This window comes from Mucilaginibacter sp. 22184 (assembly GCF_052045695.1).
Classification (GTDB): Bacteria; Bacteroidota; Bacteroidia; order Sphingobacteriales; family Sphingobacteriaceae; genus Mucilaginibacter.
The window spans coordinates 980,068-1,095,410 of record NZ_JBQEPI010000001.1; the positions used below are offsets into that span (position 1 = coordinate 980,068).

Genomic DNA, 115,343 nt, shown 5'->3' on the forward strand with positions numbered 1-115,343 from the left:
ATTGCCCCATTTTAGATATCGTGGGTTTTAAATCAAACCGGATAGAAACAGTGTCGGCTAAGGCGCTTAATCCTAACATTCGTTGGTTGATACTTACCAATAACAGGGTAACAACGCTACCCGCTCAAATAGGAAATTGCACCCGTATGCAAAAGCTGATGCTTGCCGGTAACAGGTTAAAGGAGCTGCCTGCCGAGCTCCAAAATTGTCGCAATTTATCGCTTTTGCGCATTTCTGCCAACCAGTTAAGCGAGCTTCCGCGGTGGTTGTTGAGTATGCCCAAGCTTTCCTGGCTGGCATTTTCTGGTAATTTATTTAACATAAAGCCCCAAATAGCCACGATGAACTCTATTGATCACCTGGAACTGGAGTGGGGACACCAACTTGGCGAAGGCGCGTCGGGCATTATATCCAAAGCCCGGTGGCGAAGCAATGATGACGACAAGGAAGTAGCCGTCAAAATATTTAAAGGGGCCGTTACCAGCGACGGGCTTCCGGAAGACGAGATGCTCTGCTACATAGCCTCGGGTAGCCATTACGGACTTGTAAAATTGCTCGGGAAGATATCGGCACATCCGGAGGGAAAACAAGGTTTGGTGATGGAATTAATACCAGAGCGATTTTTTAACCTGGGTAACCCGCCCAGCTTTGCCAGCTGTACCCGCGATGTTTTTAAAGAGGGCATGATTCTTTCTGCACAACAGGTTATAAAAATCGCGTCAACCATAGCGTCTTTAGCAGCACAATTGCATAGCCATGGTGTTATGCATGGTGACTTGTATGCGCATAACACCTTGATAGACGAAGAAGGAAACACGCTGTTTGGTGATTTTGGCGCGTCTGGCTTTTACGACAGATCGGACATCGAATTGGCTGATGCCCTGGAACGGATAGAGGTAAGTGCTTATGGTCACTTACTGGACGACTTGCTAAGTTTGTGTAAAGAAGCCGACACTGACCCGGCTTTATTAAAATTAGCCGCCTTAAGAGATCATTGTGTAGCCCAGAATGTATCAAACCGCCCAAGGTTTCAGGATTTGGTAGTGGCACAGGTTTAAGTATTTTTAGAAGGTAATAACCTGTATCCGGTGGATGAATAATTATTATATTAGTTCATCAAATATTCCACGCTATTTTACAAATAAAACTAAACCAATCAATATGAAAAAAGTAACAGGCATTGGCGGCGTATTTTTTAAATGCAATAATCCCAAAGGTATGAACGACTGGTATGCCAAAAATCTGGGATTGCCTCAAACCGAATACGGAACAACGTTTGAGTGGCGCCAAGCTGATAATCCGGAAAAAGAGGGATCAACCTCGTGGTGCACTTTTCCGCAGGATACCAAATATTTCAATCCTTCCGAAAAACCTTTCATGATCAATTACCGCGTAGAAAATCTGGCTGCACTGATTGACGAACTAAAAAAGGAAAACGTAACCATTGTGGATGAAATTGCCGAGTACGATTATGGAAAATTTGTTCATATACTCGATCCGGAAGACAACATCATTGAGCTTTGGGAACCGGCAGATGAGTAGGCGCTGATTTCCAAATCCGAAACAGTATTTGAAAAGCCTTTAGATTTAATCTGAAGGTTTTTTGTTGGTTAGTTTTTTTGCAGTGGTATTAAAAGATTTATCTGTTTAAAAAACTCAGCCATCTTTTTTAATTGTGGGTCATTAAATGGTGCATTCACAAAGCTGTGGGTCCTTTTGTCAGTAGTAATTACATAACTCAAATCGTGGCCATCAAGGTATGAACGGAAACCAGTGGTTTGTACTTTGTCAAAATCAAATAAGCTAAAAGATTCTTTTAATCTACTCCAGGTAGATAATGAATTGATGATATCAATCTTCCCTCTATCCCCCCAATATTTAATGGAATCTTTAGTAATTGTTAAGGTATAAGAACCGCCCTGTTCTGCTCCGTTATATGAACATTGTATTTGCAAAATCTGTTCCTCATATATCTTGGTCGCACTATATATTATTGAATCATTTTGAAAATAAACATTTTTAATACTTGAATAGTTATCATGTACCGATGATATTTCATTCATATAAACTATGTGGTCATTTTTGAAGTAGGAGGTATTTACGCTTTGATTGATCTTTATTATTTTGAGTACTTTCCGGGACATTTGATTCCTAATGGCATATTCTTTTTTACTATAGATACTGTATTTCTGAAACTCAGTATTATCAAATAAACTAGTGGAAGAAAGCGTTGGGTTTTTGTCCACCTGATTAATATAGAGGTCAATACCGGCTACCATGTTGGCCGTATTAGATAACGATAAATTGGCTTGCCTTTGACAAAAGCCATAGGAGTAAGATAGTATTAAAAATAAAACTATTGTAAGTGCTTTCAATTTTTGATAATTCACTGCATTTTTCTCTAATGATGCAACTGGAGTTATTTTTCCATAAATATATCTCGAGTATGGCGAATAAATTTAGTCTTCGTCAATGTTGGTGTTGTCACCAACATTTTACTGCTTAGTCGATGATCATAAGTTGTTGGTGACAACACCAACAACGGCGAGGATGATGTAATCCGCTCCTGAACTTATGCTTTGGCTTTCCCATCCTCCTTCACTTGGGGGATAAAACCAGGAACACCTGTGTGCACCACCGGGTTTAAACGCTGCCTGGTTTGGATGCGGTTGATTTCATCAAAAGCATCTTCGGGCAGGGGCGAGATGTCAAAATTTTCGCGTGCCCGATCGGCGGTTTTGGGAGTGGTCAATATGGCTGTGCCACGTTGTACGGCCCAGGCCAATAATACCTGGGCTGGTGTTTTTTCAACCCGTGCGGCAATGGACAAAATAACCGGATCTTCAAGCAGTCCCGGCCTCATACCGTGGCCCAGTGGTGCAAAAGCTAAAAACACAATGCCCTTTTCCTTACAATATTCCAGGAGCTCTGTTTCGGGCAGATACGGATGCGATTCAATCTGCACCGCGGCGGGTTTAATCCTCGCCGCCTCATAAAGGGGGATCAGATCTTTTAGAGTAATGTCAGACAATCCAATGGCCCGGCATTTGCCGCCATCTACCAAACGTTCCATCGCCCGCCAGGTATCGAGTAAAGTCACCCCGCGGTCGTAAATAACATTGCCGTTTTCATCCCGCGGGTCCTGATTGTCGCCCGGTTGAAACGCGTACGGGGTATGGATAAGATAGAGATCGATGTAGTCGAGCCGGAGTCTTTTCAGGCTCGCTTCAAAAGCCGGTTCTACGCGCTCGGGCCGGTGGTTGGTGTTCCACAATTTGGTGGTAACAAAAATATCTTCGCGGGCAATGTTCCCGGCGGCAAGTCCTGCCTGCAATGCCTCGCCCACTTCGTTTTCGTTGCGGTATCTTTCCGCGGCATCAAAATGCCTGAACCCGGCTGCCAGTGCCTCTTTGGTTGCGCTTATGGTTAAAGCCGGATCGGGGATCAGCGTACCAAACCCGAGGGACGGCATATGGATGGGGTTATTGGGTGTTTTCATGATATAGTTTGTTATGGTTTTCTTTTTTGGCGATTACGTTTCGTTGTTGTATAACAAAGTACGACAGGAATTTCCGGATACCTGCGTGACCTATATCACATTCGAATGGAAGCTGGATTGATGTGCAAATGGGCTGATTCAGCAGGTCTACTTTTTTAATACATACGTCATTGCGAGGAGGAACGACGTGGCAATCCCCCACTTACAGAGCTGCCCTGCTAATCGGGGATTGCCACGCTATCGCTCGCCATGACGTGCGGAGAAAGACATTCCCCTCTATGCGCGAAGCGGAGAGAGGGGTGACGAGCGCAGCGATGTCGGGGTGAGTTGATACCGCGAATTTCGCCCATGCCCCAACGAAGTTCATCAGCAACAGACCAATTTGTTGATATTTATTTTCTAACTTGCCAACGTTCTTTTATATACCATCAACCGGAAAAAACATTACCTAATTTTGAATTGACCAGGGAATTGTTCTGTCTCCAGGACAGGGCTCTGAACATTTTTCCCGGGAGCGATGTATTATGAACTAAAGAACGTTTAAAGAAGAAGCATTTTTCGAAAAGTTTACCATGCAGACTAATAACTTTAAATCTCCGGGTCAAAAGTTCCGGGAGGCCCAGCAAAATGAAAAGCCATTACAAATTATTGGCGCTATCAATGCCAATCATGCTTTATTAGCCCAACAGGCAGGTTTTAACGCTATTTACCTATCAGGCGGCGGTGTGGCAGCCGGGTCATTGGGCATTCCCGATCTGGGGATTACCACCCTGGAGGATGTATTGATCGATATTCAGCGCATCACCAATGTGTGCGATCTGCCGCTGTTGGTAGATGTGGACACCGGCTTTGGCCCTTCTGCTTTTAATATTGCCCGTACCGTAAAATCACTGATCAAAGCCGGTGCCGCCGCTTTGCATATCGAAGACCAGGTAGGTGCTAAACGTTGCGGACATCGCCCGGGTAAGGAGATCGTGAGTAAAGAGGAAATGGTTGATCGCTTAAAAGCCGCGGCGGATGCCCGTACAGATGAACATTTTGTGATTGGTGCCCGGACCGATGCTTTTGCCGGCGAAGGATTAGAAAAAACTCTGGAACGCGCTGTGGCTTACAAAGAAGCAGGCGCCGACTTCATTTTTGCCGAAGCCGTGCCCGATCTGAGCTATTACCGCAAATTTGTGGAAGCCACAGGCATCCCGGTATTGGCTAATATTACAGAGTTTGGCATGATCCCCATGTATACCGTTGAGGAGCTTGGCCAGGCCGGTGTGGAGTTAATCCTTTACCCGTTGTCGGCATTTCGTGCAGCCAATAAAGCGGCTCAAAATGTGTATGAACATATCCGGAAGGATGGTACGCAAAAAAATGTACTGAATACGATGCAAACCCGCGAAGAGTTGTACAAAAGCATCGGTTACCATGATTATGAACAAAAATTAGATAACCTTTTTAAGAAGAACCAGGATGGAAAGTAATACCGAAAGTACGTTCAAACCTAAAAAGAGTGTGGCGCTGTCCGGCGTTGTTGCGGGCAACACAGCCCTATGCAGTGTGGGCAAAAGCGGTAACGATTTGCATTACCGGGGCTACAATATCCTTGACCTGGCCGAAAAGGCGGAGTTTGAAGAAGTGGCCTATCTGCTTATTTACGGCGCGCTGCCCAATCAATCGCAACTGGTCAATTATAAAGCAAAACTAAAGTCGCTAAGGGGTTTACCCATCGCGGTAAAAAATATTTTGCAGCAGATACCCGCCGCCGCGCATCCTATGGATGTACTGCGTTCGGCCGTTTCTGCTTTGGGGACTGTTCTGCCCGAAAAAGACGACCATAATCTTCCGGGAGCCCGGGATATTGCCGATAAGCTGTTGGCCTGTTTAAGTTCGGCATTGCTGTACTGGTATCACTACGCCCATAACGGCAAAACCATCGAGGTTGAAACTGATGACGATTCCATTGGCGCGCATTTTCTGCACCTGTTGCACGGCGAAAAACCATCCGGGGCATGGGAAAGGGCCATGCAGGTTTCTTTGAACCTGTATGCCGAGCATGAATTCAACGCCTCTACCTTCACCAGCAGGGTGATAGCGGGAACCGGATCCGATATCTACTCGGCTGTTACCGGGGCTATCGGCGCGCTGCGGGGACCGAAACATGGCGGAGCCAACGAGGTAGCTTATGATATTCAAAGCCGCTATAGCACGCCCGATGAGGCCGAGGAGGATATCCGTAAACGTTTAGCCAATAAAGAGGTGATCATCGGTTTTGGTCACCCGGTATATACCATCTCTGATCCGCGAAATGTGGTGATCAAAAAGGTAGCCAAAGAGCTTTCGGAAGAGTCGGGAGATATGCAGTTATACAACATTGCCGAGCGCCTGGAAACACTGATGTGGAACGAGAAAAAGATGTTCCCCAATCTCGATTGGTTCTCCGCGGTATCGTACCATTTAATGGGCGTACCTACGCTGATGTTTACGCCGCTTTTTGTGGTATCGAGGGTTACCGGATGGAGCGCGCATATCATCGAACAACGGCAGGACGGCAAGATCATCCGCCCGAGCGCCAATTATACCGGACCCGATAATAAAGAATTCGTTCCCCTGAACAAAAGAAAATAGTCCCGGGAAGAACAGGAAATATGAACAATATTTGCACAAAAGTGGGTTTACACTTTTTTATCATATTTTTTATTAATACATTGATTATCAATAAATTAAGCCTGTGTTAACCCAAAAAAGTGTAAACCATGTAAACCCACTTTTCTGCTGAAAAAGGGGTTTAATCCCCGGAGGGAAGTTTAAATAATATCATCAAAAAAATCTGAAATAATAATGTCAGCCCATATCTCCAACGAAAGACCACAGCCGGATAAAGTACTAACCGACATTGTGGACTATGCCTTAAACTACGAAATTAAAAATGACCTGGCCTGGAAAACGGCCCACTACTGCCTGCTGGATACCTTAGGCTGCGGTCTGGAAGCTTTAACTTACCCGGCCTGTACCAAATTACTGGGCCCAATTATACCCGGAACCATAGTACCCAACGGCGCGAAAGTCCCCGGAACCCAGTTTCAGCTCGACCCTGTGCAGGCGGCCTTTAATATAGGCGCTATTATTCGCTGGTTGGATTTTAACGATACCTGGCTGGCAGCCGAGTGGGGGCACCCTTCGGACAATCTGGGTGGTATTTTGGCCACTGCCGACTGGCTTTCCAGAACAGCCGTTGCTAATGGAAAATCCCCGTTGCTGATGAAAGATGTGCTGGATGCCATGATCAAAGCGCACGAGATACAGGGGGTACTGGCCCTGGAAAACTCCTTTAATAAAGTAGGGCTCGACCACGTATTTTTAGTGAAAGTAGCTTCTGTTGCCGTTGTCGGAAAACTGATCGGGCTTACCCGCGATGAGCTGATCAACGCGGTATCATTGGCCTTTGTCGATGGGCAGTCATTGCGTACCTATCGTCATTCGCCTAATACCGGTAGTCGTAAATCATGGGCCGCTGGTGATGCTACTTCAAGAGCGGTAAGGCTGGCGCTCATCGCCAAAACCGGCGAAATGGGTTACCCGTCGGTACTTACCGCTAAAACCTGGGGTTTTTATGATGTTTCCTTTAAAGGGAATGAGTTTAAATTCCAGCGCGACTATGGCTCTTATGTGATGGAGAACGTGTTGTTTAAGATTTCGTTCCCGGCCGAGTTCCATTCCCAAACTGCGGTAGAAGCGGCCATGACCCTGCATGAGCACCTGAAGGCGGCGGGCAAAACAACAGACGATATCAAGAAGATTACTATACGCACCCACGAAGCGGCTATCCGCATTATTGATAAAAAAGGCGCACTGAATAACCCTGCCGACAGGGATCATTGCATCCAATATATGATTGCCGTACCATTAATTTATGGAAGGCTGACAGCCTCCGATTATGAAGACAATATCGCTGCCGACAGCCGGATTGATATACTGCGTGATAAAATGACCTGTGTGGAAGATCCGCAGTTTACCAAAGATTACCACGACCCGGAAAAACGCTCCATAGCTAATGCTTTAACCGTAGAATTTAATGACGGCCAAATACTCGATGAAGTAGTGGTGGAATATCCTATCGGCCACAAACGCAGGCGCGAAGAGGGCATCCCGAAACTGATAGAAAAATTCAAGATTAACCTGGCCCGGATATTTACCGGAAAACAGCAACAGAGCATTTTAAATGCATCATTAGATTTCCAAAAGCTGGCGGATACCCCGGTAAATGAATTTGTAGATTTGATGGTAGTATAACGTAATATCAATCGCAATAAAACATTATTCAAAAGCCTTTAGATATCAATCTGAAGGCTTTTTTGTTGAATTTCTTTTCTAATGAAGGGAGGCGGGCACAAACGTTCGGAAGAAATAAAGAGAGCTGTCATTTCGAACGAGGAACGAGGAGAAATCTTATACGATTTGCAAATGGGCCTTTTATACTGTAGAAGATTTCTCTTTCGCACAACGCTCGTTCCTTCCCTTGCTCTATCGAAATGACAATTTTTATATAAGTATTCATTTCTTCCGAATACTTATACTGATAACAGCAGCTATAAGAATTTAAAGATGCGGATCAAAGCTAAGTTTTACACCGTAGGGCGAAACCGCGGGATGATCAAGATAGTTGAACCTTTTGATCACATCTATTCTTAAAAATTTGAAAATATTCCCTATGCCAACACCCCCTTCAGTGTACGGTGTATTGCCCAATGAAAAAGTGCCGTTTGCTCCGTTTGCAGCTGCCGGGAATTGATACAGATCTTTTGAAAACAGCGGATTGTTTTCGTTACGTAAACCTCCATACAATACTTTAAAGGAAAGATATTCCCTCCATTTTAAATGCTGTATCAGCGGTATTTTGTTCAGGATAAAGCCGCTAAAACTGTGCGTAAAGTTAAGGCCTACGTAATGGTCGCTCACAAATTCAAGGTAGTTCATTTTGTTATACGCATCGGGGTCGTAGGCTATGGATTGATTGGCCCGCAGAATGCTCAATAACGGGAATGGCACTTTTCCGGTGGTAACACTCCCCAATAAGGTAATATCGGAGTAGCCTAACTGGGAAAGGAAAAAGCGCTTGTAAATATTGGCGGTAATATTGTTATAGGTATATGAGCTGTTAAGTACATCTTTAAACGCGTGCCTTATCTGCAGGTTCAGGATCGGGTACCGGCTACGGATCGTATGCCGTACTTCCGTACCCTGTATTATTTGTTCATGCGGCGCGTACCGCAGGTTCAGCTCCACCTCGCTGGTAGTTAAATTATATATGCTATGATTATCGGCGTTATTCGATCTGAACTCCAATGTACCTGCCGGTTGCTGGTTCCAGTTTCTGAGCGCGATGTTAAAAGAGAAATGATTTTCAAAATCCCTTACATAAGCAACTGTATACGTTTTGTTATATAACCAATAGTCCGTTTTGCCTGTAGTGAAGGATGTAAGCGCGGCCTGTTCAGGAATAACGGTGAGGCTTTGCCCGGGGAGGTCGGCATCGTAGCGATAACTTACTTTAAAATAATCGCGGGGGTATCGAAATGGGGATACCTGGTTGAGCGAAAAATAAGTGTTAAGGTTATATTTAACCTGTTTATCCTTAAAGCCATAAGCGATGTGATCTTCCAGATAAATGGTCTTATTAAATTGGGGTGTTGTTCTTCCGCCTGCCTGGAGCCGGGCACCCTCCTGTGAGTCATACGCGAAAGTAGAGCCCAGGGGCCCAAGCTGTACCGGTCCGATATTGGCATAGCCGCCGGTAAGTGTCGAAGCGATCCAGGTGGTTCTTTTAAAGGAGGGCATCTTCTCCAGCCGGGTAATATGCGCGTATACTGTAGCCTGCTGTTGGGTCAATGTATCTGGCCGGTGGCGGGCCCAGTAATTGGTGTCGGCCTGGTTGGAATTTGCAGCAATCTGCAGACTTTTTCCATTATAAAAGGCATCGGGTTGCGGGGCGTTTAATTTATAATTGGAAAATACGGCGGTGCGTTCACCAAGTATCCCGAACCCTTTATTCTTTAAAAGACCAAAATCGGCCCTGACTGTGCTTTTTACCAGAAAATAGCGACCCGAATCCTGCTTAAAATCCTGCTGGATCCTGAGGCTGCGCATAAAGTTGATGTTGATCTCTTTATTTACATTCAATTCGCATGATTTAACGGCATAACTACCATCCATCGTAACATATAATTTGCCTTCAAACAAAAGATCGCCTTTGTTGCGTGGGGTAAAGCTGATCTCTATCAATTTTTCAGCGGTTGTTTTAATGGTATCGGTGATAAAAAATTTATAAAAGTCTGGGGAATGGTTGGCGATAGGGCTCAGGAACTGACGGTTGATAACAAAGATGTTATTGGAATATATATCGATACTATTGCCATAAAGCCGGTTGACATAAATATCGAGCCCGGCGGTATCTATAAATTTGATAATGTTGGTTTGTTTTTGAGCATTAAGGATCTGGATAGATTTTGAAGGATCTTTGCGGTAATAGTTTTGAAACATTTTTTCGCTGAAAAATACGGGCAGGGTAGTCTGCGTTCGGCCATTTACTTTTGAGGTGGTATCCAGCATAAATTTGTATTTGCTAAAAAAACGGCCGTTCAGGAATTTATTTGACAGGTTAAAAACAGAAAGACCGATACGCTCATACAAATCATATTGCAGGTAGTTTGAGCTTTGCATACGGTTCCGTTCCTTGTGGTCAATAACCTGCTGAATGAGTTCAACGGCGGGATTTCCTTTATTACGGTACCGGTTTTTTTTTCCCGATATAACTTTGACCTCTTTTAGCTGGTTTTCGGCATACCTGAGTTTAACAGATATGCTATTGATCTGCCCGGGATTAATTTTTCTGTTTTCCGGCATGTACCCCATAGATGAAAAAGATACCTGATTAAAAGAGCCGGGCGCGCTTAATAAATAATTGCCATGATTATCGGAGCTTGTACTGTGATTGCTGCCGGTAAAATTGATGCGGACAAAAGGAAGTGGGGCTCCTGACAAGGCATCAGTAATGCGCCCGCTTACCTGTGTAACCCCGCTATTGTTTTGCTGCGCAGATACACTTAACGAAATAAAAATCAAATATAAAAAGCTTAGTTTCTTATATTTATAAACGCTTTGCAACGAGGTAATAGCCCGTATTTTAGGGGGCAATCGAATAAGCGGATCCCAAAAAGAAAATGCCAACTGAATAAATAATTTATTGATAAAAAATAAAGTTGGTATTTATGCCGTCATTCAGGTGCGTTTAAAATTTAGCCCTAATTTAATACTTAAATCCGTATTAGCCTTATGCTTTAACATATTTAACAAATGGCGCCGCTTCAATTGATTTTGGCCGCGTGGGTTTACTTGTTTAGCGGCAACCTAAAAAACGATATAGAAATAATACTAATTTCCCCACTACCTTAAGTATTACATTTATCTTTATCTTCATATAATAATATAAAATAATAAAATCCAGATTAATGGCCTTCCCTTTTTATAAGCAACCCGATCAAATGGATTGTGGTCCTACCTGTATGCGGATGATCGCGAAACATTATGGCCGTAATTTCACCGTACAAACGTTAAGGCGGCTTTGTGAGATCAACAAAGAAGGCGTTTCCTTATTGGGTATTAGCGATGCTGCCGAGAAAATTGGTTTTAGGTCAATGGGGGTTAAGATCAATGCCGCACAGCTAAAAGAGGCGGAGCTGCCCTGTATCCTGCACTGGCGGCAAAATCATTTTGTGGTATTATATAAGATTAAAAATCATAAATACTACCTGGCCGACCCAGCCGATGGATTGATAACCCTAAGCGAAGAAGATTTTAAACGCAATTGGGAAAGTGACACAGAAACCATGGAGGGCATCGCCCTGTTGCTTTCGCCTACTCCGCAGTTTTATGAACAGGAGGATGAAAAGGGGAGTGAAGTGAGGTGGTCGTTCCTGTTACGATATCTCATTACTTACCGCAGGTTGGTTGTTCAGCTGCTATTTGGCCTGGGTATCGGCAGTTTATTGCAGCTCATCGCGCCTTTTTTAACACAGTCTATTGTTGATATTGGCATTAATACCCGCAATCTTAATTTTATTTATATCATCCTGTTTGCGCAAACGGCGCTCATTATAGGCCGGGTTAGTGTTGATTTTATCCGGTCGTGGATCCTGCTGCATATCAGTACCCGGGTTAACGTTTCTATCCTTACCGATTTTTTGATCAAGCTGATGAAACTGCCCATGAGCTTTTTTGATACCAAAATGACCGGCGATATCCTGCAGCGCATGAGTGATCAAAAAAGGATTGAAAGCTTTTTAACAGGCTCTACACTAAGCACACTGTTCTCGATGTTTAACCTGCTTATTTTTTCGATAGTGCTGGCTTATTACAATGCCACTATATTTTTTGTTTTCGCGGTCAGCAGTGCTTTGTATACCGCATGGATCGTGATTTTTTTAAAACGGCGCAGAGCGCTGAATTACAAAAGTTTTGAAATTTCGGCCAAAAACCAGAGCAGCATTGTGCAGCTGATAAGCGGTATGCAGGAAATTAAACTGAACAATTGCGAGCAGCAAAAACGCTGGGAGTGGGAACATATCCAGGCCCGGTTATTTAAGTTCAGTGTTAAAACATTGGCGCTTAATCAATATCAGCAGGGCGGCGCTACCTTTATTAACGAAGGCAAAAACATACTGATCACTTTTTTAAGCGCCCAGGCGGTAATCACCGGTAACCTCACTTTAGGGGCCATGGTTGCGGTGCAATACATTGTTGGGCAGTTAAGCAGTCCTATTGAACAATTATTAGGCTTTATCCAGGGCTTCCAGGATGCCAAGATCAGCCTGGAACGTTTGAACGAAATTCACCAGATGGAGGATGAGGAGCCCGTTGATAAGGAATGGAGCCATGCCCTGCCCGAAAATAAAAGTTTATCCCTCAGTAATCTTACTTTCCGTTATCCCGGTGCCGGAAATGAGCCGGTGTTGGAAAATATAGATATAGTTATTCCCCAGGGCAAAACCACGGCTATAGTGGGCATGAGCGGTAGCGGAAAAACAACCATATTAAAACTGCTTTTGCGTTTTTACGAACCTCAAAAAGGAGAAATTAAAGTAGGTGGCCAGCAAATAAGTAATATAGGTTTTAAAACCTGGCGCAGCGGCTGCGGTGTGGTTATGCAGGATGGCTTTATTTTTTCAGATACCATAGAACGTAACATTGCCGTGGGTGATGACTATCCGGATAAAACCAAATTGAGGAATGCCATAAAGATCGCCAATATCCAGGATTTTATTGATGGCCTGCCATTGGGGCTCAATACCAAAATAGGGGCCGAAGGAAACGGTATTAGCCAGGGGCAACGCCAGCGGATGCTGATAGCCCGCGCTGTTTATAAAGACCCACATTATATATTTTTTGATGAGGCTACCAACGCATTAGATGCCAATAATGAAAGGGTGATCATGGATAACCTGGATGAGTTTTTTGAAGGACGTACCGTGGTTATTGTTGCGCACCGGTTAAGTACGGTGAGCAATGCCGATAATATTATTGTATTGGATAGAGGGCGTATCATTGAGCAGGGAACGCATCAGGAGTTAACCGCGCTTAAAGGCGACTACTATAAATTAGTTAAAAATCAACTGGAGCTGGGCGCATGAGATTAGATGTGTCTGAATCAGAATTTATAGAATTTAAAGAATTTTCATGATACTTTCCGTAAATTCTGATTTAGCCAATTGTTTTAAATCCATTTTATTAATTCTAAAATTCTGTAAATTCTGATTCAGACAATTATGCCGGTAACATATATTAATAATAACGGACAGGAGAGGCATACAGATGATATGCAGGATATTATTACCACGGTGCCTTCATGGATATTGCGCTGGGGCATTACCTTGTTTTTTGGCATCCTGGTACTGATCGTATCCCTGTCGGCATTGGTAAAATATCCGGATATTGTTAAAACACAACTTAAAGTAGAATCACCAAATTCGCCAAAACCCGTAGTTGCCAAAGTACCTGGTAAACTGATCAGGCTTTTGGTAAAAGAAAATACTACGGTTGTTGCAGGCCAGGCATTGGCCTATCTGGAAAGCACGGGCGATCATGACAAGATCTGGCGACTGGCTGCAAATTTAAAGAGTCTGCAAACCCAGGTGCTGCAAAATAAACCCATTAGCGCGGTGCTTTTTTCACAATCAGATAATATCCAGTTAGGCGAGCTGCAATCGGCCTATCAAACTTTTTACCAGGAGTATTTGAATTATAAATCGGCTGTTAATGATGGGTTTTATTTAAAGAAGAGAGCGTTTTTGCAAAATGATCTTCTGGCACTTACTCAGCAAACACAGCAGCTCAATCAGCAAAAACAGATACAGCAGCGCAATTTTGCTATAGCCGACGATGATTATCAGATGCATAAAAAGCTGGAGAAAGAAAAGGTAGAAACCCCGGCCGAACTCAGGCAGCAGGAAAGTAAATACCTGGCCCAAAAAGAACCCCTTGTACAAACAGAATCGGCCCTGATCACCGCGAATAATAACTATGCCGCTAAACAAAAAGATATACTGGAGTTGGATAACCAGATCAGGGAAGAAAAAGCCAAATTCCTGCAGGCGCTCAACAGCCTGATCAGCCAGGCCGAAGATTGGAAAAGCAAGTATATTTTAACCGCCCCCCAGGCAGGTAAATTATCCTATGCCGGTATTGTTCAGGAAAACCAGGTACTTAGCACCGGGCAGGAAGTTTTTAACATAAACCCGGGCAACGAAGCCTTTTTTGGTCAAATGGCTATCCCCCAGGATAACATGGGTAAGGTTAAAGAAGGACAGGAGGTATTGGTAAAATTAAAAAGCTACCCGTTTGAAGAGTATGGCATGATCAGGGGCAGAATCAGCTATATTGCGGATGTCCCTTACAAAGACAGTGTCTTTATTTCTAAAGTGGATTTTAAAGTTAGAAGCGCGTCGGATATGAAGAAACCCATCCACCTGAAGCAAGGCATGATAGCGAGTGCGGAAATTATCACCCAGGATGCAACGATTTTACAACGGATAAGCCGGAGTGTATTTAAGGTGCTTCGGAGTAATTAGATTTTTTTAATCGCAATATGAACAATATTTTAGCTTATTGTTCATTCGTTTATATATGACTGTAAAAAAGCTTAAAAGGGTTTGCTTGCTGATCTGTTTTTTGTGCCTGGGGTTTGGCGCATCGGCTCAGCAAGTATTGCAGCCTGCAATTACCAATACCGATTGGTCAAAGCCGTTTCCGTCATTTCAAATAGCCGGTAACCTGTATTATGTGGGCACGTATGAGCTGGCTTGCTATCTTATTACTACACCCAAAGGCCATATACTCATTAATACAGGGTTGGCAGATTCGGCTCCCCTTATTAAAGCCAATATCGAAGCTTTGGGGTTCAAATTTGCAGATGTCAGGACACTCTTAACCACCCAGGCGCATTTTGACCACATGGGCGCAATGGCCGCCATAAAAAAACAAACCGGCGCCAAAATGATGGTGGACTATGGCGACGCGCCGATAGTAGCCGATGGCGGCCGTTCAGATTACTCCACCGGGGGTAGCATCAGCAATTACGCACCGGTACAGGTTGACAGGATATTGCATAACGGGGATATCATCAAATTAGGGGATATGCAATTGGTTATGCTCCATCATCCAGGGCATACTAAAGGTTCCTGTAGTTTTCTGTTTAAGGTGAAAGATCAGAAACGATCATACCGGGTGCTGATTGCTAATATGCCTACTATAGTTACCGATAAAAAATTCTCGGAGATACCCGGGTACCCCAATATTGCCAAAGATTATGCTTACACGCTGGATGCCATGAAAAAGCTGTCGTTTGATATTTGGCTGGCATCCCATGCCAGTCAGTTTGATCTTCAAGGCAAACACAAACCCGGCAGCGGTTATAATCCAGATGCATTTTTCGGTAGAAAAGACTACGATGCGGAGATGGACGATCTGCAGGGTAAATTTTTAAAGAAAGTAAAAGAATAACCGGTTGAAGCAATTAAAAATTTAGATGTCAAAATACCCAAAAGTTAAAAATCAGGAGTTAGTAGGCACATATCCTGCGTTCGTAAAATCGGGGGGTGGTTATGTTTGGGATGAGGTATTAGAATACCGGGTATGGTGCCATCCCGAGGACGGAGCTCCTGATATTGATGAAGAGGGTGACTATTATTATTTTTTTGATAACTACGAAGAGGCCCTCCAGTTTTCGGAGGACACCCAGGGAGCTGAACCTCCATTAGCGCTTATTCTGCAAGAGGAATATATAGGTGAGCCAGAGCCAGGTAAATATATACACGTGAAAGAAGAAAGGTTAACGGAGTGGCCGGTAGATTTTCTTACCCGACCAAGAAGGACCTCAAGCACTATCCCTGATTTTTTTGCTCCGGATGCCCCCGCTAATAGAATACAAATATTGCGAGGCCTTCACTGATAATTCCTACCCGACAGATAATTGACATTAATCGGATCACACCAGATGCCGCAGTGTTCTTATTCCCATTTCCAGTAGCAATTTCTATATAATGTGTTGTTTTTAAGGCTTTTCGCGATGTTGTAAATATCTAAGAAGAGCATTGAAAATCTCCCCATTTGTCATGCCTGCATAATATTATAATTAAAACGGAACGAATGTTCCGTTATGGCATATATTTGCGGAACGATTATTCCAAATAAGAAAAAATTAATCATTCCTAAAATGAAAAAATTAGAAAATAAAGTAGCAGTTATCACCGGAGCATCAAAAGGTATTGGTGCCGGTATTGCTAAAAGCCTGGCGGCAGCAGGAGCATCTGTAGTAGTTAATTATGCTTCGGCAAAGGCTGGCGCCGACAAAGTGGTTGAAGAAATTGTAAGCAATGGCGGCAAAGCCATAGCCGTGCAGGGCGACGTTTCAAAAGCAGGCGACATCAGCCGTTTGTTTGACGAAACCACCAAAGCTTTTGGCGCGGTTGATATCCTGGTGAACAATGCCGGTGTTTATAAATTTGGCGCCATCGAGGAAATCAGTGCCGAAGATTTTCACAATCAGTTTGACACCAACGTACTGGGTTTATTGCTCACAACACAAGGCGCATTAAAAAGCTTTAATGCCGACGGTGGCAGTATCATCAATATTGGTTCGGTGGTGAGCAATATCGCCCCGGTTGGCAGCTCTATTTATACAGCTACCAAAGGCGCGGTTGATGCCATAACCCATGTATTATCAAAAGAGCTGGGCCCTAAAAAAATCCGTGTTAACTCCATTAACCCGGGTATGGTTGAAACCGAGGGTACACATACCGCTGGTTTCATTGGCAGCGATTTTCAGGCCGAAACAGAACGTACAGCCCCACTGGGCCGTATTGGGCAACCAGAAGATATTGCGCTGGTAGCCGTGTTCCTGGCCTCCGAAGAGTCGCGCTGGTTAACCGGCGAAACCCTGCTGGCCGGTGGCGGTGTAAGGTAAGGCTTAAAGTCAGAAATCAGAAATCAGGAAACAAGAACCAGGAACCAGGAATTATTTTTGATGATGTGTTGAAGGTAATTGAGTTTTTTTCTTGATTCTTGACACTTGTTTCTTGATTCCTGACGTTCAATCAATAGCTTTGCCTAATTATTAGGCAAAGCTATTTGCAATTATGGCAAGGACTAAAGAGTTTGATGAAAATGAGGTGCTGAATAAGGCCATTGATCTTTTTTGGTTAAAGGGGTACAATGGTACGTCTATGCAAGACCTTGTGGATGGGCTGGGTATCAGCCGGTCGAGCTTGTATGATACCTATGGCGACAAGCATGCGCTGTTTATTAAAGCCCTGCAAACTTATCAGTGCGCGGCCTCGGATAAAATATCACAGATAGTGGCCAGCAACCTGCCTGCCAAAGAAACCATTAAACAGATACTGGAGTTTGTTACCAACGAGTTATTGAGCGATCATAGTCGCAAAGGTTGTTTCATGGTCAATGCCGAGGTAGAGAATGCTCCGCATGATTCTGAGGTAAAGCAGATGGTTTGCCGGAACGATCAGCAGATGGAGGATACTTTTTACCAGGTTATTAAAAAAGGCCAGGACAGCGGAGAGATTGATCATGCTCAAGACGGCAGAGCCATAGCCCGCTCTATCGCCAATACGGTAAAGGGTATGCAGGTAACTGCCAAATCAACCAGCGAAAAAGCCGTTTTTGATGATATTGTAAGGCTGGCGTTGCTTATGTTAGGTTAAAACACCCTTTAACGCTAAGTTAATTTGATCACGAGGCGTGTATAACCAGCCTGCAGATCAATTCATGATTTGTTTACGGAATTGAACAGGGCTGATCCCAACTTCTTTTTTAAACAAGCGCGAAAAATAGGGCAGGTTATCAAAGCCCAGGGTATAAGCGGTTTCGGCAATGTTTTGGTGTGATCCTTTGAGCAGGTTTTTAGCCTCGGATATTAAGGAGATATGGATCAGTTCCATAGCCGTTTTGCCGGTTTCCTGTTTCAGCAGATCGCTCAGGTAATTTGGCGACAGGTTAAGTTCGGCAGCCATCGATTTAACAGTGGGCAGGCCTTTATCCAACAAATGGCCTTTTTCATAGTAGGCAGAAAGCGCGCCATTAAACCTGGAAGCCATTTTGCCGGTCACCTCAATCCGGTTAATAAACTGCCGTTTATAAAAACGCTGAGAATATTTTAAGATGGATTCAATGTGCCCCAAAATAATATCGCGGCTGTACTCGTCCTGGTTGTTGTAGTATTCGGTGTTGATTTCATTGTACAGGCCCCAGATAATCTGCTCTTCTTTGGGCGAAAGGTGCAGGGCCTCATTGGTTTCGTACTCAAAATAATCGTACTTTTTAATCTCATTATACAGCGGGTGTCCGTTCAGGTAATCCTCATGCATCAGTATCAGGAAACCATCTTCCTCAAACCTCATGTTTTTAAACTCGGTGATCTGCCGTGGTTTTACAAACGACATGGAACCATTATCATGGTCATACCTGGTACGGCCATACAGGAACATGCCCGATACTATTTTTTTTAACCCGATCAGGTAAAAATCGCTGGTAAACTCCTGTTCAACAATATGGCATATATTGTTGCAACGTACCAGGTAAAGCAGCGGATTTTCGGGGGGTGGAAAACCGTTATCGTGGTTCATCTGGGCCAGGCTTTTATAATGTTTCATGATCAGAAATAATTAAAGCATAATTCACACTATTAAAAGTATGAATTATGCCGGGTTATTAAGTTGGGTTAAAGTAAAATTAACAATGGCTTATTTGCCGTGAGCTGCAGCTGCTACAGGTTGCCACTCTTCCCAGGTAGCCAGGCGTTGTTCATAAACCTGTTTTACCCATGGTAAAGCTACCTTACCCAGGAACAAACGCAGCGGCGGGTTCTCGCTATCAACCAGTTTCAATACAGCTTCTGATGTAGCTTCTGGTACACCAAAAATATCCTCAGTTAAACCAGCCTGGAAAGCGGCTTTTACACCATCATAAGCCGGTATGGCTTCTGAATGTACAGCTGATGCGCCAGCCCAATCGGTAGCAAAACCGTTTGGCTCCACAAGGGTTACTTTGATGCCAAAACCCGCAACCTCGGTGGCCAGGGTTTCGCTCAAACCTTCAACCGCGAATTTAGTAGCATTGTAAATACCCAAAACAGGCAGCGTAACCAAACCTACCACGCTTGATAGCTGGATGATGTGGCCATGGCCCTGCGCACGCATTACTGGCAATACGGCCTGGGTAATCCATAATAAACCAAATACGTTGGTTTCTATTTGTTCGCGGGCTTCCTGCTCGGTAGCTTCCTCAATGGCGCCAAACAGACCGTAGCCGGCGTTGTTGATCAGCACATCGATAGAGCCAAAATGTTGTTTAGCCTGTGCAACGGCTGCAAAGTCGGCCTCGCGGTTGTTTACATCCAATTGTATAGGTAATATGGCATCGCCATAGGTGCTTACCAGGTCGGCAAGGCTATCCAGGTTACGTGCAGTGGCTACTACTTTATCCCCACGTTTTAAAAATGCTTCGGCCCAAAGTTTTCCAAATCCACGGGAAGCTCCGGTTATAAAAATTGTCTTTGACATTGTTTTAATGATTGAATTAATTTAACAAGACAAAGGTATTTGGGCCTCGCCGGGATAATTTATACAGAACCGGGGAATGCTGATACAGATTAAGGAAGAAGGGATTTTTGGAATAAGAAACAAGGACTTTTGGAACAAGGACTTTGGGAGCAAAGACGGAAGGAACAAGGATAAAAAGAAATTTGTCATCCTGAGGACCGAAGGATCTATTTGGCAACATGCATACCGCAGAATAGATCCTTCACTGCGTTCAGGATGACACTATAAAATAGTCCCAGCTTTTTAAATCTTCTCCTTCCGTCTTTGCTCCTTGTTCCCAAAATCCTTGCTCTCCAAATCCTTGCTCCAAAAATCACTACTTTTACAGAACCTGTACATGATTCACCATATGTTTGATACCATTATAGAAAAGATCCGCGAGCATGTTACTTTATCTGATGATGACGCGGCATTACTTTCAACCTATCTGGAAGTGCGCAAACTGCGTAAAAACCAGCTGCTGGCGGAGCCGCCATACCCGGCCAATGCCGAATATTTTGTGGTGAAGGGTTGTTTGCGCCACTACTTTTTAGATGAAACAGGTGTTGAACACACCACCGCCTTTGCTATGGAAGGTTGGTGGATGACAGATCTGCAAAGCTTTTTTACCGGAGCGCCCTCCAAATACCATGTGGAAGCCCTGGAAGAGGGCGAGGTAATTAAACTGCGAAGGGAGCTTAAGGATGAAATGTTCAACAAGATACCCGCGTTGAATATCTATTTCAGGATCCTGTACCAGAATGCTATCATCTCCCAAAACGAACGTATTTTAAACGCCCTGAGCACCACGGCCGACGAGCGCTATCTGCGTTTTGTAAAAAAATACCCGGCCCTGGAAAACCGCGTGCCGCAATACCTCATCGCCTCGTACCTGGGTATTACACCCGAGTTTTTGAGTAAGGTGAAGACCCGCATAGCTGCCAAAAAATCTTAAACTAAGTTAAGATGGCACCTTAACATAGTTCATTGAAGGATATTTACCACCCGGGTAAATTTGCGTTCATAAAAATTAAAAACATGAAAGCATTACTTCAACAAACCATAGCAACAGAAATAAATATCACTTCGCTGGTTTTAAGGCTTACGTTGGCCATTGTACTTTGGCCGCATGGAGCCCAGTTATTATTAGGCTCATTTGGCGGGCACGGCTTCTCGGGATCAATGGCTTATTTTACCAGCACCGGGCTGCCCTGGATCGTCGCCTTCCTGGTTATTTTTCTTTTGTTTTTTGGCACCATATTCATCTTACTCGGATTCGGCACACGCTTTTTTGCGATAGCCTTTGTCATTCTTTTTCTGGGGATGATCGCAAACGTGCATCTGCAGAACGGTTTTTTTATGAACTGGTTTGGCAATCAGAAAGGCGAAGGCTTTGAATACCACCTGCTGTTGATTGGCGTAGCTGTTGGTTTGATCATCAGCGGCGGCGGAAAATTCAGTCTGGATCTGCTGCTGCACAAAAATCTTAAAAAAGGTAATTCATAAATACAACCTATTCAAGCGCCTGCATCCAACCGCGCGTCATTGCGAGGTACGAAGCAATCCCCGATGTGCAGAGGGGGCTGTATAAGTATTAATGAGCTTCCTCCGGTCGGTTGTCTTCGTACCTCGCAATGACGCGCGTAATAATTTTTCGTCCGGTTCAGCAGCAAGCATAAGGGCCCCATTTCATCAAAAAGTAATATTCCCCAAACCTCAACATTTGTAAACGTTTTATACGCCACCTTTAGCCGACCTTTGCGCCACAATAAAATACTATGGAAAAGATACGCGGGATATTATTGGTGGCGCTTGGCGCGGCGAGTTATGGGGTGCTGGCCACCTTTGTGAAAATAGCACACGGCCAGGGCTACCATACCGGCGAGATCACTTTTTCCCAATTTTTCATCGGCTTTGTGGTTTTGTTGGTGATGGGGCTGTTTAGCAAAAAGCAAAAAGAAGCGGCACCGGCAGGCGATAGAAATCCGCGACTAAAAATGCTGCTGGCCGGTACTTCGCTGGGGCTCACCAGCACTTTTTATTACCTTTCTGTTCAATACCTGCCGGTATCTATTTGTATTATTTTGCTGATGCAAACCGTTTGGATGGGTATCATCCTGGAGTGGTTGCTTACCCGGCAAACACCCGAAGCTAAAAAGATCATCGCTGCCCTCATCGTAATAGCCGGAACTTTATTGGCCACCAATATTTTTGATACCCGGGTAACCATTAACGGACGTGGCTTGATATTCGGCCTGCTATCGGCCATGAGCTATACGGTGGCCATGTACTCGTCAAACAAAATAGCGCTGCACCTGCCTGGTGTAAAACGGAGTATGTACCTGGTACTGGGCGGGTTGTTAGCTATCCTCATCTTCTGGAATGTGGAGCTTATACGAGATTTTCAGTTTTCGGTGATCTGGAAATGGGGGGCTTTCCTGGCCCTGTTCGGTACCATATTGCCGCCGCTGCTGTTTACCAAAGGTTTGCCCAAAACAGGGATAGGTTTGGGCAGCATTGTATCTTCGGTAGAGATACCGGTATCTATCTTATTCGCGCACTTTATCCTCAACGAAAGCGTAATGCCTATACAATGGGCCGGCGTGGCGCTCATTATCATAGCCATCGCCGCCATGAACCTGCGCTTTAAAAAACCGGCAAAGGTTTAATTATAACAGATTCCTGTTTACATGGTCCCCTTACTTCAGCAACCTTCATTTAAATGTTCATCAATTTAACTATTGGTTATTAATATTTATTCAATTTGTGCATTTTTAAATATGTGTAGTAAATACGGTTATATTTATTGCCTAATAAGCAACTATTTATTTTGTATAACTATCTATTATTTACCGACCAAAAATGAAACAAAAATCCCTACATCTCCCAAAAACAATCCTTTTCGCGATCTTATTAATCATTGTAGCCGCTATAGGCTGTAAAAAGAGTAGTGCTCCCAACGAACCGCAGGTTGCCAGTACGGCGCTCACCCAGGACGAGCAGTTAAGCATTGCCAAAGCCGGGTTTTCGCCCACCAACGCGGTGCGGGTTAAAGGAGGCTTTATTGTAGAAGGAGATATTTTACTGAAACAGGCTGATCTTGATTTTCAAAGTCAGCACGTGAGCGAGGTGATATTCAAAAAACCAGTGACCGAACAGTACCGTACCTTGTTTATAGTTACCGGCTTAACCAACGCTATTAAGGTAAAGGTGAGCGCGGGTGCATCGCAACAGGTATTTACCACGGCGGCCAGGAATGCCATTAAACGCTATAACAACCTGAACCTGACATTGACGTTTACGCTGTTGGATTCGGCCTCGACAGACAAGGAGGATATCTTGATCCAGGGGCAGCAATTTGGCGATCCCAACATCCTGGGCCAGTCGTCTGGCTTTCCCGGGCCCGATGGCAGGCCAGCCACGCCTATCGCGCTTAATAGTTCCAGGTATACCCATACTTTTGTGGATAAAGGCGAGCTTACTACCGTTATCGCGCACGAAATAGGGCATGCCATTGGTTTCAGACATACCGATTTCCAGAACAGGGCCTATAGCTGCGGTTATGATACTTCTTCGTGGATAGGGATCTTACAGGCTTTCTTTAAATTACCTGTTGACGAAGGGGGCCTTGCTTTTTATATCCCCGGCACCCCCATAGGCGGCGAACCCGGATCATGGATGCTGGCCTGCAGCGATGGTACCGACCGACCATTTACCCCAAGTGATGTGGTGGCTATTGAGTCGCTTTATCCGGTGAAGAAGTAAAACCGGAAAAAAGGGTGACACCCTAAAAAGTAAGGGTGTGTGCGATTCCCTCCCTTGGGAGGGGTAGGGAGGGGTTTATTGAATTGTGCAGAGAACCCCTCCCTGCCACAGCACATCCGGCCGCACCCCTCCCGTGGGGAGGGAATTTGATCGGCATCGCCGGCTTTGTTTAAATTACGCCTTAACCTGCCACACCCCAGTAGCTACAGCCTTGCGTACATATTCCGAAAAATCTGTGGGTTTACGGCCCAGTGCACGTTCTACGCCATCAGCGAGGCTGGCGTTGCGGCCATCCAATACTTCGGTGAAAAGGTAGCTGATGAGCCAGATATAATCATCGGGAATCTGATATTCGCGCATCATCGCCTTATAATCATCCATCGAAATTTGGTTATATTGAACGGGGGTGCCAAGAGCCGTTGCTATTTCCTGTATAGCATCGTGGAAAGTAAGCAATCGCGGACCGGTTAATTCATATAATTGCCCGGCATGGCCATCGGTGGTTAGCGCGGCTACGGCTACGTCGGCAATATCATCCGCATCAATAAAAGGCTCGGGGACATCACCAACGGCCAGATCAACCTGTCCGTACAGGATAGGATCCAGGAGATAGCCTTCGCTAAAGTTTTGATTAAACCAGCTGGCGCGCAAAATGGTCCAGTTAACGCCGGCATTCATTACTATTTTTTCGCAGGCCTGCGCTTCTTCCTCGCCACGGCCCGATAGCAGTACCAAATGGCTGACCCCATTGGCTATGGACAGTTTGGCTAGATTGCGGATGGTGTCGGTAGCGCCGGGAACGGCCAGGTCGGGTTGATAAGCGATATAAACGGAATCGATGCCCTGCAGCACCGGGCCCCAGGTGCTTTGGTCGTTCCAATCGAAAGGTATGGCGGCATTACGGCTGCCAACGCGTACAGGCCGGCCCAATTGTTGTAGTTTGCTCACTACACGGCTGCCGGTTTTTCCGGTACCACCCAGTACCAATATTTGTTTTTTGTTGTTTTCCTGATTTTTCATGGTCATTAATTTTTTATCAAAGTTATAGGACCATGAAAAGGGAAAATAGAACAAAACCGACAGGGGGGTAAAACGCGGGCGTCATTGCGAGCGCAGCGTGGCAATCCCCAATAGGCAGGTCCGCTCTGTAAATAGGGGATTGCCACGTCGTTCCTCCTCGCAATGACGCGCGGAGAGTAAAAGGTGCGTCGCTACCGCGAGATTACCACAAACTGAAAGCCCGCGGCAGAAAACCGACTGTTTGGTATGTCGTTATTTGACAGTCAATAAATACTTTTTAAACTTTTCAAAACACATCAAGACCGCGTTGCAATTTGTTAAAAGCGTTAAAACGCGTTTTTTTCTGGCGATTTTGAGCCGTTTCTATCCCAATTTTGAACAGAAATTTGTTAAAATTCAAGGTTTAAAAAGTTTACCGCATCTGTTATAACTGGGCGACAAAATCGCGCATGGCCAGGGCCGGGTCGGCTTGTTTCATAAAAGTTTCGCCGATCAGGAAGCCGTTGAAGCCGGCCAGTTTCAGGTGACGGATAGTTTCCGGATCGCTGATAGCACTCTCGGATATTTTCATGAACTCTGCCGGGATGTGTTTAGCCAGCTGGTATGATGTTTCCACAGATACGGTAAAATCGGCCAGGTTGCGGTTATTTACGCCAATGGCATCCAGTTTGGGGTGGATGCTGCGTTCCAGCTCTTCCAGGTTATGCACTTCCAGTAGCACGTTCAGGCCAATGCTTTTGGCCAGTGTGGCCATGGTATCAATTTGGGCAGGGGTAAGTATGGCGGCTATCAGCAAAATAATATCAGCACCTAATGATTTGGCTTCGATCACCTGGTACTCATCTATCATAAAATCCTTGCGTAAAACGGGGATATTGTTTACCGAACGGGCTTTTACCAGATCGGCCTTGCGGCCCATAAAAAAGTTGCGGTCGGTTAAAACGGATAGAGCCGAAGCACCCGCGCTGGCATAACCATTGGTAACAGCGCTAACCCTTACCTTATCGTTAATAATGCCTTTGGAGGGCGATTTACGCTTAAATTCGGCAATAATACCGCTGCGTTCCGGATCAAGCAAAAACTCTTTAAAAGAGTAAGTGTCGCGATGAAAATATTCTGATTCTTCCAGTTCAACATAGGAAACGCGTTTTTTTGCAGATGCTACTTCCTTTTTTTTATTGGCAACTATTTTATCAAGTATATTCATGAGGTACATATTATTATTAGCGTCATTGCGAGCGATAGCGTGGCAATCCCAAACTGTACAGAGCGGCTCTGCAGATCGGGGATTGCCACGCTATCGCTCGCAATGACGGGTTTGTTCTTTGTCATTCTGTCAGCGCAAATATATTATTTACTGCTCAACCAGTTATGCATCATTTCCTTCCCGTACTCGGTGAGTATGGATTCCGGGTGAAACTGCACGCCGCGCACGTCATATTCGCGGTGGGCCAGTGCCATGATGGAATTGTCCTCCTCGTCGATAGCGGTTATTTGCAGCGTTTGTGGCAGATCTTTATCGCTTACTACCCATGAATGGTAGCGGCCCACCTTAAAGCTCTCTGGCAGGCCTTTAAAAAGCTCCTCCTGCCTGTTGGTTACCTTAATAGGAGTGGCAATGCCATGCATCGGCTGGCTCAGGTTGTACAGGCTGCCGCCAAATACTTCGGCAATGGCCTGCTGACCCAGGCAAACGCCGAATATGCTTTTGGTTGGCGCGTATTTTTCGATCACCTCCAGCAGCAAGCCTGCTTCTGAGGGAATGCCCGGCCCCGGCGAAAGGATGATCTTATCGAAAGCGTCCACATCGCCGATGGCAAACTTATCGTTCCTCCAAACCTCGCACTGCAGGCCAAGCTCATTAACCAAATGCACCAGGTTATAGGTGAAGGAATCGTAATTGTCAATTATTAATATCTTGCTCATTTTTTAATCCTTAAAAGGAAATTCTAAATCCTAATTTCTAAATTCTAACAACGGAATGTTCCGGCAACCGGCATCCCGCACCCGATCAAAGCTCCTCCGCCAGTTCTACCGCTCTTCGGAGGGCCGAGATCTTGGTATCTACCTCTTTCAGCTCACTTTCGGGTATGGAACCGGCCACAATACCCGCGCCGGCCTGGTAATGCAGCGTATTATTTTTGCTGAGGAACGAGCGGATCATGATGGCATGGTTAAAATCGCCGTTGAAGCCCAGGAAACCGATAGCGCCGCTGTAAAAACTGCGTTTAATATTTTCGTTATCATCAATAATTTCCATGGCGCGGTATTTTGGCGCACCACTCAGCGTACCGGCAGGGTAGGTATCGCCCACAATTTTAAAGGAGGATACCCCCGGCAGCAGCTTGCCGCTTACGTGCGATACCAGGTGTATGAGGTGCGAATAGTACTGTACTTCTTTAAATGCCTTCACCTGTACCTGCTCGCAATGGCGACTCAGATCGTTACGGGCCAGGTCTACCAGCATTACGTGCTCGGCCGATTCTTTGGGGTCGTTCTCGAGGTTGCGGGCTATTTCGGCGTCTTTTTCGTCATCGCCGCTGCGTTTAAAAGTACCTGCGATAGGGAATATGCTGGCCACGTTGTTCTTAACAGTGATCTGGGCCTCGGGCGATGAGCCAAAGATGCGGAAATCGCCAAAGTCAAAATAAAACAGGTAGGGCGAAGGGTTGATGGAACGCAGGGTACGGTAAACATTAAATTCATCGCCCTGGAAAGTGCGCGAAAATGCCCTTGATGGTACTATCTGGAAAACATCACCGCGGTAAATATGCTGTTTCATCTTCTCCACTATAGCTATAAACTGCTCGTTGGTGAGGTTTGAGCGCTCTGCATCGATGCTCTTGAAGTTATATTCGGGGAAGTTTTTGTTTTTGATGAGGTATTCCAGTTTCTCGATGCCGCCGTTGGTAGGGCCTCCTTCGGCCTGGTTATGAAAGATGTAGAGTTCGTTCTTAAAATGGTCAACCGCGATAATGTAGCGGTAAACATGATACTGCATCACCGGGATTTGGCGGGTGGTATCGGTACTTTGTTTGAGTTTGATGGTTTCAAAATGCTCCACCGCCTCATGGGTAAAATAACCAAACAGGCCGTTGGATATGATCTTGGCGATAGGGTTGGCATCGGTATCAAAACCGGCTATAAACTGGTTGATCTGATCGATCAGATCAAATGTGCCCGCCTCATGCGTTTCCTGGCTATCATCCGGATAATGCTTTTTGAGGATACCGTTGTTTAAAACCAAACCGGCAATGGGCTCGCAGCAGATGTAGCTTAAGCTGTTTTCGCGACTGTGGTAATCCGAGCTTTCGAGCAGCAACGAGTTCGGGAACACATCGCGCAGGCGCAGATAAATGCTTACCGGTGTGGTAGTATCGGCAAGCAGCTTTTTATAAGTAGTGGTTATTTTAAATTTATTCATGTTATGTTTCAAAAAGCGTATTAAACAAAAAAACCCGGCGAATTGGGGTCGCCGGGTTTCCTATTTAGGTTTACAATTGATTAGTTATCTCTGACTAAAAACGCAACCGGCTGCCAAATTTAATTGGTGCCACCAGCTGTTTTTATGAGTGCTTTTAATCATCGTGGTCACAAATTTAGAAAGAAATTTGAATTGTCAAATTTTTTCTGAAATTATTTATTTGCTAAATCCTATTAGCCTCGTGGAATTAATAGGATACCGCTTGAAATGACGATCATACCCAGTATATAGAATACAAAAACAGCTTTGTGCTTTTCTTCGTCGGTAGCGGCTTTTTTCGATTTGCTATGACCGACAGTGATCAAAACAATAGCGATAACCATCATAACCCAATGCTCTACAGTGAAATAACGGGTAGCCGGGTTTTTCATGGTATCTTTTGTAAACTGTACAAACGGGCTTACAAAATACAGCACAATACCGATGAGTAATTGCGTATGTGCCGAGATCATGGCAAACAGGTTGAGCTTACGGTTGCCATCGGTATATGGTTTTTTACCTGTAAGGCCAAGAAGCGCCAATAGGGCTGCCACAATAACAAGCACCATAACAATGTACCTGAAACCGGAGTGAAGATGCTGAAGAAAGCTATAAAACGTCATAACAAAAATTTTTGTGTGAATATACAATAAAACCAAAAGCTGTAAAAGCAAGGTGTTTATTTGACAATTGGTTAACGGATTTATCCATTCATCCGTCATTGCAAGCGTAGCGTGGCAATCTCTATGATTAATTTGTCATCCTGAGGAACGAAGGATCTATCGGCGATTAGATTCTGAGCGGAGCGAAGAATGACAGAAATTATTTGCTTCGTACCTCGCAATGATGTTTGGGTATTCGATTTTACGGGCGACAATTTTTGCTGAATTGCACTCAATTCTGGGGCTGCTGAAAGCGACCCTTTGATGGGTTTACATGTAAACCCACTTTTGATGATGTTTTTTATATAACTATTTGATTATAAGTTATTTATATCAATGTAAGCCCAAAAAAGTGTAAACCATGTAAACCCACTTTTTAATGTGCTATTGTCGCAAATCACCCTTAATTTGTCTTTGTTGCCACCTACGTATCCGGACTGATCTGCCGAACTTTGACTTATCAAAGAAGATCATAAAATTATGGAACAACAAAAAAATGCTTTGGTACAACCCCTGCCGGTTTTGATCGGGTCTGTAGCAGAGGCGCAACTGAATTTATTTGAACCCGTTAAACAAAGCGAAGTTAATCGTATCCCTTTTGAAGGAAGCTGGACAGCCGCCGAACTGATAGAACACATGGTATTATCTATAGGGAGCTCTGTAGAGGTACTAAGCGGGCCTGTAAAAGCAACCGACCGGGCGCCCGATCAATACGTGCAGAGTGTAAGAGACATGTTTTTGAATTTCGATCTGAAATTTAAATCGGCGCCTTCCATCACACCCGAAACCAAGCTTTATGACCGGGATATATTGATCAAAAAGCTCAGAACGGTATACAACAGCCTGATCTACCTGGTGGAGGTAAAGGACCTAACCGATACTTGTCTGCTTTGGGAATTCCCGACCATAGGTCACCTTACCCGGTTGGAGTGGGCTTACCAGGCGGTTTATCATGCGCAAAGGCATACGCAGCAGCTCAAGAATATTATAGGGCATTTGGAGGTTTAGATAAGGAGGTGCTCGTGCGATTCACTCCCTTGTGTGGGTACAATGTCATTAAGTTAAGAATACTCCGTAGGAGTAAAAGCTTTGTAGCAAATAAATAATAAGCATTTAGTATGCCGTAGGTATGCAACCTGAGTACAGTACCTATGGTACTGATGGGAGAATTGACTTTTTACTACAAAGCTTTAACCCTGATGGGGTTTACAAAATCTCTTAACTTAATGACATTGTAGGAGGGAAGGAAAGGGTTTATTGGACAGTACGCCGTTGAAACCGCTCCCTTCCAATACATCACCTTATGCGCCCCTCACAAGAGAGGAAATTGGAAATATTTATAAAAACAAAAAAAGCGCTGGGTTAATCCAGCGCTTTTTCCTATGATAAATCCGAAACGGCGAAGCCTTCTTGAACACCATTGAATATAAACAACGGTGAAAAATCGAAATTCCGAGATCCGAAATCAAAAATTATATTAACAGTCTTACTGGTTCTTCCAGTAATGATTTCAGGGTTTGCAGGAACGCGGCACCTGTTGCGCCGTCAACCACGCGGTGGTCGCAGCTTAAGGTAACTTTCATTACGTTACCTGGTACTACAGCGCCGTTTTTAACAACGGGAACCTGTTGTATACCGCTAACAGCCAGGATACAAGCATTTGGTGTGTTAATAATAGCGGTAAACTCATCAACACCAAACATACCTAAGTTGGATATGGTGAAGGTTGAGCCTTCCATTTCTGCAGGTTGTAATTTTTTAGCTTTTGCTTTACCGGCAAATTCTTTTACCTCAACAGAGATGTGGCTTAATGATTTACCATCGGCAAATTTAACAACCGGAACCAGCAAACCTTCGTCAACAGCAACGGCAACACCAATGTGTACGTGCTCATTGGTACGGATCTTATCGCCCAGGAATGATGAGTTAATGGCAGGGTGCTGTTTTAAAGCAACGGCAACGGCTTTAACTACAAAATCATTAAATGATATTTTAACCGGAGCGATATCATTGATGCGGGTACGGGCGGCAATAGCCTGATCCATATCAATGCTCATGGTTACATAGAAATGCGGAGCGGTAAACAAGCTTTCGCTTAAGCGGCGGCTAATGGCTTTACGCATTTGAGTAACTGTACGCTCGGTAAATTTCTCTTCGCCGGTATAAGTTGGCAGAACGATAGGTGCTTTAGCCGGAGCAGCAGCGGCTTCTGTGCTGGCCGGAGCAGCAGCAGGCGCGGCTGTTTTAGCCGGAGCCACAAATCCTTCCACATCTTTCCTGATGATGCGGCCGCCTTCGGCGCTGCCTTTTACATCATTCAGGTTGATGCCTTTATCTTTGGCTATTTTACGGGCAAGCGGTGATGCTTTAACACGGCTGTCATCAGCGGTTGAAGCCGAGGCAGTTTCCTGTGCGGCTGGTGCTGATGCTTGTGCTGCTTCGGGAGCAGCACTTTCTGCGGCCGGTGCAGCAGCAGGCGCGCTTGTAGCATCCTGTAATAAAGGTGTAATATCGGTACCTTCTTTACCAACAATGGCTATAATGCCATTAACCGGTGCGGCTTCGCCTTCTTTTGGTCCTATATATAAAAGTGTACCTGCTTCATAACCCACAACTTCCATAGTAGCCTTATCGGTTGCTACATCGGCCAGGGAATCATCAGATTTTACTTTATCGCCAACTTTAAAGTTCCATTTTTCGATAACACCCTCGGTCATGGTATCACTAAGGGCTGGCATACGTATTACGGTTGCCGGAATGCTCGACAGATCAACCTTTGGTGCAGCGGCTGCAACTGGTGCAGGCTGTTTATCTTCGGCTTTTGCGGGGGCAGCAGCTTCAGCAGGTTTCTCTTCTTTCTTTTCAGAACCACCATCAGCCTGTGCAAGGGCTGCTTTGTAATCTTCGCCTTCTTTGCCTAAAACAGCAATAACAGCATCAACCGGAACGGCATTGCCTTCTTCAACACCTAAGTATAATAAGGTGCCATCCTGGTACGATTCAAAATCCATGGTGGCTTTATCGGTTTCGATCTCGGCCAACACATCGCCGGATTTTACCTTATCGCCAACTTTTTTATGCCATTTCGCCAATACCCCTTCGGTCATGGTATCGCTCATTTTAGGCATTTTAACTACTTCGGCCATATATTATTTGGATAGAATAAATTTTGATATAAATATAACAGTTAAGTGGTGAGTGTAGAGTGGTGAATAGTGAGTTTTCTTTTTTAGTATAAAATTTTACTACTCACTACTCTCCATTCACTATTCTCCATTTAGTCTCTGATGTATGGATAATCTGCCTGAACATACACATCTGTATATAGTTCAGAAGCATCCGGCCATGGTGATTCTTCAGAGAATCTAACTGATTCATCAACGATGTCTTTTATCTTGGCATCAATTTCTTCAAACCATTTCTCATCAGCGTAACCTTTCTCTACTATAATTTGTTTTGTAGTTTCGATAGGGTCTTTAGCCTTGTAGCTTTCCAGCTCTTCTTTAGTACGGTACTTTTGCGGATCGGACATGGAGTGACCTTTATAGCGGTAAGTACGCATTTCCAGGAAGGTAGGGCCTTCACCACGGCGTGCACGCTGAACGGCTTCGTCCATAGCTACGTGTACAGCAGCGGGATCCATACCGTCAACAGCTGATGATGGTATACCGTAAGGTAAGCCTAATTTATAGATATCTGTTTGGATAGTGGTACGTTCAACAGAGGTGCCCATGGCGTAACCGTTGTTTTCGCAAACAAAAATTACAGGTAATTGCCATAAAGCAGCCATGTTAAAGGTTTCTGTTAAGGCACCCTGGCGTACAGCACCATCGCCCATGTAAGCGATGTTCACAAACTCGGTACCTTTATATTTTTCGGCGAAAGCGATACCGGCACCCAGTGGTACCTGGCCGCCTACGATACCGTGGCCACCGTAAAAGTGTTTTTCCTTATCAAACATGTGCATAGAACCACCTTTGCCTTTTGAGCATCCGGTAGCTTTGCCATATAATTCGGCCATTACCGCGTTGGGGGTTACACCTTTGGCAAGCGCATGAGCGTGGTCGCGGTAAGCGGTGATCATGCTGTCTTCCTGTTTAATTACAGACATGGCTCCGGCCAGTACAGCCTCCTGCCCAATATACAGGTGGCAAAAGCCCCTGATTTTTTGTTGTCCGTATAACTGTCCTGCTTTTTCTTCGAACTTACGCATCAACAGCATTTGTTCGTACCACATCAGGTAAGTGTCTTTATTAATTTCGATTGAACTCATGTAATTAAAACAATCAATAATCTTGGAGTAAAGCGCAAATCTAAATATATCCTTGAAAATATCGAAACTGCGACGAATTTGTTGTGATGTTTTATCTTTTATTTTAAGAAAGGGCTATAAATGAGCAGCCTTAACCGCGTTTTATAAGTTTAACCAAACATTATATGGCGATATGGTGATATTACCGAAGCCTTTTTGATCTGATAATGCAGTTTAGCGATAGTTTTAAGCGTTTTTAGACTCTTTGAGACATATAATTTTTACAAAAAGCAGAAAAAACGGGCAGAAAAGATAACCTTAAAAGTATCATGTGCGTAATAATGGTAGGCTTTAATTGATAAGATTTTTAGTATAGATAATTTATTTATATTTTTTGAAAAAAAAGTGCCATTTATTTGCAATTTTAAAAAATATAGATAGTTTTGTAGCCACTGGTGGACATAAGTGTCTGATTTAATAAACAATTTGTTGCCCCTAACAGCAAACTAACGCGTTAAATGAAGAAAATTACTCTTGCTATAGTACTACTTTTCAGCGTTTTAGCCTCGCAGGCCCAAACCGCAAGTACTCCGAACACCACTGCCGACAAGGCTCCTGATGAGCAGGAAAGTTTAGCTAAAACTTATTTATCTCAGATCATGGGTGTAGCGTTATCCGCCACCTCAAACATGAAACTTTTTCACTTTGTATACGATTGGATAGGTACTCCTTATCATTTCGGCGGTGAATCAAGAAGAGGGATCGATTGCTCGGCATTCACAAAAGAATTATACAGCGAGGTTTTTAACCTGGATATAAAAAGAAGTTCACGCGATATTTTCAGCATGGTAAACCCTGTTGGTAAAGACGATCTGAAAGAAGGCGACCTGGTTTTCTTTAAGATACACAGCCGCCGCATTTCGCATGTGGGCATTTACCTGGGTAATGGCCGTTTTGCGCATGCTTCATCAAAAGGCGTAGCTATCAGCAGCCTGGATGATAATTATTACAGCCGTTATTTTTACAAAGGCGGTCGTTTACTGGCATCATTTAAAAATGAATTTACCGGTTCGGCTACCGAAACCGACGACGATAAGAGTAATTAGTTCTGATTTCGGAAGTCGAACATCCGAAGTCCGAAATAAAAAAATTAATTTAGTCCCTTCAAAAATATGAGGGGATTTTTTTTTGCCGGAAGGTTACAGTTTTTGCTTTTAACAGCTTGCTTATTAATGATTTTACAGGCATGCGAAAACCCTGTTCAAAGCAACCCGCCTGTTGCTAAACACAAAAAGCATCAGGTTGCAAAAGAAGTATCGCCTCCAATAAAACCCAGGCCCCTACAACATGACTCGCTTTGTATTGCCGCCGTTGGCGACATCATGATGGGTACCTCATACCCGGATAGTACTACGCTGCCCCCCGATAGTGGCCGCAACAGTTTTAAAGCCGCTCTTGCCGAATTGAAAAATACAGATGTGGCCTTCGGCAACCTGGAGGGAGCCCTTGTTGATACCGGTGGCCCTGCCCATTTCAAATTGCATCAAAAAAGTAAGGCTTATTTGTTCCGGATGCCTACGCGTTACGGATCTGTTTTAAAAAGTGCTGGTTTTAATTTACTGAGCCTGGCCAATAACCACATCAATGATTTTGACGCGCACGGACGTAAGAGCACTACCCAAACGTTAGACAGCCTGGGAATAAACTATGCTGGTTTGCAGATTAAACCCTCAACGGTATTTGAGGTAAATGGTGTACGCTATGGTTTTTGCTCCTTTGCGCCCAATGCCAATACCGTATCTATACATGATCTGAAAGGTGCAGCCCGAATCATCAGCGATCTGAAACAACGCTGTGATGTAGTCATCGTATCTTTCCACGGGGGGGGCGAGGGTGTTGACTACGAGCATGTGCCATTTGCGGTGGAATCCTTCATTGGCGAAAAGCGGGGCGATGTATATGCTTTTGCCCACAACGCCATTGATGCCGGTGCCGATCTGATATTTGGTAACGGTCCGCATGTGAACCGTGCTATGGAGATGTATAAGAACCGGCTTATAGCTTATAGCCTGGGTAATTTTTGTACCTATAAATGTGTAAGCGTAAGCGGCATTTGTGGTATGGCTCCTTTGCTAAAAGTTTACGTCAATAAAAAAGGCGAATTTTTAGGCGGCCGCATCATCTCATTTAAGCAGGCACATGATAAAGGATTGGTGAAGGATACGCTGAATCAGGCCATGCGCCGCATCCGGATGCTCACCCAAACCGACTTCCCGGATGCTGGTTTGAGTATTGCCGACAATGGGGAAATAACCGCTGTTTCTCGGTTTGATAATTCACTCACAAAAGTTACAGAACCCAACCAATAGACCATTAAAAAAAGCATTAATTTGCATGGTTTAAATTTTAACTATTAACACCTTATTTTCCGCACTTTCAAAAGCGTATGAATAAATATTTATTATCATTAACTGCCGCAGCATTTGTTTGGACAGCAAACGCGCAGCAATCCCCCTCCTTAACAGATAAAGATTATGCCCACGCCGAAAATTTCCTGGGCTATAATACCGAGCAATTGGTTGATCATGGCAGGGTAATGCCTAACTGGCTGCCGGGCGATAAATTCTGGTACCGGATATTAACATCACAGGGCAGCGAATTTATTTTGGTTGACCCCGCCAAAAAAACACGCGGACAAGCCTTTGATCACCAGAAACTGGCCGCAGCTATATCAACAGCTACCGGTAAAACTTATGAAGCCAGCAAGCTACCGTTCCGCACCTTCAGTTTTTCTGATGATCTGAAGTCTATTTCTTTTAGTGCCGATGGTAAATCATGGAAATGCGATTTGCAAAGCTATCAGTGCACACCAGATAATGCGATGGTTGGCCAAAGTAAAGCACATACCCGTAGAAGGGGAGGTGATGACGAGGTTGCTTCGCCGGATGGCAGTCAGGTAGCCTACATCAAAGATTACAACCTTTGGGTGCGTAATATAAAAACCGGGAAAGAAACGCAACTCACAACGGATGGGGTAAAAGATTTTGGATACGCTACCGATAATGCCGGCTGGAAATCATCAGATGGGCCCATTGTACGCTGGTCGCCCGATTCTAAGAAGATAGCCACCTTTAAACAGGATCAGCGTAATGTGGGCGATATGTACCTGGTGACTACCAATGTTGGTCACCCGACACTAAAGGCATGGAAGTACCCGCTTCCTGGCGATAAGGAAATCGCGATGATAAGCCGGGTGATCATTAATGTAGATGAGCCCAAAGTGATCAACATACAAGTTGCTCCAGATCCGCACCGCGCCACCCTGAGCGATGATATTGCCAGCAGCGGTACTTTTGATGATGTGGACTGGACGGCCGACGCCTCCAAACTGGCTTTTGTATCCACTTCGCGCGATCACAAACAGGAAAAATTCCGTATTGCCGATGCAGCTACAGGTGCCGTAAAGGAGGTTTTTGAAGAAACCGTGGCTACACAGTATGAATCGGGGCAGGGTACTATCAACTGGAAATACCTGGCCAAAACCAACGAGATCATCTGGTTTTCGGAACGCGACAACTGGGGGCATCTGTATTTATATGACGCGCTTACAGGCAAAGTTAAAAACCAGATCACCAAAGGCGATTGGGCCGTAACCGAAATACTGAAAGTGGACGAAAAGAACCGCCAGATCTATTTCCTGGCCGATGGCCGCGAACCGGGCAATCCATATTATACGCACCTGTACAAAGTTGGATTTAATGGCAAGGCACTTACGCTTTTGAGCCCGGGTGATGGCACTCACCAGATCAGTTTGTCGCCAGATGAAAACTATTTTATCGATAGCTATTCTAAATTCGATGTACCACCGGTAACCGTGCTGCGCGATCTGAATGGCAAATTGATCAGCAATTTGGAGAAAACAGACATCAGCAGACTGTTGGCTTCGGGCTGGAAAGCGCCTATCCCGGTAACGGTTAAAGCGCATGATGGGCAAACCGATATTTACGGGGTGATGTTTGTACCAACCCATATGGATCCTAACAAAAAATATCCCATCATTAACAATATTTATCCTGGCCCACAGGGTGGAAGTGTAGGCAACTGGGGATTCGCATCAGCCCATGGCGATTGCCAGGCGTTGGCCGAGCTGGGTTTTGTGGTAGTTAAAATAGAAGGTACCAGCAACCCGCTGCGTTCCAAAAGCTATCATGATATGAACTACGGCCACATGTCTGAAAATACACTGCCAGACCAGGTTACGGCTATGCAGCAGTTGGCTCAAAAATATCCTTACATCGATATCAATAAAGCAGGTATCTGGGGGCATTCAGGTGGTGGTTTCGCGACTGCCGCGGCTATGTTCCGCTTTCCGGATTTCTTTAAAGTGGGTATATCCGAGTCGGGTAACCATGAAAATCGCAACTATGAGGATGACTGGGGCGAACGCTACATCGGTTTGTTAACTACACAGGCAGATGGTACATCCAATTACGAAGCGCAAGCCAACCAGAACTATGCTAAAAATCTGAAAGGTAAACTTATGCTTGCCCATGGTTTAATGGATGATAATGTGCCGCCATACAATACCCTGCTGGTTATTGAAGCTTTAGAAAAAGCCAACAAAGACTATGACCTGGTGGTATTCCCGAACAATGCTCATGGTTATGGACAGAATTCGTACTATATGATGCGCCGCCGCTGGGATTACTTTGTAAAAAACCTGGCAGGTGCCGAAACACCTAAAGAATACGTATTAAAAACAAAAGCCGATCCGCGTAACAGCGCGCAATAAGCATCGAAGATATAAAACAAAAAGGCGGATCAATTGATCCGCCTTTTTGTTTTATAAAAAATGCAGCAAAAATTTGCGTCGTCATTTGGCGTTACATATATTTGTCGTTATTTGACGACAAGATGATATTAAGACGAGACATTTTCCAGGCCATAGCCGATCCTACCAGAAGGGCCATCCTGGCACTTTTGGCTTCACAAACCATTACCGCAGGTGCCATAGCCGATAATTTTGATGGCGCCCGATCTACCATATCCAAGCATATCCAGATACTGACAGAATGCGGCCTTGTAGAGTCAAACCAGCAGGGGCGGGAGATCTATTACCAGATCAAAATGGATAAGATGACGGAGATTGATGTTTGGCTTGATCAGATACGCGTGATATGGGAGGCTCGCTTTGATAACCTTGAAAATTATATAGCAAAAATTCAAAAAGACAGAAATTATGGCAAAGACAGAAAACCGCGAGATGCGGATAACCAGAACCTTTAAAGCCCCGGTTGAGTTGCTATGGGAAGTTTGGACCGACCCCGCGCATATTATAAACTGGTGGGGGCCAAACGGATTCACCACCACCATCCACAAAATGGATTTTAAGGAAGAGGGTGAATGGAACCTGACGCTGCATGCACCCAATGGTACCAACTATCCAAACAAGAGCATTTACAAAGAAATTGTCCTCTTGAAGAAAATCGTGTTTGAGCATTTCAATCCGCATTTTTTTACTACCGTTCTTTTTGAATCCAAAGGCGATGAAACTCAAGTTGATTGGACAATGGTATTCGATAACGCGGAAATACTTGAAACGGTTGTCAAAGTTCACAAAGTCGATGAAGGATTAAAACAAAACGTTGAGAAACTGGGAGAATATCTCTTAGGATTGCTTAGCAAATCCGAAGACTAAAACTTCTATAAAAAACTTGTCATTTCGAACGAGGTACGAGGAGAAGTCTTATATAACCTGCAATGCTCACGCTTGTATGGAGCAGAAAAATTTTCGCTACGCTCAAGAGATAGTTTCTCCTCGTACCTCGTTCGAAATGACATTGGGTTAAAAAAACAAAAGGCAAAAGACGAAGCCCTACGCTTCGTCTTTTGTATTCCGTATCAAACTGATCCCCGTAAAGAAAAATAGTACGGCTATAATTCCTACAACAACCAATGTGGTGGTTTGGCTGCTATGATTAATAACTCCCAGTCCGGTATAAATTAAGCCAATGATACCGAGTACGGTTAATACGGCTCCAAAAGTTCGTTTTAGGTTCATGTTGTCTGGTGCTGTTTTATAAAGCATTTTTATAAAAACAAATAACACACCAATAATTTGTACTACATTTATTTATCTAAATATTATCAACCATGGGACCAGGACAAATCAGTTTTTTTATTATTGCGTTCATTGTTTTAATTATCATATTTACCTCTTTTGTGTCTGTAAAACAGGGCACTATAGTGGTAATTACCGTATTTGGTAAATATCGGCGCATACTTACGCCGGGCCTGAATTTTAAATTGCCTTTCATCGAAAACGTATACTCCAAAATATCTATCCAGAATCGTTCGGTGGAGCTGGAGTTCCAGGCCGTAACGTATGATCAGGCTAATGTTTATTTCAAGGCCATGCTGCTGTATTCGGTGCTTGACCAGCAGGAAGAAACCATTAAAAACGTAGCCTTTAAGTTTGTTGATGAGCGTAACCTCATGCAGGCGCTTATCCGTACGGTTGAGGGTTCTATCCGCGCCTTTGTAGCTACCAAACGCCAGAGCGAAGTACTGATATTGCGCCGCGATATTGTAGAACACGTAAAAGAACAGCTTGATCAGATACTGGAAAGCTGGGGCTATCACCTGCAGGATCTGCAACTGAACGATATTACCTTTGATGATGTGATCATGAAATCAATGAGCCAGGTAGTGGCTTCCAACAACCTGAAAGCCGCTGCCGAAAACGAAGGCCAGGCCTTGTTGATCACCAAAACAAAAGCCGCTGAGGCCGAAGGTAACGCCATCAAGATTTCGGCACAGGCCGAGCGTGAAGCGGCTCAATTGCGTGGCCAGGGTATTGCCCTGTTCCGTGAGGAAGTGGCCCGTGGTATGACCGTTGCCGCTAAAGAAATGGCCGAGGCCAATATGGATACTTCGGTGATCATGTTTACCATGTGGACAGAGTCCATCAAGCATTTTGCCGAAAATTCACAGGGCAACGTGATCTTCCTGGATGGATCAACCGATCAGATGCAGCACACCTTAAAAGAAATGATGAGTTTAAACCTTTTGCATAATGACGCCGTCAAAGGTGTCAAAAAGTAAAAGTTTTAACCTGCATATTTCATGAATGTAAGATGGCTGAAGGGGGCGTTAATATTAGCCCTGTTTTTAATAACGATCACGGGAGCAAAGGCTCAGCAGTTTCATCAACTAACCATAAACGATTTTGGCGGCACGCCGCGCGCAAACGCGCGTGGCGTTGTTGCTTATACCAATTGTACCATTGATTTTAAGTACCAGGCCAGCCGGGTAAACGGAGGTTACATGCTCAATGCCTTTGTAAAGCTGGTGCTGAATACCGAAAGATCGTGGCTTGACCGAAGCCGCGTGACATCCAATCAGGTACTGTCCGAAGTATTGAAACACGAGCAGGGCCACTATACCATCGCCTACCTGGAACAGCAGGAATTACTGCGCGAAATTGGCAAAACCCGCTTCAGTCGCAATTACCAATACGAGGCCATGAACCTGTTCAACCGTATCGATAACAAATACAAACAAATGAATACCGATTACGATGAGGACACCGAACACATGACCAACCGCGTGCAGCAGCACAGCTGGGATGTATATTTTCAAAAGCAGTTGCAGTTTAGGCCGGTAGAGGATAGGGAAGGGCGGTAAACACAATATATAAAAGCGCAATGACGCGTTTTTACAGCAACGGTCGGACTAAGTTAACTCTTTATTTAGCTATTCATTTTAGCAAAGGCTCTCCGTATCTTTGTCCTGCATGTCAAACGAATCCACCCTGATCATCCGGAAAATTATCCATATTGATATGGATGCTTTTTACGCGTCTGTGGAGCAGCGCGATTTTCCCGAGTACCGGGGCAAGGCGCTGGTGGTGGGCGGTTCGCCGCAAGGCAGGGGTGGGGTAGTAGCTACGGCGAGTTATGAAGCGCGCAAGTTTGGTGTTCGCTCCGCCATGTCATCAAAAAGAGCCTTACAGCTTTGTCCGGATGCTATATTTGTACGCCCTCGTTTTGCCGCTTATGGCGAAGTATCACAAAAGATCAGGGAGATATTCAGCCGGTATACCGATTTGATCGAGCCACTATCGTTGGATGAGGCCTATCTGGATGTAACCAACGATAAGCTGAACATAGGTTCGGCCATTGAAATAGCCCAACAGATAAAACAAGCTATTAAAGACGAATTGCGGCTCACGGCATCGGCAGGTGTATCCATCAATAAATTTGTAGCCAAAATAGCATCGGATATCAATAAACCAGATGGACTAAAATTCATCGGCCCATCCAGTATCGAAGATTTTATGGAGCAGTTGCCCGTTGAAAAATTCTTTGGCGTGGGTAAGGTGACCGCCCAAAAAATGAAGCAAATGGGGCTGCATACAGGTGCCGACCTCAAAAGACTAACTGAAGATGAACTGGTAAGGCATTTTGGTAAAACGGGCAGGTTTTACTACCAGATAGTACGGGGTGTGGATAACCGGGAGGTACAACCCCACCGCGAAACCAAATCGCTGGGGGCCGAAGATACTTTTGCCTATGACCTAACCACGCTCGAGGAAATGGATGCCGAGCTCGACAAAATAGCACAAACCGTTTATAACCGCCTGCTCAAATATGAGCTGAAAGGCCGCACCCTCACCCTCAAAGTAAAATACAGCGATTTTAAACAGATCACCCGCAACCAATCCTTCCCGGAGGCTTTTAATGATCTGGAAACCATCTGTAAAACAGCTAAACAAATTATGGCGGCTAATTATACCGAGGATGCCAAAGTGCGGCTGCTGGGTATATCCCTCTCCAACTTCGGCGATGTGGTAACCAAGCCTAAGCAGGAAAAAGAAGCCGGCCCGGGCGATCAGCTGGCCTTGGAATTTTAGCCCCTACCACCAATGTCATTATTTAAGCATACTCCGTAGGAGTAAAAGCTTTGTAGCAAACAAAACAGAAGCATTTAGCATGCCGTAGGTATGCAACCTGAGTACAGTACCTACAGCACTGAGTTTTAAGCATATCATTTTCTACAAAGCTTTAACCCCGCTGGGGTTACAAAATCCCCTAATTGAATGAGCTTGCCCACCGCAGTGGGGAATTAAAATCAACTTTTAATTAAATAATAGACCGTGTTAACAATTATTTAACAGAAAACACTTTCAAATAAAGTAAATTCTCATTACGTTTGAATTTTTTGTTGATGTAACTTCTATTAATTTTTTATCAAAAGTTAATGTTACGCGTCGACAGTACCAAACCATGCCAGATCATTTATGCCATTGCCCGGCATGAGTATTTGTCGTACGTTATTGAGCCACACATCGTTCAGCTTAATCCCAACGGCGAATTTTCACTAACCCATCAGCGTTTATTTTCTAATACAGCCAAGGAATTTATCCATTGCCTGGACGATACCGATATCAAGCTGATTAAGATATTGGAGGAGATGGAGCAGGGCAACGTGATTAAACGGTACTATAAAAAGCCGATCCGTCCTTTTGAATTTTTCTCCAAGATATTTAACGAACAGCTTTTTGATACCATCCGCCCCAAAATGGAAAAGCGTATGGCCGAAGCATTGGCTTTGCTCTGCAGTAAACCCGTATACCAGATGAGCAAAGAGGGATACCCTGCCGAGCGTAAGCTTCAGATAGCCACCGAAGCCGCGTCGGTATTGTTCCATTTCAGGCGTAATGAGGAGGAGATCAGGTATTTCCCCACCATTAAATACCAGGGCATGCGTATTGAATTCATGTTCAAAAATGCCGAGATCATTTGTAACCACCCAGCCTGGATGTTGTTGGACGATACCCTTTATTATTTTGATAAAGAGATAGAAGGTAAAAAGCTACAGCCATTCCTGAATAAACGATATATCGCCATTCCACGGTCGTCAGAGCAATCATACTTTGAGAAATTTGTGGCTCCGCTGATTGAAAAGCATAATGTTTATGCTGAAGGATTTACCATCAACACCGAAAAATATGATGCGCAGGCCGCGCTGAAGCCTATTTATATTGAAGGAGGCACTTCGCAGCTGCAATTGTATTTTAAATACGCCGGCTATATTTTCCCTTACGGCGATGGCAGGCACGTATCGGTACGGATGGAGAAAAATGGCGACGATTATATATTCCACCGCATCAAACGTTCCATCACCTGGGAAAAGAACAAGATGCAGCAGTTGGAGCAGATGGGGCTGAAAACCGCATCGAGCCTGTTCCAAAACCTGGAGGTGGATAACCACGATGAAGATGCCGATCATTCGTTCTCGGTGTTTGAATGGCTTAACCAGCACCACGACGAGTTGATTGAGCAGGGCTTTGAGCTGGAGCAACCCGATGGCCAAAAACGTTATGTGTTTGGCAACAGCAAAATTGACCTGGAAGTAAAAGAAAATAACGACTGGTTTGATATTCATGCCATTGTATGGTTTGGGCCTTACAGCATACCATTCATCCAGCTCCGGAACCACATACTTAACCGTAAAAAGGAATTTACCCTGCCATCCGGCGAGATCGCAGTGATCCCCGAAAAATGGTTTTCGCAATATGGCAACCTGCTCCATTTTTCGGAAGGTAATAACGACTTGAAATTGCGCCGCCATCATATAGGCCTGGTGAATGATCTGGCCGAAGGTGAAATGGCTAATGTGACCATGACTCGCAAGCTGCAAAAACTAACCGACTTTGAAGAGCTGGAAGAGGAGGCTATGCCCGAGCATTTTGCAGGAAATTTAAGACCTTATCAAAAGGCCGGGTATAACTGGTTCCATTTTTTAAAGAACTATCATTTTGGCGGCTGCCTGGCCGATGATATGGGGCTTGGTAAAACCATACAAACCCTGGCCCTGCTGCAAAAACATAAAGAGGACACCGAGGCGGCGGGCAGCAAAGCTACCTCGCTGGTAATTATGCCCACCTCGCTCATCTATAACTGGCTTAACGAGGCTAAAAAATTCGCGCCACAGCTTAAACTGATGGTGCATACCGGCACCATGCGTTATCGCTCGGCCGATGTGTTTGCCAATTACGATGTAGTGATCACTACTTATGGTATCAGTCGGATTGATATTGGCATGTTCAAAGAGTACTTTTTTGATTATGTGATATTGGACGAAAGCCAGAATATCAAAAACCCGTCATCTAAATCATTTCAGGCGGTTAAGCAATTGAAATCGCGCTTTAAGCTGATATTGAGCGGAACCCCTGTGGAAAATTCTGTGAATGACCTGTGGACACAAATGTCGTTCATCAATCCGGGCTTGCTGGGTGGTCAGCAGTTTTTTCAGAATGAATTTGTAACGCCTATTGAAAAGAAAAAGGACGAAGATAAAGCCCGCAAACTACAAGCGCTCATAAAACCTTTTGTTTTACGCCGTACCAAGGAGCAGGTAGCTACCGAGCTGCCACCAAAAACCGAAAACCTTTTCTATTGCCAGATGAGCGAAGAGCAGGCATCGGTATACGAAAAAGTAAAATCAGAGTACCGTAACGAATTGTTGAAAAGCCTGGAGGATGGCACCTTCGCCAAAACCCAGATACAGGTGTTGCAGGGTCTTATTAAACTAAGGCAGATAGCCAATCACCCTATCATGATCGATAATGATTATGAGGGCGATAGCGGTAAGTTTGAGAATGTGACACATACCTTAACCAACGTATTGGATGGCGGCCATAAAGTGCTCATATTTTCGCAGTTTGTAAAACAGCTGAGCATTTACCGCGAACATTTTGAGCGCGAAGGGATTCCTTACGTATACCTGGATGGCAGCACCCAAAACCGCGGCGATGTGGTAAAACAATTCCAGGAAGACCAAAAAACACGCGTGTTCCTGATCTCGATAAAAGCGGGTGGGGTAGGTTTAAACCTTACCGAGGCCGACTATGTATTTATCCTCGACCCCTGGTGGAACCCGGCTGTAGAACAACAGGCTATTGACCGTACGCACCGCATCGGCCAAACCAAAAACGTGTTCATCTACAAGTTCATCACTAAAGATACCGTGGAAGAAAAGATCCTGGCCTTGCAGCAGCGCAAACTAAGCCTGAGTCGCGCGCTCATCACCACCGAAGAAAGTTTTATCAAATCGCTTACCGCTGATGATATCCGGGAGATATTGGGGTAGGGGATCAGATGTTCGGATTTCAAATGTGCAGATGGCCTAACCCATCACGTCATTGCCACGCTGCGCTCGCAATGACGCAATTATTATTTGATTAAAGTTGTGCTACAAATACTCCCTCAAAGCCTCTTCCAAAATCGCCACCAACTCCGGGGCATTAAACTGATAATTATCTTCAATATTCAGAACCAGTAAAGCTTTACCAGTCACGTCAAATCTCTGTTTTAACAGTTGCTGATGTTTGCGCTCCATCACAAATATCACATCTGCCCGGTCAATCATTTTCTGGTTTACCCGGATACGCGCTTTGTCGCTGGTTCCGGCTGAGTATGCCTGGTGCACGGGGTGGTTTTTAAATAAAAGCTTGGCCGTTGGGCTTCGCCATTGATTTTTACTGCAGATGAAAAGAAGGTTGGCCAAAGGTTGATCTAATATCAGTTTGCACTAAGTGCTGATGAAAATTTGAATATAATACCAATGATAAAGAAGACAATGGATAAGTAAAATATTCGTTTTCCTTGTTTTCGATCGTTTTCACTATAGCCGTATACACGTTCGCCATCGGGAAGCGTTTTTTTGAAGGATGACAAGTGCCAGCCAATAAAAATGCCTAATAGCCCACCTGCAATAGCGAATATATATCCTAAGATAATCCAGGTGGTTTGTGGTGCTTCGGGTTCCTTAAGCGCTTCTATCCTGCTTTTGTGAAGGTTAGATAGTTCCTGATCATTAATTTCAACCCCGCGTTCGGTTAGTATCTTACGGGCGAGCTGATAATCGAATGGGCTCCATTCGTCGGCTTTGGCCAAAACATCTATGAGCTCATCGTTACTGAAACCAAACAGGTAATGATCAGGATCTGCCTGATCAATATTGGAGCGTTCGTTATCATTAAGCAGCCGGTTTACCAGTTCAAAATCCACCGCACGTATTTTTACAGCGTAATCCTTGGATAATTCACTATTTACAAACGCCGGATCAAATGAAAATTTACCCTCTTCTACTTCATAAGGGATGCCATGTTGTTCCAGAACCCCGGTCAGATCTTCTGCCAACGCCGGATCATTAAAGTGTTTAAAGGTGATAAGTTCAGGTTGCATATAGATGGAGCTAAAGTATTATAGATCAAAGACCATTTTTGGGTACCCAGGCCTGGCTTTTGATGAGCCATTTATCGCCCACAATCCGCAGTACAAATGAAAAGGCGCCCTCTTCATCAAATGGGTCGCCGTTAATGGTGCCCGTATACTCAACGGGTACTACCAGGTAGGCTACTTCTTCGGTTTGTTGAAAAACCTTAATGCGCTTAACCTCAACCTTAAAATCTTTTATTTTAAACCCTTTTACCGCCTTTTGTACCGAGTTTATCCATTGTACACCTGCCAGGGGGCCAGCCCATGAAAAAGGCTGTTGCTCATCGCTTATTACTGCATTTGGCGTATAAAAATCAGATATCTTTTCGATATTAAAAGTATAGGAAGCTTTGAGTACCGTATTCACAATTTCCAGAACTTCGGGCTTTAATGTTTTTATAGTTTTTGCAGTATCTACGCTATTAATACCTGCAGCATAGCTTTTGTTCGCAATCGAAAAGGTTAAGAGCAAACCTGCACATGCTATAGTGAATATGTTTTTCATTTTCCGGGAGCTTTAATATCAACTGTACTATTTGCCATGGCTATTCATATAGTCCAAAGTTAAGTTACAAAGGGCTTTAACTCCTAATGTAAACCCGCTTTCATCAATAAAAAAATCGGGTGTGTGGTGTGATGGCGCCTTGAGTGGATCCTGGCCTTTGGGCATTCCACCTAAAAAGAAGAAAAGCCCGGGCACCTTTTCCTGGTAAAAGCTAAAATCCTCGGCCCCGGTAACAGGCGGGCGAAGTAGCACATTTTCGGCCCCGGCGGTATGCTGCAGGCTCGGCAACATTTTTTCCGTTAGCTTAGGGTCATTAAAAGTAACCGGGTAATGGTTGCTGTATGGGATCTTTACCTCGGCTGTAGCACCTTGAGCTTCGGCAGTTTTGGTGGCTATTTGTTTAACCCTTTCAATCAGCAGTTTTTCATCAGCGATGGTAAAAGAGCGTAAGGTACCTAACATCTCTACCCGCTCGGGAATAATGTTGGAGCGATTGCCAGCTTTGATGGCGCCTATGGTTACTACGGCGGGATTTTGCGTTACATCAATATTACGGCTTACGATAGTCTGCAGGTTGTTGATGATCTCGGCCGAAACAACTATCGGGTCAACGCTCGACCATGGATAGGCACCATGTGCCGATCGGCCTGTTACGATGATCTGCATATCATTAACACCGGCCATGGTGCCGCCAGGGCGATAGGTGATCTTGCCTACTTCGGTTTGGGAATTGATGTGCAAACCAAATATGGCATCAACCTTTGGGTTTTCGAGCACGCCTTCCTTCACCATTTCTTCTGCACCGCCTTTCTGGCCGGGTTCAACGCCCTCCTCCGCAGGTTGAAAAATGAATTTCACGGTACCATGCAGCTCATTTTTCATGGTTGAAAGCACCTGGGCCACCGCCATCAATATAGCCATGTGCGAATCGTGACCGCAGGCATGCATCACACCAACTTCCTGCCCGTTATAGGTTGTTTTTACTTTAGATGCAAAGGGCACAGGTGTACGTTCAATCACCGGTAAACCATCCATATCGGCCCGTAAAGCCACAACCGGCCCGGGTTTGTCTCCTTTTAAAAGTCCCACTACGCCAGTGGTAGCAATGCCGGTTTGTACCTGGATGCCTAAGGATTGGAGGTGTTTGGCAATAATACCCGATGTGCGTACCTCATGGTTCCCCAGCTCCGGGTGTTCATGAAAGTCACGTCGCCAGGCAATTATCTGGTTTTGTAAGGCATTGGCTTTGATGTTTATTGTGCCCGGTACATCTGTTTGCGCAAGCGCTTGCAGGCTGGTTAAGGATAGTAATAAGGTGTAAAGTTTTTTCATGCAGCATTATTTACTCTAAATATAAGTATAAACAACAAAAAGGCAGCATGTTAACACGCTGCCTTTTTTATGAATAATTGCCGTTGCTTATTTAAAGCTCAGGAGATCTATCGTAAAGATTAATACCGAGTTGGCCGGTATTGGGCCATTTGGATAAGGACCATAACCGTACCGGGATGGAATGAGCAGGATAATGCGGCCACCGGCTTTAATAAAGGGTACGCCGATGGTCCAGCCGGGAATAACTGTTGTCAGGCTGGTTTGAACATTATTTTCCGAATCAAAAGGATTGTCATTAAGCAGTTTGCCGGTAAAGTTAACGGTAACGGTTGATCCGCCTGAGGGGTTAGGTCCGGTTCCGGGCGTTACAATCTGATAGTATATGCCCGAGGTATCTTTAATAGCTGTAATATCGGTATGCGCAGCCAGGTACGTTTTTATGGCCGCATCATCGGTGGCTGCCTGTACCGCTGGGTCAACCACAACGGGTGGTTTCTGCTGCTCCGTTTTTAAGCAGGACGATAAGGTGATGATGGCCAGGCCTAAGAGTAAAAAATATCTTTTCATGTTTATATGTCGTTAATAGTAGTTTGAGCGCATCTAATATAAATTTAACCGTTGATTAAAGCGAAATCGTAATGAATAAAATACAATGTCAGGATATGGCTGAGGCCTAAATCCAGCTTTCAGATACAGCTTGATATAATACAAGGGCTTTTTATGGCACGCTGACAAGGTCGATATCAAATGTCAAAACCGCGTTTTCGGGGATGGGACCGGCACCGTTTACGCCGTAAGCCAGGTGCGATGGCACGTACAGCACCATGTTACCACCCGGTTTTAAATGCGGCACCGCAATTTGCCAGGCTTTCACCAGACCCGATAAGGGGCTCGAAAAATTGCTGCCTTTATCGTACAGTTGTCCGCCCATAAGAGAGCAGGTATAATTAACAGTAACGGTTGAACTCTCTGTAGGGGCAACACCCGTACCTGGTTTGATGATCTGATAGTACAAGCCCGAGGGATCTTTCACCGCCTTGATCTGCGGATTAGCCTTCAGATATACCCGGATCAGGGAATCATCAATCTTAGCCTGCTGCGCCATCTGGGCCGACATAGAACCACCGCATGAGGATGCCAGAACAATCAAAGCGAAGGCGCTTAATAGTAAAATGTATTTTTTCATAGTTTTTAATCAAAAAGCTCCCTCCAAATATCTGCTAAAATGCAGGATTTGAAGAGAGCTTTTGGTTATTATTTTATCGGTTTGCTTAAACCGTTGTTTTGATCTTAAGTTCGGTCACACCTATTTATTCGACTTAAATTTTATAATCTACTCCCAGGAATCCGAATTTATAAGTTCAATTAAAGGCATGTTGGCGATCCTTATTAAATTCCCGCTTTGGGGATTTTCATAGTTAAAATTCTTAGATAAAGTAATCTCCAATTGTTGCTTTTGCCAAAGTAGTGATTCAAAATCCCGTAACTCATAGTCTTCTTTAGTAATATTCCATGGCCAGCCTATTTGATCTATGAGGGTGTCAACTTGTTTGTAGCCAGTTAGCTGGATAAGTAAATACAAACAAACTTGATTGTCGTCTTTTAAATAAGCATAAAGTCCTGTTACAGGAATACTCATGAGGCTATATGAAGTAAACGCACTCCTAATGACTCTGTTAAAATTATAAGAACCTAAAGGGTGATTATTTTCCAGTAAGGCTCGCTTGGTGTTTTTAATGGGGATAAACTTGCTTTTAACAAATGAAGTTAATAGTCGCTCATTAAAAATAATATCTTTTAATTCAAAATATGTTGTTTTTTTCACTTGCGAGTATGATAAATTTGATATTACTAACAATAAAAATAAGTTTATGATAGTTTTCATTAATCACAACTATAAGGAAAAATATCGCTTCTTTCTTCATTTCTAAAAACGATTGCGCTACTACCACTTCCAGTAGCCCCAGCTGTTCCTCGTTCAGCAGCCATAGCAGTTGCTAAAGCTCCCTTGAAGTATTGAAGTACTTCTGCATCGGACGGGACATAGGGGCTATTTCTGAACTCAACATATGTAAGAATTTTGGCAGCTTCTGTTGCTTTTGCAGCCTTCACTGCTGCTGCACCAGGTGAAAGAGTAGTTACCGTGCCATCAGTATTTTGATATTGAGTGGGCAGCCCAAATACTACTGATGGTAAATAAACTGTACGTGTTTGGCCAATACTCTTTCCATCAAGCCACACCCATTTAAGTCTTATTTGACGTACCCCTGCTTCCTGCCAATTTGCTATAGATGTCTTTGTAAAGTTAAAGGAGCCACAATCAGTACTTACTCTATTGCCAGAGTCATTAGTATCATCACTACCCGGCGGCGGCATACTAACCACACAAGGTGATGGCTGCGGATCAGGTTCCGGAGGTGGAAAACCGCCGTCGCCTGGAGGATTAGGCGACCCATCCGGGGGATTGGGATTAACAATATTAATTTCTTTGATACTGTTAACCGCTTGGGTTGGCGAAACGGAATGCAGGCCCGCGCAGGGATCACCAGGCGGGATAACACCGCCACCACCTGTATTGCCATCACCATTCCCACCTGTATTACCGCCACCGCTACCGGGCAAAACAGGTGTGTCCTCACTGCAATCACCTGTACTGCCAAGATATTCGCCAAGCACTAAATTGCCATTTACATAATATGCCTGATACCAGTCTACACAATTCAGCATATTTGTTTTCAGACTGTTAACCGCCGCTTTTGATACGGTGCTCGAATGACCGGCACCTATCTTCGGGAAAGAAATTTTGCCAGTGATACTGCCGTTTTTGTAAAACCAGCCACTCACAAATGCCCCTTTGGGCGTGGAGTATATGACCGCTCCGCTAAAATCAGCATCGTGTTTATTGTATTTGTTATGATCAAGTTTGGTTAGGTCGCCTTTCAGGTATGATGAATCGGCAATTACCGTCATCACATAAGCTTTATAGCCCGAGCCATTGTTAAGTGTCAGAAATGAGCTGCGGCTGTATTCCTTTTTATAAACAGGATTTCCGCTTGGTGAGTTGCTTAAGGTGATAGCTGTTTTAACCGAAGAGGCATCAACCGGCAATTCCAATACAGACCGGTTAAAACGGGTATAGCTGGCATTATGCTGCCAGTCGGGCTTGATCAATTGGCTCAGATCAATATGTGAACCTGTAGCGAGTGTGCTTAGTTTGATGTTGGTTGCCGGGTAAGTGCTTTCGTACCAGTTTTTAGCCTGAGCAATGACCGGATCAGAAATTTTATCTTGCTGTGCTGTGTTGGAGTCTTTTTTACAGCTGTTAATAATAATGGCAATAAAACAAGTGGCGGCAAGTAAGAAATATAGTTTTTTGAGCATGGGTTTAGGTATCGCTAATGATACACCTAATATATTGTTGCAATTTTAGTAACACAATAGGTGAAAACACGGTATTTGTGAACCGTGGCATACCTTGACTGAGGAAGAAGGTAAGCCAGATGACTTACCAGCAAGAAGTATTGGTAATCAAAAAAGCTCCCTTCAAATATCAGCTAAAGTGCGGAATTTGAAGAGAGCTTCTATTATTATTTTATCGGTTTTGCTTAAACCGTTGTTTTGATTTTTAACTCGGTCATCTGCGTATCGGCGATGGTGGATGGCGAATCGATCATTACGTCGCGGCCTGAGTTGTTTTTCGGGAAAGCGATCACGTCGCGGATAGAATCCAAGCCGGCGAAAATAGATACCAGGCGGTCAAATCCCAGCGCTAAGCCACCATGCGGAGGTGCGCCATATTCAAAGGCATCCATCAAAAAGCCAAATTGTTTTTGTGCTTCTTCGGGCGAAAAACCAAGGTGTTTAAACATGAGCGACTGCATGGCGCGGTCGTGGATCCGGATAGAACCACCGCCAACTTCAGTACCGTTCATCACCAGGTCATACGCGTTGGCGCGCACGGCTCCTGGATCGGTATCCAGCAGGGCAATATCCTCTGGTTTTGGTGAAGTGAACGGATGGTGCATCGCATGGTAGCGGCTGGTTTCTTCGTCCCACTCCAAAAGAGGGAAGTCCAATACCCAAAGCGGCGCGAATTTGTTTTTATCGCGCAGGCCCAAACGGCTGCCCATCTCCAGGCGAAGCTCGTTCAGTTGCTTGCGTACTTTATCGGTTTGGCCTGCCAGTATCAGCATCAAATCGCCCTTTTCGGCGTTGAATGCGGCTGCCCAGTTGGTCAATTCATCCTCGCTATAAAATTTATCAACCGATGACTTCAGGGTGCCATCCTCGTTGTAACGGCAATATATCATACCGGTAACGCCAATTTGCGGGCGTTTTAACCATTCGGTCAGCTCGTCAATTTGTTTGCGGGTATAGCTGGCGCAACCTTTGGCGTTGATGCCTACTACCAGTTCGGCATTATCAAAAATGCCAAAGCCTTTACCTTTTACAATGTCGTTCAGCTCCACAAACTCCATCCCGAAACGGATGTCGGGTTTGTCTGATCCATACAAACGCATGGCATCAGCATATTGCATACGGGGGAAATCGCCCAGGTCGATACCTTTTACGGTGGTGAACAGGTGGCGGGTTAAGCCCTCAAAAATGTTTAATATATCTTCCTGGGTAATGAATGAAAGCTCGCAATCTATCTGCGTAAATTCCGGTTGACGGTCGGCACGCAGGTCCTCATCGCGGAAACATTTCACGATCTGGAAATAACGATCGAAACCGCTTACCATCAGTAATTGCTTAAAGGTTTGCGGCGATTGTGGCAGGGCGTAAAACTCGCCCGGGTTCATGCGGCTTGGCACCACAAAATCGCGTGCGCCTTCGGGTGTTGATTTGATCAGCACAGGGGTTTCTATCTCAATAAAATCCAGCTTATCCAAATACTTGCGGATCTCCTGGGCCATTTTATGGCGCAGCACCAGGTTGTTGCGGATAGGCGTGCGGCGCAGATCCAGGTAACGGTATTTGGCACGTAGCTCTTCGCCGCCATCGGTTTCATCCTCAATTAAAAACGGAGGTAGTTTGGCGGCGTTTAGTATTTCGATGCTTTCAACGGCAATTTCGATTTCGCCGGTTGGTATTTTGTTGTTTTTGCTGGTACGCTCCAGAACTTTACCGGTAACTTTGATCACAAACTCGCGGCCAAGACCGCGGCCAATTTCACGTACGGCAGCATCGGTATCGGTATTGATCACCAATTGAGTTAAACCATAACGGTCGCGCACATCAATAAATGTGGTACCGCCCAAATCGCGTGATTTTTGTACCCATCCGCACAGGGTTACTGTTTGGCCTAAGTTGCTGATAGTTAATTCGCCACAGGTATGAGTTCTAAGCATAATAGCAATAGTTTTATAAAAGTCTGCAAAAGTAAACTTTTGAGGTGAAAGGAGAAAGGCAAAAGGTGAAAGGTTTTATGCCGGAAGTAATTTAAGGCTGTTCATTTGGAGGCTTTTTCCACTTTCGGACTAAAAAACTATCTTTGCCTCATAATTTTCTCAAGGGGGTGCCTTGCTTTGAGCAATCAAACTGAAAGACAGGCTGAGATCAAACCCATTGTTTTGGAAGTCAAAATTCAAAAGTAAAAAACTCTTAAGCGATTTAAGACTCCATACTTAGAACTTAAGATTTCAGAAACATGCACCTGATCCGGATAATGCCGGCGTAGGGATAGGTAATAAGTTAAGTGTACCGCGTATTTACCCTGATAGGCAGATGGTTTAACTACATTTTGTATTCGTTATTTTGAAAAATTTGTTTGCGGCTATCGCTGCTTTGCTGCTGCCTGTTGTGGCATCGGCCCAGCTTTCCATCAGCGGAAAGATCACCAACACAGCAGGCGAGGTTTTGCCCGGCGCTACCATCACTATTAACAACCCGGCATTGAGCACCGTTGCCGATGCCACCGGGAAATTCAGCTTTACCGATCTTAAAGCCGGCACTTATGTGCTTAAGGCCAGCTACATCGGTTATCAGGCTGTTAGTAAAAACATCAGCCTAAATAAAAATGAGGTTGTCAACATCAGTCTGACCAACGGCACACTTACCGCCGAGGAGGTAACGGTAAGCGCTACCCGGGCCATTAAAAATTCACCAACGGCTTATACCAATTTGAGCAAAAAAGACCTGGCCAAAAATAACTTCGGGCAGGACTTGCCGTATATGCTCAACCAAACGCCATCGGTAGTGGTTACTTCTGATGCCGGGGCGGGGATAGGCTACACGGGTATCCGCATCCGCGGATCAGATGCCACCCGGATCAACGTCACTATTAACGGTATCCCTTATAACGATTCGGAGAGCCAGGGTTCGTACTTTGTCGATCTGCCGGATATTACGTCCTCTGTCGATAACATCCAGGTACAGCGCGGGGTGGGTACTTCAACCAATGGCGCGGGTGCTTTTGGTGGTAGCATCAACATACAAACCACCACCCGCCGCGATACCGCTTATGCCGATATCAATGCTTCGGCAGGTTCATACGGATCTATCAAAACCACGGTGAGCGCGGGTACAGGCTTATTGGGCGGGCATTTTAGTCTGGACGGTCGTGTGTCACGTATCCATTCCGACGGGTATATCGACAGGGCATCATCCAACCTCAAATCATTTTTTGTGAGCGGCGCCTGGTATGGTAAAAACAGCACTTTAAGGGCCAATGTATTTTCGGGTTATGAAACCACCTACCAGGCCTGGAACGGTATTGCCGACTATGTGATAGGTGACGATACCCGCTCAGATAACCGTACTTACAATGAATTGGGACTGATGTCGAACGGGGCATTCTATAAAAACCAGGTAGATCATTATACCCAAAACCATTACCAGTTACTGTACGATAAAAAAATATCCAGCCAGCTATCCTTTAGCGGGGCCCTGCATTACACCAAAGGCAAAGGCTATTATGAAGAATACCGCAATGCCGATTCCCTCAAAAACTATGGCATAAACCCCGTTGTGGTTGGTGGCAACACCATCAGCGCTACCGACCTGGTGCGCAGGCTTTGGCTCAATAATGATTTTTATGGTGTAACCTATGCGCTCAAATATCAGCCCCAAAGCAACCTGAACATGACCCTGGGCGGTGCTTATAATCAATACAAGGGGGCGCATTACGGCGATGTGATCTCTACCGCCACTGATATTGGTTTACCTGCCGATTATGAGTACTACCGCGACAACGCCAAAAAGAACGATTTTAACATATTTGCCCGTGCCGAGTGGCATCTGGATAAAGTATTGCTGTATGCCGATATGCAGTACCGCCATATTTATTACTCCTTTTATGGGATAGATAAAAACCTGAACAACGCGCAGCAAACCGCCGAGCTCAACTTTTTTAACCCTAAAGCGGGTATCACCTATCAGTTTAACGAGCATAGTAATGTGTATGCCTCCTTCGCGGTAGGTAACCATGAGCCCAACCGGGATGACTATGTAGATTCGCCGCCGCAGAACCGGCCAAAGTCCGAAAATCTGAAAGATTTTGAAGCGGGTTACCGTATTAGCGGCCCGGTATTTACGGGGGGCATCAACGGCTTTTATATGCTGTACAAAAATCAGCTGGTGTTAACGGGCGCTTTGAATGATGTAGGCAGCCCGATACGTACCAACGTAAAAGACAGCTACCGCGCCGGTTTGGAATTTGATGGCAAGGTGAAAATTGCCAGCCAGTTGTATTGGGCGCTAACCGCTACCTGGAGCACCAACAAGATCAAAAACTACCAGCAGTTTTTTGCCGATGAAGATGAGGGTCCTCTGGTAGGCGAAACCCTGAAAAAAACGGATATCGCTTTCTCACCATCGTTAACGGGTTCAAGTGTCATCAGTTATAGCCCGGTAAAAGGCGGCGAGATTTCTTTCATCAGCAAATATGTAAGCCGACAGTATATTGATAACACTTCCAACCAAAACCCGCAGGGCTATACCATAACCCCCGAAAATGCTGGTAACCCATATGCCGCCAACCGCTTATTAAACAGTTATTTTGTGAACGATGTGCGGATAAGGTATAACTTTAAAGTAAAGGGTATAAAAAACATTGGATTGGGCTTGCAGGTGAACAACATCTTCAGCGAAAAGTATGAAGCTAACGGTGCTACCTATGCCGATGTGAAAGGAAATAATATCCTGAACTATAACTACTTTTTCCCGCAGGCGCCACGCAATTTTATGGCCTCGGTAAGTTTGAGTTTTTAAGGAACGCTAATTGCACGGATTGTTACGAATTTCACGAATGGGAAGAAATAAAAGTGAGGATGGCCATGTGCGAATCCCCTCTTGAGAGGGGGGAAGGGTGTGTTTATGGAGGCGAACAAAACGCGTAAGAACACACCCCGGCCAACGCTAAGCCTTACGCGCCCCCTCTCAAGAGGGGATTAAAAAAATATGTTAAACGAATTGCATGCAAAGTCTTCTTCATTTATTCATAGAGCAGATCAAAGAAACCACCTGGGTGCAATGGCTGGCCGTGGCTTTGGGTGTTGCCGAGGTGCTGCTGGCGCGGGTGAACAACATCTGGCTTTACCCTGCGGGGATACTGGGCACGGCTTTATCTATCCTGTTGTTGATGGAGGCGCAGCTGTTCGCCGAATCGCTTCTCAACGTGTATTATATTGTGATGAGTATTTACGGCTGGATATACTGGATAAAAAAGCGGGATCAGCCGCCGGTAAAAATTACCTGGTCAACCCAAACAGAGTGGATCATCAGCCTCACCATCTCCTTTGGTGGCTGGGCAGTGCTGTACTTTTTGCTCAAATATTTTACACCCTCAAACGTGCCCTTATGGGATGCTTTTGTATCCTCAACTGCCTGGGCGGGCATGTGGCTGCTGGCCCGCAGGAAAGTGGAGAACTGGATATTTTTAAACATATCTAACCTGTTTGCCGTACCGTTGTTGTTTTATAAAAAACTGCCCATGTTTGCCGTGCTCACTATATTTTTATTCATCGTAGCCTGTTTTGGTTATTTTGACTGGAAGCGGAAAGTGGTGAGTGATGAGTAGTGAGTTTGAAGTAAAACTCAAAATAAAGGCCAAGCAACCAAAGTTTTTCACTACTCACTATTCAAATGCATCCCTCAACCCACCTCAAACCCGAATGGGTAAATATCATACGAGCAGCAGTACCCGCGGCCGAAAAGGCGGGGATGCTGCAGCCCGAACAGTTAGCGCTGGTGCATGAGCAGGGCTGGTTCAAATTCCTGGTGCCAGGGGCATACGGTGGTTTGCAATTGTCGTTACCCGATATGGTGCGACTGGAAGAAAGCCTGGCCTGGGCCAATGGCAGCCTGGGCTGGGTGGTTACGCTTTGTGCCGGGGCAGGCTGGTTTGGCGGCTTTTTATCGCCGGCTGTTGCTCCGCGTATTTTTGCCGATCCTCAACTATGCCTGGCTGGCAGCGGAGCCGCAACGGGTACGGCAACCATAACCGATGGTGGCTACCTCATCAGTGGGCGTTGGAAATACGCCAGCGGAGTACATCACGCCACGCATTTAACGGCTAATTGCGTCATCAAAAAAGGAGATGAACCAGTGTTGAATGATGATGGCTCGCCGATGATTTTACCCTTTATTTTCGACCGTAAAGACGTAACCCTGATATCGGCCTGGAAGTTTATGGGCATGATGGGTACGGGCAGCGATGCCTATGAGGTGCGTGATCTTTTTGTGGCAGGCAACCGATGTTTTAAAATTGATCCGGATAGTGCAGTAATTGCCGCGCCTTTATACCAATACCCTTTTATGCAACTGGCCGAGGCCACGCTGGCGGCCAATATATCGGGCATGGCGGTTCATTTTACCGATCTGTGCGCCACTATTTTTGATGAAAAACCCGAAAATAAATACCTCACCACCAACAGACGGGCGGTCATCAAACAACTCCATGAAAAACTGACCGGCAGATTAAACGCCGCACGCCTGGAGTTTTACAGCACCGTTGATGCCTCCTGGCAGGGCGCCCTCATGGGTAAAGCCACGCAATTACAGGAAATTGGCCAAAGCAGCCGCAAACTGGCCCGTACCGCCCGCGAATGCGTGGATGAACTATTTCCTTATTGCGGGCTGCAAGCCGCCAATCCCGAAACCGAACTCAACCAGGTATGGCGCGATCTGCATACGGCCAGTCAGCATTCGTTACTGGTGTTTGAGGAGTAGTGCGTATTTAAAACAAGAGTTTGTCATGCTGAACGAAGTGAAGCATCTATTCTGCTGGCAGCATAGTTCAACAATAGATCCTTCGTACCTCAGGATGACACCTCGCAAAAGCCAGGGTCCTGTGCGATTCCTTCCTCGGGGAAGGGGAGGAAGGGGTTTATGAAATAAGATCATTCAAGCCCGCATAGCCCTTCGCTGGCGCATGCATGCTGCGTGTGCTTCATAAATAGCCTTAATCATGGTTCTGCGTCCGGATGCGCACGCGACACGCGTGCGTCAACAATTGAAGAGTCCTCGCGCCGTTGTTGGTGTTGTCACCAACAATTTGTTATCATCGCGACCAAGCAGTAGAATGTTGGTGACAACACCAACATTGGCGAGAGCATAGTTCAATAATAGATCCTTCGTACCTTAGGATGACAAAAAATAACATCCCATGAAATGATTACATTTGTTAATCAGTTAATCTTAATGCCATGAATAACAATACCGTAGATCTGTATTTTCAGTCGAAAAAGGCTTCGTTAATGATATTGGCGGTAACGGCTATCATTTGTTCCAGACTGCTGTTCGTTTTTTTTCACGATCCGGAGGGCCCAAATCTGTTGATAGTTGGAGGCCTGACGCTGATTATATATTTTTTATCACAGGTGGCCTATTTATTTGGCCCATCCAAAGTGATGGGTATACAACGGCTTTCGGCGACTGTTGGGTTCCAGATACTATTGGTTATTACGCTCTATTTTTGCATGAAATAGAGCAACTTTATCAAAGCCTGGGTTTAATCAATAATTCAAAAAATCAGTAATTCAATAATTAAACTGCGTTAGCGATAGCAGTGGATACCGGCCAGTGCCTAATGCCGGTGCAGTATGAGCGGATAGCGCGGGCCAAAGGCAACGCCCCTGTCGGTTTAAGCGAAGGCATAGCGCAAAGTATCACTCCTTTGTGCTTCATCAATTTTACATAACTAAAAGTTATATTTAACAAAAAACTATACCGCATTTTAAAAGCATTGTTGATATTTGGGTTTCTCCAAATACTAAAAAAATGAAGCTTAAACATCTACTCCTTGTTCCCCTGTGTGTGGCCGCTGTTTCGGTATCGGCACAAAAAAAGAAAATCGGTACGGCACCGGCTGCTACTTCACTGCCTCAACCCAAACTGGTGGTTGGCCTGGTGGTTGATCAAATGCGCTGGGATTACCTGTACCGGTATTATGACCGTTACCAGGCCGGAGGTTTTAAGCGTTTACTGAACGAAGGATTTACTTGCGAAAACACCAATATAGACTATATACCAACCGTAACCGCTGCCGGGCATACCTGTATCTACACCGGTTCGGTACCTGCCCTGCATGGCATTGCTGGTAATGATTTTATTATACAGGCCACCGGCAAATCTATGTACTGTACAGATGATAGCACGGTAGTGGCTGTAGGCAGCACATCAAAAGCCGGCCAAATGTCGCCGCGTAATTTGCTGGTAACCACCGTTACCGACGAGTTGAGGCTGGCTACCAACTTCCGCTCTAAAGTTATCGGTATTGCACTGAAAGACAGGGGAGGTATCCTGCCCGCTGGTCACACCGCTAATGCCGCTTATTGGTTTGATGATGAAAGCGGCAGCTGGATCAGCAGTACCTATTACATGAACGATCTGCCAACATGGGTTAAAAAATTCAACGATCAGAAAATAGCCGAAAAATACCTGAAACAGGATTGGAACGCGCTGTACCCGATCAATACTTATGTACAAAGCGCCCCTGATAACAGTCCGCGTTATGAAGGTAAATTTGGTGGAACCGAAGCGCCAACCCTCCCCATTAAAACATCGGAGTTATATAAAGGTAAAGTGGGTATGATCCGATCTACCCCGTTTGGAAATACCATGACGCTCGACCTGGCCCGCGCCGCGGTGGAAGGGGAGCAATTGGGCAAAAACGTAGTGACCGACTTTTTAGCCGTGAGCTTATCATCTACAGATTATGTGGGTCACCAGTTTGGGCCAAATTCGGTTGAGGCCGAGGATACTTATTTGAGGCTGGATAAAGATCTGGCCGCGTTCTTTAGCTATCTGGATGCCACCGTGGGCAAGGGCAACTACTCGGTTTTTTTAACTGCCGATCATGGCGCGGCGCATAACCCCAGGTATTTAATTGATCATAATATACCTGCCGGTTACTGGGACGATTATAAAGCCGTTGTGGATATGGAGAAATTGATGGAAGATAAATTTAAGGTGAAAAACCTGATCCGCAGCATGGCCAATTACCAGGTAACGTTTAACAACGGCATCATCAAAAAAGAAGGCTTGAATATTGATGCCCTGAAACAGATCTGCGTAGATTACCTGCAGGCGCAACCTGCCATTGCCTTTGCGGTAGATATGCAAAAAGCGCAAACGGCCAATATCCCCGAAGATCTGCGTACGCGCATCATTAACGGCTATAACGTGGAGCATAGCGGCGTAATCCAGATTATCCTGAAACCTGGATATTTTACGGGGCACGGCAGTACGGGTACTACACATGGCTCCTGGAACCCTTATGACACCCACATACCCCTGGTATTTATGGGCTGGGGCATTAAACATGGCAGCCTTACCCGCCAAACACACATGACGGACATTGCGCCAACGGTAGCATCGTTATTACACATACAGGCGCCAAACGGCAATATCGGCAAAACCATCAGCGAAGCGCTGACACAGGAGAAATTGTAGCATTAGTTGGGAAAGTCCGGAAGTTTTAAAACAGTTATCTTTACTGAGTTTCTTCCGGGCTTTACTGACTTTCGGACAAAAGACTATGAAAAAGTACATCTCCAAATTACACTACCTTACGCAGGATCTGCCCGGGCGCAGCCATGTACAGCAGGTACAGATAGCCTGCGAAGCCGGGGCCAACTGGGTACAATACCGCTGCATGAGCAAACCCGAAGATGAACTGATTGACGAGCTGAACGAAATAGCCGTTATCTGCGATGACTGGGGCTCAACGCTCATTATTACTAATCATTATCATTTATTGGATAAGGTAGATGCCCAGGGTGTACACATCGAAGATCCCCTGGCCGATCTGGCAGCCATACGCGCGGTAATAACAGATGAAAAAACATTAGGCGCATCGGCCCCTAATCCCGATGCACTGCTAAAAATACAAAACCTGGGCGTTGCCGACTATTGCGGCTACGGCCCCTTCGCGCATACCCATACCAAACATAACGATTACCCGCTGCTGGGTTTTGAAGGCTATCGCCAGCTGGAAAAATTGCCCGTCGCTATCCCGGTGATAGCCGTAGGCGGCATACAATTAGCCGATGTGGAGCATCTGTTGCAAACAGCTATTTATGGCATCGCCGTATCAGAGGCCGTTAACCTTTCACTCAATCCCGGGGCGGCATTAAAAGAGTTTTATAGGAAAGTTTATTAAGTCTGAAGTTCTGAGTTGGAAGTCTTAAGTCTGGGTAGCATGGTTAAAGCTTCCAGCTTTAGTTCTTGTAATGAATTTCCCAATTCATTTGGTTTAATTGATCAAGGGTAAAATCTACTCGTTTTAGATATTTTTTGCTCTCGATCAGATAATTCATATCTGCTTTATGCTGATACCGGTTTAAGGTATCAATATCGAAAAAGTATAGGTATAGTCGTTTCTCCGGGGCCCCTTCAATATAATTAGTCCATTCGTTTTTGCCGGGTTTGGTTAAAGCTGCCGTATCTTTTGGGTGAATTACATTAGATTGATAATATTCAATGTTGTTTTGAGTTACACTGTTGGTGTCATTTATATCATAAACAGAGACAGTTAAGGGGGATTCATTAACCACACGAAGCCGGGAGTCAAAATACTCACAACCTGTACACATCAGCACAACAAACAGGAGAGCAAGTTTTCTCATATAATGGTTTTTGATTGATACGCTTATTCACAAAAGGTAACCCCAGCTTCTGAACACCACGGGCTGAAAGCCCGCGGCAGCGGAATAGGCAGAAAAAACGAATGACTAAAGACTTAAAACTTCGGACTTAAATTCGTACCTTTATATAAATCACGGCCCGGCTTTCTTTTCAAAGAGAGCCGGGCTGTTTGGTTAAAGGATAAAAGAGAATACAAACCAGCCGTTTGGTATGTCGCTATCTGATAGTCAATAAATTGATACTTTTTAAACCTTTTAAAATAGACCAAAATTTATTAAAAAGTGTTAAAATGGCATTAAGGGTAGATAAAATGAGCAAAAGTCGAGCGTTTTTATCCTGTTTTTGATCAAAAATTTGTTAAAATTTAAGGTTTAAAAAGTTTTAACGGCCATATTTGATCTGATCGTTATTGTTACATAGTTGTTTAAACACATTCATTAAATATTCATTTATTCTATCTACTTTTAATCGATGTCTTCTCACCATATTGTAAGGGAAAAGCAGGAGCCGGCATTATTGGTGCTGGGGCTTGCTCATTTTCCGGAAGAGTTACTTGGCCAGTTGCTGGAATGGAGCCCAACGGTGATAACCACACCCGATACCGCCGAAAAGCTAAACATGCTGGGCATCAAGGTTGACTGGGTGATCAGCAATAACCGGGATGAGGGATTGGTACAATCGGATGTTAAACTGATGGTTCCGGGCGATAATACATTGGCAACAACGGCATTAAATTACCTGATAGCCAACCATTACCCTGCTGTAAACGTAATAATGGATGAACCGGTATTGGATGAAATGCAAAACTATACCGGCAAAATTGACCTGGTGATATTTCAGGGAGATCAAAAAATTTATACTGTGAGTTCCGGTTTTAGCAAGTGGAAACCGGCAGGCGAGGAAATAAGGGTGCTAAACAGTACAAAAGCGCTAAACTATACGGGCCTGGAACAAACCGGACCGGATAGTTTCAGAACTGTAGAAGATGGTTTTTTTACCCTGAGCTTTGAACAGCCCTTTTTATGGCTTGCAGAAGGGCTGGATTAGGTCAGAAAAGTGTATAATTGAGCTGTTTTTACAGCAAACTACTATATTGGTGTACTTTTTGTTAAATATAATTAAATACGCGTTAAACCGTTTAATCATTTATTAGTCTATATACCTATACCAGCAAAGAATACCGGGTTGGTTAGTTAAAAATTTTTCATCATGAAACGCACATATAAAAAATTATTCACACTTGCTTTAGGAGCTCTGTTGAGTTCATCTTTAGCGTTTACTGCCAGTGCACAGCATAGGAGCAGCGGAGGCGGTGGTGGCGGCTCAAGATCATCTGGCGGTGGCGGCGGCGGTGGAGGTTTCTCCCGCCCATCTGGTGGTGGAGCCAGTTTTTCACGTCCATCATTTAATGGTGGTGCGCAACGGTCGGCGATAGCTGCGCCACAGCGTACCTATGGCAGCAGTGGTTTTGCTTCACGTGGCAGCGTTACAGCAGCGCCTCAGCGTACTTATGGTACTGCGCAGCGTACTAGTGGCAATGCTGCTATAGCGCCTAGTCGTACAAGTGGTGGAGTGGCTACACGCACCTATGGTTACGGAACCCGTGGATATGCCAGTGTGAGCAGAAATGCATACGCCGGTGGCCGTGGTACCTATTACAGAACTGCCGGTGGTAGTGGTTATGCCCGTGGTGGGTATTCCAGTTATCGTTACGGTGGCCGTGGTGGTTACTTTGGTAATCATTACTGGTATCCATACCGTAACTACTATAACTCATACTATTTGCCAAGATTGGGCTTTAGCATAGGATTTTTACCTTACGGATACTACCCATTTTTCTGGGGCGATTATCAGTACTACTATAGCGATGGTTTATACTACCAACAGATCAATGATCAATATACTGTAGTTGAGCCACCTGTAGGTGCCGAGATCAAACAGCTGCCAAAAGATGCGCAGTCAATAATGATCAATGGCGAACAGTATTACGAATCAAACGGTGTTTACTATCAGCCAATTACTAAAGACGACGGAACCGCCACTTATGTAATTGCCGGTAAAGACGGTGAATTAAATACTGACCAGGGTGGTAATGGTGATGTTCAGCAAGCACCTCAAATAGGTGATATGGTTGGTCAGTTACCGCAAGACAGCAGGAAAATAAAGATCAACGGCGAAAAATTGTATGTATCTCCTGATGGTTATTACTACCAGGAAACTACCGACAATAATGGTAACAAAGCCTACAAAATTGTAGGTACACCATCCGATGATCCTGCCGATCAGAACTAATTGCAAGGGATATAAAATACCTTAAATAGCATATAACGGGCTGCTTCTTAACTGGGGCAGCCCGTTTTTTTATAATTTCAGGGAACACTAGGGCGGTAAAAATGTTATAGAAACTAATATACGCTACACTATTAACCCTGATATGATAAAATATATAGCTGGTCTGTTTTTTGTCCTATTACTGCAGATGTCCTATAACGTCTATGCAGGTGCTCCCAAAGAAGCCTTAAAATTATACAAGGCCAATAATCCCAACGTACAATATGTTGGTCGCGTTGATTTTGCAAACCCCTTGAAACCCAGGATGTGGTCACCGGGTGTTTATATCAAATTTCGCTACGACGGCAAAAAATGTGAACTGCTGATTAATGATGAAGTATTGTATGGCAAAAGTCACAATTACCTGGAGATAGCTATTGATAATAATACACCTTACCGGGTGCAAACTACGGGTAAAGCCAATGTGATCATGATAGGGGAAGAGCTTGCCGACGGCGAACATACAGTTGTTATTTGCAAAGACACCGAATCGCAGATTGGTTATATTGATTTTGTAGGTATGCGATGCGCTAAGCTTCTGCCACCGCCGGCTCAGCCAGCACGTAAAATTGAATATATCGGCGATTCTATGACCAGCGGGGCTGGCATGGATCAATCCATCACTCCATGTGGTAAAGGCGAATGGTACGATCAGCATAATGCCTATATGAGCTACGGACCGCGTACCTCTCGAAATCTGAACGCGCAATGGCAGCTTACTTCGGTTGCCGGTATTGGTATGGCTCATAGTTGTTGTAATATGAATATCACCATGCCCCTGGTATTTGATAAGATTTTTCTGCGCAATGACTCCATCGCCTGGAACTTTAAGCATTACCAGCCCGATGTAGTAACTGTTTGCCTGGGGCAAAATGACGGCCTGGGCGATTCTACCCGCTATTGTGACATCTATACCAAGTTTATTAAAACAGTAAGACAGAAGTACCCGGCGGCGGATATTGTATGTTTAAGCAGCCCCATGGCCGACGAAAAGCTATCAGCAGCATTACAAAATTACCTTACCGCTATTACCGCCGAGGTTAATAACAGCGGCGATAAAAAGGTATATAAATATTTCTTTTCCAGGCGATATTATCAGGGCTGTGGTACTCACCCGGATATGAAAGAACATGAATTTATTGCCGACGAATTAACTTCCTATCTGAAGCAGCTTAAGGGCTGGTGATTTTCATCAGCGTAATTTTGTTTTTAATGGTGATGAAGCTATCCTGAGCCGGTTTACTAACACCGGTTTGCGAACCTTGGCTCATGATGGTTTAAAATAAAAAAAACCTTTCATGGTTTTTGACTATTGTTATTATATACCAATTAATAAAATAGCTATGAAGAATCATGATCACCAGCAGTTAATTCAGAAGCTGTTTAATTGCGTGCTGGCTTGCGAACATTGTGCCAATGCCTGTTTGCGTGAAGAGGATGTAAAAATGATGACCCAATGCATCAGGCTCGACAGAGATTGCGCCGATATATGCGGGCAGGCAGCCCTGCTATTACAACGGGACTCGCCTATTGCCTATCAGTACCTGGTTATATGCGAGGAAATATGCCGGCTTTGCGCCGATGAATGCGGCAAGCATAATAACGACCATTGCCGCCAATGCGCCGAAACCTGTTTGGCCTGCGCCGGGGCTTGCCACCAGCATCACGAGCCTGTAACACAGGATTAAGTAAAAAGACCCATCACAGTTGGGTGATGGGCCTTTTTATTATACAAGCGTTAATTAATCCTTTTTCACAAATACGCCGTTTTCATCAAAAATAAGGTCGCCGCCTTTGATCTCCGTTTCGTAAAATGTTTTTCCCGCAGCGTCGGTAACTTTACCGGCTTCTTTAATCTTTGCTCCTTTATAATGTATGCTCACGTAAGGCGCGATACTTTTAGGGAGATCAGTAATGGGTATGGCCTTTACAATTTCTACAAAGGCACCTGTAGGTGTAAATACGGCCGAATTATCTTCGCCCGACTTGCCGCCCCAATTGGCTTCGTAGTTGCCTTTTTCTTTTTCCCAGTTTACTTTACTTGCCGCAGGGTACTTTGATGCTAATGCTGATTTAACAGCAACAGGTACATCTTTTGGCTTCAGGTCCTGGGCCAACGCGGCAGTAGCTATAAAGCCAAAGCCCATCAGCAGTGATAATGTTTTTTTCATGATATTTTTGCTTTATACAAGTATAAAATATCAAGCTGTAGAAAAACTGGCGGCTTTTTGAGGGAAATCTCTAAAGAAATACTTATAAGCTGTTACTCGTAACTGTGCCGCTCAAAATCATAGTCAGATTGTGAGGTTATGATCTTCTTTCGCCGCTCAATATCGGTACCCACGGAGTGATCATAAATATTATCAGTAACCGTATTTTCCCGTTCTTTATCCCGTTCTGCGAAATGAATATTGGCTTCGGCAGTTTTTGCTATGGCCACGTCATAAGGTCCCTTGGGCGACATCAGTTTTACAAATACCGGTAAACACTCAAACAGGATAAACAGGTAGCCTATAAATGATATGGCCAGGTATGTATCCAGGTCGCGAGTGCCGTTCTCGTTATAGGTTAGCTGCCCCAGGGCCCAGTTACGGTCGCTAAAGCCTGCAATATTGGTTAGGCTATCCAGCTGATGTTCGGTGAAAAGGCGGGTACTGTTCAGTCCCTCGTAGTCTTTTCGGGCGGCCAGGTATTGGTCCATCTGGCCTAAATTTTGGGTTACCTCCTTCAGGCGGCTTTCTTTTTCTTCCAGCACGGCCTGTTTTTGCTTGGCATAGGTGCCGTAGCCGGTGATGCCCGACGTTTGGTTGGTTTTATCGCCAAAAACCTCCTGGTTAAGCTGATAGCGCGAGCGGTTGATATCCTTTTCCAACGAATCCTTTTCCTTTTTCAGATCGCCGTTTTTGCCCATCTCCATCGCGTATTTTTGCTGATAGGTTTTTTCGAGGGTGTCAATTTTGCGGTGCTGGCCTTTCAGGTAAGCTGTTTTCAATTTTTGGCGGATCTCTTTGTCAAATATCTTGAGCTCCAATGGGCGCGAAATAACCACACCTATCATTATCGCCAATAAAATACGCGGCGAGGCTTGCAATATCTGCTGATTGGTGCTGCCTTCTTTGTTGATGCTGGATACGATGTACCTGTCCATGTTAAAAATGGCGGTACCCCACAGCAAGCCAAATAAGATGGCAAAGCCTACGGCAAAGGCATCTCCGTTAAAAACAAAGTACATAGCATAGCCGCCAGATAGTGATGCGAATAATGCCGTGAAAAATATGGTGGCGCCAATGCCTACATATTTATTATGTTCAATAGGATATTTTTTTAGGGTATCAATATGCGCTCCTGAACAAAACCAGAAAAAGCGTGTTACTTTTTTCATCTATTATGATCCATTTTATGGACGATCGTGTTGGGTTAATGTAAACCTTTTCAGCGCTCATCTCTTTTTTTACTGCACGTAAACGTAATAAAACACAAATACTGTGCAATATTATACATAAAACGCACTTAGACATCGATTGTTACAAAAATCGGGCTTAATTATTTGATATAGAAAAAAAGCTACCTTTGGATTATAATTTTATTTAACATGAACGAGATAACCGTACAGGAACTAAAAGAAAAACTGGACAAAGGCGAAGATTTTCAACTGATTGACGTAAGGGAAGAGTTTGAATATGAAACCTCAAACCTGGGCGGACAATTAATACCGCTTGGCGGCATTTTAATTGAAGCCGACAAAGTAAGTAAAGATAAACCCGTAGTGGTAATGTGCCGCAGCGGTAAGCGCAGCGCGGCAGCCATTATGCAGCTACAGCAGTTAGGCTATAGCAACCTGACTAATTTACACGGTGGTATCCTGGCCTGGGCTGCCGAAATTGATCCTACACTTAACGTATATTAATTATGGCCCTTAAGTTAGTGCTTAATGTATTGTACACTATAGGCATTGTATTATGCCTGTTTGTTGCATACCAGGCTAATACGGCAAAAAACTTTACCCTTTTGGGTGCGGCCATATTGGTTGCCGGGGTAGTTATTGTATTAAAAATAAGACTGTTAAAAGACGTAAGGAACTCGCAAAAAAAGCAGTAACTTCATTGCATGTTTATAGCAATTTTGGGAGTTATTGTGCTCGTTGTGGGTATAGTGCTCAAACGTTCACCCGAACCTGCAGGCCGCTTTAGCGGCACAGCAAGCGTTATAGGATTAGTCATAGTAGCCGTTGGCCTGTTGCTATCCATATTTAAAGTAATTGAGCCTGGTAAAGTGGGTGTGCAAACCCTTTTTGGTAAGGTGCAGGATCATGTACTCGAGAGCGGTTTGCACATCATTAACCCCTTGGTTGATATCACCACATTTGATATACAAACCCAAACGTATACCATGAGCGCTGTAAGCAATGAGGGCCAGAAGGAAGGCGACGATGCCATCCGGGTGCTGTCGAGCGATGGGCTGGAGGTTACTATCGATCTTTCTGTATTATATAAAGTAAGCGCAGACAGGGCCCCTTTTATTCTTCAGAATATTGGAGTGGATTATCTGGATAAGATTGTTCGCCCGGTATCCCGAACGGCTATACGCGACAATGCGGTTAATTATGCCGCCGTTGATCTGTACTCCACCAAACGACAGGAATTTCAGGATAAAATAAACCGTTACATAACAGCCAATTTTGCCAAGCGCGGCCTGGAGCTACAGCAGATCCTGGTCCGCAATATTACCCTGCCCGCCTCGGTAAGGGCCAGTATCGAATCAAAGATCAATGCCGAACAGGACGCCCAGAAAATGCAGTTTGTGCTGCAAAAGGAACGCCAGGAAGCCGAACGTAAACGCGTAGAGGCCCAGGGTATAGCCGATTATCAAAAGATCCTTTCAACCGGATTATCAGACAAGCAACTTCAATACGAAGCTATTAAGGCCCAAAAAGAGATCGCTTTATCGCCCAACGCCAAAGTGATCATTATTGGCGGTAAGGGTAATCCTATTATGCTGAGCGATAAGTAATACCTGAACAATCTGGTCATTTTGTTAAAAAAGTGGGTTTACATGTAAACCCACTTTTTTAGACATAAATTCGCATAATCTGTTGATTGTTAATTATATAGCTTCATGTAAACCGTAAAAAGTGTAAACCCATGTAAACCATGCAGCACAAAGTATTCAATGTCATTTTCCTGAGTATATTGCTGTGATTTTATAATATCTTCGGGCATGAAATTATCAGTATCAGACCAGAACACCGGCGGCGATCTGTTGCTGCACCATAACGAACCGCAGCTCGACCGCTTGTTTTACACACGCGATTACGACTATAAATATTTTACCATAGCCTGGAACCGGGGCGGCAAACAAACCGTAACCATTGATGGCGTGGCCCATGATTTTATGCCAAATACCGTACTGCCGCTCATGTTTAACCAGTCGTTTTATTTTGAAAATCCCAACGATGTGGTGGCCTGGCAGTTTAACCGCGAATTTTATTGCATTGTTGACCATGATACCGAAGTAAGCTGCGTTGGCTTTTTGTTTGGGATGAATGATAATGTATTCATCGACCTGGATCCGGATACGCAGCGAAAATTGAAAGTACTGCTGGATGTATTTATTGAGGAACTGAATACCAAGGACGATATCCAGACCGATTTGCTCATCATGCTGCTGAAACGGCTTATTATCATGATCACCCGGCTGGCCCGTGCTGGTACTTTCCCAGATGTAAAATTGAACGACGACCGTTTTCACATCCTGCGCAAATTTAATTTACTGGTTGAGATGAACTTCCGCGAACAACACAGTGTGAGTTATTATGCAGGGAGGTTAAATAAATCGCCCAAGACCTTATCCAACCTTTTCGCACTGTACAATCATAAAACGCCCATCCAGATCATCCAGGAGCGGATATTGATAGAGGCTAAACGCCTGTTATTTTATACCGATAAATCGGCCAAGCAAATTACCTATGAACTGGGTTTTGATGACGCGGCCTATTTCAGTAATTTCTTTAAAAAGCATACCTCTTTATCACCGTCGGAATTCAGAAATAGCAAGAAAATGGTAGCGTAGGGAAATAATTACAAGTTGTCGGGAAGTATACTCATTCCGCAGGTGCAATAGTTGATGCACCTTTGTATCGTTGATTCAAACAACAAACATCAACACACACGACAATGAAAACTCAAACTCTGAAAAATGCATTAAAAACAAGCTTAGCTGCCTCAGCTATTATTTTATCAACTATTATTGGTTCAGCCCCTAAAGCCGAAGCCCAAACCGTAAAAAATATAGTATTGGTGCATGGCGCCTTTGCCGATGGATCTGGCTATAAAGGTGTTTATGATATCCTGACTAAAAAAGGTTATAATGTAACTGTTGTTCAAAACCCATTAACATCTCTTAAAGATGATGTGGATGCTACCAATCGTGTTATCGAAAAACAAGACGGGCCTGTAATATTGGTTGGTCACTCATGGGGTGGTACCGTAATTACCGAAGCCGGTACAAACCCTAAAGTAAAAGCACTGGTTTATATAGCCGCTTTTGCTCCTGATAATGGCGAAACTACTTTAAAACTGGTTCAATCATTACCAGCCGCCCCAGAAAACGGCATATTGCCTCCGGACGAAAAAGGCTTTGTTTATTTTAGCAAAGAAAAATTCCACGCTGGTTTTGCTGCCGACCTGAGCAAAGAAGTAGCCGACTTTATGTATGCTTCACAAGGCCCTATTGCAGCACAAGGTTTTGTAGCCCCAATTACCGAAGCCGCCTGGAAAACCAAACCAAGCTATGGTATAGTAGCCACTGAAGATAAAGCCATTAACCCCGATATTGAACGTAACATGTACAAACGTGCCGGCGCCAAAGTAACCGAAATAAAAGCCAGTCACGTGGTATTCATTTCACACCCGGATGCTGTTGCCAAAGTAATTATTGATGCGGCAAATAATGTCAAATAATTCTTAGGATCATAAACGTAAAATGCCGCATACCTTAGGGTACGCGGCATTTTACGTTAGATAAGCGCAGGAACTAAAGGCAACCGGAATGTTCAGCCAATATGCCCGATCTCCTGTTGCTGCTCCTGTAATTGTATTGTTGCGTCAGGCGCTTTTTTTACAGCGTCTTTTGTTGATGAAGGTAGCAGATACAGCATCATCGCTACTATAAAAAGACAAACAATACCAGCCACAAGGCCATAGTTTAAAGCTTTGAAGTAATTAGGATGCAAGCGGCCACCATCTATCACACTATAAAATATACCACCTAAAATGCTAATGCCTAATGCCGAGGCTGTTTGCTGAAAAGTGGAGAATACTCCGGCAGCCACGCCTGCGAATTTAGAGGGAATACTTTTTAAAGCTATAGTAAGTAAAGATGGAAGCACCAGCCCATTACCCAAACCATACAAACCAATGACCAGGTTTACACACCAGCCACTAACCGGAGCTTTAAAAAAGCAGATCATTAATATAAAAGAGATCAGTATAAGCAATAGCCCCGCTTGTAACACCCATTTCCCAAACTGCACAATTATTTTTGAGGCAACTACCGATGATATCATGAACAAGATAGCATGCAGAATAAAATACATACCGCAGTTTAAAGCAGATAGCCCAAGTCCGTTTTGCAGGTATACGGCGCTCATCAGCAAAAACGCTGTATGCATCATAAAGTGAAATAATACAGCCAGCAAACCGATATTGAACTCGCGGATCTTAAACAACGAAATATCAATAAGGAGCTGTTTGTTATGTTGCAGTTTGTTTTTTTGATCGCGGATAAAAAAAGCGAACGTGCATACTGAACCAATAATCAGCGCGATGCTCCATAAAGGCCATCCGGCTTCACGTCCCTGGGTGAGGGGATAAATGAGGCAAATGAGACCAACGGTCAGGATGGCGGCTCCCTGGTAATCGAAGGCGTTTTTTGTTTCTTTTGGGGTTTCGTGAAGAAACTTTCTGATGGCCCATAATGCTGCAATACCAACAGGCAGGTTGATGAAAAAGATAAGTCGCCAGCCAGCTATCATAAAATGGGTGCCAACCAGATATCCGCCCAGTATTTGCCCTATGATGGCGGCAATGCTCAGCGTAATACCATACCAACCAATGGCTTTAGCCCGCTCTTTTTGGTCGGTAAATAAAACCTGTATGAGCGCTATGGATTGCGGAACCATGATAGAGGAGCTTACTCCCTGAAAAAAACGGGTAATATTCAACTGTAAGGCTGTTTGTGCCAGACCGCAGAGGCAAGAGGTGAGTGTAAAACAAAACATGCCCCAGAAAAATACTTTTCGCCGGCCAAGATAATCGCCGGTGCGGCCACCTGTAATTAAAAAAGACGCGCTCCCTAATAGGTATCCGGCTATTACCAGTTGTACTTCACCGTCTGTTGCTTGTACCCCGGCTTTAATAGCAGGTATGGCCATATTGATGATAAAAATATCAATAACATATAGTAGAGGCGCGGTTAAAATAACAAGCAGCGCAAGCCATTTGGAGATGCTTTTCGTTTCCATTAGTGTAAAAAATTAATTTAAGATGTATTGGATTTTTGGCCGACTGGTTAGCGGTTTGCCTTTTCCAGATTAAGCAGCCATTGCTTTCGCCATATGCCGCCACCGTACCCGGTAAGGCTGCCATTTTCGCCAATTATACGATGGCAGGGGATAATGATGGAGATTCGGTTCATGCCATTCGCGTTGGCTACAGCACGTACAGCTTCTGGTTTGTGCAAAGTGATAGCCTGATCTTTGCAGGAGCGGGTAACTCCATAAGGTATTTTTTGCAGGATATCCCATACGGAGCGTTGAAAGTCGGTGCCGGGAGTAAACAGCGGAACGGTGAAATCTTTCCTTCGGCTCTCAAAATATTCGTCCAGCTCCAGTTTTAATTGATCAAAATGTTTGTTTTCTCCTTGTATAATATTGGCATTTAGGTTTTTTGCCAGGGCCTTTAACTCGGTTTCGAGCATTTTACGATCGGTGAATTCCAGCAGGCAAATACCTTGTTCTGTGGCGCAGGCAAACATGGTGCCCAATGGTGTTTCGAGCCGGGTAATGTTGATCACCTGTTTGTTTTTGCTTTTAGCGGGCGATACCCCGAAAACAGATTTAAATGAATCATTAAAGCCGCTTAACGATTCATAGCCAGCTTCAAAGGCGACGGCTGTTACCAGCTCGCCATTCTGTATTTTTTTAAAGGCCGAATTAATGCGGAACATGCGCTGATAGGCATGAAAGGTAATGCCATGGTTTTTCAGGAACCAACGCCGTATTTTGCTGGGTTCTATCCCGCGCCGTACCAAATCCCAGTCTTTAAATTTCAGTGAAGGATCGGCGCTTAATTCCTGTAATATTTCTTTGATATCCTCTGGCGTTTCACCCATTTTTTCAAGCGGGGAGCATACTTTACAAGGTCTGTATCCGCTTAAGATGGCTTCTTTGGTAGTTTTAAAAAACTCTACGTTCTCTTCCTTCGGTTTCCGTGCCGTGCAGGTTGGCCGGCAAAATATCCCGGTTGTTTTAACCGCTGCAATAAAGGTACCTTCGTAAGCAACATCTTTATCAACAAGGGCTTTATACATGATCTCGTCTGTCAGCATCTTTCTTTTTTTATCAAAGATAGGGCTTGCCCATCACGTACTGCAACCGAAAAATTGACAAGTATTTTTTACTTTCTAAAATCTTATGCCTAAGCCCGCATCATGATTCAATATATACTTACCATCCGCAAAATCGGGCATCTGGTATGGGTTGTTGCTTACCAGGAAAGGGCCATCCAGATCAACCCAATCGCTTTGGGGGGCAAGGGCCAGACCTGCCAGTGCGGCGCAACTGGTTTCTGTCATGCAGCCTATCATAATTTTGAGGTCGAGTTCACGGGCTCTTTTGATCATGAGGGTTGCTTCGTAAAGACCTGCCGATTTCATGAGCTTGATATTGATGCCGGTATAAACGCCATTGGCTTTATCCACATCCTCAAAACGCTGTACGGCCTCATCTCCAATAATGGGGATGGGGCTGCGTTCGGTGAGCCAGGCATTGCTGTCCGGGTCGGTTTTGAGCATGGGTTGTTCTATCAGTTGTACGCCTTGTTCCTGTAACCAGTAGGTCATGTCGAGGCTTTGTTGCAGGTTTGTCCAGCCCTGGTTGGCATCTACATAAAGAGGCACATCGGTCACCGAGCGTATGGTGCTGATGAGTTCTTTGTCGTTATCCTTACCCAGTTTTACTTTGATCACCTTGAAACCTTCAGCCTCTTTTACTTTTTTGATGATCATTTCGGGTGTATCGATACCGATGGTAAAACTGGTCACCGGCATTTTTGCAGGGTCGCTGCCCAGTAGTTGCCAGCAGGGTTGTTGTTTGATCTTCCCATCCAGGTCATGCAGGGCAATATCAATAGCGGCTTTAATGGCTGGGTTGCCCGGAGCTATGCTGTCCAGGTAATTGATCACCGCGCCAAAATCAATGGGATAACTGATCCGGCTGATATCAACCTTACTCAAAAAAGCGGTAGCGGTTTCATGGCTTTCGCCCATATAGGGCACCATAGATGCTTCACCATACCCGGTATAACCTTCGTGCTTAATTTGCACCAGCATAATAGGGGTAGAGGTACGCGAAAACTTAGCTATGGTAAAAGCGTGTTTGAGTTGCAGTTCAAAGGGTTGATATGTCAGTTCCATGTTTCTTAGATGTGCGGATGTGCAAATATGCAGATGTGCAGATGATTTTAGATGTGCGGATGTGCAAATTTTAAATGTGCAGATGAAAAATGATGTGCAAGTTATGTCAAAAAATCCGCACATCTGCATATTTGCACATCCGCACATCTGTTTCATCCTTATCTTTGCGGCCATGTCGGCACAAATTTATTCACCGTTCGAGCGTTTTAATTTCAGTAATAATAAGTGCTTCCTGAGCGGGCAGCCCTTAAATTCTGAAGAAGAAAAGATACAGGTTTTTCCGCAATGGCTCATGAGCCGCTACAACCTGGAAGATAAACCTTTTAAACTGCTCGACGAAAGCATGGCCACTTACAAAGACCTGAAACTGCCCTGCACCGCTGCCATCAACGAACAATTCCTGGAACCCCTGGAGGCTGAGATCGCTGCTGCTTTTGACGCTGGCTATGAAGCCGTAAAGCAATTGGATGAGCTGAAATTGTTTCAATGGGCAAGTAAACTGTTGTATGGTATTATATTTAATGAGATCCAGGCGGGCATTAAACAACAGCATGCGCAAGGCGAAGAGTTTAGCATGTCGCAGGCCATTATCCATAAATTCAGCCACCTGCACCTGATGCTGCAAAGTCTGAATTTGCCTATCGAGCTGGATGGTTTTAAACCTTTTAGTTTGGTATTGTTTAAAGTGGATAATGCTGAGGATATTTTTGGCTATCGCGATGAGATCAACACGCTGACATTTTCGCTTCGGATCAAAGATTTTGGTTTGATCATTTGCCTGCAGGATAACGGCGCCAATGCCAGCTATCACAGGGAGGCGTTGGAGAAAATTAAAGGTCACACCCTGCACCCTATCCAGTTTGAAGAAGTTAACGCGCGCTTTTTTTATTCGGCATACCTGTTCAATCGCCTGCCAGAGTATAATATTTTACCTGTGGAAGATATCATTTACGTAGAAGCCATGCCCCTGCGGGGCACCAGCACCAAACCGCTGTTTGACGATTGGGTACCCAAAGTTTATGGCCAGGTGCTGGAAAACTTCTGGAAAAACTGGGGATTCCTACTGTTCGAGATCATCAAAAATCCCGAAGAACCAATGAGCTTTCTGTTTGATGCCGATGGCAATATCCTTAATGCAGCATCGATTGAATTGCCCCGGTAATTTGCTGAATAAATGCTGGCAAAACCGGGGGATTAAGCAAAATGGTGATCATTAAACCACTCAGGGCTCCATATAAGTGAGCATCATGGTTAATGCTGTCATGGCTGTATTTAGAGGCGTAGGTACAATATATTAAGTACAATATACCAAATACGTAAGCCGGTATCAGGATAGGTAAAAATATCAGGCCCATTTTTGCCAATGGGAAGTATAATATCGCTCCAAATATTACAGCACTTATTGCACCAGAAGCACCAAGACTGTAGTAATTATAATTATCCCGGTTTTTAAGCACCGAAGGCATATCGCTCAATACCAGGCTTACTATATACAATAAGCCGAACTGCCAATGCCCGATGACTTGTTCCAACTGGAAGGCGAAAAAATAATAGGACATCATATTGAACAGCAGGTGCATGGTATCGCGATGGATGAGGCCACTGGTGATGAGCGTATGCAGATCTTTACCACGCGAAACCGTATAAGGGTGCAGCATCATTTTGCCTAACACGTTTTGATTGTAAAAGGCATATAACGAAGTGATGAGCGTAATAACAAAAATGACAGACGCTACAGGCGTTAGGATAAGATATTCCATTTATTTAAGATCGAGTTTGGTATCGGTTAGCAAGCGGCCCACCGGGTAGCGCATAAAAGTTTTTTCAAAATAGGGTGAATTGCGGTAAACAAAGAATAATTGCGCCTGCGCGCTGCCGGCCAGTTTAGGGTCTTTACTTTTCGCGTCATCAAGTTTCTTTTTCAGTTCAGGGTCTTTTTTCAATAAGTTGGCAGCTATATCTTCAAATACATAATCCGAAAAATATTCCTTTTCGCCCAGTACCGAATCAAAAAAGTTCCAGGTAAAAAAAGAGTCGACACCCTGCGGTTCCAATGTTTCCACAATATAACGGTTTATGGGTTGATTAGTATACACTACGTAATCGCCGGTGTAAAATTTAACACGCGTATCCACCGGGTTCAGTTTAACAGCTGAGTGCAGGTAATGCCCTTCATAAGGTTTTTGCGGGGATTTATAATCCTCAATATAATACATCTGTAAGCCCAGGGTGGTATCATGGGCCAGTTGCTGCATTTTAACCCCATTCAGTTTAAACAAATCGATTACCTTGCCCCAGGCCTGCGGAATCACATAGGCTACGGGTTTATCGGCTGTGGCGGTAACTTTATAGGTGTTCCAGAAATTGATGGTTTTGGTGTAAGGTTTATTCCGGTCGTAATACAGCCTATTTAAGCCGCTCACTTCGCTGGTTTTATAGCCGGCGGCATAGCCTTTGAAAGTAATGGTATCTATAGCTTGCCGGTCGACGGCCCAGTTGAGCGCAAACGTTTTTTGTTGAGTTACCTGTGCATCGGCTTGTTGCTTGAGTTCGCCTATCAGTTTAGCATCACGTTGATTGATATCGATGAGGTGCTGCATAAAATCATACGTAGCATATACCCGTTTGTCAAATGGCTTGAGCATATGTGTTTCTGTAATGTAACTGATGATATTGTGCTGAGCCGCGAAGCCTGTGGCAAAACGCGGCGTTTCTAAAAAGCTCACAATGCCCGAGTCGGGCAAACCTTCCTCACCTGCACCATAGGGAATCATCTCATAGCCGCTTTTTTTCATGTGGCTGTACAGGTATGGCGTAAGCGTTTTAGTGGTATAATTAGCCAGGATAGGGTTTTGTTTATCCTTTTGTGTTTCAATAAGTGTCATTACATATTGATAATCGGCGCCATCGCTGGTATGGTTATCCAGGAAGATCTCGGGTTTCCAGGCAGTTAGAATCTGTGTAAATGCCTGGGCATTGCGACTATCGGCTTTAATAAAATCGCGGTTCAGATCCAGGTTGCGGTAATTACCCCTAAAGCCATAAGCCACAGGTCCGTTCTGACTAACCCGGCTCAACCCGCGGTTCAAACTGCCATCAATATTGTAAAGAGCAATGAGGCAGATCACCACATCTTTTGGGAGCTGATTTTTTTTAAGCAGATCGCGCACCAGCATCATGCTGGCATCAATACCTTCGGGCTCACCAGGGTGTATGCCGTTGTTGATCAGGAGCACCCGTTTGTTTTGCTTTTTGATCAGCGCCGGATCAAATACCTTGTCCCGCGACAGCACAATCAAGGTAAGCGGTTTTCCTATATCCGTTGTGCCGTAATTGATCAGCTTCATCTGTTGGGGGTAAAGCCTGTTGAGGTTTTGGTAATACGCGATCACTTCGGCATAGGTAGCAGTATAGTTATGGTCCGGATGCTGCTCGAATGGAGTTAATTGTGCATATGCTGAAGCAATAGCAACTAAGAGGATCAATAAAACGGATAGAATTTTCTTCATTGAGATGTATTATTGCCCAAATATAGTATTTGAGAGCCAAGAGATGAGATACAAGAGTCAAGATGCATCAAATACTGTAATTGGCCCCGATTATTATATCTAATCTATTGCTTTTAGTTCGGCCTGTAGTTTTTTGGGTAAGCCCAGGATCACCTGCTCATAGGAATGGTCAATCATTTCACAAAGTTGTTTGCGGGTTAGCGAGCCATCCATATAAACGGTATTCCACATTTTTTTATTCATGTGGTAGCCTGGCTGCACTTCGGGATAACGTTCACGCAGATCAACGGCAAGTTCTGGTTCGCACTTTACATTAAACCGGTTGCCGCTTTCCAGCCCAATGAGTAAAAACAATTTACCGGCAACTTTAAAAACAAGGGTATCCTCGCCAAAAGGGAAACCTTCTGTTACGGCCGGCTTTTGCAGGCAATAGTCACGCAATTCTTCTATATTCAAAATCCGAAATTTCTGATCAGTTTATTATAAGATACCGTATTTCCAAAATTGTACCGGAAACCTATGGTAAAGTGGGCATACTGGTCGGGCGCATTGTTCTTAAACTGTGCAGGGGGATCATTATAGCCATCGAGCCCTTCGCCGAAGGTATAATTGTGTTCGTAACCCAGCGTAATGGTATAACCTACCTGCTCATAGGAATCATAAATTTTAAACTCGTAACCAAAGCGCAGCGGTAATACCATGTTGGTGCTTTTGTCCTTGCCCTGGAAACCATTGGTGCTGCCCACCGGGCCGTTTTGAACATATGCAGGCAGGTTGGTACGCTGTATATCCTTCATATTGTTGGATATGGCGCCTATGCCGGTGCCCACATAAAAGTTTTTGATCACGTTTAAAAAACCATTGTCGGCATAATCAATAAAACTTCCCAGTTGTACATCGGCATGGAGCAGTAAGGCTTTGTAGGAGTTTCTATAGATCCGGCCAAAGGCATCCTTATCAGGCGTGCGGCCGCCGCCAGAAAGTGTGCCGAACTGGTACTCGAGCGCTACAGGTACGTAAGGGTTAAAATTGTAGGCGATATTGATATTATAAATAGGGTGGTAATCTTCCCTTTTCATATCAGCATAAGCCTTGCCATAGCCAATGCCGCCACCGATACCCCATTCATAATAGTTGTATCCGTCCTGTGCCTTTGCTATAAAACCAGCGATTGTGAAAACAAAAAGCAGAATAAATTTTTTCAAAGCTAAATTTTAATCAATATTTACAAATGGAACATGTCGGGTACGGTTACCGGCAAAACTTTACTAATATATAGCTTTATGAATTTTAATTCATTACTAAACTTCACCGTAACCGAACGCTTTTTACGTTACGTTACCATTGATACGCAATCAGACCCCTCTTCTGTTTCATTTCCTTCAACAGAAAAACAAAAAGACCTGGCCCGCCTGCTGGTGAACGAACTACTTGCAATAGGTGTAGCCGACGCCCACATGGATGAGTATGGCTATGTATACGCTACCATCCCTTCAAATACCAGCAAACAAGTGCCCGTAATTTGTTTTTGCTCCCACATGGATACCGCGCCCGATTGCAGCGGAAAAAATGTAAAACCCATTGTTCATCGAAACTACCAGGGACAAGATATTATATTGCCTGATGATACCACACAAATTATAAAGCAGGCCGAACATCCCGACCTGAAAAATCAGATAGGGAACGATGTGATAACCGCAAGTGGTACCACTTTGTTGGGAGCTGATAATAAAGCCGGTGTTGCTGAGATCATGGATGCCTGTTACCAACTGATAAATCATCCCGAAATAAAACACGGAAATATCCGGATATTATTTACCCCTGACGAAGAAGTCGGGCATGGGGTTGATTATGTGGATATTGCCAAACTGGGGGCCTATGCTGGTTATACCATGGATGGCGAAAGCGCGGGTAATATGGAGAATGAAACTTTTTCGGCAGACGGAGCAAGACTAACCATCAACGGGGTAAGCTCGCACCCGGGTTTTGCCAAGGGGAAAATGGAAAGCGCCATCAAAATTGCCGGTGAGATCATCGTGGCTTTGCCTGATAATTTATCGCCGGAGCATACCGAAGAGATTCAGGGTTTTATACATCCTGTAGCTATTGAGGGGCATGTGGAAACCGCGGGGATTGATTTTATTATCCGTGATTTTGACGCGAATAAGTTAAGCAATCATGCTGATGTGATCCGTAAAACTGCAGACGGGGTATTGAAAAAATATCCGGCATCAACTTACAGTTTAGCCGTGAGTGAGCAATATCGCAACATGAAAACAGTGTTGGATAAGCATCCGGAAATTGTAGAGTATGCTATGGAAGCCATTAACCGTACCGGCATCACTGCCAAACTGTGCAGCATCCGGGGTGGTACCGATGGATCCAGGTTATCATTCATGGGTTTGCCTTGTCCCAATATATTTGCCGGCGAACACGCTTTTCACAGCAAACAGGAATGGGTATCGGTACAGGACATGCAAAAAGCCGTGGAAACCATATTGCACCTGTGTATGATTTGGGAAGAAAGAAGCTAATAATAAATGAATATGTATACGATAAGAACAGCCACCGTAAAAGATGTAGAAGCCATTATACAAATAGCCGACGAAACCTGGTGGGTAACTTATAGCCCGATATTAGAAAAAGAGCAGATCACCTTTATGCTGAACGAGATCTATGCGGCTGAAAAGATCAGTAAGCAAATTGAAACCGGTGCGCAAACTTTTATGCTGTTATTAGAAGGGGAAGAGCCTGTAGCCTTTGCCGCCTATTCGCCACGTGAAGAGAACGCTGATATTTATAAACTGCACAAATTGTATTGTCTGCCCAAAACCCAGGGTAAAGGCTATGGTAAAGTGCTGATCAACGAAGTGGTTCAAAGAACAACAGACGCCGGCAAAAGAATACTGGAATTGAACGTGAACCGTTATAACAACGCCAAAACCTTTTATGAAAAAATGGGCTTTGCCGTTGTTTCAGAAGACGATATAGCCATTGGTCCGTATTGGATGAATGACTATGTAATGCGGAAGGAGTTGTAAAGTAACTGGGGATGACAAAGAATCGTTGAACTCGAAGTCATGCCGAACTTGTTTCGGTAACCCATCAGCAGGGTTTACAGCCTGATGATAACTGTCCTGAGGGTTCCTGAAACAAGTTCAGGATGACAATTCTTTATAATAATATAAAAAAAATGTCATTGCGAGAGATTGCTTCGTCGTTCCTCCTCGCAATGACATATGTTTTTTATTGCTCTACCTTTAGGAGCCAGGGACTTCTACCAGATCTTCACCCGTTTAGCCGGGTCTATCCACATCTTATCGCCCTTTTTTACCTTGAAGGCTTCGTAAAATTCAGGCACATCGCTAAAGGGGCCATTCACCCGCAGAAAGCCAGGGGCGTGTACATCTGTTAATATCTGGTTGGCCAGGGCTTCATCGCGGATCTGGCCAAGCCAACCCAGTGCGTAACCTAAAAAGAAACGCTGCATGGGCGTTAATCCGTTTATCGGTTTGCCTTGTTTATATTGTTGGGTCTTTTTAAAGGCGTCGATACCTAAAACAATACCTCCCAAATCGGCAATGTTTTCGCCAAGGGTGGCTTTACCGTTTACGTGCAGGCTATCCAATACTACATAACTGCTAAACTGATCGGCCAGTACTTTGGCGCGTTGGGTAAATTTAACCGAATCGGTAGGCGTCCACCAGGCTTTCAGGTTGCCTTTTGCATCAAATAAACGACCTTCATCGTCAAACCCATGGGTGATCTCGTGACCGATGGTTGAGGCCGCTACATAACCGTAAGCTACGGCATCATCAACCTCGCTATCTTTAACACCGGGAATGATGAACTGGGCAGCGGGCAGCGTGATCTCATTGTTGGACGGGCTATAACTGGCATTATAGGTTTGCGGTGTCATCCCCCATTCGGTATGATCAACGGGTTTGCCCAGCTTGTTAATGTTTACGGCATATGCCCAATGCCTGGCACGTATTACATTGCCGGCGTATGATTCGCGGTCCATTACCAGGGTCGAAAAATCTTTCCATTTATCCGGGTAGCCTACCTTAGGATGTATAGCATTCAATTTTATCAATGCTTTTTGCTTGGTTTCGGGGCTCATCCAATCCAGTTTGGCAATATGTTCGCGGTAGGCCTGCCTGATGGCTTCCACCATTTCGGTATAACGCAATTTGGCCGTAGCCGGGAAATATTCTTTCACAAACAGCTGCCCCAAAGCTTCGCCCATCAATCCATTCTCTGTGTCCAATACGCGTTTCCAACGTGGTAACTGTTCTTTTCGTCCCGATATTACCTTACCGCTAAAACGGAAGCTTTCCTGCTCGGCAGCAGCATTGAGATAAGGGGCATATGAGGATATCAGTTTCCAGCGGAGGTAAGCTTTCCAGTCATCAATGGTAAATGTTTTCAGCGCGGTATTAACTGCACGATAATACTCAGGCTGACCAACAATCACAGTATCTACCGGCTTTAGCTCCAGCGTTTTGAATACGGTAGTCCAGTTGATATTGGGGGTAAGCCTGTTTAATTGCGTAACGGTCATTTTATGATAATTGCGATATGGATCGCGCAGGTTTTCGAGTTTACGGCTGCTATCGGCCAGAAACTGTTCTATCTTAAAGGCACTTTCAGCTCCTTTAGCTGCCTGCTGCTCATCCCATCCGCTAATTTTGAGCATGGTTGGCAAATGTGTGCTTTTATAATCGTTGCGCACACGGGTAGTGCGGGCATCGGTTTTAAAGTAATAATCGCGGTTAGGCAAACCCAGGCCGGATTGACCCAGTTGCAGCATCATTTTTGAACTATTTTTGGCATCCTGACCAACCCGGCTACCGATGAAATTGCGGGTGCCGGTAGTGGTTAACACGGCCGCGGCGTTCAATATACCGTTAACATCGCTGGCCTGGTCTATCAGGGCCAACTGTGTTTTCAATGGGTTGATTCCTTGTTTTTCGATATTGACCGTATCCAAACCACTATAATAAAAATCACCGATCTTTTGGGTAGTACTTCCTTTTGGCGCGCTGGCGGCTAAGGCATCTTCATTGATTTTTTTTAACCGGTTGCGGATCTCTTCCTGTACCACATTGCCAATTCCCCAGCTGGAATATGCCGCGGGGATAGGATTGCGTTTAAGCCATCCGCCATTGGCATATTTAAAAAAATCGGTGCGCGGATCAACGGATTTATCCATATTGTCATAAACCGGATCGACCGGTTTATCTGCTTGCTGAACCTGGTAAGCACTTAGGGCTAAAATTGCTACAGAGGCACAGCCCAGAAGCGTTGCTTTGTAAAGTTTTATCATATGGTTATGTGTGTTTTACAGCAAATTTAAATAAAAACAAGCTGTTGATTTACTGTTGATTGTAACAGTGTTGATGGGGATTATTCGACTTAACGTTCAGTTGCGAGGAGATTGCTTCGTCGTACCTCCTCGCAATGACATGTGTTTTTATTGCTCCCCCTTTAGGGGGCCGGGGGGCTTCTACCAGATCTTCACGCGCTTATCCGGATCAAGCCACATTTTATCGCCTTTTTTGATATGGAAGGCTTCATAAAATTCAGGCACATCAGTAAATGGTCCGTTTACGCGCATAAAGCCGGGTGCATGCGGATTAGTAAGTATCTGACTGGATAGGGATTCCTGCCGATCCTGCCCGAGCCAACCCAGGGCATAACCCAAGAAATAGCGTTGCACCGGGGTTAATCCATTAATAGTTTTTCCTTCTTTATACTGGTCGGTTTTCTTAAAGGCATCCAGCCCTATTACAATACCGCCAAGATCGGCAATGTTTTCGCCCTGAGTGGCTTTGCCGTTCACATGCAGGCCGTAAATGCTGTAGCCATTAAACTGGTTCACCAGCATTTGCGCGCGCTGCGTAAACTTCACCGAATCCTGGGGCTGCCACCATGCCTTCAGGTTACCTTCAGCATCAAACTGGCGGCCTTCGTCATCAAAACCATGCGTCATTTCGTGACCGATGGTTGAGGCTGCTGCATAGCCATATATTACGGCATCATCAATATCTTCATCTTTAGCGCCGGGAATTGTAAATATGCCTGCCGGTAATACAATTTCATTGTTTGAAGGATTATAATAGGCATTATAGGTTTGTGGTGTTATACCCCATTCGGTGCGGTCAACCGGTTTGCCCAGTTTGGCGGCGCTGTATTTATGCCACCAGTTATTGGCACGCATTACATTTAAAGCATATGGGCCACGGTTAATCTCCAGGTTCGAGAAATCCTTCCATTTATCCGGATAGCCTACTTTTGGCATTACCTTGCTCAGTTTATAATAGGCTTTTTCTTTGGTTTGTGGGCCCATCCAGTCCAGCTTTTCAATGTGTTCTTTAAAAGTAGCCCGCATGGCCTCTACCAGTTTCACATACCGCTCCTTGGTTTTTTCGGGAAAGTATTCTTTTACAAATATTTGCCCCAGTATTTCGCCCATAACGCCGTTTTCGGTATCCAGTACGCGTTTCCAGCGGGGCAGTTGTTCCTTTTTGCCGTTAAGAACAGTACCGTAAAAGCGGAAAAGTTCTTCATTAAAAGGTTTACTCAGGTAAGGGCCAAACTCCGAAACCAGGTTTTTGCGGAGATAGTTTTTCCAGTCGTCTATACTATAGGCATGGAGTGCCTTGCTGAAAGCCCGTTCATATTCGGGCTGACCAACAATAACGGTATCTACATTTTTATAGTCCATTTTTTCAAATGTCGATTTCCAGTCAACCTCAGGTACCAGCTTACTTAAGCCGGCAAGCGGCATTTTGTTATAATTATGATAAGGGTCGCGCAGGTCTTCGAGTTTGCGGCTGCTATCGGCCAGTGACTTTTCAAGGGCATATATTTGTTTGGCGGCAACCGTAGCAGCATCAGCTTGCAAACCAATTAGTTTAAACAGTGTGGGCAGGTGTTTTTGCTGGTAATCATTTCGTAAGGTAACGCTATGAGCGTCGGTATTAAAATAATAATCACGATCGGGCAGGCCTATACCATCCTGACCCAGTTGCAAAACAATCTTACCACTGTTTTTGGCATCCTGACCGGCATAGGTACCCAAAGGCGTAGTAACGCCGATAGTACTCAGGTGCGCAAACTCCTCGATTAAGCCTTTAATATCTTTTACCTGGTCAATTTTGGAGAGCTCATCTTTGAGGGGCGATAAACCTTGCTTCTCGATATCAACGGTATCCATGCCGCTGTAGTAAAAATCGCCTATTTTTTGGGTATTGCTGCCTTTGGGGGCATCGGCTTTAAGCGCATCCTCATTTATTTTTTTCATGCGGTTGCGTAATTCCTCTTCTACCACATTACCAATTCCCCAGGAAGCATAGGCTGCCGGTATCGGATTTTTTTTGAGCCAGGCGCCATTGGCGTATTTAAAAAAGTCGTCCCCTGGCTTTACGGAATTATCCATGTTTTTAAACACCGGATCGTTATCGGCATAAGTCTTGGTTTTATCATTACAAGACGAAAGTGCCAGCATGCCAAAGATAATAGCGATAGCTGTCGCAGTGAGTGTTCTTTTGATCATAAACTTTTAAGTGTGTATGTTAAAAAATACAACGGATGTATGGAATAATAGAATTTGAAATAGCAATTTAATAAAAAAAATACCTGTTTAATAAATGCCTTGAAAAAAACCGGCTAAAGAAACATCAAAATAGTAACAAACTTTCCTTAAAGTATCCAGTCTGATATCTATTTTGCCCGATTCTAAGCGAGCTATATTGATGTTTGTTTCGGTAAAAAATTTCTCCTGGGTTACCTGATTCTGCCTTCGCAGATTTTTAATTTGCAGCGCTACTTTTTTCTTAAAGGCTTCGTCGGAGTTGTTAAGATATTCAAAATCAGTAAGTAGCATAGGTGGTATCGGCTTGGTTTATAAATAGGAAAGTTACCTTTATGAAAAAATAAATAATTATAAGTATTTAAAATTGCGTAAAAATATTGATAATAATATATGTCTGAACAGATATTTACTGACGTTTAAGTTAGCGAAAATTTAAAATTGTGGCAACAAAATTGTTTACTACAACTCGCCCTGCATTTGATCTGTGAAAAAAATTAAAAAATCATCTACCAATGAAAAACTTTTTTTGAATTCTCAGACGCCCAAGTTGAGATTTTTTGTTCTTTGTTTTGGGTTTAATCAATAGTTTAAATTAATTAGGGGAAAGGGAGCTTTGAAAAAAGCTCTCTTTTTTTATGGAATAAGTTTGCTATGCATGCATAGTAATTGCTATATTTATTTTTTTAAATATTATGCATTTCGAATTTACAGAAGAACAACTGATGATACGCCAGGCGGCCCGCGATTTTGCACAAACAGAATTAAAGCCGGGAGTAATAGAACGCGATGAACACCAAAAGTTTCCGGCCGAGCAGGTAAAAAAACTGGGAGAGCTGGGCTTTTTAGGAATGATGGTTTCGCCGCAATACGGTGGGAGTGGTATGGATGCCATATCCTATGTATTGGTGATGGAAGAACTCTCCAAGGTCGACGCGTCAGCGTCGGTAGTGGTTTCTGTAAATAACTCCCTGGTTTGCTATGGACTGGAAAAATATGGCTCCGAAGCGCAAAAACAAAAATACCTGGTACCCCTGGCTAAAGGTGAAGTGATAGGCGCTTTCTGCCTTTCGGAACCGGAAGCCGGCTCGGATGCAACTTCGCAACGTACCACCGCCATTGATATGGGCGACTATTACCTGCTTAATGGCACCAAAAACTGGATAACCAACGGTAATTCCGCATCTACCTATATTGTAATGGCCCAAACAGATGCTTCTAAAAAGCATCATGGCATTAATGCGCTTATTGTTGAGCGGGGTATGGAAGGTTTTACCATAGGCCCCAAAGAAAATAAAATGGGCATTCGCGGATCTGATACACATTCCCTCATGTTTACCGATGTAAAAGTGCCCAAAGAAAACCGCATTGGCGATGAAGGCTTCGGGTTTAAATTTGCTATGAGCACCCTGGAGGGTGGCCGTATTGGTATTGCCGCCCAGGCATTAGGTATAGCCTCAGGTGCCCATGAGCTGGCCGTTCAATACGCCAAAGAACGTAAAGCTTTTGGTAAAACCATTGCCGATTTGCAGGCCATCCAGTTTAAACTGGCCGATATGGCTACCGAAATTGAAGCAGCCCGCTTATTATGTCTTAAAGCAGCCTGGTTAAAGGATCATGGCAAATCATATACACAGGCCGGTTCCATGGCCAAGCTTTTTGCATCCGAAGTAGCTATGCGTACCACAACAGAGGCGGTGCAGATACACGGAGGTTATGGCTTTGTAAAGGAATATCATGTAGAGCGCCTGATGCGGGATGCCAAGATCACCCAGATTTATGAAGGTACATCCGAAATTCAACGTATTGTTATATCGCGTGGGGTTTTGAAATAGTTTATAAAAAATGATTGCCCGGTATGGGTGTCATGCTGAGCTCCGTCGAAGCATGGTGGGTAAGTCTCTGTGCTCTACCCTTCGACGGCGCTTAGGGTGACACCCTTTTTTATATGTTTTTGTTACATCTTCAAAGGCGTGTGAGCCTAAATAGTTTTGAAATAGTTGCCATGTTTTCATACTTTTGACAAAGTATATCAACTTAGTAGACTATTTTTTAAAAATGAATTATAAATCGATCATCACGGCACTGATCTTCGTTTTAATTTTACAGGCGTCATACGCGCAAACCAAACTTAAAACAGGGGTGTGGCGCGGCGCACTTAAATCAAAATCAGGTATAGATATCCCCTTCAACTTTGAAGTGAAAGATAATGCTGGCAAGCAGGAACTGTTTGTACTCAACAGTTCCGAGCGATTAAAAGTAACCGATGTAAGCAGCAAAGGCGACTCGGTATTTATCCACATGCCCCTGTTTGATTCGGAATTTAAACTGAAAGTGGAGGCTGGCAATTTAAAAGGAAATTGGGTACGGCATTTAGGTGAGCGCGATGCATTGATCGAATTTTCGGCCGAGCCAAATACCTCATGGCGCTTTACGTCAAGTCCCGAAAAACCAACCTTTGATATTAGCGGTCGCTGGTCGGCGGTGATTGGTGAGGGTGAAAGAGCCGATACCACCGTTGGCGAGTTTAAGCAAACTGGCAACAAGCTTACCGGTACATTTTTAACCACCACCGGCGATTACCGCTTTTTGGAAGGATCGGTATCGGGCAATCAATTATTGCTATCCTGCTTTGACGGTGGGCATGCTTACACCTTTACGGCAACAGTTAAAGATGCGCAAACCATAACCGATGGCAAATTTGTAAGTGTAGGATCAGTACAAGCCTGGACAGCCGTAAAAGATGCTAACGCCAAACTCCCCGATGCTTATTCGCTTACCGCGCTAAAGCCTGGCTACAAGAAAATAGATTTCACCTTTAAGGACATGAATGGCAAGGAAGTTTCGCTTCAGGATGCCCGTTACAAAAATAAAGTGGTGATTGTGCAGATACTGGGTTCCTGGTGCCCAAATTGTATGGACGAAACAGCCTACATGGTAAACTATTACAAAAAATTTCGACCCAAAGGTGTAGAAGTTATTGGCTTAGCTTACGAGCGCACCAATGATTTCGAAAAATCAAAAAAGGCTTTACAGCAGGTAAAAAACAGGTTCAATGTGCCTTACCCTTTACTGATAACCGGATACACCAGTAACAAGGTGGAAACCGCCAAGAGCCTGCCCATGCTGGCCAAAGTAGTGGGTTTCCCCACCACCATTATTATTGACAAAAGTGGCGATGTACGCAAGATCCATACCGGTTTTAGCGGCCCAGGCACCGGCGAATATTATACCGAGTTTATCAGTGAGTTTGAAAAACTGACGAATGATTTGCTGGCTGAAAAGGCAGAGGCTTCTAAATAAATATAAAACTTGTCATTCTGAACGTAGTGAAGAACGATCTCTTGAACGTAGTGAAAAATCTATTATTCAACTATGCATAATGTTGAATAGATCCTTCGTTCCTCAGGATGACAAATTTTCTTTTAATGATTTTCTTCTTCGTCAATTTTAACAACCGGCGTCGCACCCACAGTTTGCCCCACACCAAAATAATCTTCCAGCTCGCTTAGTGTTGATGAACTGGTGGCGATATCTTTAATGATCACGCCTTTTTCCATCAACAGGATGCGGTCGCATACATCGGTGATGTGGTTCAAATCATGGCTGGATACAATGGTGGTAACACCTTTGCTTTTGTTGGCATCCTTCAGCATGTTTTTCAGCCTGAACTGTGTGCTGGGGTCGATATTAGCAAAAGGTTCATCCAGCATCAGTAATTGTGGGTTTTGCAGCAGGCATGATGCTACACCAACTTTGCATTGATTACCTTTGGATAGGTCGCGGATGTATTTGCCGCGGTTTAATATTTCGCCATTAAAAAAATCGCCTAAAGTGGCCAGCGTTTCATCAACCTGGGCCCGGCTTTGCTGGTGCAGGCCACCAATAAAATACAGGTACTCTTCTGGAGTAAGGTATTCTATCAGGAAGCCCTCATCCAGGTATGATGCGGTATAAGCTTTCCAATGCTCATGCCCGGCAACTACCTCGCCATTGGATGTTATTTCACCGCTTTCGGGCAATATCAGGTCCAGGATCATACGGAACAGCGTAGTTTTGCCTGCACCATTATTGCCAACCAGGCCAACACTTTCGCCTTTGGCAATAGATAGGTGAGGGATATCAACAACAGTAACGTTGCCGTATATTTTTTTCAGGTTCTTGATCTCGATCATATTATTTGTTTCTGAAGCCTTCGGCTATCCGGTATCTTTTAGAGTAGTAGTCGGCCTCCAGTTGTTTAATCCAATAATTACGGGTTAGTATGGCTATAAAGCCTGTTACCGCCAATAAGGCCAGGCCAATATCCGGATGTTTGAAAACAGCAAAGGGCGTATAAATAATGTACGGCGTTAATATAAGGGGCAGCGTTAACAAAAGCTGACTGGCGCCAACGCCTTCCCAATTCATAGTGCCGCTTTTAGACAGGTCGATACGTTTAAAGTTGCGATTGGCAAAAAACAATACAATAGTAGTTGTTACGCCAATATTCCACACGCACATTACAAAATGCACCAGCAAAACATGCCAGCCAAAATAAACGTATGGTATGGTGAGTACAAATGATATTGCAGATACAGTAGTAAACAACAGATATTTAGCTTTTACGAAATCGCTGAAGTTTATTTTGCTTACCAGGATACCATCAAAGTGTGAAGCCTGCCAGCCAAACATAAACTGCCCGTAATTAACTACAAATGCTCCCGTCATATACATACCCGCAAAAAGGTACCAACCCTGGCCAAGGCTTTTATTGGTATAAAAAATAAGCCCGTAAAACATAAAAAACAAACCGATGATCAATGACGATCTTGATCGTTTATTGCGGAATACCAGTTTAATTTCATTGGCCGCAAGATCACCTATGGTGCCAAAGCGAGATAAGAATGGAATATCGGTATTGCTTTTGTATATTTTTACTTTACGGGCTGTGAGGGTTTCGAGATAAAGATTTTGTTTGAGATACAAAAAGTTAAAATAGTACATCACTATACCCAGCAGTGCTGGTATGATGGCCAGTATCGGCATAGTAAGCAAACGGCCAAAAAATGCGTAAGATATATTGTGCAGTGAATAAAAATGCCACCAGAAATCGGCAATAACGATCAATATCAAAACAGCTGCGGTTATCAAAAATATCCAGCCGTTCAGGTTTGATTTTCTTTTTAAATATAAGGCCAGGTAGTTATTGAAAACCGAGATCCCTATAATTGCCACAACAAATGCCAATGCCACTATAATGCCTGAATCCGGAGCTATTATTTTAAAGATAAAAGGTAAAAACAATAGGAAAGGCCACAAATTGAACATGGAAAAAACGGCGGTAATAGCCAGATAGCCAACGAGTGTATTCCTTTTGATGGGCAAATGCAAGTACGGCTGTACTCTAAGGGTGGGCAGCTCTTGCAACTGCAGGCGCATAAACAGATCAAACAAAAAATAAATAAGAACGATACCGCAAAATGATTTTACCAGGTCGTCATTAGGGAATGCAATTTCCAGTATCTTATCCATGCCAATTCCGGCCAGCAATATGCAGCCAAAGAGGTAAAGGATCAAGAAGATCATCACTATGCGTACAGCTATACTTTTACCCGTGTTTTTTGATCGCCAGAAAGCTTTTAATTCATGCCTGATGAAAGTAGATATCATGAGTGTTTAAAGTATTAGGTGAAGTATGGGCTCAATATACAAAATTATTAGAGGCAAGAGATAAGAGGCAGGAATCAAGAAGGAGGAAAAAGCATTTATTTACTTTCGAAAGAAGTACATAAATGCTTTTAAAATATTAATTATAAGTGTGTTAAACCAAAACCAAAGAATGAGTCTATCAATTAAACAACAACTCAATTTAACTTATGAAAACAGCAATTCTGATCCCGATATTGATTATTGGTTCGGTTTATCATGCCTTTGCGCAGAAAAACGGCAAAGCCAAACATATGACCATCACCATTATGGAAACATTTTCTGGGAGGGGACGTGTCCCGAATATGTTTATTACCAGGGATGATACGGCACAGGTTCAGAAATACGTGGAGTTTAGCCTCAAGGTTAAAGTGAAAGACATGGATGCAGCTCATGAAGCCCAAATCATGCAATTATTACAACCCTATTATAAGAATGGCTGGAAGCTGGTTACCGCGGGAGGTGTAAAAATTGGGGGTGACGAAAACGCATCCAGGTTTTTCTTTATCAAAGACGAGTAAACTAGAGAACCAAGACATTAAGAGTCAGGAATCAGGACAAAAAAGCCGATCAATTGTTTTTTCCTCCGGTCTTGATTCTCCAAACTAATATTTATATCTATCGCCCCAGAGTTTTCTGAGTTTTTCTTTTGATTCATTTTCTTTGGCGTTGTTGCCGGGTTGGTATATCTGCGTGCCGCGGAGGGCATCGGGTAAAAAATCCAGATCGGTAAAATTGCCTTCGTAACTGTGGGCGTATTTGTAATCTTTACCGTAGCCTATATTTTTCATGAATTTGGTTGGCGCGTTACGAAGGTGCAGGGGCACGGGCAGATCGCCGGTTTGGCGTACCAATGCTATAGCCGCGCCGATAGCTGTTGTGGCCGAATTACTTTTGGCCGATGTTGCCAGGTAAATAGCCGTTTGCGATAATATCAGTTGCGACTCAGGCATGCCGATCTTGTTAACCGCCTCAAAACAGCTTTGAGCCAGTAACAGGGCATTGGGATTGGCATTGCCGATATCTTCCGATGCCAGGATGAGCATACGCCGGGCGATAAACAAAGGGTCTTCGCCGCCCACGATCATACGAGCCAGCCAGTATACGGCGCCATTCGGGTCAGATCCCCGCATGGATTTGATAAAAGCCGAAATAATATCATAATGCTGCTCGCCGGTTTTATCATACAGGGCCATGTTTTGCTGTACGTGTTCCAGCACCACCTCGTTGGTTAAAACTATCTCTGGCGTATCAAAGGCATTGATGAGCAGCTCAAATATATTGAGCAGCTTACGGGCATCGCCGCCGGAAAGGCGGAGCAGGGCTTCATGCTCTTCGATCACGATCTTTTTATCCTTGAGCACTACATCCTCTTTCATGGCCTTATCCAGCAGGTTGAGCAGATCTTCCTCTGCCAGAGGTTGCAGGATATACACCTGGCAGCGCGACAGCAAAGCGGAGATCACCTCGAACGAAGGATTTTCGGTAGTAGCACCGATGAGTGTTACAATACCCCGCTCTACGGCACCTAACAAAGAATCTTGCTGAGATTTGGAAAAACGGTGGATCTCATCAATAAATAATACAGGTAATGTTTCACCCAATTCCTTAAGCTGTGATGCTTTTTCAATCACTTCCCTTACATCTTTTACACCAGAGTTGATAGCGCTCAAAGAGAAGAACGGCCGGTAGAGCGACTGCGAAATGATATAAGCTAAAGTAGTTTTACCCACCCCCGGAGGTCCCCAGAATAACATGGAAGGCAGCGAGCCCGATTCAATGGCTTTACGAAGAACCGCGCCCGGCCCTACAAGGTGTTTTTGCCCCACATAATCGTCGAGCGATCCCGGGCGCATACGTTCGGCTAAAGGCGGCAGATTGTTCATAAAGGTAAAATTCAGAAAACTAAATGCTAAATCCTAAAAAAATTAGTAATTTAATCGGCGCCATACCCCGCCGTCATTGCGAGCGCAGCGTGGCAATCCCCAATAGGCAAGGCCAACTTGCTTTACTACTCTGTAAAGTTAGGGATTGCTGCGCTCGCAATGACGCGTTTTTTATATGATAACAAACCTATGTTAAAACAGTTTAACCATTCCAACTATCATTCTATTTGCGATAAGCTTGCCCAATCTGATGCCGACTTGGCCAATATCATTAAGGCTCATGGTTATCCGCCTTTATGGTCACGGCCCAATACGTTTGAAACTTTGGTGCACATCATCCTTGAGCAACAGGTTTCGCTGGCATCGGCTTTATCTGCGTTGAATAAACTGCGGGGATATATACAGGAGATCACTCCGGCAAGAGTATTGCTGCTGACCGACGAAGAGTTTAAAGCCTGTTATTTTAGCCGTCAAAAAACTACGTATACCAAATACCTGGCCGAGGCTATCCTGACCGGACAGATCAACCTGGCCGAACTGGAACAATTACCCGATGATGTTATCCGCGCCAAACTCACGACCCTCAAAGGCATTGGCAACTGGACCGCCGACGTATACCTGATGTTTGTACTCCAACACGCGGATATTTTCCCGATAGGCGATCTGGCCGCGGTAAACGCGCTTAAAAGAGTAAAATCATTACCCAAAGAAACTACCCGGGAAGAGCTGATAGCTATTGCCGAACAATGGGCACCATACCGAACAGTGGCGAGTATGTTGTTGTGGCATTATTACTTAGCCTCACCTAAATCCTCTCCAAAGGAGAGGACTTTATAAAAAAAGCCATTTTGTTATTTTACAAAATGGCTTTCATAATACTATTCAAAGCCCTCTCCAAAGAAGAGGGCAGGGTGAGGCTCTAAACATTAAACAACCCGTTCCGTTCCTGTTCCTGGTAGTTTTGAACAGTTTCGATGGCGTTATCTATTACATCGCTCAGGGCGGTGATGAACGTGCCGGGTTTGGCCAGGCTCATGGCGTGTTTTATGGCATCAACCTCTTTGGGAATTACTTCTACTGGTTTGTTCACATCAACAGATTCGATGCCTTCTCTGAGTAAACCGATGATGTTTTCGGCGGTACGGCCGCGCAGGTGTTTTTCCTGGCGCAGGATGATATAATCAAACATTTCGGCCGATAGTTTGCCAAGTTCACGAATGTCGTCATCTCGTCTGTCGCCAGTACCGGCTATGATGCCTATCTTGAGTGGCGAATCGATATGTTTTAAGAACTCTTTGATGCCGTTATAACCATCCGGATTATGCGCGAAATCGATCATAAAGCGGAAATCCTTGAACTCAAAGATGTTCATCCGTCCCGGAGTTTGCGCTGCCGATGGGATAAAGGTTTCCAGCGACATTTTGATATCCTCGGTTTTGAAGCCCCATAAAAACGTGGCCAGCGTGGCGGCCAGTACGTTTTCGATCATGAAAGGCACGGTACCCCCAAAGGTAAGCGGGATGAGGATGGTACGCTGCACGCGGATCTTCCAGTCGCCTTTTTGAATGGTGATAAAACCGTTTTCGCAAATGGCGGCTATCCCCCCTTTACGGCAATGCGACTTGATGATGGGGTTATTTTCATTTAAGCTGAAATAAGCGATGTTGCAATCAGCCTTATTGCCAATGCGTACGCAATGCTCATTATCGGCATTTAAAACACCCCAGCCATCTTTTTTAACTGAGTTCAATACCACACTTTTTACACGGGCCAGGTCGTCCAACGAATGGATATCGGCCAGTCCCAGGTGATCTTCCTGGATATTGGTTACTACGCCAATATCGCAAAAGCCAAAACCCAGACCTGAGCGGAGGATACCCCCGCGGGCAGTTTCCAGCACGGCAAAGTCGACGGTTGGGTCACGTAGGATAAACTCGCTGCTTACCGGGCCGGTGGTATCGCCTTTGAGCATCATATTGTTCTGTACGTAGATACCGTCTGACGTGGTAAAGCCTACGCGGTGGCCATTGTTTTTCACAATGTGAGCTATCAGGCGAGTTGTAGTAGTTTTACCGTTGGTGCCGGTAATGGCAATAATAGGTATCCGTGCCGATTTACCGGTAGGATAAAGCATATCCAGCACATGGCCGGCTACGTTGCGGGGTAGGCCTTCACTTGGAGCAATGTGCATCCGGAAACCCGGCGCGGCATTTACTTCCAACACCACACCACCGTTTTCGGTCAACGGTTCAGTAAGGTTTTCGGCCATGATATCAATGCCGCATATATCCAGACCAATAATTTTGGAGATGCGCTCGCAGATAAAAATATTTTGCGGGTGCACATGGTCGGTTACATCAACAGAAGTACCGCCTGTGCTCAGGTTGGCCGTTGATTTCACAAATACCTTTTCGCCTTTGGCTGGTACGGTTTCCAGCGTATAGCCTTTTTTCTCCAACAGATCAAGTGTATCGCGGTCAATATCGATCAGCGTTAAAACTTTCTCATGTCCGTAACCACGACGAGGGTCGGCATTTTCTTTGTCGATCAACTCCTGTATGGTGAGGCTGCCGTCGCCAATAACGTGGGCCGGATCGCGCAGGGCGGCGGCTACCATTTTATTGTCGATCACCAGTACGCGGAAATCAAAGCCGGTAATAAAACGTTCTACAATTACTTTGTAGGATATTTTGGCGGCATGCTGGTATGCAGCAATGGCTTCTTCCTCGGTTTTAATATTGATGGATATGCCGCGCCCGTGGTTGCCGTTAAGCGGTTTAAATACCAGGGGGAAACCTATCTTGCGGATAGCTTCAGCCACACCTTCGATAGAGGATATGGTAATACCTTTGGCAACGGGAATGGCCTGCTCTTGCAGCATGCGTTTGGTTTCGTCCTTATTACTGGCAATATCAACGGCTATACTGCTGGTTTTTTCGGTCATGGTAGCCCGGAAACGAACCTGGTTTTTGCCATAACCCAGCTGCACCAGCGATTGATTGTTCAATCTGATCCAGGGGATATCACGGGCAATGGCTTCTTCTACTATGGAGCCAGTACTCGGGCCCAGGCGGGTGTTCTCCCGTATTTCGCGCATTTGCTGTATATCGGCTTCCAGTTGCAGGGTATAATCTTCGCCAGCTATCAGGGCTTCGGCTATACGCACGGCCGATTCGGCGGCAAAAACACCTACTTTTTCTTCCAGGTAGGCAAACACTACATTATATACGCCCTTGGTTTTGGTTTCGCGGGTGCGGCCAAAACCGGTATCCATGCCTGCCAGGGTTTGTATCTCCAGTGCAATATGCTCTATCACATGCCCCATCCAGGTACCGGCGATAACCCGCTGAAAAAATCCGCCGGGTACGCCGGGCGAGCAGCGATGCGTGTACAGGCTGGGCAGCAGTGTTTCGAGCCGCTCATAAAAGCCCTCAATTTCATTGGTGGGCTTGTGCTCCATCTCCTGCAGGTCAAGCCGCATTTGTATTAATTTTTTACGACGGATGCTCCAGATGTTTGGTCCGCGTAACACTTGTATATTCTCGATCTTCATACCTTGGTTACAAAAATTTTAGCCGGCTTAATTTCTTTAAAACTATAAAACTTAATAGTGGAAATAAAACTTTTGAAGTTAAAAAGCATTAAATGTTCACAACAGCCTGCGTTTGTGCGGGTTTTTATCTTAATTTGTATTTAAAACCGGTTGATTAGGTAAAAAAGTTGACGGAGTAAGAGGTTATTTATGGGATATTACCCAATTTAGGCTAACTCGGTCGGCCTGAAATAGCCTGATCAGCCCCTTCAACTAAATATAATAATAACTATGACTGTCCCGAAAGGTAAACTAATCATTATAGGCGGCGCTGTTGACATGGGAAGTAACGTGACCATCCAGGAGCACATCATGCAGCCCGATTATATTAAATTTTTTGAACAGGGAATTTTAAAAAGAATTATTACCGAATCGGCCAAACACGAAGGTTCATTAATTGAAGTAATAACTACTGCATCGCAGATCCCCGAGCTGGTAGGTAACGAATATGTAAAAGCTTTTGGGCAGCTCAATGTAACCAATGTTAATGTACTGCACATTAAAACCCGGGAGGATGCGGCCAATCCCGAATATCTTAACCGCATCCGCAAAGCCGATGTGGTGATGTTCAGCGGGGGCGACCAATTGCGGCTTACAGCTATTTTTGGCGGTACCGAATTTTTACAAATACTGAAACAGCGTTACCAAAACGAGAACTTTGTCATCGCCGGTACATCGGCAGGCGCGGCGGCAGCTTCTACCCACATGATCTACCGCGGCCAAAGCAACGAGGCCCTGATCAAAGGCGAAGTGCAGATCACAGCCGGCCTGGGTTTTATCGACTCGGTAATTGTAGATACTCACTTTGTACAGCGTGGCCGTATTGGCCGCTTAATGTATGCCGTGGCTACTAACCCCGGCATTTTGGGTATTGGTTTGGGCGAAGATACCGGCTTGCTGATCACCGGAGGTAATATGATGGAAGCCATAGGCTCGGGATTGATCATCCTGGTTGATGGCCGGAATATTGTAGCCACCAATATTTATGATGTGGAAATGGGTTCGCCGGTATCTATTGATAATTTGAAAGTACATGTTATGTCTATATTTGATATATACGATTTATCACAGCACCGTCTGATCATCAAAAAAACAATGAAGGTAGAGGAAGGGGTGTTTATACAGGCGCCGGATAGCGATTTGTTACAATAAAAACCAATTAGTAGAGTCATCCCGAATTTATTTCGGGATCTCATCAGAAGGTTTAACCATCTTGTTAAAGCCATGCATGTGGGATGCTGAAACAAGTTCAGCATGACAGGCTGGTTTGCACACCCAAAATAAACCCATCACAAAAGAGTTATAGTTTATACAGCTTTTTGACCAATTAACTCAGCTTACTATGAAGATCATTATACACGGCGGTTTCTTTAGCGAATCGCGAACCAACCAGGAAGTAAAGCAGGCCAAACAACAAGCCTTAAAGGAGATAGTGGAAGCCGGATATAAATATCTGCAAACGCACAATGCCCTGGAAACGGTAGTGTACACGGTTAGGCTGCTGGAAGATTGCGACCTGTTTAACGCGGGAACCGGTTCGCAGATCCAAAGCGACGGTAAGATACGGTTGAGTGCTTCGCTGATGGATGGTAAAACGCAGCGTTTTTCGGGGGTGATCAATATAGAGGATGTTAAAAACCCAATATGTATAGCCGAAAAACTGCTGGCCTATGATGATCGTGTACTGAGCGGCAAAGGTGCCCGGGATTTTGCTACCGAAAATGGCATCGGCTATTATAATCCCGAAACCCCGCAGCGCCGCCAGGAGTATGAGAAAAAGCTGCGCGATTCTATTCGCCTGGGTACCGTAGGCTGCGTAGCGCTGGATATTTATGGCGATCTGGCAGCGGCTACCTCAACCGGAGGTAAAGGCTTTGAAATTCCCGGCCGGGTGAGCGATTCGGCCACCACTGCGGGTAATTATGCCAATGCTCATGCGGGTATTTCCTGTACCGGGGTTGGTGAGGATATTGTAAGCGGATCTGTGGCTTCAAAAATTGTTACCCGTGTTACCGATGGTATGCCTTTGTCCGCGGCTACCCATAAATCGCTGGATGAATTAAAGCCTTTTGATGGCTTCGCGGGTATCATTGGCATATCTGCCGATGGTCATGTTTATCATGCCGATACCCACCCTTACATGGTTTGGGCCCTGCATGATGGCGATGTGGAGGTTTTTGAATAAAGCCGCTGTTTAAAAATTGAAAATTATTCATTGCCGTTGACTTTAGTCAACGGTAAACGAAAGTATTAAGATGGGCTTCAGCCCAATTTTCTAAGCGGTATTTTTGGCTAAAGCCGCTTGTTTTTTTAGTTATAATTCCGTTGACTAAAGTCAACGGCAATGATTTTTACCTGACAGATGATATCTGAATTAAGTTCAAATAGCCTTTTTGAATAAATTAAAATAATTAATTATAACATTGGGTCGCTTTCCTGCGTTAAAGAAGCTGTTTATGTAAGCAGCCCACATACAGGGTGTTGCATAACAATAATATATATTATTATATTTGTTTGCTGATTAAATTGATTAAGCCCAGTTAAAAAGATTAGATGAGGATCATTTTACTCGTATTCTTATGTTCACTTAGCCTTTCTGCATCTGCACAGTGGTATAAGTACAACCCTTTCAGAAAGCATGAACGCTTTCCGCAGATCGCGCTTTTGAAAGACCATTCCATCAAAAGATTACCCGTTGCCCAGATCGCGAAACCCAAGATCATGTATGCACAGATAGAGCGCACCCCGTACGCGCTTTTCCTGATGGAAGCGTCGGTTATGAAAACGGCGCAGCATAATATGCGTTTCAGGGTTTATAATTCTGCCAGCTATAATTTTAGTGATCTGGCACAAATGTATCTGAAACAGAATAGGTTATCAGAAGCCAAATGGTATTTGCTGCAAAGTTTGCAGATATCGCGCCAGCAAAACGATAACCGGCATACCATCACCAACCTCATTAACCTGGCCGCGGTAAAAACCGGCTATGGCGACTTTCCGCAGGCCAAACAGGATCTGATCGAAGCCCGCAACATTGCCAGTTCAATGGGCCTTACCATGGATGTAGCCGCGGTTGATAAACAAATGCGTTACCTGGAAGAAAACAAAACCCGTCTGAAAACCGAGATCCGCTACGCCGAAACCCCTGATACTGACCCTAAAGCGGCTATAAAGTAATTTTTTTTGTAACAATAGCGTAAAATGCGGGTAGTTATATACTACAAGCAAAACATTATCGTATTATTGTTATTGTAATTAAGAGACAGTATTTCACTGTCTCTTTTTATTTACATTAGCAAATTAATAAAAGGCGCAAGTATTGATGTTTTACACAAATCCCGATTTAACTACAGTAAAAGATATGTTGAAGAAAGTATATTTAGTATTGTTACTGGCTGCCGCGCTTGCGTGTAAAGCGTCGCCGTCAAAACCAATAAAAGTCCCCGGCTCCACCGATCTGCAACCCGATGAACAACAAACCGTTGTTTGCAAGCAGATCACCTCATTGATATTGAACCATAATTATAAAAAGGTTGATCTGAACGATTCTATTTCAACCGTGATATTTGACAGGTACATTAAACTGCTTGACGAAAACCACAGTTATTTTTTAGCTTCAGATATCAAAGAGTTTGATAAATATAAAACCGTTTTGGATGACGATCTGAAAAGTGGTAACCTGAACGACGCGTTTTATATATTCAACGTATTTCAAAAAAGATACCTGGAGCATGTAAACTATTCCCTGGCGCAGATCAATGCGAACTTTGATTTCAATAAGGACGAAAACTTTGTTTATGACCGCGATAAGTTGCCATGGCCCGCTACACAGGCCGATATGGATGCCATGTGGACGCAACGCGTAAAATATGATTTGCTGAATCTGAAGTTGGCCAGCAACGATATGGCTAAAAATAAAGAAACGCTTAAAAAACGTTATCAGAATTTATTGACGCAAGCCAATAAGCTATCTAACCAGGATGTTTTCCAGTATTTTATGGATGCCTTTACCGAGGCTATCGACCCGCATACCAATTACTTTAACCCATCAAACGCGGCAAACTTTAATATCGAAATGTCGCGCCAGTTAGAGGGTATTGGTGCTTCACTGCTTACCGAAAATGAGTATGTGACCATTAAAACCATAGTACCGGGTGGCCCTGCCGATAAAAGTCATCAGGTTAACATTAACGACCGTATAGTTGGTGTTGCACAAGGTAAAACCGGCGAATTTCAAAACATCATAGGCTGGAGAGTTGATAACGCCATCGCCATTATCCGCGGATCAAAAGGAACCGTGGTTAGGCTGGAAATATTACCTGCAGGTGCAAGCGCGGGTGCTAAACCTAAAGTTATAGAGTTGGTGCGCGAAAAAATCATCCTGAAAGATCAATCGGCTAAAAAAGAGATCCGCACGTATAACAGCAATGGTAAAACGGTTAAAATAGGGGTGATCTCTATCCCTGCGTTTTATATCGATTTTAACGATTATAAAGCGGGTAATCCTAACTATAAAAGCACCACACACGATGTGAAGCTGATATTGGACTCCCTGAAGCAACAAAATGTGGATGGTGTGGTTATTGACCTGCGCGAAAATGGCGGCGGTTCATTAATGGAAGCGATTGAGCTTACCGGTTTATTCATCAAAACAGGCCCGGTGGTACAGGTAAAAGATACCCAGGGACAGATTGAGGTAGATAAAGACGATGACGCGGCTGTTGCTTATTCTGGTCCGCTGAGTATCCTGGTTGATCGTTTCAGTGCTTCGGCATCCGAAATATTTGCCGGTGCTATTCAGGATTATGGCCGTGGTATTATCATGGGTACGCAAACTTATGGTAAAGGATCGGTTCAAAGCGCCATTGATCTCGACAGGATCTTAGGCTCGCCCATCCGCGATAAAATTAACCAGTTGGCGGGTGCGGCAACCGGAGGTAAAAAAGCAATATCAACCGGTAGCCAAAGCACTTATGGTCAGCTTAATTTAACCATTGCCAAGTTTTATCGCATTAGTGGTAACTCCACCCAGCATAAAGGCGTAACACCAGATATTTCATTCCCATCGTTAATTCCGCTGGATAAATATGGTGAAGATACCGAGCCTTCGGCCATGCCATTTGACATTATCCCGAAAACCGACTTTGCTAAAGTAGGTAACTTTAATACGGTTTTACCGCAACTGCAGAAATTGCATGATCAGCGTATGACTACCAGTGACAGCTATAAATATATGCTGGAAGATATTGCCGACTTCAAAAAACATGATGCTGAAGACAGCGTAACGCTGAACGAGGCCGCACTAAAAAAACAACGCGACGCCGACGAAAAGAAAACTTTTGAACGCAATAACCTGCGCAGGATAGCTTTCGGTTTACCGGCCCTTAAAAAAGGACAGGCCAAACCAAAAGATGAGGACCTGGATTTTGTGAAAAAAGAAGCCGGCCAGATCATGACAGATTACATTAGCCTGGAGCCTAAACTAACCAGCACTGGCACCGGGGTGATGAAATAACAGCCCCCCAACCCCCTGAAGGGGGAGCGTTGGATGTGCAGATTATAGATGTGCAGATATGCAAATGATCAGAAAAGCAGAAGATAAAAAATCTGCACATCTGAAATTTGCACATCTGCGCATTTTTTTGTTCCCTCTTCAGGGGGTTAGAGGCCAAACCAATTCGCTTTCTGTAGGTTATGTTAATATTATGGCTAAGAAACCGTTATTGGAATTTACCGACCGGGGTATTTACTGCGCCCGGGGTAAATTTTATATCGATCCCTGGAAACCGGTTACCGATGCCGTGATCACCCATGCCCATGCCGATCACGCCTATCCCGGGCATAGGCATTATTTGGCTCATCACCTGTCAAAAGAAGTATTACTTTATCGCCTGGGCGAAATTCAGCTGCAAACCGTGGAGTATGGCGAAACTGTGCTGAAGAATGGCGTATCTATTTCATTGTACCCCGCAGGCCATGTGATCGGGTCGGCGCAGGTGAGGGTGGAATACCAGGGTGAGGTTTGGGTAGTATCCGGCGATTATAAAGTGGAGGACGATGGTATTTCGACACCATTTGAACCGGTAAGGTGCCATCACTTTATTTCGGAATGTACCTTCGGTATGCCTGTTTATACCTGGAAGCCGCAGATGCAGATATTTGACGATATCAATAATTGGTGGCGCGATAACCTGCACAATAATAGGGCTACGGTTTTGGTAGGTTATTCCTTAGGTAAAGCCCAGCGCATACTGCAAAACCTCGACCTGTTTAATGGCAAAGTATACACCCATGGCGTTATTGAAAATACCAACGAGGCTCTGCGCCGCAATGGCGTATTGTTGAACCCAACGGAGCGGATCACTCCCGATTCTGTTAAGGAAGACGTGCGAAAAGGAATTATCCTGGCACCGCCATCATCGGTAGGTACGCCCTGGATGCGGAGGTTTCAGCCCTATAGTTTTGGTTATTGCTCGGGCTGGATGGCCATTCGCGGAGCCAAGCGCCGCCGTGCTGCCGACAGAGGTTTCGTACTGTCTGATCACGCCGACTGGAACGGCCTCATCAGCGCCATCGATGCTACCGGCTGCGAAAGCGTTTACCTTACCCATGGCTATACCGCCACATTTGCCCGGTACTTAAATGAAATAGGCTTCGACGCTCACGAAGTGCACACCTTGTATGGGGTAGATGAGGAGGAAGCCTCACCCCAGCCCTCTCCAGGGGAGGGGGAGCAGGAAAATACCGGCAATGGAAACGATAAAAATGAAAGTAAAGTTCTCTCTTCCGATAGCTATCGGAATGGAGAGGATCCGATGGCTATCGGATTAGATGAGGCTGGAGGCTCTGTCTCATGAAAGCCTTTGCCCAACTCTTCCTCTCGTTAGATGAAACCAATAAGACCAATGAAAAGGTCAGGATCCTGAAAGACTATTTTAATGCGGTGCCCGATACCGACAAAATGCACATGCTGGCCCTATTCACCGGGCGCAAACCCAAACGGCAGATCAACTCCACGCTGGTACGCACCTGGGCCATCGAAGCATCAAATATCCCTGCCTGGCTGTTTGAGGAAAGCTACCATGTGGTAGGTGATCTGGCCGAAACCATGGCCCTGCTGATGCCCGAAACCGCCAACAGCAGCAATAAAACCCTCACGGAGTGGATAGCCGAGATCAACGCTTTAGCTGATAAAACCGAGGCCGAAAAGAAGTTATGGCTTATGGAATCATGGGCCATGCTGGATAGCCAGGAACGTTTTGTATTCAATAAGCTGCTTACCGGCAGCTTTAGGGTTGGTGTATCCCAAAACCTGGTGATCAAGGCCCTGGCCGATGTAACGGGATTGGAAGCCACCGTTCTTACACACCGTGTTATGGGCAGCTGGATGCCCGAAACTTATACCTACAGTCAGCTGGTAGAAGAGCAGGATGCCGATTTGAACATATCACGCCCGTATCCCTTTTTTCTGGCTTATCCCATACAGGAAACATCCGAAAAGCAGAAAGCACCTGCCGAGGTTGGCGCTGCACTGGGCGCCGCCGCCGACTGGCAGGCCGAATGGAAATGGGATGGCATACGTGCCCAACTTATCAAACGAGGGGGCGAAATATTTATCTGGAGCAGGGGTGAAGACCTCGCTACCGAAAAATTTCCGGAGTTGCATCCCTTTTTAAACGCCTTGCCAGATGGTGCTGTAATTGATGGCGAGATCCTGAGTTTTCAAAATGGCCAGCCCATGCCTTTCAATGTGCTGCAAACCCGCATCGGGCGTAAAAACCTGAGCAAAAAAATACTGGAAGAGAGTCCGGTTGCGGTAATTGCTTATGATTGCCTGGAATACAAGGGCGAGGATATTCGCTATAAAACCCAAACAGAACGCCGGGTCATATTGGAGCAATTGCAGGCTGCAACGCCCTATTCGGAGGTATTTCGGATTTCGGCACTCATCAAATTTGATAACTGGGATGAGCTCGGAAGCATCCGGGAGCAATCTCGCGCCATGATAGCCGAAGGTATTATGCTGAAACGCAAAAGCGCAGCTTACCAGGTGGGCCGCCGCCGGGGCGACTGGTGGAAATGGAAGATCGACCCGTTGTCGGTCGATGCCGTGATGATCTATGCGCAGAAAGGGCACGGCCGCCGGGCCGATCTGTATACCGATTACACCTTTGCCGTTTGGGACGGCGATAAACTGGTGCCCTTTGCCAAAGCTTATTCGGGACTTACAGATGCCGAGATCAACAAGGTTGATTACTTTATCAAGCGTAACACCATCGAAAAGTTTGGCCCCGTACGTACAGTAAAACCCGAGCTGGTGTTTGAGATTGGCTTTGAGGGTATTAACAAATCAAGTCGGCATAAATCGGGCATTGCGCTGCGTTTTCCAAGGATATTGCGGTGGCGGCATGATAAGCCTAAGGAAGAAGCAGATACGCTCGAAAGTTTAAAGGCCCTCCTGGGTGAGTGATAATTTAATATCAGATCACGTAATTAATTCATTACTTTGCTGTATAAAATATAAACAGAAAAGGATGATCACTATCAATAACTATAACGAGTTTGAGGCGCAATTAGGTAACGAACTGGGTGTGTCCGACTGGCACACCATCACCCAGGAACAGATCAATAAATTTGCCGATGCCACGCTTGATCATCAATGGATCCATACCGATCCGGAAAAAGCCGCAACCGAAAGTCCTTTCAAAAGCACCATCGCCCATGGTTACCTTACCCTGTCGCTTATCCCGTACCTGTGGAAACAGGTGGCCGATATCCGCAACCTCAAAATGGAGATCAACTACGGCATCGAGAACCTGCGTTTTGCCCAGCCGGTGCTGGTGAATGATAAAGTACGATTGAAAGTTAAACTCTTTAACCTCATCAACCTGCGTGGCGTTACAAAAACCACCATGTCGGTTGTATTGGAAATTGAAGGCCAAAAGAAACCCGCCTTTTCCGGCGATGTGGTTTTTCTGTATCATTTTAATGAGTAAGAGCCAGATTTTAATTATTGAATTAGTGAATGAGGCCGGGACATATTTAGCTGCTTAATTGCCGTTGTCTCGATTCCTGATTCTGATATCTTGATTTTATTCCTTTCCCCGTCAGCAGATAAGCTTCGGGCGAAAGCGGGCAGAACCATGCAGGCCGGTGCGGTTGCAGGGGCACAGCAAGTTTTGCAGAAGCATAGGGATTGCGTGAACGCAGTCGGGCAAATAATTGCAGCCCGTGGTTCTGTCGGATTTGCAGGGCAAAGGCTTTGTGCGGCAAAGAAGCATTTCTGGTGACTTGATTTTTTGGTTACTTTTGTATCAAGACAAAAGTAACAGCCTTAGCGGCAATTGAGCGCTCTACGACAGACATCTTCCTCTGCATAGTTTGCGATTGCTTCGTTCCTCGCAATGACGCGTTTGTATATTATAATCCCAATGCCATAAAAAGCCCCTCATAAACCCGGGCATCAACCCTATCATTACATTTGTGTTTATCATCATTATGGACACAAAGAAAATCCGTTTAAGCGTGCTGGATCAGTCGCCGATAAGAAAAGGCGCCACTGCCGAACAGGCCGTAAAAGAAACCATCGAATTAGCAAAATATACCGAAAAGCTGGGCTATACCCGTTACTGGGTTGCCGAGCATCATAACACCGGCATCCTGGCGGGTTCAACGCCCGAAGTGCTCATAGCCCACCTGGCCGGACAAACCCAGCGCATGCGGATCGGCTCGGGCGGTATCATGATGCCCAATCACAGTACCCTCAAAGTGGCCGAAAACTTCCGGATGCTCGAAGCTCTTTTTCCCGGTCGTATCGACCTGGGTATGGGGCGCGCGCCAGGCACCGATCGTATTACCGCATCGGTGCTTAACCCGTCAAACCAGTTCAGGGAAGATGATTTTGTGGAGCAGCTGACCGATCTGAACAACTATTTTCATGATACCTATGAGCCCGGTACTATACAAGCCCGGATAAGGGCTATCCCGCAGGTAAAAACCGTGCCCGATAAATGGCTGTTAAGCTCAAGCGGACAAAGCGGTTTGTTTGCCGCGCACTTTGGTATGGGCTTTTCCTTCGCGCATTTTATTAACCCAAGCGGTGGTCCGCTCAATGTGAAGTTGTATCGCGAACGTTTTCAGCCTTCAGACGATCTGGCGGAGCCTATGGTTAATGTAGCCATATTTGTTTTTTGTTCCGAGGATGAAGAAAAAATAAAACAACACCGGGCTGTAATGAGTCATCGGTTTTTACAGTTTGAAAAGGGCGGCCCCATTGTGCCGCTAAGTTATAATGACGTGAAAGATGTGGTATATGACGCGAGCGAGCAGGAGCGCATCAGGCAGAACAGCTACCGCGTAATTACCGGCAACCCCATGGAGATCAAGAAAAAACTCACCTGGCTGGCCGAAGATTATGACGTGGATGAAATTATGGCTGTAACTATTACCGAGCATTTTGAAGATAGGTTGGAGTCTTATAAGCTGTTGGCTCAGCAATTTGAATTGTAATAAAAAAAACTAACTATTGTCATCTCGAACGAGGTACGAGGAGAGATCTTATACGCCGGATACATCAGCTGCAGAAGATTTCTCTTCGCCCCTTACTCAACCCTACACACTTGCTCATCGAAATGACAGGGTGAAAAAGGGCTTGGAGCAAAACATACTACCGCACACTCTTCCCCGCACCTTCCCCAATAAAAATTTTCTCTCCACAACACACACAACCCCCTTTTTTGCGTTAAATAAGTATCATTCCGAAACTGGAAAAACTTTATTTGGGTTTTAATCGTATCTTTGGAAAGATTATAAATAACATTCAAATTCTAATTTATTTAACTCAGTGGTAATTATTATATTCTTTATAGCGCACTGGTTTTTGTCGCTATTCTTCCAAACGTTCTTTTTACACAGGTATGCTTCTCACAAAATGTTCACTACCAATAAGTTTTATGAAGGGGTGTTTTACCTGCTTACCTATATTTGCCAGGGCTCGTCGTTTTTAAACCCGCGGGCTTATGCCATTATGCACCGCGAGCACCATGCTTACAGCGATACCGAGAAAGACCCACATTCGCCGCACTTTTTTAAGGATGTTTTTCAGATGATGATCTACACCTCCAAAAGTTACAGTATGCATGTAAAAAGGTTGTCGAACCCGGAAGAGCGTTTTAAAGGAAATATACCCGAGTGGCGCTTTGTTGACTATGTAGGTTCATCTATGGTATCGCGCATATCATTCGGGATATTGTATATCGCTTTTTACGTGGTATTTGCCACACAATGGTGGATGTACCTGTTAATTCCGATCCACTTTTTAATGGGCCCAATCCACGGCGCCATCGTAAACTGGTGCGGCCATAAATACGGTTATGCCAATTTTGATAATGGCGACAAATCAAAAAATACTACCCCGTTTGACTTTTTAATGCTGGGCGAACTGTTCCAGAATAATCACCACAAACATCCCAACCGTGCCAATTTCGGCGCCAAATGGTTCGAGATCGATCCCGTTTACCCGGTGATGAAACTGATGCACTGGATGCGCATTATTAAGCTTAGGAAAGCATATTTGTAAGCTAAAAGTCAAAGGCAAAAAGCTGAAAGCGAAAAATAAGATCTCCGGATATTTACTTTTCGCTTTTTTTGTTTTATAGCTTTAGCCTGAATAGCTTTTCTCTCCACGCGTCATTGCGAGGAGGAACGACGTGGACAACCGACCGGAGGGAGTTCATTAATGCCCTTAAAAAATAACTAACACATTAATAATCCCCTATATGCAGAGCGTCTCTGTAAGTTGGGGATTGCCACGCTATGCTCGCAATGACGGAGTTTTTAAGAGAGCTCAACACAAATCCGGTGAGTCTCATCCCCAAATTCGGCCTTTCGCTTTCAGCTTTTCCCCGTATATTTGCCGCTCATAAAATTCATATTTCCAATGAGTATCTCCGTATTAGCTCAAAACCTCCACGGCTCCGAAATTATCAAAATAGCGGCCGAGGTGAACGAATTGAAAAGACAAGGCCAAAACATCGCCAACTTAACTATTGGCGATTTTGACTCCAATATTTACCCCATCCCAGCCGAACTGAAGGACGGTATAGTAGAAGCATATAACCAAAAGCAAACCAATTATCCCCAGGCCGATGGTATGCTGAACCTGCGCCAGAGCGTTTCGGCCTTTTTAAAGAAAAGCTTTAACCTGGATTACTCGGCAAATAACGAAATACTGATCTCCGGCGGTTCACGTCCGCTTATTTATTCTACTTTCCTGGCAGTGGTTAATCCTGGCGAAAAGGTGGTATTCCCTTTGCCATCATGGAATAATAACCACTACAGCGATCTGTTGAACGCCCAGGCGGTAATGATACCAACACGTGCCGAAAACAATTTTATGCCTACGGCCGATGAGATCCGCCCACATTTAAAAGGAGCGGCATTGCTGGCTTTATGTTCTCCATTGAACCCAACCGGTACCATGTTTGGCAAAAAGGATCTGGAAGAGATCTGCGACCTGGTAATTGCCGAAAATAAAAGCCGTGCAGCCGGCGAAAAACCCTTGTACCTGATGTATGATCAGATCTACTCGCAGCTAACCTTTGGCGAACACAAACACTTTGACCCAGTTACGCTGCGCCCCGAACTGAGGGATTATACCATATTTATTGATGGTGCTTCCAAATGTTTCGCCTCAACAGGGGTAAGGGTAGGCTGGGGCTTTGGCCCGGCCCACGTAATTGAAAATATGAAAGCCATTGTGGGGCATATGGGTGCATGGTCGCCCAAGGCCGAGCAAATGGCCATGGCGGGTTTTATTACCAATGCCGCTGCTGTAGATAATTACCTTACCGATATAAAAGCCAAGATCCAAGCCAGCCTGAATACCCTGCACGAGGGTTTCCAGAGCTTAAAAGCCGACGGATTGCAGGTAGATTCCATTGAGCCGATGGGTGCCATTTACCTCACACTAAAAATTGATTACGCGGGTAAAACCACGCCCGATGGCGCGGTGCTGAAAGATTCGGCCGATATCAACTTTTACCTCATCAAAGAAGCAGGGGTAGCCCTGGTGCCGTTCTCGGCCTTTGGTACCGGCGATGACGTAAACTGGTTCCGCGCTTCGGTAGGTACCGTTACTCCGGATGACATTCAGCAGTTGATACCACGACTTAAAGCCGCTCTGGAAAAATTGAAATAAGTATTCATTGATATAGATAAAAGGCCATCATGCATGCATGATGGCCTTTTGGGTTTTCTTTCCTTTTCCACACGTCATTGCGAGGTACGAAGTAATGACGTGTGGATGTAGCGTGTTTTTATGTTAAATTATTTTACAAATAAGAAAATGAAACTTATCTGAGTGAAAATTGTTGATTATAAAAACAATATAAACATTCACTATGAAAAAGTTAAGTTTAATGATGATGTTCGTGCTGTCGGCATGGATGTTCCAGGCATGTAATAACGGTGCCAAAACCGACAGTAAGGAAAGCGCAGACAGTGCAAATCATACTAAAGACACAACCACAACCGGCGCTACAGGCATAGCGGTTGACCAGGGCGATGCCAAATTTGCCACCGATGCCGCAAATGGTGGTATGGCTGAAGTAGCCGTAGCCAAAGTGGCCGAACAAAAGGCGATCAATCCGCAGGTGAAAAAATTTGCCGAAATGATGGTAAAAGACCACAGCAAAGCCAATGAGGAATTGATGGGCATAGCCAAGATCAAAAACATCACGCTGCCTGCCGAACCAAGCGAAGAAAAGCAAAAAGAATTGAAAGATCTTTCGGCTAAATCAACAACCGATTTTGACAAGGCCTATGTAGATGCTATGGTTGATGGGCACAAAAAAACAATAGCCATGTTTGAGGATGCTGCCAAAAATTGTAAAGATGCCGACCTGAAGGCTTTTGCTACCAACACTTTACCGGTAATAAAAGGTCACCTTACAGAAATAGAAGCCATTAAAAAAGGTTTGAAATAGATGTGCAGATATGCAAATGTGCGGATGTGCAAATGATTTCAGATGTTCGATTTCGAATTTAGAGCTTAGGGTTTAGAATTTAGAGATTGCATCACCACCACGGCCCTGCTTGCTTTGAAAAATGCAAGCGGGGCCGTTTGGTTAAAGGAAACAACCGGCATAAAAAACGGCTGTTTGGTATGCAGTTCATTAACGATCAATAATCTAATACTTTTTAAAGTTTTTAAAATAGATTAAAGTCGAGTGGGAATTTGTTAAAAGCGATGGTATTGGATAAAATCCGAACTGTTTTTACACTGTTTTCGATAAGAAATTTGTTAAAATTCAAGGTTTAAAAAGTATTTTTGAGACATACGTTGTTTGTTTCTTGTAATAAGCTAAAAAACTAAATAAACAAAAGCTTTGGGCCTTTGGCTTTGAGCTTTCAGCCCACGAATAATTATCTATCTATGTCATCAAAACCAATCGTTACCGGCCTTATGGCCTACGGCATGTCGGGCCGGATATTTCACGCGCCATTTTTAACCACCAATCTTGGTTTTACCTTTAAAGCGGTTGTTGAACGCCACGAAAAAAAGGCCGGGAAGGTTTATCCCGATGTGATCAGCTACAATACCACCGATGAGTTGCTGAACGACGCCGAAATTGAACTGATCATCGTTAACACCCCCAACAATACCCACTTTGATTATGCCATACAGGCCCTGAACGCGGGTAAACATGTGCTGATCGAAAAACCCGCGGCAGTAACATCGGCAGAAGTAAAAACCTTGTTCGATCTGGGTAAGAAGCTGAATTTGAAGGTGATGATCTACCAAAACCGCCGGTACGATAGCGGCTTTATATCGGTAAAAAAAGTAATTGAAAGCGGAAGACTGGGCGAACTGATCGAGGTGCATTTTAGGCTGGACAGGTACCGGATGCCTATCGGTCCTAAGGTATTTAAGGAAACCAAAGATACTCCGGGAAATGGACTTACCTATGATCTGGGCGCGCACCTGGTGGATAATGCCATCAGTATATTTGGCAAACCGCTGAGCTATGTGAAAACAACGGCTTCGCACCGGCCGGGCTCGCAGGTTGATGATTATTTTAATATTCACCTTTCGTACCCCAACCAGCTCAATGTATATTTAACCTCGGGCTTACTGATAGCCGAACATTTGCCTGGTTTTGTGATCCACGGTACCTTGGGTAGCTTTGTAAAATTGCGTACCGACGTGCAGGAGGCACAACTGGATGCAGGCATGATGCCAAATGAAGAAGGTTTTGGTATTGAACCCGAAGGCAGTGAAGGTAAACTGGTGCTGATGGGGGCCGATAATCACAAAACAGTAGAGTGGGTACCGTCAGACAAAGGTAATTATAATGGTTTATTTGAGGCCGTTTATCATACCGTGCGTGAAAACGCGTTGTTCCCTATAACAGAAGAGCAGATAGCCTGGCAGCTGGAATTGCTGGAGAGTTAAAAATATCGTAAATATGCTTAATGAAATACTATATTAATCTAATGAAAAAGATATATCTGTTCCTTTGTTTGCTTATCGCGGCTGGCTGTACACAAGCCCAAACCTTAGGCGCTAATACCGGCATCCCTCCGTATCATATATTAACTACCGATAGCGTATATGTTACCCCGGCCAACCTGAAAAAGAACAAGCCGGTAATGCTGATCTATTTTTCGCCAGATTGTGGCCACTGTCAGCATTTGATGTATGATCTGAAACCGCAATTGAAAAATCTGCAGGATGTGCAGATCGTACTGATCACTTTTGTTACTCAACTGAAAGCCATACAGGTTTTTCAACGTGATTTTGATCTGGCTAAATATCATAACATCACCATAGGAACCGAGGGGTATACTTACCTGGTGCAGAAGTATTTTCAGATAAAAAATACGCCTTTTATTGCCATTTATGACCGCAATGGCAAGATATCAAAGACCTACGATAAGGTACCGGTTATCCCGGTATTGGTAGCCTCGGCTAAAAAAGTAGTTTAACTTTCAGATTTTCTGAACCATGATTGTAGGATTCTGGGATCACCTTGATTAAATACAGATAATCCTTAAATCTTTTAATCATGAAAATCATGGTTCAGAAATCCTCACATCATCATCACTGCTGCTGTTGCATGATCTCCATATGCCGCTGATAGCTGTTTTTGGCGGGCTCGGTTACTGGTTGCAGAGGAGCAGTTTCCTGAATGGTATGGTTATCATACGCGGGTGAGTTTTCATCGTCAACCGTTACAGCAACCTCCAGTTTATGCCCAGATGAACCTTTGTACACACCTTTTACCGGCGAGCAATCCGGAAAGCTGCGGCCAACGGCCAGGCGCACATGAGTTTCGTTAGCTATACAGTTATTGGTAGGATCGATACCTAACCAGCCATAATCAGGGATATAGGCTTCGGCCCAGGCATGGGTGGCGCCCTCGCCCCGCATGGCGCTACTGTGAGTGCAAATATAGCCACTTACATAGCGTGCCGGTATTTTAAGCAGGCGGAGCATCACCATTAAAATATGGGCAAAATCCTGGCAAACACCAGCCTTCAATTGCCAAACCTCGTCGAGCGTGGTTTCAACGGTGGTAACGCCTTTAATGTATTCAAAGTTCTGATACACGTACTGGCAAAAACGGAGAGCTACCTGATAGGGTGTTTCGTCTTTTGATCTTTCCTGTTCTACAATAACCTGTAGCTCCGGCAGTCCTTCAAAGTATTCCTGCTTTAAAAAATCAATATAAGGCACCATGTATTGCAGGCGTTTTAAATCCTCCCACTGTTGTTCGGGGAAAATGTCATTCACGGGTAGCGGGCGTTGCCGGGTGATCACATCAAGTTTAGAGCTGATGAGTAACTGGGAATGCGGCTCGCTATAGGTAAAGCTGCCTACTTCGTTACCATAATAGTCAATATGGGTGTCAACAACCGGGTTGCCGGTAATTTGCAGTTCCTGCTTTATTACATCCTGATACTCATCCTTTATCGGAAAAAGGATGATCTGGTTGGCGCTGTCGCGTACCAGTCCTTCATAGGTGTATTTGGTTATATGTTGTATTTTAAACTCTGGCATATGGTTAATTATGAATTGGCAAAATAGTATTCATTTAGAGAGTTACCTACACTGTACAGTTCGTTCCTGATCTGGGTCAGGAATCCATGCAGGCCTTCCTGTCTGATGCTGCGTACCGAACTATATTTAATACGGCTCTGCAACCTTCCTATCTGGAACGACATTTCGCGATAGGTGTCCACATTGGTATCGTTTTTCAACCTGTCAAAATAGCGTTGGATATTATTTACCGAATAAATAACCGATCGCGGGAAATCATTGTTGAGTACCACCTGTTCCAGGATGTTCTCGGCCTCAAAACCTTCGCGATAGGTTTTGAGGTACAGCTCATAGCCGCCTAATGAAAGCAGCAGGTGTTTCCAGTAAGTAGTATCAGTAAGCAGGTTGGGATTGTCACTCACCGAACTGAATTTGGTATCCAGGATGTCGACCGACTGTATGGCCCGTTCCAGGTATTTGCCGATGTTCATAAAACTGCGGCCTTCGCCGCGCTCCATCGTAATTTCGACGGTACCGTAATAGAGCATCACCTGTTTTATTAAAACATCCAATACGCCAATCGGGTCTTCCCGCTGTAAGGCGCGTTCTATCCGCGGGTCTTTTACGGTATGATAATACTCGTTAAGGCACTGCCACAGATCCTTGGTGATGTGCTCCTGCACGCCGCGGGCATTTTCACGGGCCAGGGTAATAATATTGAGTATGGAGTTTGGGTTGTTTTTACCAGTTACCATATATTTTAAAACAGACCGGCTATCGTTGTCCAGCGTGTCGGCATCAGTCTCGTGCAAACCAACAAATATCCTGATCACCGGTTCCCAGGTAAATTCCTGTACGGTATCCTGCGATGAGGCATAGTTTATTTTGAGCATTCGCAGCATGCCGTCGCTGCGCTCAATGTAACGGCTTAACCAATAAAAACTTGCTGCAACCCTGCTTAACATATGTGTCTTTTTATTTCGGATTTCGGATGTTCGA

General features: G+C 44.6%; 102 protein-coding genes (1 of these 102 running past the window's edge). 60 read left to right on the forward strand and 42 right to left on the reverse strand.

Translation table 11 applies throughout. The features are described from left to right. Both ACTJKG_RS04200 and ACTJKG_RS04205 read left to right on the forward strand, forming a co-directional pair. Window positions 1-1,058: the 3' portion of a leucine-rich repeat-containing protein kinase family protein gene (locus ACTJKG_RS04200; protein ID WP_440738439.1), read on the forward strand. The gene continues 238 nt to the left of window position 1, outside the view; the window shows 1,058 of its 1,296 coding nt (coding positions 239-1,296); its start codon lies off the left edge, out of view; its stop codon occupies window positions 1,056-1,058. A 103-nt stretch (window positions 1,059-1,161) separates the two neighbouring features. After that, window positions 1,162-1,542, forward strand: a complete 381-nt coding sequence (locus ACTJKG_RS04205; protein ID WP_440738440.1) for a VOC family protein — start codon at window positions 1,162-1,164, stop codon at window positions 1,540-1,542. 68 nt (window positions 1,543-1,610) lie between these two features. Here ACTJKG_RS04205 and ACTJKG_RS04210 read toward each other — a convergent pair whose 3' ends face one another. Both ACTJKG_RS04210 and ACTJKG_RS04215 read right to left on the reverse strand, forming a co-directional pair. Then, window positions 1,611-2,375, reverse strand: a complete 765-nt coding sequence (locus ACTJKG_RS04210; protein WP_440738441.1) for a hypothetical protein — start codon at window positions 2,373-2,375, stop codon at window positions 1,611-1,613. A 197-nt stretch (window positions 2,376-2,572) separates the two neighbouring features. Further along, window positions 2,573-3,499 (reverse strand): aldo/keto reductase, encoded by a 927-nt coding sequence (locus ACTJKG_RS04215; protein WP_440738442.1) that lies wholly within the window; start codon window positions 3,497-3,499, stop codon window positions 2,573-2,575. Window positions 3,500-4,071: 572 nt separating this feature from the next. Between ACTJKG_RS04215 and prpB the strand changes: the two genes are divergently transcribed. The 3 genes from prpB (at window position 4,072) to ACTJKG_RS04230 (ending at window position 7,783) form a co-directional block, all read left to right on the forward strand. Then, on the forward strand, window positions 4,072-4,974 hold the full coding sequence (gene prpB, locus ACTJKG_RS04220; RefSeq protein WP_440738443.1) for a methylisocitrate lyase: 903 nt from the start codon (window positions 4,072-4,074) through the stop codon (window positions 4,972-4,974). Further along, window positions 4,964-6,118 carry a bifunctional 2-methylcitrate synthase/citrate synthase gene (gene prpC / locus ACTJKG_RS04225; protein WP_440738444.1) on the forward strand — a complete coding sequence of 385 codons (1,155 nt, stop codon included), beginning with the start codon at window positions 4,964-4,966 and terminating at the stop codon, window positions 6,116-6,118. The genes prpB and prpC overlap by 11 nt, the downstream gene beginning before the upstream one ends. A gap of 213 nt (window positions 6,119-6,331) precedes the next feature. After that, window positions 6,332-7,783: a bifunctional 2-methylcitrate dehydratase/aconitate hydratase gene (locus ACTJKG_RS04230; protein ID WP_440738445.1), complete on the forward strand. Its 1,452-nt coding sequence runs from the start codon at window positions 6,332-6,334 to the stop codon at window positions 7,781-7,783. Window positions 7,784-8,089: 306 nt separating this feature from the next. Here the strand turns inward: ACTJKG_RS04230 and ACTJKG_RS04235 are convergent, their stop codons facing one another. Next, entirely contained in the window at window positions 8,090-10,612 is a 2,523-nt protein-coding gene (locus tag ACTJKG_RS04235; RefSeq protein ID WP_440738446.1) for a DUF5686 family protein, read from the reverse strand. 386 nt (window positions 10,613-10,998) lie between these two features. Here ACTJKG_RS04235 and ACTJKG_RS04240 point away from each other — a divergent pair, with 386 nt between their 5' ends. The 6 genes from ACTJKG_RS04240 to ACTJKG_RS04265 all read left to right on the forward strand — a co-directional run bounded on the left by ACTJKG_RS04240 (window position 10,999) and on the right by ACTJKG_RS04265 (window position 17,760). Continuing rightward, window positions 10,999-13,176 carry a peptidase domain-containing ABC transporter gene (locus tag ACTJKG_RS04240; protein WP_440738447.1) on the forward strand — a complete coding sequence of 726 codons (2,178 nt, stop codon included), beginning with the start codon at window positions 10,999-11,001 and terminating at the stop codon, window positions 13,174-13,176. 135 nt (window positions 13,177-13,311) lie between these two features. Further along, complete coding sequence (locus tag ACTJKG_RS04245; protein ID WP_172334088.1) at window positions 13,312-14,613, forward strand: HlyD family secretion protein; 1,302 nt, start codon at window positions 13,312-13,314, stop codon at window positions 14,611-14,613. Window positions 14,614-14,668: 55 nt separating this feature from the next. Further along, window positions 14,669-15,544 (forward strand): subclass B3 metallo-beta-lactamase, encoded by an 876-nt coding sequence (bla, locus tag ACTJKG_RS04250; RefSeq protein ID WP_172334087.1) that lies wholly within the window; start codon window positions 14,669-14,671, stop codon window positions 15,542-15,544. A gap of 25 nt (window positions 15,545-15,569) precedes the next feature. Continuing rightward, on the forward strand, window positions 15,570-15,992 hold the full coding sequence (locus tag ACTJKG_RS04255) for a hypothetical protein (protein WP_440738448.1): 423 nt from the start codon (window positions 15,570-15,572) through the stop codon (window positions 15,990-15,992). Between the two features lie 264 nt (window positions 15,993-16,256). Continuing rightward, on the forward strand, window positions 16,257-17,006 hold the full coding sequence (locus tag ACTJKG_RS04260) for an SDR family NAD(P)-dependent oxidoreductase (RefSeq protein WP_172334085.1): 750 nt from the start codon (window positions 16,257-16,259) through the stop codon (window positions 17,004-17,006). A gap of 172 nt (window positions 17,007-17,178) precedes the next feature. Beyond that, on the forward strand, window positions 17,179-17,760 hold the full coding sequence (locus tag ACTJKG_RS04265; protein ID WP_440738449.1) for a TetR/AcrR family transcriptional regulator: 582 nt from the start codon (window positions 17,179-17,181) through the stop codon (window positions 17,758-17,760). A gap of 57 nt (window positions 17,761-17,817) precedes the next feature. Here the strand turns inward: ACTJKG_RS04265 and ACTJKG_RS04270 are convergent, their stop codons facing one another. Both ACTJKG_RS04270 and ACTJKG_RS04275 read right to left on the reverse strand, forming a co-directional pair. After that, window positions 17,818-18,708: a helix-turn-helix domain-containing protein gene (locus tag ACTJKG_RS04270; protein WP_172334083.1), complete on the reverse strand. Its 891-nt coding sequence runs from the start codon at window positions 18,706-18,708 to the stop codon at window positions 17,818-17,820. A gap of 90 nt (window positions 18,709-18,798) precedes the next feature. Then, the gene (locus tag ACTJKG_RS04275; protein WP_172334082.1) at window positions 18,799-19,617 is read right to left on the reverse strand and encodes an SDR family oxidoreductase; all 819 of its coding nucleotides are present in this window, start codon (window positions 19,615-19,617) and stop codon (window positions 18,799-18,801) included. Window positions 19,618-19,993: 376 nt separating this feature from the next. On the opposite strand from ACTJKG_RS04275, the gene ACTJKG_RS04280 reads away from it, so the two are divergent. The 4 genes from ACTJKG_RS04280 (at window position 19,994) to ACTJKG_RS04295 (ending at window position 23,400) form a co-directional block, all read left to right on the forward strand. Further along, a complete protein-coding gene (locus ACTJKG_RS04280) occupies window positions 19,994-20,590 on the forward strand; it encodes a Crp/Fnr family transcriptional regulator (protein ID WP_440738450.1) in 597 nt (198 codons plus the stop codon). A gap of 83 nt (window positions 20,591-20,673) precedes the next feature. Further along, on the forward strand, window positions 20,674-21,141 hold the full coding sequence (locus ACTJKG_RS04285; protein ID WP_440738451.1) for a DoxX family protein: 468 nt from the start codon (window positions 20,674-20,676) through the stop codon (window positions 21,139-21,141). Window positions 21,142-21,413: 272 nt separating this feature from the next. After that, a complete protein-coding gene (locus ACTJKG_RS04290; protein WP_440738452.1) occupies window positions 21,414-22,304 on the forward strand; it encodes a DMT family transporter in 891 nt (296 codons plus the stop codon). A gap of 193 nt (window positions 22,305-22,497) precedes the next feature. Continuing rightward, entirely contained in the window at window positions 22,498-23,400 is a 903-nt protein-coding gene (locus ACTJKG_RS04295) for a M57 family metalloprotease (RefSeq protein ID WP_440738453.1), read from the forward strand. 174 nt (window positions 23,401-23,574) lie between these two features. Here the strand turns inward: ACTJKG_RS04295 and ACTJKG_RS04300 are convergent, their stop codons facing one another. The 5 genes from ACTJKG_RS04300 to ACTJKG_RS04320 all read right to left on the reverse strand — a co-directional run bounded on the left by ACTJKG_RS04300 (window position 23,575) and on the right by ACTJKG_RS04320 (window position 28,506). Next, the gene (locus ACTJKG_RS04300) at window positions 23,575-24,420 is read right to left on the reverse strand and encodes an NAD(P)H-binding protein (protein ID WP_440738454.1); all 846 of its coding nucleotides are present in this window, start codon (window positions 24,418-24,420) and stop codon (window positions 23,575-23,577) included. A gap of 424 nt (window positions 24,421-24,844) precedes the next feature. After that, the gene (gene trpC / locus ACTJKG_RS04305) at window positions 24,845-25,627 is read right to left on the reverse strand and encodes an indole-3-glycerol phosphate synthase TrpC (protein WP_172334074.1); all 783 of its coding nucleotides are present in this window, start codon (window positions 25,625-25,627) and stop codon (window positions 24,845-24,847) included. Window positions 25,628-25,770: 143 nt separating this feature from the next. Further along, the gene (locus ACTJKG_RS04310) at window positions 25,771-26,346 is read right to left on the reverse strand and encodes an anthranilate synthase component II (RefSeq protein WP_172334073.1); all 576 of its coding nucleotides are present in this window, start codon (window positions 26,344-26,346) and stop codon (window positions 25,771-25,773) included. A gap of 85 nt (window positions 26,347-26,431) precedes the next feature. Beyond that, a complete protein-coding gene (locus ACTJKG_RS04315; RefSeq protein ID WP_440738455.1) occupies window positions 26,432-27,844 on the reverse strand; it encodes an anthranilate synthase component I family protein in 1,413 nt (470 codons plus the stop codon). A 233-nt stretch (window positions 27,845-28,077) separates the two neighbouring features. Beyond that, on the reverse strand, window positions 28,078-28,506 hold the full coding sequence (locus ACTJKG_RS04320; protein WP_172334071.1) for a cytochrome B: 429 nt from the start codon (window positions 28,504-28,506) through the stop codon (window positions 28,078-28,080). Window positions 28,507-29,025: 519 nt separating this feature from the next. On the opposite strand from ACTJKG_RS04320, the gene ACTJKG_RS04325 reads away from it, so the two are divergent. Further along, entirely contained in the window at window positions 29,026-29,553 is a 528-nt protein-coding gene (locus ACTJKG_RS04325) for a DinB family protein (RefSeq protein ID WP_440738456.1), read from the forward strand. A 464-nt stretch (window positions 29,554-30,017) separates the two neighbouring features. Here the strand turns inward: ACTJKG_RS04325 and ACTJKG_RS04330 are convergent, their stop codons facing one another. Then, window positions 30,018-31,691, reverse strand: coding sequence for a dihydrolipoamide acetyltransferase family protein (locus tag ACTJKG_RS04330; RefSeq protein ID WP_172334069.1), 1,674 nt, complete (start codon window positions 31,689-31,691; stop codon window positions 30,018-30,020). A 131-nt stretch (window positions 31,692-31,822) separates the two neighbouring features. After that, window positions 31,823-32,818, reverse strand: a complete 996-nt coding sequence (pdhA, locus tag ACTJKG_RS04335) for a pyruvate dehydrogenase (acetyl-transferring) E1 component subunit alpha (protein ID WP_172334068.1) — start codon at window positions 32,816-32,818, stop codon at window positions 31,823-31,825. Between the two features lie 497 nt (window positions 32,819-33,315). On the opposite strand from pdhA, the gene ACTJKG_RS04340 reads away from it, so the two are divergent. The 5 genes from ACTJKG_RS04340 to ACTJKG_RS04360 all read left to right on the forward strand — a co-directional run bounded on the left by ACTJKG_RS04340 (window position 33,316) and on the right by ACTJKG_RS04360 (window position 38,495). Continuing rightward, complete coding sequence (locus ACTJKG_RS04340; RefSeq protein WP_172334067.1) at window positions 33,316-33,903, forward strand: C40 family peptidase; 588 nt, start codon at window positions 33,316-33,318, stop codon at window positions 33,901-33,903. 126 nt (window positions 33,904-34,029) lie between these two features. Further along, a complete protein-coding gene (locus tag ACTJKG_RS04345) occupies window positions 34,030-35,166 on the forward strand; it encodes a CapA family protein (RefSeq protein WP_440738457.1) in 1,137 nt (378 codons plus the stop codon). A gap of 77 nt (window positions 35,167-35,243) precedes the next feature. After that, window positions 35,244-37,589 carry a DPP IV N-terminal domain-containing protein gene (locus ACTJKG_RS04350; RefSeq protein ID WP_440738458.1) on the forward strand — a complete coding sequence of 782 codons (2,346 nt, stop codon included), beginning with the start codon at window positions 35,244-35,246 and terminating at the stop codon, window positions 37,587-37,589. A gap of 122 nt (window positions 37,590-37,711) precedes the next feature. Beyond that, the gene (locus tag ACTJKG_RS04355) at window positions 37,712-38,083 is read left to right on the forward strand and encodes an ArsR/SmtB family transcription factor (RefSeq protein WP_172334064.1); all 372 of its coding nucleotides are present in this window, start codon (window positions 37,712-37,714) and stop codon (window positions 38,081-38,083) included. Continuing rightward, entirely contained in the window at window positions 38,037-38,495 is a 459-nt protein-coding gene (locus ACTJKG_RS04360; RefSeq protein ID WP_440738459.1) for an SRPBCC domain-containing protein, read from the forward strand. The genes ACTJKG_RS04355 and ACTJKG_RS04360 overlap by 47 nt, the downstream gene beginning before the upstream one ends. Before the next feature lie 177 nt (window positions 38,496-38,672). On the opposite strand, the gene ACTJKG_RS04365 is transcribed toward ACTJKG_RS04360, so the two are convergent. After that, complete coding sequence (locus tag ACTJKG_RS04365) at window positions 38,673-38,858, reverse strand: hypothetical protein (RefSeq protein ID WP_172334062.1); 186 nt, start codon at window positions 38,856-38,858, stop codon at window positions 38,673-38,675. Window positions 38,859-38,950: 92 nt separating this feature from the next. Here ACTJKG_RS04365 and ACTJKG_RS04370 point away from each other — a divergent pair, with 92 nt between their 5' ends. The 4 genes from ACTJKG_RS04370 (at window position 38,951) to ACTJKG_RS04385 (ending at window position 44,953) form a co-directional block, all read left to right on the forward strand. Continuing rightward, window positions 38,951-39,901: an SPFH domain-containing protein gene (locus ACTJKG_RS04370; RefSeq protein ID WP_172334061.1), complete on the forward strand. Its 951-nt coding sequence runs from the start codon at window positions 38,951-38,953 to the stop codon at window positions 39,899-39,901. 21 nt (window positions 39,902-39,922) lie between these two features. Then, complete coding sequence (locus tag ACTJKG_RS04375) at window positions 39,923-40,483, forward strand: DUF922 domain-containing protein (protein ID WP_172334060.1); 561 nt, start codon at window positions 39,923-39,925, stop codon at window positions 40,481-40,483. A gap of 109 nt (window positions 40,484-40,592) precedes the next feature. Continuing rightward, complete coding sequence (gene dinB / locus ACTJKG_RS04380; RefSeq protein WP_172334059.1) at window positions 40,593-41,711, forward strand: DNA polymerase IV; 1,119 nt, start codon at window positions 40,593-40,595, stop codon at window positions 41,709-41,711. 347 nt (window positions 41,712-42,058) lie between these two features. Continuing rightward, entirely contained in the window at window positions 42,059-44,953 is a 2,895-nt protein-coding gene (locus tag ACTJKG_RS04385) for a DEAD/DEAH box helicase (protein WP_172334058.1), read from the forward strand. Window positions 44,954-45,055: 102 nt separating this feature from the next. On the opposite strand, the gene ACTJKG_RS04390 is transcribed toward ACTJKG_RS04385, so the two are convergent. From ACTJKG_RS04390 to aspS, 9 genes are all read right to left on the reverse strand, one after another. Beyond that, the gene (locus ACTJKG_RS04390; protein ID WP_440738460.1) at window positions 45,056-45,370 is read right to left on the reverse strand and encodes a low molecular weight protein tyrosine phosphatase family protein; all 315 of its coding nucleotides are present in this window, start codon (window positions 45,368-45,370) and stop codon (window positions 45,056-45,058) included. 14 nt (window positions 45,371-45,384) lie between these two features. Continuing rightward, window positions 45,385-46,050 (reverse strand): hypothetical protein, encoded by a 666-nt coding sequence (locus ACTJKG_RS04395; protein ID WP_172334056.1) that lies wholly within the window; start codon window positions 46,048-46,050, stop codon window positions 45,385-45,387. A 25-nt stretch (window positions 46,051-46,075) separates the two neighbouring features. Beyond that, window positions 46,076-46,588: a nuclear transport factor 2 family protein gene (locus ACTJKG_RS04400; RefSeq protein WP_172334055.1), complete on the reverse strand. Its 513-nt coding sequence runs from the start codon at window positions 46,586-46,588 to the stop codon at window positions 46,076-46,078. A 27-nt stretch (window positions 46,589-46,615) separates the two neighbouring features. Further along, window positions 46,616-47,920, reverse strand: a complete 1,305-nt coding sequence (locus ACTJKG_RS04405) for an amidohydrolase (RefSeq protein ID WP_440738461.1) — start codon at window positions 47,918-47,920, stop codon at window positions 46,616-46,618. 87 nt (window positions 47,921-48,007) lie between these two features. Further along, window positions 48,008-48,487 carry an FKBP-type peptidyl-prolyl cis-trans isomerase gene (locus tag ACTJKG_RS04410; RefSeq protein WP_172334053.1) on the reverse strand — a complete coding sequence of 160 codons (480 nt, stop codon included), beginning with the start codon at window positions 48,485-48,487 and terminating at the stop codon, window positions 48,008-48,010. Window positions 48,488-48,638: 151 nt separating this feature from the next. After that, the gene (locus ACTJKG_RS04415) at window positions 48,639-49,106 is read right to left on the reverse strand and encodes an FKBP-type peptidyl-prolyl cis-trans isomerase (RefSeq protein ID WP_172334052.1); all 468 of its coding nucleotides are present in this window, start codon (window positions 49,104-49,106) and stop codon (window positions 48,639-48,641) included. A 147-nt stretch (window positions 49,107-49,253) separates the two neighbouring features. Continuing rightward, complete coding sequence (locus ACTJKG_RS04420; protein WP_440738462.1) at window positions 49,254-49,805, reverse strand: hypothetical protein; 552 nt, start codon at window positions 49,803-49,805, stop codon at window positions 49,254-49,256. Continuing rightward, a complete protein-coding gene (locus ACTJKG_RS04425) occupies window positions 49,805-51,301 on the reverse strand; it encodes a hypothetical protein (RefSeq protein WP_172334050.1) in 1,497 nt (498 codons plus the stop codon). The genes ACTJKG_RS04420 and ACTJKG_RS04425 overlap by 1 nt, the downstream gene beginning before the upstream one ends. 224 nt (window positions 51,302-51,525) lie before the next feature. After that, window positions 51,526-53,271 (reverse strand): aspartate--tRNA ligase, encoded by a 1,746-nt coding sequence (gene aspS / locus ACTJKG_RS04430; RefSeq protein WP_172334049.1) that lies wholly within the window; start codon window positions 53,269-53,271, stop codon window positions 51,526-51,528. A gap of 406 nt (window positions 53,272-53,677) precedes the next feature. On the opposite strand from aspS, the gene ACTJKG_RS04435 reads away from it, so the two are divergent. The 4 genes from ACTJKG_RS04435 to ACTJKG_RS04450 all read left to right on the forward strand — a co-directional run bounded on the left by ACTJKG_RS04435 (window position 53,678) and on the right by ACTJKG_RS04450 (window position 58,848). Further along, complete coding sequence (locus tag ACTJKG_RS04435; protein ID WP_440738463.1) at window positions 53,678-56,131, forward strand: TonB-dependent receptor; 2,454 nt, start codon at window positions 53,678-53,680, stop codon at window positions 56,129-56,131. 205 nt (window positions 56,132-56,336) lie between these two features. Then, on the forward strand, window positions 56,337-56,939 hold the full coding sequence (gene pnuC / locus ACTJKG_RS04440) for a nicotinamide riboside transporter PnuC (protein ID WP_440738464.1): 603 nt from the start codon (window positions 56,337-56,339) through the stop codon (window positions 56,937-56,939). 65 nt (window positions 56,940-57,004) lie between these two features. After that, window positions 57,005-58,090, forward strand: coding sequence for an acyl-CoA dehydrogenase (locus ACTJKG_RS04445; protein ID WP_172334047.1), 1,086 nt, complete (start codon window positions 57,005-57,007; stop codon window positions 58,088-58,090). 476 nt (window positions 58,091-58,566) lie between these two features. Continuing rightward, window positions 58,567-58,848 carry a hypothetical protein gene (locus tag ACTJKG_RS04450; RefSeq protein WP_172334046.1) on the forward strand — a complete coding sequence of 94 codons (282 nt, stop codon included), beginning with the start codon at window positions 58,567-58,569 and terminating at the stop codon, window positions 58,846-58,848. 58 nt (window positions 58,849-58,906) lie between these two features. On the opposite strand, the gene ACTJKG_RS04455 is transcribed toward ACTJKG_RS04450, so the two are convergent. After that, the gene (locus tag ACTJKG_RS04455) at window positions 58,907-59,047 is read right to left on the reverse strand and encodes a hypothetical protein (RefSeq protein ID WP_172334045.1); all 141 of its coding nucleotides are present in this window, start codon (window positions 59,045-59,047) and stop codon (window positions 58,907-58,909) included. A 93-nt stretch (window positions 59,048-59,140) separates the two neighbouring features. On the opposite strand from ACTJKG_RS04455, the gene pafA reads away from it, so the two are divergent. Further along, window positions 59,141-60,814 (forward strand): alkaline phosphatase PafA, encoded by a 1,674-nt coding sequence (gene pafA, locus ACTJKG_RS04460; protein WP_440738465.1) that lies wholly within the window; start codon window positions 59,141-59,143, stop codon window positions 60,812-60,814. A gap of 85 nt (window positions 60,815-60,899) precedes the next feature. Further along, window positions 60,900-61,523 (forward strand): thiamine phosphate synthase, encoded by a 624-nt coding sequence (locus ACTJKG_RS04465; RefSeq protein WP_440738466.1) that lies wholly within the window; start codon window positions 60,900-60,902, stop codon window positions 61,521-61,523. A gap of 58 nt (window positions 61,524-61,581) precedes the next feature. Here the strand turns inward: ACTJKG_RS04465 and ACTJKG_RS04470 are convergent, their stop codons facing one another. Continuing rightward, the gene (locus tag ACTJKG_RS04470) at window positions 61,582-61,989 is read right to left on the reverse strand and encodes a hypothetical protein (RefSeq protein ID WP_440738467.1); all 408 of its coding nucleotides are present in this window, start codon (window positions 61,987-61,989) and stop codon (window positions 61,582-61,584) included. Between the two features lie 490 nt (window positions 61,990-62,479). On the opposite strand from ACTJKG_RS04470, the gene ACTJKG_RS04475 reads away from it, so the two are divergent. The 4 genes from ACTJKG_RS04475 to ACTJKG_RS04490 all read left to right on the forward strand — a co-directional run bounded on the left by ACTJKG_RS04475 (window position 62,480) and on the right by ACTJKG_RS04490 (window position 66,027). Further along, window positions 62,480-63,055: a thiamine diphosphokinase gene (locus tag ACTJKG_RS04475; RefSeq protein WP_440738468.1), complete on the forward strand. Its 576-nt coding sequence runs from the start codon at window positions 62,480-62,482 to the stop codon at window positions 63,053-63,055. A gap of 162 nt (window positions 63,056-63,217) precedes the next feature. Then, window positions 63,218-64,300 carry a DUF6515 family protein gene (locus tag ACTJKG_RS04480; protein WP_440738469.1) on the forward strand — a complete coding sequence of 361 codons (1,083 nt, stop codon included), beginning with the start codon at window positions 63,218-63,220 and terminating at the stop codon, window positions 64,298-64,300. A 142-nt stretch (window positions 64,301-64,442) separates the two neighbouring features. Next, complete coding sequence (locus ACTJKG_RS04485) at window positions 64,443-65,525, forward strand: GDSL-type esterase/lipase family protein (protein ID WP_440738470.1); 1,083 nt, start codon at window positions 64,443-64,445, stop codon at window positions 65,523-65,525. Window positions 65,526-65,682: 157 nt separating this feature from the next. Next, window positions 65,683-66,027, forward strand: a complete 345-nt coding sequence (locus tag ACTJKG_RS04490; protein ID WP_440738471.1) for a four-helix bundle copper-binding protein — start codon at window positions 65,683-65,685, stop codon at window positions 66,025-66,027. 54 nt (window positions 66,028-66,081) lie between these two features. Here ACTJKG_RS04490 and ACTJKG_RS04495 read toward each other — a convergent pair whose 3' ends face one another. Both ACTJKG_RS04495 and ACTJKG_RS04500 read right to left on the reverse strand, forming a co-directional pair. Beyond that, window positions 66,082-66,510, reverse strand: coding sequence for a PepSY-like domain-containing protein (locus ACTJKG_RS04495; protein WP_440738472.1), 429 nt, complete (start codon window positions 66,508-66,510; stop codon window positions 66,082-66,084). A gap of 92 nt (window positions 66,511-66,602) precedes the next feature. Beyond that, window positions 66,603-67,721 (reverse strand): DUF4407 domain-containing protein, encoded by a 1,119-nt coding sequence (locus ACTJKG_RS04500; protein ID WP_166095059.1) that lies wholly within the window; start codon window positions 67,719-67,721, stop codon window positions 66,603-66,605. A 210-nt stretch (window positions 67,722-67,931) separates the two neighbouring features. Here ACTJKG_RS04500 and ACTJKG_RS04505 point away from each other — a divergent pair, with 210 nt between their 5' ends. The 5 genes from ACTJKG_RS04505 to ACTJKG_RS04525 all read left to right on the forward strand — a co-directional run bounded on the left by ACTJKG_RS04505 (window position 67,932) and on the right by ACTJKG_RS04525 (window position 71,298). Continuing rightward, entirely contained in the window at window positions 67,932-68,246 is a 315-nt protein-coding gene (locus tag ACTJKG_RS04505; RefSeq protein WP_172334036.1) for a rhodanese-like domain-containing protein, read from the forward strand. A gap of 2 nt (window positions 68,247-68,248) precedes the next feature. Continuing rightward, window positions 68,249-68,437 (forward strand): DUF6358 family protein, encoded by a 189-nt coding sequence (locus ACTJKG_RS04510; RefSeq protein ID WP_172334035.1) that lies wholly within the window; start codon window positions 68,249-68,251, stop codon window positions 68,435-68,437. A 9-nt stretch (window positions 68,438-68,446) separates the two neighbouring features. Further along, window positions 68,447-69,349, forward strand: a complete 903-nt coding sequence (locus ACTJKG_RS04515) for a prohibitin family protein (protein ID WP_440738473.1) — start codon at window positions 68,447-68,449, stop codon at window positions 69,347-69,349. A gap of 207 nt (window positions 69,350-69,556) precedes the next feature. Continuing rightward, window positions 69,557-70,408 (forward strand): helix-turn-helix domain-containing protein, encoded by an 852-nt coding sequence (locus tag ACTJKG_RS04520; RefSeq protein WP_172334033.1) that lies wholly within the window; start codon window positions 69,557-69,559, stop codon window positions 70,406-70,408. Window positions 70,409-70,512: 104 nt separating this feature from the next. Continuing rightward, window positions 70,513-71,298 carry an alpha/beta hydrolase gene (locus ACTJKG_RS04525; RefSeq protein WP_172334032.1) on the forward strand — a complete coding sequence of 262 codons (786 nt, stop codon included), beginning with the start codon at window positions 70,513-70,515 and terminating at the stop codon, window positions 71,296-71,298. Window positions 71,299-71,390: 92 nt separating this feature from the next. On the opposite strand, the gene ACTJKG_RS04530 is transcribed toward ACTJKG_RS04525, so the two are convergent. The 3 genes from ACTJKG_RS04530 to ACTJKG_RS04540 form a co-directional block, all read right to left on the reverse strand. Next, window positions 71,391-72,860 (reverse strand): MFS transporter, encoded by a 1,470-nt coding sequence (locus ACTJKG_RS04530; RefSeq protein ID WP_440738474.1) that lies wholly within the window; start codon window positions 72,858-72,860, stop codon window positions 71,391-71,393. A gap of 47 nt (window positions 72,861-72,907) precedes the next feature. Next, entirely contained in the window at window positions 72,908-73,945 is a 1,038-nt protein-coding gene (locus ACTJKG_RS04535; RefSeq protein WP_440738475.1) for a bifunctional transcriptional activator/DNA repair enzyme AdaA, read from the reverse strand. A 75-nt stretch (window positions 73,946-74,020) separates the two neighbouring features. Further along, window positions 74,021-75,031, reverse strand: a complete 1,011-nt coding sequence (locus ACTJKG_RS04540) for a dipeptide epimerase (RefSeq protein WP_440738476.1) — start codon at window positions 75,029-75,031, stop codon at window positions 74,021-74,023. Window positions 75,032-75,203: 172 nt separating this feature from the next. Here ACTJKG_RS04540 and ACTJKG_RS04545 point away from each other — a divergent pair, with 172 nt between their 5' ends. Further along, window positions 75,204-76,193 carry a hypothetical protein gene (locus ACTJKG_RS04545; RefSeq protein ID WP_172334029.1) on the forward strand — a complete coding sequence of 330 codons (990 nt, stop codon included), beginning with the start codon at window positions 75,204-75,206 and terminating at the stop codon, window positions 76,191-76,193. Here ACTJKG_RS04545 and ACTJKG_RS04550 read toward each other — a convergent pair. The 4 genes from ACTJKG_RS04550 to ACTJKG_RS04565 all read right to left on the reverse strand — a co-directional run bounded on the left by ACTJKG_RS04550 (window position 76,162) and on the right by ACTJKG_RS04565 (window position 79,745). Then, window positions 76,162-76,791 (reverse strand): rhomboid family intramembrane serine protease, encoded by a 630-nt coding sequence (locus tag ACTJKG_RS04550; RefSeq protein WP_172334028.1) that lies wholly within the window; start codon window positions 76,789-76,791, stop codon window positions 76,162-76,164. The two genes, ACTJKG_RS04545 and ACTJKG_RS04550, sit on opposite strands and share 32 nt — an antisense overlap. Then, window positions 76,792-78,540 carry a M14 family zinc carboxypeptidase gene (locus ACTJKG_RS04555; protein WP_172334027.1) on the reverse strand — a complete coding sequence of 583 codons (1,749 nt, stop codon included), beginning with the start codon at window positions 78,538-78,540 and terminating at the stop codon, window positions 76,792-76,794. A gap of 99 nt (window positions 78,541-78,639) precedes the next feature. After that, window positions 78,640-78,996: an MmcQ/YjbR family DNA-binding protein gene (locus ACTJKG_RS04560; protein ID WP_172334026.1), complete on the reverse strand. Its 357-nt coding sequence runs from the start codon at window positions 78,994-78,996 to the stop codon at window positions 78,640-78,642. Next, entirely contained in the window at window positions 78,993-79,745 is a 753-nt protein-coding gene (locus tag ACTJKG_RS04565; protein ID WP_172334025.1) for an outer membrane beta-barrel protein, read from the reverse strand. Before ACTJKG_RS04565 ends, ACTJKG_RS04560 begins: the two co-directional genes overlap by 4 nt. Before the next feature lie 78 nt (window positions 79,746-79,823). On the opposite strand from ACTJKG_RS04565, the gene pepT reads away from it, so the two are divergent. Both pepT and ACTJKG_RS04575 read left to right on the forward strand, forming a co-directional pair. Further along, a complete protein-coding gene (pepT, locus tag ACTJKG_RS04570) occupies window positions 79,824-81,074 on the forward strand; it encodes a peptidase T (RefSeq protein ID WP_172334024.1) in 1,251 nt (416 codons plus the stop codon). 12 nt (window positions 81,075-81,086) lie between these two features. After that, window positions 81,087-81,581, forward strand: a complete 495-nt coding sequence (locus ACTJKG_RS04575) for a GNAT family N-acetyltransferase (protein WP_216650491.1) — start codon at window positions 81,087-81,089, stop codon at window positions 81,579-81,581. A gap of 236 nt (window positions 81,582-81,817) precedes the next feature. Here the strand turns inward: ACTJKG_RS04575 and ACTJKG_RS04580 are convergent, their stop codons facing one another. From ACTJKG_RS04580 to ACTJKG_RS04590, 3 genes are all read right to left on the reverse strand, one after another. Beyond that, the gene (locus ACTJKG_RS04580; RefSeq protein ID WP_440738477.1) at window positions 81,818-83,869 is read right to left on the reverse strand and encodes a M13 family metallopeptidase; all 2,052 of its coding nucleotides are present in this window, start codon (window positions 83,867-83,869) and stop codon (window positions 81,818-81,820) included. 180 nt (window positions 83,870-84,049) lie between these two features. Beyond that, window positions 84,050-86,101, reverse strand: a complete 2,052-nt coding sequence (locus ACTJKG_RS04585) for a M13 family metallopeptidase (RefSeq protein WP_440738478.1) — start codon at window positions 86,099-86,101, stop codon at window positions 84,050-84,052. Between the two features lie 87 nt (window positions 86,102-86,188). Next, entirely contained in the window at window positions 86,189-86,431 is a 243-nt protein-coding gene (locus ACTJKG_RS04590; RefSeq protein ID WP_076373966.1) for a helix-turn-helix domain-containing protein, read from the reverse strand. A 401-nt stretch (window positions 86,432-86,832) separates the two neighbouring features. Here ACTJKG_RS04590 and ACTJKG_RS04595 point away from each other — a divergent pair, with 401 nt between their 5' ends. Continuing rightward, a complete protein-coding gene (locus ACTJKG_RS04595) occupies window positions 86,833-87,972 on the forward strand; it encodes an acyl-CoA dehydrogenase (protein WP_172334020.1) in 1,140 nt (379 codons plus the stop codon). 223 nt (window positions 87,973-88,195) lie between these two features. Beyond that, a complete protein-coding gene (locus tag ACTJKG_RS04600) occupies window positions 88,196-89,440 on the forward strand; it encodes a peroxiredoxin family protein (RefSeq protein ID WP_440738479.1) in 1,245 nt (414 codons plus the stop codon). Between the two features lie 122 nt (window positions 89,441-89,562). On the opposite strand, the gene ACTJKG_RS04605 is transcribed toward ACTJKG_RS04600, so the two are convergent. Both ACTJKG_RS04605 and ACTJKG_RS04610 read right to left on the reverse strand, forming a co-directional pair. After that, a complete protein-coding gene (locus ACTJKG_RS04605; protein WP_440738480.1) occupies window positions 89,563-90,312 on the reverse strand; it encodes an ABC transporter ATP-binding protein in 750 nt (249 codons plus the stop codon). 1 nt (window position 90,313) lies between these two features. Beyond that, entirely contained in the window at window positions 90,314-91,789 is a 1,476-nt protein-coding gene (locus ACTJKG_RS04610; protein ID WP_172334017.1) for a DUF5687 family protein, read from the reverse strand. Between the two features lie 206 nt (window positions 91,790-91,995). Here ACTJKG_RS04610 and ACTJKG_RS04615 point away from each other — a divergent pair, with 206 nt between their 5' ends. Beyond that, complete coding sequence (locus ACTJKG_RS04615) at window positions 91,996-92,346, forward strand: hypothetical protein (RefSeq protein WP_440738481.1); 351 nt, start codon at window positions 91,996-91,998, stop codon at window positions 92,344-92,346. A gap of 84 nt (window positions 92,347-92,430) precedes the next feature. Here ACTJKG_RS04615 and ACTJKG_RS04620 read toward each other — a convergent pair whose 3' ends face one another. Beyond that, a complete protein-coding gene (locus ACTJKG_RS04620; RefSeq protein WP_440738482.1) occupies window positions 92,431-93,711 on the reverse strand; it encodes a replication-associated recombination protein A in 1,281 nt (426 codons plus the stop codon). A gap of 189 nt (window positions 93,712-93,900) precedes the next feature. Here ACTJKG_RS04620 and ACTJKG_RS04625 point away from each other — a divergent pair, with 189 nt between their 5' ends. Beyond that, window positions 93,901-94,548, forward strand: a complete 648-nt coding sequence (locus tag ACTJKG_RS04625; RefSeq protein WP_440738483.1) for a DNA-3-methyladenine glycosylase family protein — start codon at window positions 93,901-93,903, stop codon at window positions 94,546-94,548. Between the two features lie 82 nt (window positions 94,549-94,630). Here ACTJKG_RS04625 and cphA read toward each other — a convergent pair whose 3' ends face one another. After that, window positions 94,631-97,264, reverse strand: a complete 2,634-nt coding sequence (gene cphA, locus ACTJKG_RS04630; RefSeq protein WP_172334013.1) for a cyanophycin synthetase — start codon at window positions 97,262-97,264, stop codon at window positions 94,631-94,633. Window positions 97,265-97,534: 270 nt separating this feature from the next. Between cphA and ACTJKG_RS04635 the strand changes: the two genes are divergently transcribed. From ACTJKG_RS04635 to ACTJKG_RS04695, 13 genes are all read left to right on the forward strand, one after another. Continuing rightward, complete coding sequence (locus ACTJKG_RS04635) at window positions 97,535-98,455, forward strand: cyanophycinase (protein ID WP_172334012.1); 921 nt, start codon at window positions 97,535-97,537, stop codon at window positions 98,453-98,455. A 190-nt stretch (window positions 98,456-98,645) separates the two neighbouring features. Further along, on the forward strand, window positions 98,646-99,488 hold the full coding sequence (locus ACTJKG_RS04640; protein ID WP_440738484.1) for an isoaspartyl peptidase/L-asparaginase: 843 nt from the start codon (window positions 98,646-98,648) through the stop codon (window positions 99,486-99,488). 368 nt (window positions 99,489-99,856) lie between these two features. Continuing rightward, window positions 99,857-100,480, forward strand: a complete 624-nt coding sequence (locus ACTJKG_RS04645) for a tetratricopeptide repeat protein (protein WP_440738485.1) — start codon at window positions 99,857-99,859, stop codon at window positions 100,478-100,480. Window positions 100,481-100,664: 184 nt separating this feature from the next. Next, entirely contained in the window at window positions 100,665-102,818 is a 2,154-nt protein-coding gene (locus ACTJKG_RS04650) for a carboxy terminal-processing peptidase (protein WP_172334009.1), read from the forward strand. 64 nt (window positions 102,819-102,882) lie between these two features. Further along, a complete protein-coding gene (locus ACTJKG_RS04655) occupies window positions 102,883-104,160 on the forward strand; it encodes a ligase-associated DNA damage response exonuclease (protein ID WP_371742427.1) in 1,278 nt (425 codons plus the stop codon). Further along, the gene (locus ACTJKG_RS04660; RefSeq protein WP_440738486.1) at window positions 104,157-105,773 is read left to right on the forward strand and encodes an ATP-dependent DNA ligase; all 1,617 of its coding nucleotides are present in this window, start codon (window positions 104,157-104,159) and stop codon (window positions 105,771-105,773) included. The genes ACTJKG_RS04655 and ACTJKG_RS04660 overlap by 4 nt, the downstream gene beginning before the upstream one ends. Before the next feature lie 64 nt (window positions 105,774-105,837). After that, entirely contained in the window at window positions 105,838-106,299 is a 462-nt protein-coding gene (locus ACTJKG_RS04665) for a MaoC family dehydratase (protein ID WP_440738487.1), read from the forward strand. Window positions 106,300-106,801: 502 nt separating this feature from the next. After that, the gene (locus tag ACTJKG_RS04670; protein WP_440738488.1) at window positions 106,802-107,812 is read left to right on the forward strand and encodes an LLM class flavin-dependent oxidoreductase; all 1,011 of its coding nucleotides are present in this window, start codon (window positions 106,802-106,804) and stop codon (window positions 107,810-107,812) included. Between the two features lie 334 nt (window positions 107,813-108,146). Next, on the forward strand, window positions 108,147-108,881 hold the full coding sequence (locus ACTJKG_RS04675) for an acyl-CoA desaturase (RefSeq protein WP_172334005.1): 735 nt from the start codon (window positions 108,147-108,149) through the stop codon (window positions 108,879-108,881). A 360-nt stretch (window positions 108,882-109,241) separates the two neighbouring features. Then, window positions 109,242-110,501 carry a pyridoxal phosphate-dependent aminotransferase gene (locus ACTJKG_RS04680; protein ID WP_440738489.1) on the forward strand — a complete coding sequence of 420 codons (1,260 nt, stop codon included), beginning with the start codon at window positions 109,242-109,244 and terminating at the stop codon, window positions 110,499-110,501. 202 nt (window positions 110,502-110,703) lie between these two features. After that, window positions 110,704-111,288 (forward strand): DUF4142 domain-containing protein, encoded by a 585-nt coding sequence (locus ACTJKG_RS04685; protein ID WP_440738490.1) that lies wholly within the window; start codon window positions 110,704-110,706, stop codon window positions 111,286-111,288. 449 nt (window positions 111,289-111,737) lie between these two features. Then, complete coding sequence (locus tag ACTJKG_RS04690; RefSeq protein WP_440738491.1) at window positions 111,738-112,757, forward strand: Gfo/Idh/MocA family protein; 1,020 nt, start codon at window positions 111,738-111,740, stop codon at window positions 112,755-112,757. 41 nt (window positions 112,758-112,798) lie between these two features. Next, on the forward strand, window positions 112,799-113,290 hold the full coding sequence (locus ACTJKG_RS04695) for a TlpA family protein disulfide reductase (protein ID WP_172334001.1): 492 nt from the start codon (window positions 112,799-112,801) through the stop codon (window positions 113,288-113,290). A 115-nt stretch (window positions 113,291-113,405) separates the two neighbouring features. On the opposite strand, the gene ACTJKG_RS04700 is transcribed toward ACTJKG_RS04695, so the two are convergent. Next, window positions 113,406-114,365, reverse strand: coding sequence for a transglutaminase family protein (locus ACTJKG_RS04700; protein WP_172334000.1), 960 nt, complete (start codon window positions 114,363-114,365; stop codon window positions 113,406-113,408). An 8-nt stretch (window positions 114,366-114,373) separates the two neighbouring features. Continuing rightward, window positions 114,374-115,309, reverse strand: coding sequence for an alpha-E domain-containing protein (locus tag ACTJKG_RS04705; RefSeq protein ID WP_172333999.1), 936 nt, complete (start codon window positions 115,307-115,309; stop codon window positions 114,374-114,376). Between the last annotated feature and the right edge of the window lie 34 nt (window positions 115,310-115,343).

Bases quoted from the DNA above. Each gene is read 5' to 3' on its own strand.
- ACTJKG_RS04610 (WP_172334017.1), bottom strand. From the start codon at position 91,789: ATGATATCTACTTTCATCAGGCATGAATTAAAAGCTTTCTGGCGATCA.
- ACTJKG_RS04670 (WP_440738488.1), top strand. From the start codon at position 106,802: ATGGACACAAAGAAAATCCGTTTAAGCGTGCTGGATCAGTCGCCGATA.
- ACTJKG_RS04360 (WP_440738459.1), top strand. From the start codon at position 38,037: ATGGCAAAGACAGAAAACCGCGAGATGCGGATAACCAGAACCTTTAAA.
- ACTJKG_RS04265 (WP_440738449.1), top strand. From the start codon at position 17,179: ATGGCAAGGACTAAAGAGTTTGATGAAAATGAGGTGCTGAATAAGGCC.
- ACTJKG_RS04555 (WP_172334027.1), bottom strand. From the start codon at position 78,540: ATGAAGAAAATTCTATCCGTTTTATTGATCCTCTTAGTTGCTATTGCT.
- ACTJKG_RS04495 (WP_440738472.1), bottom strand. From the start codon at position 66,510: ATGAAAAAAACATTATCACTGCTGATGGGCTTTGGCTTTATAGCTACT.
- ACTJKG_RS04700 (WP_172334000.1), bottom strand. From the start codon at position 114,365: ATGCCAGAGTTTAAAATACAACATATAACCAAATACACCTATGAAGGA.
- ACTJKG_RS04685 (WP_440738490.1), top strand. From the start codon at position 110,704: ATGAAAAAGTTAAGTTTAATGATGATGTTCGTGCTGTCGGCATGGATG.
- pnuC (WP_440738464.1), top strand. From the start codon at position 56,337: ATGCAAAGTCTTCTTCATTTATTCATAGAGCAGATCAAAGAAACCACC.
- ACTJKG_RS04545 (WP_172334029.1), top strand. From the start codon at position 75,204: ATGTCGGCACAAATTTATTCACCGTTCGAGCGTTTTAATTTCAGTAAT.
- trpC (WP_172334074.1), bottom strand. From the start codon at position 25,627: ATGAATATACTTGATAAAATAGTTGCCAATAAAAAAAAGGAAGTAGCA.
- ACTJKG_RS04370 (WP_172334061.1), top strand. From the start codon at position 38,951: ATGGGACCAGGACAAATCAGTTTTTTTATTATTGCGTTCATTGTTTTA.
- ACTJKG_RS04575 (WP_216650491.1), top strand. From the start codon at position 81,087: ATGTATACGATAAGAACAGCCACCGTAAAAGATGTAGAAGCCATTATA.
- ACTJKG_RS04395 (WP_172334056.1), bottom strand. From the start codon at position 46,050: ATGCAACCTGAACTTATCACCTTTAAACACTTTAATGATCCGGCGTTG.
- ACTJKG_RS04425 (WP_172334050.1), bottom strand. From the start codon at position 51,301: ATGCTCAAAAAACTATATTTCTTACTTGCCGCCACTTGTTTTATTGCC.
- ACTJKG_RS04400 (WP_172334055.1), bottom strand. From the start codon at position 46,588: ATGAAAAACATATTCACTATAGCATGTGCAGGTTTGCTCTTAACCTTT.
- cphA (WP_172334013.1), bottom strand. From the start codon at position 97,264: ATGAAGATCGAGAATATACAAGTGTTACGCGGACCAAACATCTGGAGC.
- ACTJKG_RS04420 (WP_440738462.1), bottom strand. From the start codon at position 49,805: ATGAAAACTATCATAAACTTATTTTTATTGTTAGTAATATCAAATTTA.
- ACTJKG_RS04285 (WP_440738451.1), top strand. From the start codon at position 20,674: ATGAAAGCATTACTTCAACAAACCATAGCAACAGAAATAAATATCACT.
- prpB (WP_440738443.1), top strand. From the start codon at position 4,072: ATGCAGACTAATAACTTTAAATCTCCGGGTCAAAAGTTCCGGGAGGCC.
- ACTJKG_RS04485 (WP_440738470.1), top strand. From the start codon at position 64,443: ATGATAAAATATATAGCTGGTCTGTTTTTTGTCCTATTACTGCAGATG.
- pdhA (WP_172334068.1), bottom strand. From the start codon at position 32,818: ATGAGTTCAATCGAAATTAATAAAGACACTTACCTGATGTGGTACGAA.
- ACTJKG_RS04300 (WP_440738454.1), bottom strand. From the start codon at position 24,420: ATGAAAAATCAGGAAAACAACAAAAAACAAATATTGGTACTGGGTGGT.
- ACTJKG_RS04230 (WP_440738445.1), top strand. From the start codon at position 6,332: ATGTCAGCCCATATCTCCAACGAAAGACCACAGCCGGATAAAGTACTA.
- ACTJKG_RS04340 (WP_172334067.1), top strand. From the start codon at position 33,316: ATGAAGAAAATTACTCTTGCTATAGTACTACTTTTCAGCGTTTTAGCC.
- ACTJKG_RS04635 (WP_172334012.1), top strand. From the start codon at position 97,535: ATGACTGTCCCGAAAGGTAAACTAATCATTATAGGCGGCGCTGTTGAC.
- ACTJKG_RS04595 (WP_172334020.1), top strand. From the start codon at position 86,833: ATGCATTTCGAATTTACAGAAGAACAACTGATGATACGCCAGGCGGCC.
- ACTJKG_RS04280 (WP_440738450.1), top strand. From the start codon at position 19,994: ATGATTCACCATATGTTTGATACCATTATAGAAAAGATCCGCGAGCAT.
- ACTJKG_RS04325 (WP_440738456.1), top strand. From the start codon at position 29,026: ATGGAACAACAAAAAAATGCTTTGGTACAACCCCTGCCGGTTTTGATC.
- ACTJKG_RS04600 (WP_440738479.1), top strand. From the start codon at position 88,196: ATGAATTATAAATCGATCATCACGGCACTGATCTTCGTTTTAATTTTA.
- ACTJKG_RS04345 (WP_440738457.1), top strand. From the start codon at position 34,030: ATGATTTTACAGGCATGCGAAAACCCTGTTCAAAGCAACCCGCCTGTT.
- ACTJKG_RS04490 (WP_440738471.1), top strand. From the start codon at position 65,683: ATGAAGAATCATGATCACCAGCAGTTAATTCAGAAGCTGTTTAATTGC.
- ACTJKG_RS04375 (WP_172334060.1), top strand. From the start codon at position 39,923: ATGAATGTAAGATGGCTGAAGGGGGCGTTAATATTAGCCCTGTTTTTA.
- ACTJKG_RS04365 (WP_172334062.1), bottom strand. From the start codon at position 38,858: ATGAACCTAAAACGAACTTTTGGAGCCGTATTAACCGTACTCGGTATC.
- ACTJKG_RS04615 (WP_440738481.1), top strand. From the start codon at position 91,996: ATGAAAACAGCAATTCTGATCCCGATATTGATTATTGGTTCGGTTTAT.
- ACTJKG_RS04515 (WP_440738473.1), top strand. From the start codon at position 68,447: ATGTTTATAGCAATTTTGGGAGTTATTGTGCTCGTTGTGGGTATAGTG.
- ACTJKG_RS04695 (WP_172334001.1), top strand. From the start codon at position 112,799: ATGAAAAAGATATATCTGTTCCTTTGTTTGCTTATCGCGGCTGGCTGT.
- ACTJKG_RS04660 (WP_440738486.1), top strand. From the start codon at position 104,157: ATGAAAGCCTTTGCCCAACTCTTCCTCTCGTTAGATGAAACCAATAAG.
- ACTJKG_RS04580 (WP_440738477.1), bottom strand. From the start codon at position 83,869: ATGATAAAACTTTACAAAGCAACGCTTCTGGGCTGTGCCTCTGTAGCA.
- ACTJKG_RS04500 (WP_166095059.1), bottom strand. From the start codon at position 67,721: ATGAAAAAAGTAACACGCTTTTTCTGGTTTTGTTCAGGAGCGCATATT.
- ACTJKG_RS04405 (WP_440738461.1), bottom strand. From the start codon at position 47,920: ATGAAAAAACTTTACACCTTATTACTATCCTTAACCAGCCTGCAAGCG.
- aspS (WP_172334049.1), bottom strand. From the start codon at position 53,271: ATGCTTAGAACTCATACCTGTGGCGAATTAACTATCAGCAACTTAGGC.
- ACTJKG_RS04680 (WP_440738489.1), top strand. From the start codon at position 109,242: ATGAGTATCTCCGTATTAGCTCAAAACCTCCACGGCTCCGAAATTATC.
- ACTJKG_RS04530 (WP_440738474.1), bottom strand. From the start codon at position 72,860: ATGGAAACGAAAAGCATCTCCAAATGGCTTGCGCTGCTTGTTATTTTA.
- ACTJKG_RS04445 (WP_172334047.1), top strand. From the start codon at position 57,005: ATGCATCCCTCAACCCACCTCAAACCCGAATGGGTAAATATCATACGA.
- ACTJKG_RS04245 (WP_172334088.1), top strand. From the start codon at position 13,312: ATGCCGGTAACATATATTAATAATAACGGACAGGAGAGGCATACAGAT.
- ACTJKG_RS04540 (WP_440738476.1), bottom strand. From the start codon at position 75,031: ATGGAACTGACATATCAACCCTTTGAACTGCAACTCAAACACGCTTTT.
- ACTJKG_RS04275 (WP_172334082.1), bottom strand. From the start codon at position 19,617: ATGTCAAAGACAATTTTTATAACCGGAGCTTCCCGTGGATTTGGAAAA.
- ACTJKG_RS04315 (WP_440738455.1), bottom strand. From the start codon at position 27,844: ATGAATAAATTTAAAATAACCACTACTTATAAAAAGCTGCTTGCCGAT.
- ACTJKG_RS04465 (WP_440738466.1), top strand. From the start codon at position 60,900: ATGAAAAAGTACATCTCCAAATTACACTACCTTACGCAGGATCTGCCC.
- ACTJKG_RS04330 (WP_172334069.1), bottom strand. From the start codon at position 31,691: ATGGCCGAAGTAGTTAAAATGCCTAAAATGAGCGATACCATGACCGAA.
- ACTJKG_RS04510 (WP_172334035.1), top strand. From the start codon at position 68,249: ATGGCCCTTAAGTTAGTGCTTAATGTATTGTACACTATAGGCATTGTA.
- ACTJKG_RS04205 (WP_440738440.1), top strand. From the start codon at position 1,162: ATGAAAAAAGTAACAGGCATTGGCGGCGTATTTTTTAAATGCAATAAT.
- ACTJKG_RS04690 (WP_440738491.1), top strand. From the start codon at position 111,738: ATGTCATCAAAACCAATCGTTACCGGCCTTATGGCCTACGGCATGTCG.
- ACTJKG_RS04665 (WP_440738487.1), top strand. From the start codon at position 105,838: ATGATCACTATCAATAACTATAACGAGTTTGAGGCGCAATTAGGTAAC.
- ACTJKG_RS04295 (WP_440738453.1), top strand. From the start codon at position 22,498: ATGAAACAAAAATCCCTACATCTCCCAAAAACAATCCTTTTCGCGATC.
- bla (WP_172334087.1), top strand. From the start codon at position 14,669: ATGACTGTAAAAAAGCTTAAAAGGGTTTGCTTGCTGATCTGTTTTTTG.
- ACTJKG_RS04585 (WP_440738478.1), bottom strand. From the start codon at position 86,101: ATGATCAAAAGAACACTCACTGCGACAGCTATCGCTATTATCTTTGGC.
- ACTJKG_RS04255 (WP_440738448.1), top strand. From the start codon at position 15,570: ATGTCAAAATACCCAAAAGTTAAAAATCAGGAGTTAGTAGGCACATAT.
- ACTJKG_RS04645 (WP_440738485.1), top strand. From the start codon at position 99,857: ATGAGGATCATTTTACTCGTATTCTTATGTTCACTTAGCCTTTCTGCA.
- ACTJKG_RS04385 (WP_172334058.1), top strand. From the start codon at position 42,059: ATGTTACGCGTCGACAGTACCAAACCATGCCAGATCATTTATGCCATT.
- ACTJKG_RS04260 (WP_172334085.1), top strand. From the start codon at position 16,257: ATGAAAAAATTAGAAAATAAAGTAGCAGTTATCACCGGAGCATCAAAA.
- ACTJKG_RS04350 (WP_440738458.1), top strand. From the start codon at position 35,244: ATGAATAAATATTTATTATCATTAACTGCCGCAGCATTTGTTTGGACA.
- ACTJKG_RS04450 (WP_172334046.1), top strand. From the start codon at position 58,567: ATGAATAACAATACCGTAGATCTGTATTTTCAGTCGAAAAAGGCTTCG.
- ACTJKG_RS04470 (WP_440738467.1), bottom strand. From the start codon at position 61,989: ATGAGAAAACTTGCTCTCCTGTTTGTTGTGCTGATGTGTACAGGTTGT.
- ACTJKG_RS04535 (WP_440738475.1), bottom strand. From the start codon at position 73,945: ATGCTGACAGACGAGATCATGTATAAAGCCCTTGTTGATAAAGATGTT.
- ACTJKG_RS04550 (WP_172334028.1), bottom strand. From the start codon at position 76,791: ATGGAATATCTTATCCTAACGCCTGTAGCGTCTGTCATTTTTGTTATT.
- ACTJKG_RS04270 (WP_172334083.1), bottom strand. From the start codon at position 18,708: ATGAAACATTATAAAAGCCTGGCCCAGATGAACCACGATAACGGTTTT.
- ACTJKG_RS04650 (WP_172334009.1), top strand. From the start codon at position 100,665: ATGTTGAAGAAAGTATATTTAGTATTGTTACTGGCTGCCGCGCTTGCG.
- ACTJKG_RS04605 (WP_440738480.1), bottom strand. From the start codon at position 90,312: ATGATCGAGATCAAGAACCTGAAAAAAATATACGGCAACGTTACTGTT.
- ACTJKG_RS04240 (WP_440738447.1), top strand. From the start codon at position 10,999: ATGGCCTTCCCTTTTTATAAGCAACCCGATCAAATGGATTGTGGTCCT.
- ACTJKG_RS04355 (WP_172334064.1), top strand. From the start codon at position 37,712: ATGATATTAAGACGAGACATTTTCCAGGCCATAGCCGATCCTACCAGA.
- ACTJKG_RS04475 (WP_440738468.1), top strand. From the start codon at position 62,480: ATGTCTTCTCACCATATTGTAAGGGAAAAGCAGGAGCCGGCATTATTG.
- ACTJKG_RS04215 (WP_440738442.1), bottom strand. From the start codon at position 3,499: ATGAAAACACCCAATAACCCCATCCATATGCCGTCCCTCGGGTTTGGT.
- ACTJKG_RS04590 (WP_076373966.1), bottom strand. From the start codon at position 86,431: ATGCTACTTACTGATTTTGAATATCTTAACAACTCCGACGAAGCCTTT.
- ACTJKG_RS04705 (WP_172333999.1), bottom strand. From the start codon at position 115,309: ATGTTAAGCAGGGTTGCAGCAAGTTTTTATTGGTTAAGCCGTTACATT.
- ACTJKG_RS04625 (WP_440738483.1), top strand. From the start codon at position 93,901: ATGTTAAAACAGTTTAACCATTCCAACTATCATTCTATTTGCGATAAG.
- ACTJKG_RS04310 (WP_172334073.1), bottom strand. From the start codon at position 26,346: ATGAGCAAGATATTAATAATTGACAATTACGATTCCTTCACCTATAAC.
- ACTJKG_RS04415 (WP_172334052.1), bottom strand. From the start codon at position 49,106: ATGAAAAAATACATTTTACTATTAAGCGCCTTCGCTTTGATTGTTCTG.
- ACTJKG_RS04410 (WP_172334053.1), bottom strand. From the start codon at position 48,487: ATGAAAAGATATTTTTTACTCTTAGGCCTGGCCATCATCACCTTATCG.
- ACTJKG_RS04480 (WP_440738469.1), top strand. From the start codon at position 63,218: ATGAAACGCACATATAAAAAATTATTCACACTTGCTTTAGGAGCTCTG.
- ACTJKG_RS04655 (WP_371742427.1), top strand. From the start codon at position 102,883: ATGATCAGAAAAGCAGAAGATAAAAAATCTGCACATCTGAAATTTGCA.
- ACTJKG_RS04620 (WP_440738482.1), bottom strand. From the start codon at position 93,711: ATGAACAATCTGCCGCCTTTAGCCGAACGTATGCGCCCGGGATCGCTC.
- prpC (WP_440738444.1), top strand. From the start codon at position 4,964: ATGGAAAGTAATACCGAAAGTACGTTCAAACCTAAAAAGAGTGTGGCG.
- ACTJKG_RS04320 (WP_172334071.1), bottom strand. From the start codon at position 28,506: ATGACGTTTTATAGCTTTCTTCAGCATCTTCACTCCGGTTTCAGGTAC.
- ACTJKG_RS04455 (WP_172334045.1), bottom strand. From the start codon at position 59,047: ATGAAGCACAAAGGAGTGATACTTTGCGCTATGCCTTCGCTTAAACCG.
- ACTJKG_RS04640 (WP_440738484.1), top strand. From the start codon at position 98,646: ATGAAGATCATTATACACGGCGGTTTCTTTAGCGAATCGCGAACCAAC.
- dinB (WP_172334059.1), top strand. From the start codon at position 40,593: ATGTCAAACGAATCCACCCTGATCATCCGGAAAATTATCCATATTGAT.
- ACTJKG_RS04290 (WP_440738452.1), top strand. From the start codon at position 21,414: ATGGAAAAGATACGCGGGATATTATTGGTGGCGCTTGGCGCGGCGAGT.
- ACTJKG_RS04520 (WP_172334033.1), top strand. From the start codon at position 69,557: ATGAAATTATCAGTATCAGACCAGAACACCGGCGGCGATCTGTTGCTG.
- ACTJKG_RS04505 (WP_172334036.1), top strand. From the start codon at position 67,932: ATGAACGAGATAACCGTACAGGAACTAAAAGAAAAACTGGACAAAGGC.
- ACTJKG_RS04525 (WP_172334032.1), top strand. From the start codon at position 70,513: ATGAAAACTCAAACTCTGAAAAATGCATTAAAAACAAGCTTAGCTGCC.
- pepT (WP_172334024.1), top strand. From the start codon at position 79,824: ATGAATTTTAATTCATTACTAAACTTCACCGTAACCGAACGCTTTTTA.
- pafA (WP_440738465.1), top strand. From the start codon at position 59,141: ATGAAGCTTAAACATCTACTCCTTGTTCCCCTGTGTGTGGCCGCTGTT.